Raw genomic sequence first — 111898 nt, forward strand, 5'->3', positions numbered from 1 at the left:
TACGGCGCGGTCGCCGACTGGATGCACCAGTACATCGGCGGCATCCGGATCGCCGAGGCCGGCTGCCGCAAGAGCGTGCTCGAGCCGCACCTCGGTGGTGGGCTCACCCACGCCGAAGGCGCCGTCGACACCGTCTACGGGCGGCTGTCGAACGCGTTGGCACGTACAGCTTCCGACGTCGCAGTTCGTCATGCCCCGCAAGCCCTACGTCGCGCTCCCGGCTCCAGTGCGCCGCGGCTGCGCAGCGCTGGCGGGCAGCCGGCTACTGCTGCTCGCCGATCCCGTCCACGACGTGCTCATCGTTCACCCGGAAGCCGCCGCCCAGGCGATGCTGTGCACCTTCCACACCTCACTGGCCGCCCCCGAGGAGGGATCATGACCGCGACCACTCAAGACCTCGAAGCGGCGCGGCTGCTGCTGTCGCGCCTCGGCGTGGACCCGGCCGACCTCATCGGCGACACAACTGCCGACAGGTCCGACGACGAGCGGCCGCCGATGCCGATGCTGAGCTACGGGTCATACTGGAAGAAGGCCGAAGCCAGGTGGGGCGAGCGGCCCATGGACACGATCACGGCCACTGAGATCAAGGCGATGGCCGAGCACGTCTAGAACGTTGTGGTCGGCCGTGTAGCAATCCGGCGTGTCGTTGATGTGGCTGATTTCTTTCCAACTGAAAGCAGTAGCCGGGTTTCCCTGCCAGAAACGTTCAGGTCACGGACGTACGGCGCCGCTTACCACCACGTAACTCTTCGGTCGCGCGGTCCGATCCAACGACCATGGCGATCCACGAGGCGTACATGCGCGAGATGTATGACGAATACGGCTACTTCGCGATGTGGCTGCCGTCAGTTCCTCTTGCGCTCGGTGATGTGGGCACCTTCACCGGGCATCGTTTCGACAAAAAAACCACGTTGGCCGACCTCGGGGTCTCATTCCGGATCTCGTCGGCCAGCGACCGCGCAGACGTGGAGTACTCATCCAGCGGCGCGGTCAGCATGTCGGCCGACGGTGCGGTCGGTGTGACGCGGACAGTGCCCATGGTCTCGTTGTCGATTACCTTCTCTCGGGAGGGAGCGACGTTCTTCCAGGCGCGCGAGTGCACCGAGCAGTCGATCGACAACCTGTCCGAGCTAGCGTCAGCGCTGTTGCCGTTGTGTGGAAACAGGATCTGGCGTCCGAACTACGTGGTCGTAACCAGCCTGGTGTCGACCGGGCCCACGATGGTCCTTGTGTCGAAGGACAGAGGGGCGCGGGTGGATCTCGCGCTGGACGCGGACGGTCTCGGTACGCCGTTGCCGCTCGCAAAAGCCGCCGGGAACTTCGTGGTGACGGCGAAGTCTGGTCTGGCCGCGAGCGTAATGGCGCCGGACGGCGCGACTCCGCTGTTCCGCGCAGCGAGCATGCGGCGGAAGCTGCTGGGCGGCCGTCAGCTGGAGATCCGCGGCGGAGAGGCGGAACTCGACCTGGAACTGGCCTCCGTGGAGTGGGGCGACCGGGTGACGGTGTGACCGACGGGAACACGCAAACCGCCTGCCTCACCCGGTGTCTGGCTGCTGCATCCGTTATGGCGGACGGTGACCGGGTCGAGGTTGAGCACCTGTTGCTCGCGGCAACCTTCAACGATGACGAGGACTGCCGATCACGGCTGGTGATGAAGCAGTTGGGCGCGCACCACTTCTTCACCGACGAGGCCTACCAGCAGGCGGCGGAGGCATTCGTTGACGGACCGAAGTCTGACACGCAGTGGACGCCTGAGGCAGCGGCTGTGCTGGGGCGGCTGGCGTACTGGAAGACTCGCACAGGCGACCACACCGCCGACACCGCGCACCTGCTGCTGGCGTGTGTCGAGCAGGAGCCGGCCACGCTGGCGATTGCCGGTGTCACACCGCGGGACGCCGTCAGGGCAGCGATCACCGTGCGGCACCGGGTGTCGCCGGCGGACCGGCAGCCGAGCGACCGGGGACCCATCCTGTCGCCGCGCCGCCGGAACCGGCCACGGTCGTACCAGTTCACCGTGCGGCGCAAGGCGGACGCCGGGCCGAGCAAGGCGCGGCATTTCGGGTTCCGCTCTCAGACGGCGAACACGGCCGGGCTGAGCGCCCCGATCCAGTTCCACATCACGCAGCTGCACGTCGTCACGTTCATCGTACTGAGTGTCGTGTCATCGCTCATGCTAATCGCGATCGCGCACGCCGCGATCACGGTCACGTGGTGGGCGCTGCTGTGGTTGGCTGGCCAGTCCGGTAGGCGGGCACGGCTGCCCGTCGCGGCCAGAGTCGCAGTCGACGTGGTCCTGGTCGTGGTGTCGGTGCCGCTCGGCCTGCCGTGGTGGCTGGCGGTTCTCGCCGTGCCGCACCGCGCACTCGATGTCGTGGAGGGCAGGCTGGGGCTGCTCGAGGTGCGTGGCGAGTCGGCCGACCCTCTTTTGTCCGAGAAGAACGTCCGAGCCGACCGCCGCGTCAACGTGAAGGCCGGTCGCTTCTTCGCGGCGCTGAAACTGCGGCGGGAGCTGAGCACGCGATGACGGTGTCCACCTTCGACCCATTCCGCCCCGTGTCCGGGACGGAGCTGCGGGAGTGGCTGCGCGAGCGCAATGAGCGGGCGACCGACGAGGTCGTGCTCGACTACGTCATCCCGCTGTCCGGCACGCTCACGCCCGGCGCGGGGTTCGGCATGCGGCTGCGCGGGTTCACCCGGCTCATCCCGTCGTGGCGGCTGACGCGGACGCATCGGACTCGTGATGGCTACATCGGCCTGCACGAGTGCGACATGATCACAGTCCTCGACCGCACCCAGCTGTGGCCGCTGCTGGCAACTCGGCTCGCGATGGTGGCATTGGCCGTCACGGTGAGCGTGCTCATGGCGTTCCCCGGCTGGGTGGTGGCGGTGTTCGGCGCGACCGCGTGGCTCACGACCGGCTGGCGCGCCCGGTTCGCGGTGCCCCTGCTGACGGCCGCACTGGCGCTTCTTGCCCTTGAGCGGACATCTCTGGCGCTGTTGTGGGCGCCCATGGTGTTGCTGCTGGTCCAGGTCCGCCTAGCCCTGCCCATGCTCACCAAGGGGCTGTTGTCGCGCAAGGTGTTGACGAGCCCGGCGCGGTTCCTCGGCAGAGGGTTCCTGTTCCGCGCGATGTGGGACCGTACGGCTTCCTCGGTGTTGCTGGCGGTCGACAAGGCCACGCACGACGACCGGGCGCGGACCGGGATCTTCGTCGACGACGCAGCGCGGGGAAACGTGGCCGCGGAGCTGCGGCCTGTCCTGGTGCAGTGCCAGGCGCTGGCGGCGCTGGGCCGGTTGGCGTTCCAGGAGGCGATGGTGCTCTCCGAGCAGGCACGCGCCCTGGCTGCCGACGCGCCGGCCGAAATCCGTGGGTGGTGTGCGCTGCAGTCCGGGGATGTGCTGCTCGAGGCCGGGCAACCTCGCGCGGCTTGGGCACGGTGGAAAGAGGCTTTTCACCTGCTCGACGGCCGGCCTCGCGCCAGGTACTGGGCGACCCAGGCCGACCTGCGGATGGTCGAGGCCCTGACTTTCGACCTGGCGGACACCGAGCGCTGTCTGGCCGGGCTGCGGCGGCTCTACCGGGTCCGCGTCGCCGCGGTTCGTGACGGTGACCTGCCATTGCTGGACAAGACGGAGATGTACCTGCTGCGCCTGATGAACGAGGCGGGCAACGTGGTCGGTGTCGTCGAACACCTGACACGGCAGAGGGAGTACGACGACGGGCTGGTTCCGATCGGCGACCGGGTGGCCGATTACGCGGCGCGGACCCTGCTCCTGGCGACCCTCTACCTCGACATCGTCGAGAACCCCGACCGGTATCCCGACACGATGCGGGTGGACGATGCGGGCCAGCGCCGGCGGTACCACCACGCGGGCACGCTCATGGACGATGTTCTGCGACACCTGAGCAGAGCCGCAGAACCGGTGCTGGACGCACAGGCCTACGCCGTCCTCGCCCATATCCAAGCGGCGACCGGCCTGACCGGGGACGCGATGGGCAACGCGCTGGAGAGCCTCAACGTCGTCCAACGCGTTCGCTACCAGCTGCCGACAAGCCGGTGGCGAGCCCGGTGGGTCGCGGCGCACGCGCACACCTACGCGCTCGCGCTGGAGCTCGCGAAGGATCGCGACCCGGCACTGGTCGCCGAGCTGCTGGAAACCGTGCGAGCCCAGGCGGTCCCGGTCGAGGCCGGCCTGGCGGGTAACCTCCTGCGTTCGGTGTTCGACTCGCTCGTCACCACCACGCGGGTGCCCGGCGGCGTTGCCGGCGAGACGGCTGAGGCCGGCGAGGCCGAGTCGCAGACCCGCCGGGCGCGGCCTGATTCGACGGCCGGCTGGTTCGATCACGACGACGCGCTGGTCAGCACCGGCGTGACGGCCGAGGATGCCGACGGCGATCCCACGCCGACCGACCCGCTGCACACCGACACCACGGTCCTTGTCGACCAGGCGGCTTGGGTCGGGGGAGACCCGGCCACCGCAGTCGACCTGGACCACGAGCTGACCACCATGGCGCCCGGCGGTTGGTACTGGAGCTTCGCCCGCGTCGACGACTGGATCTATCACGCGGTGCGCAGCCCCCAGGGCGAGTGGACAGCTCACCGCCAGCCGTATGGCCCGTTCGCGGAGGCGTTTCGTGACCTGGTCCGTCACCTGCCGATCGAGCTACCCGACGCCGAGCCTGCCAGGACCAGGCTCCTTGACACAGCGCTCGTGGCGGAACATCCTGCCGACACGGTGGACGGCGGCACGGCGACGGCATCCGAGGTGCTGACCCGAGTCCTGGACAACCTCGGCTTCGCGCTGATCCCGTCGGTTCTCGCCGACGCGTTGAGCGCCGGAGGTCCACCTGCATTGCTGTCGGTCGCACCGACCGCCTCGCTGATGGTAGTGCCTGTGTGGGCCTTGCGGATCAGCTCGTTGCGGCGGGTCGCGGACGTGGCCGCGGTGTGCCATATGCCGTCGGTTGCCCTCCTCGCGCACCGGCGGCGGATGGCCCACGACGAGGACCGTGGCGCGAGAGCCGGCGCCAACCGCGTGCTAGCGGTCCTGGCGCCACACGAGTCACCGGACGATCCCTGGTTCCAGGACCTGCCCAACGCGGCGAGCACCGTACCACCGAAGGCGGAGACCGTCACTGGGCCGATCAGCAAGGTTGATCTGGCTGCGCTGCTCATGCGCCGTAGGACCGGTGCCGGGGTGTTGCTCTTGGCCGGACACGTCGATCCACCGACCGATGGGGAACCCGGCAGTGCCGGGTTCCGTCTCGCCGGGCGGGAACGGTTCGGCCTCCGCGACTTCTACCGGACCGACCTCGACGACCAGCCCGTCTACCGAATGCCGGACAGGGTGATCCTGGCGGGCTGCGCGAGTCTGGGGGTCTACGCCGAGCACGGGCCGCTCAGCTCCCTCGTGGACGCACCCGAATGGCTCGGCCTCGGCGCCGCAGTCGTCTACGGCGGCGCGCACCACGTGCTCTGCTCGCTGTTCCCCGTGATTGACTCCCCGCACACCAAGCGCATCGACCTCGCCCTCGTGGAAGCGATGCGGCACAACATCGAGCCGGCGTGGGCACTCCGCGCGACGCAAGTGGCCGAGCTACGGCGGTGGGAGAACGGGGATGGGTCGATGCCCGCGGTTTTTCTCGCCTACGCCTACGTCGGTCTGGGTGCCGCCATGACCCATGGCGCGAACGTCCTGCCGTTCGTCCGTGCGGCGGAGCAGGTGGTGCCCGCCGAGGAGCTGCCCGCGGCCGAGCCGGCGGAGCAATCCCTCGACGCGATACTCCCCGAGCCACCCACGTTCCACGATCAGTTCCGGATGCTGGGCCGGCACACCCACGACCAACAGGGGAAAAGTGATCGGATCTCCCCGAACGTGCTGCCGGACGGTGGCGTCGAACTTCACGCCACGGACGGGCTGGTGGCCGCTCGCGTGGCCGTGCGGGGCGCCTCGTGGGAGATCGACACGTTCGATGTGATGCACCTAGGCACGCGTACCGAGACGGAGTGGCGGGTTTCCGGGCTGAGTCTGTTCGTCACTGACACGCGGTTGATCCTTTTGGCAGATGAGCCGCTCAAGGATGGCAGGCGGTTCGCGGGGCATCTCCGGTACCCGTGGATCAGTTCCGTCGGGTTCCGGCCGAAGCAGAGCTTCCTCAACGACTGCGAACTGGTTCTCTCGACACAGCAGGACATGACCGAGGATCTGACGCACTTCAACCGCCTGGTTCTGGTCCTGGCGCCTGACATCGACAGCGGCCGGCTGGCACGAGAAGTGGTCGGCAGGCTCGCGCGTCACCACCTGGCCCGTGGTGGCCTCCCCACTGCCGTCGTTCCCGAGTTCGAGAAGCTGGGGGACGCCGAGCCACTGCCAGATCCCGTCAAGGGCTCGCACTCCACCTACGCCATCCCGGCCTTCAAGCCCTTCCCGTACGGCGTTGACTACACCGACCACCCGCAGGAAACCCAATGGCTCGGTCCCAACTTGAGCACATCCGACTGAACGAAGAGACGGTTTGCATCGGCAAGCCGAACGCCCCTGATCGGCAGGGGTGAACACGAACGGCAGATGGTCCCCTGCAAGCTGAGGAGTGCGGATTACGTCGTCAAGATCCATTGATACGATGAGTCCAGCCAACTCCGGTGTCCAACCGGTGAAATCCCGCGCTCTTGGAGGCAGCTGGCGAGGTGTCGGCATCAACGCTGCCGATTTCGCCGCGGTCCCTGGATTCATGAGGTATGCCTCTCGCGCGCTCCGACCAGCTGACCAGGCGATCGCGGCGACATCCCCAGGTTGGACCCGACCGCATCCGCGATGCGGCTACTTGAGAGGACGTTCGATCTTGTATCGGATTGAACGTTCGCAGTTTGAGCAGAGGGTGACACGGCTCGTCCACTGTGAATCTACTGTCTCTTTCCAGTGGGTGCGATATCTATTTGCGAGAAGTGCGTGAGGGCGGTCTGCTCCTAGGTGATCGGCGGCAGCTTCGTGGAGGTCACGAAAATATTCGACGGCCAGGGAATCTTTGACCTCTTCACCGATGCTGCGGCCTTGTACGTGCCGAGATGTCCTTGCAGGCCTCCACCGTGTGCGAGATCCTCAAGACCGACGGTGTCGATCCGGCCCCGCAACGGGCGACGGTCAGGTGGGCTGATTCTCGGTACCACCGCGCACCCCACCCATGCCTGGGTGACGCAAGCTGTCCGCAATCTGCTCATGGACCTGGCGGATGCCGGGCACGGTGCGCAGGTGAGGTTCCTCATCCGCGACCGCAACGCCAAGTACCCCGCGTTGATCGATGAGATCCTCCGCGACGCCAAGATCGCCACTGTGCGCACCGGTGTCCGGATGCCTCGCATGAACGCGATCCTGGAACGCTGGGTGAAGACGCTGCGGGCCGAACTGCTGGATCGCACGCTGATCTGGAACGAGACTCGCCTCCGGCATGCGCTCCGTGCGTACGAGCGGCACTACAACCAGCATCGAACCCATCGCGGCACCCCTGCGAGCCCGGTTGCGGCCGACGTAGACGCCGGAGGACAGCCACCGGAGGCGTTCCGGCAGGTGTTGAACCAGTTCCGCGCGTCGCCCCGGCGTGGTGGCGGATGGGCAGTGCGGGTCGGCGCCGCTCCGGTCGCGCTGGTGTGAGGCAGTGGTCGAAGAATTTCGGCGACTCCGCGTCATCGAGCTGGAGGCCAGACCATTGGCGTGGCACCCATGCTTGTCAGCACGGAATCGCCGTGTACGCGCTGTTCCCCGCCGATGAGCACGAGCGTCCGGGCCCACTGGTAGCGGCAGCCCGCGTGGTGCAGGGCGGCGGCTGCGGCGCTCAACCCCTCGCGGTCGGCGGTGTGCAGGGCATCTGCGCGGTCGACGATGGCGACCGCGATCGGGTTGCCGGCCGCTGCCGAGCGGGCGCGCTCGATCCGGGCCGTGCTGTCCTCCTGCCCGGACAGCACGGCCGCCTCGGCCCACAGCGCGGCGTACCAAGGCCGCCACAAACCGCTGTACCACTCCTTCAGCTGTTCCGGCGGCGTGCCCAGCACCTGCGCCGCTTGCCGCGGCAGGCCGCGGTGCAGCAGGAGCAAGGCGTCGAGGTACTGGCCGAAGTGCAGCTCGGACGGTGCGCGCCCGGGCATCTCGATGGTGCCGATGACGTCCAGCCACGTTGCCCGGTCGTCGTCGTTTCCGCGCAGTCCGTGCACTGTCGCGATCGCGTGCGGGGCCCGGGTGAGGTTGCCGGCCCGGGGCCGTCCCGCCCGCTCCCAGTCCGCACGGAACCGCTCGGCCAGCGTGATCGTCTCGTCCCAGTCGCCCACGAGCGTCGTGACGACGATCATCAGCCTCGTCGCCAGGTGTCCCTGTCCTCGGTAGAACGGCAGATCCCGCAGGCGTTCGGCGTGTCTTCTCGCGGCCGGCAGGTCGCCGGCGGCGATGGCGCAGTTGGCGGCCATGCCCACGCCGTCGAAGAGCTCCATCGCGGAGGCGGCCGTCACCGGGATCGGCGCGAGCAACTCGCTGCGCCGCAGCGCGCTGGCCACCGCGGCGCGGACGTCTCCCCGGGTGAGCTGCACGGCGGTGAGCTGGTCCAGAGCGGCGCTCTCGATCAGCGGGTCGCCGACCCGGCGGGCCAGCGTGAGAGCGCGCTCGACGAGTCCGGCGGTGGCCGGGTCGTCCGTGGCGCCGTTGAACGCCTCGGCGGTGAGCAGTCGCGCCTGCGCAACCGGGTCGTCGCCTGCCAACGCCCAGCCCTCGGCGACCAGCGTGGCCGCCTCGCCGGCCCCCGGCGCGGTAGCCATGAGCCCGGAGCCACGATCGATGAACTCGGCATTCCGCGCGAGGTCACCGGCCGCACCGGCACGATCACCCGCGCGCAGCGCCGCGTCGGCTGCGGCCCGACGCAACAGCAAAGCAGCGTTGCCGGCGTGCCGCGACTCCGCGGCACCAGCCGCACTGCGCAAAGCGTCGGCGGCGGTCAGGTCGTCAGTGGCCAGCCCGGCCGCCTGCTCGTAGCGCCGCTGCGACTCGCCGGGCAGGCCCTGTGTGAAACTCAGGTCGGCCAGACCGATCGCCAGCCGGTAGGCCTCCGGGCGGTATCGCGCGGTTCCCGCCGCCCAGGCCAGCGCACTCCGCAGCTCATCGGCGAGTTCATCGAACGCAGCCCGCCAGGAATCGACCGGTTCCCGGGCCACCAGAGCAGCACTTTCATCCAGGCACCAGCTCAGATGCCGCGAGAACGCCTCGACCGACTCGCCCGCCTCCTCGAGCCGATCGACACCGTATTGGCGGATGGTTTCCCCCATGCGGTAATGAGTCCCGCCCGGCCCTACGATCGCGACCAGCAAACTCCGCTCCGCCAGCCCAGCCAGGACGGTGGGAACGGCGCCGGTCGGCACTGGCGGCCGACCGGCCACGGTGGCGGCTGCGGCGGCGGTGAACGGGGCGGCGAACACCGAGACCCGACGCAGGACCGCCCGAGCGGACCGGGCCAGCAGCGCGTAACTCCAGTCCAGGGTCGAACGCACTGAACGATGCCGGTCATCGAGGCGCGCGCCGCCGGTCAGCAGGCGCAGCCGGTCGGCCAACCCGGCTTCGATCCCATCGAGCCCCAGCGACGGGAACCGGGCGGCGGCCAGCTCGATCGCCAACGCCATGCCGTCCAGTCCCCGGCAGATCGCGGCGATCCGTTTCGTGTCCCCGGACACCGGCGCACTCCCGCCGGCCGCAGCTCGCCCGACGAACAGCTCGACCGCGTCCCCCCGGCCACCGTCGGCGGCCTCGACGGACAGCCCGGGCACCGCGAACACCCATTCGAAGGGCACCAGCAACCTGGCCCGGCTGGTGGCGAGCACCCTCAGCCGGGGGCTGCCGGCGAGGAGCTGTTCCAGCAGGACCGCCACACCGTCGGCCAAGTGCTCGCAGTTGTCCAGCACGAGCAGCGTTTCCCGGTCGGCCAGCCGGGCCAGAACGTGGTCCGTGGCCGAGTGACCCCGGCTCTCTCCGATGCCGAGCGTGCCGGCGATCGCCGGCGCGATCATCGACGCCTCGGTCACCGGGACCAGGTCGACGTACCAGACGCCGTCGGCGAACCGGCCGGTCAGCTCACCGGCGACGCTCAAGGCCAACCGGGTTTTGCCCACCCCGCCCGGACCGACGGCCGTGACCAGGCGATGCGCGCCAAGCGCCTCGGCCAGCGCCGCCCGTTCGGCCACCCGCCCGACGAAGGGCGTCAGCCGCGAGGGCAGCGCGGTAGCCCTGACCGGTTGAGTCCCGAGCGCGGGTCGCGGGGTGCCCGCGACAACCGCCAGGGCGCGGCGATCGGCCACCCGAAGCTTCCGCAGCAGAGAGGAGACATGACTTTCCACGGTGCGGACGGAGATGAACAGCCGGGCGCCGATCTCGGCGTTGGTCAGACGTTCCCCGAGCGCGGCGAGTACCTCGGCCTCCCGCGCGGAGATGCCTGCCTCGGCAGGTACCTCCGGATCGGCCACGTTCGGATTGTCCCTCGCCGGCCCGGCTCTGTCAGCCGAACGCGAGAACGATCCGCCCCGATCCCTGTCGGTTGTGGTCATCCGCATCTCCGCACGCCGGTGGACGCGCCCGACGGGCCTGCTGGGAGCGGCCCGCGCGAGGGCGTCGGTGGACTGCGCCCGTGGCGGCCACGGAATTCCCGGGTCCGTGGCCGGCACGGATGCTCGGCGGCCCGAGCTGACTCAAGGTTGGTGCCAGACCGCAAACGTTCGCCGATCGAGTACCCCGGGAAGGAGCGCTATGGCTGGATGATCCGAAAACCACGTCGTTCCCGCCTTGCCCCGGCATCCGGGTCAACCGGGCCATTCAGTCACCAAAGGAAGGTAGAGAAAGTGTTCAGATTGGCAAAAGCGCTCGCCTGCACCGGGGGCGCGCTCCTGTTGGCGGGCCTCGGCCCCGTCGCGGGCACCGCGTCGGCCGGCACGCAAGCGCCGTCCACCGGGACCGCCACCGCGCGCCTCGGTGAGTTCCACCAGATCCGGAACGTCAGCACGGGTTTGTGCCTTCAGGCGCTGAGCGGGAGCTTCGGTTCGCTGATCTTCCAAGCGAACTGCGACAGCGGCGTCGCCCTTCAGGGCTGGCAGACGCTTCCGCCGCCGGGGAGGGACTTGCTCAGGTTCGAGAGCCCGAGCGGGTTGTGCATGTTCGTCGGTGACAACCCCGTCAACGGATCGGCCGTGCTGCTGGACGAATGCCGCGTCCAAGGCAAGGACTCGGTGAGCAACGCCGAGTGGACCGCCAGCGCCGGCCTGCCCAACGCGGTCTCGCTGCGGACCCAGGTGAACGGCCGTGATCACAACCTCTGCATGTCCGGAACCGGCATCGCACTTGCCGTCCGCACGTGCAACAACAACAGTTTCGACCAGCGCTGGTTGGTCGGCTTCTGACCCGTGCAGCTGGCGGCCCTGTTCCGAGAGGTGGCAGCGGTGCTCGGCCGATCGGGCGCCGCTGCGGGACGGCGCACGGCCGGCCGGCACTACTGCGTTCCGCCCGCGCTGTTCACAGGCATCCACCCGGACTTGCGCATCGCGCGCGAAGGAAGTGATGGGCGCGTCCGCGACGGCCTCGTCGACGTTGCCGGTGGCGGTGATCCGGGCGCCGGTGGTGCGTAGGCAGCGGACTTGAGCCGGCCGGCGTGTCCAGCAGGAAGACGAGTTCTTCCCCGGTGAAGCCAACTCGTTTCACGAGCTGCTTTCGAAGCCCGGGCTCACTCCGGAGCCAGGCCGATGATGTCCTGCTCGGCCTCCCAGATCGCCGGGACGACGGGGCCGCCGCCGACCGGGCCGAGCGGGATCCGGTCGGATCCGGTGCTCGGGTCATGCACGGATGGCCCGGGCACCACGCCGATCGCGCAGCCGCCGATGTCCCGATCGCCTGCCTGGCCGGCTCCCGTCACGGACCCGGCCGGCCCGCGGGCATCGGTGTCTCGGTGGGTTCCGTGGGTGTGGGAGCGCCGGGCTCGTCGCCGCCGGTGTCGAGGCGGAACGGCGGGTACCGGTCGGTCATCAGCGCGGCGTAGACCGCGACGCGCAGGCCCCAGCGCTGGATGCCGACGATGAAGTCGAACAACGGGCGGGGGTAGCGGCCCGTGAACGTCAGGGTGACGGCGGCGATGAGCACGAGCAGGCCGACGAGGCTGCCGCCCCAGGCCCAGCTGCGGTCCTCGAGTCCCCACGCGGCGCCGGCCCCGCCACCGATGAGGATCGCGAGGACGAGGTAGTGCGGGATGGCCAGTAGCCACCACTTGACCAGTACGAGCCCTCGGGAGAGCCGTTCCGGGTAGGCGATGTCGAGTGTGGCCGGGTAGCCGGGCTCCTCGCGGAGGCTGAACGGCGGGTAGCGATCGGTCCCGAGGACGCCGTAGCCGTAGTAGTTCACCCGCCAGCTCCAGCGCAGCACTCCCACGTTGAATTCGAAGATCTTCCGCGGGTACCGGCCGGTGATCAGGATGGCGAAGAACGCGACGATGCCGAGCACCCAGAACGCGGCCCACAACACGATGAGCACCAGCACGTGCGGAACGAGCAGCAGCCACTTCACCAGCCACAGCCCGCGTGACACCGGGGTGTCCAGCACGGCCCGGACGCGCACCGGGTAGGACCGGTCCGGCGTGGCGGGGGTTCGTGGTTCCGGATGAACGGTTCCGTTCATGTCGTCGCCTCAAATCTGTACGATGTACAATAACTGTACGCCGTACAAAGACAATCCGATACGGGCTTCCCGGAGGAAAAGTGGACAAAAAGGGCCACCCCGGCCGCCGGCGGACTCTGGATGAGCAGGCCATCCTCGACGCGGCACTCGCCCTGCTCGCCGAAGGTGGTGCGGACGCGGTGACGATCCGGGGGATCGCGGCCCGGGTCGGTGTGGCCCCCAACGCGGTGTACACCTATTTCCCGGACAAGGCCGCGGTGGTGCGGGGCTTGGCGGAGCACCTGCTCGGCCGGGTCGAGCACGACCGGTTCACCGATCCGTCGCAGAGCTGGCGCGACCGCATCCGGGCCTTCGCCCTCGAACTGCGGGCCGAACTGCTGGCCCATCCCGGATCGGTGCACCTCATGCTCAGTCATCCACCCGACGGGCCCCACGCGCAGGCCGTGCGCGAAACCCTGCTGGCCATCCTGGCCGATGCCGGCTTGGGGCGGGCTGCCGCCGACGCGTCCTACCTGATCAACACCCACCTCTTGGGCTCGGTCGCCGTCGAAGCCGCCGCGCCACCGGAGGATCCCGAAGCCGGAACCACCCGGTTTCGCTGGGCCGTCGACCGTCTTCTCGACGGACTCGCCGCATACGTCCCGACCGTTCGTGCCGAACGGTCGGAGCCTCGATGATCGTGCGACTCGTTTCGTGGAAATGCGTCTGAGTGGGACTCCAATTGTCTTCGATGTCGCCGTCGGCCCCGCAATCACCGGGTCATTTCCGGAGAGTGTGCGTCCGTTCGGGGGACAGCGGTATTGATCCGGGTGGATGCAGGAGTAGGTTCGTGTGTTGTTGCCCCGGACCTCGGTGACGTGATATCTCCGCGGTGCTCGCGGAGTCAGATCACGAGCCGAGGTTTTTCGTACCCGGGAAGCAGACGTCGAAACCGCGGCGGATGTGGATGGCTTGTGGTTCGCACAACTCAGTCACGTTGGCGCGTCGCGTCAAGGTGAGACATCGCTGAATTGCGTTCCAGGGAATGAAGTCATGAGAATTCGACAGGCTCGATTCCGCCGAGGGTTCGTCGCCGCGGTCATCGCGGTCCCGGCCATCTGGATGATCGCGCCGCCGGCCGCCGATGCCGCCGTCAACTGCGTCGTGGGCCCCGGTGTGACCCAGACCGACACGACCGTGACCGGAAGCCCCGGCAACGACACGATCGACTGCGGCGGCACCAACCCCGGCAAGACCATCAACGGCAACGGTGGGAACGACACGATCACCGGCTCGGACTTCGACGACACGATCAACGGCGGGGACGGGAACGACACCCTCACCGGCGGCACCGGCAACGACACCCTCACCGGCGGCCTGGGTATCGACACGATCTCCGGCGGCGCCGGCGACGACACCCTCATCGGCGCTTCCAACGACGGCAGCCAGGACAGTCTCGACGGCGGTCTCGGTACCGACACCTGCCAGGGACCCGCGCCGGACCCCGACATCCACGCCAGCTGCGAGAACACGAGCACGCCGCCGACGACCGGCCCGGGCTCGGGTACGGCGAACGCCACCCAGCTTTGCACCGCGACCGGCGGCGTGTTGTCCCTGACCGTGAACCCGGTCGGTTACGTCTGCCTGTTCAACCCCCTCAGCCCCGCCAACCGCCGCGTCACAGAGGCCGGCCGGATCTGCACCGGGGCCGGCGGGACGTTCGTGAGCCTGCTTCCGCTGAGCTACGCCTGCCTCCTCCCCACGGCGTCGTAGACATCTTTGATCCTGTCGCCCGCACCGGGACGAACGGGATCGCCCAGAACGGCCGCGCCGCGGGTGAGGGCGCGGCCGTTCGACGTCGAGAGCCGTCGCCCAGCACTGGCGGAGCGTCTTCACGCGGGCAACGCGGCCTTCGAGGTCACGGTTCGCAGCGCGCCCCGCAGCAGCCGGGCGATCTGCGAAGACGTCCAGCCGGTGCGGGTGGCGAGTTCGGCCGTCGTGAGGTGGTCCACCGCCGTCGACCACAAGGCGAAGCGCTGGCGAGGCGGTAACAGCGTCACTTCGTCGAGCAGCACCGCATCCCGCAGTGCCTCGTCCAGCCGTGGCCGGTCGATCCGCCGGCCCAGGTCGGCGCGCAGCTCCATCAGGACGCGGGCGCGCACCTGCCGTCCGGCGTCCACGACCGCCCCTGGCTCGGTGGCATCCGGCTGTGCACAAAGGATCCGGCTGCACAACCTGACACTCGTCCGCCTGGAATGGCCAGTCTGGCACGCGACCCGGTAGACCAGCGTCAGCATCCGGCCGGGCAGATCGACCTCCGCGGATTCCCACTCCGGCACCGGGCCGGCCGTCATCCGGTCACCTTCGGCCGCGCTGACTGCGCCGGCAGGTGCTCCAGCAGCCAGACGAGTTCCGCGGCGTCGATGATCCCGGCGTCCGCGGCGCGGACCCAGGCGTCGGCCGCTCGCCGAACGAACTCGTGGGTGATGAGAGGTTTCGCGGGGTCCTGGACGCTGGTCATCAGCTGCTCCCGGTGGGCGGGTGACGCGTGTTCGGCCACCGGGGTCCGGGGTTGCCGCGAGGTGCTGCTCTTGACGAATCGTAGGCCGACTTCCGCCGGGGAGCGAATTCGATGACCGGCGCTCCACCCCGGTTTTAACCCGGTTGGGGGGTAAGAAGGCCCGGAGATTGGTCTCTTCGGCGCAGTTGATGTGACATAGGGCCCTAGCTGTCACCCCTGCTTGGAGCGGACGCTGGGGAACACGGAGAGCAACACGCGGACGGCGGGTGGAGTTGCCGCACTGCTTCCGCGTCGCCGGGGGCCCAGTCACATGTGGTGCTTGCCGCTGCCGAGTCTCTCCGTTCCTATGACCCTTCCTGATTTCACAACTGCACAGAGGAGCCATCGCGGTCACCCGCCACTATCCCCGCGGTCCGGATCTGTTCGCCGGATTCGGTTCCGGTGAACGGCAGAGGCCGCGCACCCCCGAGGTGAACCGTCGCGTCGATCCGGTGTTCGTCGATCCGAGCGGGCGCCGGCGGCTGCTGGTCCGCGGTTCGGCCGGAGTGCTGGCTGTCGCCGGAGTCGCGTTCATCGCCGGTACCGGGCTGTTGCCGGCCAACCAGCCGGCAACGTCCGCCTCCGGCGACGCCGGGTCGAATCCGTACCGGGCGGTCATCTGGCCGCGCCGGGTGTGGAACAGCCGGCCGTCGGCGCGGGAGCGCGAAGCCGTCGCCGGGGACGGGCCGGAGCTTCGGCCCGCAGATCGCCATACCGGTGAACGTCCTTCCCCTGTCCCCGGTAGCGGGTGGTACCGCGTCAGCGGGACAGCAGCCGGTAGCCGGCGGCGCCGCTGCCGGGGGACAACAGCCCGCAGGCGGAGCGCAGAGTGGCACGAGCGGGCCCGCAGCCGCGGTGTCTCAGCAGCCGGGGAACCAGGCAGCCGCCGGCCATGCGCCGGTGAATCGGGCCGATCCCGTTCAGCCGGCGAGGCCCGTAGCCGTGGTTCCGCCGGTAGCGGTGGTCCCGCCCGTGGTCGTGCACCCGCCTGTTCCGGCGGTGGTGGCGCCGGTCGTGTCCGTCGTCCCGCCCGTGCTCGAGGTCGTCGAGGGTGTGGTCGCACCCGTGACCGGGGCGGCCGGGTCGCTTCTCGGTAACCTGCCGTGACCGGGCGCCGGAGGTGGCGAGGCCGCCTCCGGCTGCCTTGGGTGTTCGCGGGCATCGCGGTGGCCCTGCTGTCGGTGATGCTCGTCATCGCGGGCTTGGCGAGCTCTCAGGTCAGCAACGACGCCAAGGCGCACGACCCGGTCGGCACCTCGTCGGTGCCCGCCGCCGTGATCAACGGTGGCGCGGTGGTCGACGCGACCCGCTCTCCGGTGGTCTCGCGGGCGCCGGCCGCCAAGACCGTCGCACTGACCTTCGACGACGGACCCGATCCGACCTGGACTCCCCAGATCCTCTCCATCCTGCGCAAGCACCAAGTGCCCGCGACGTTTTTCGTGGTCGGCTCGATGGCTTCGCGCCATCCGGAACTCCTCCGCAGGATCCACGACTCCGGTTCGGAGATCGGGCTGCACACCTTCACCCACCCCGACCTGGTGGACGTCTCCCCGTGGCGGATGGACCGGGAGCTGGACGAGACGGAAACGGTGCTCGCCGGCAGCACCGGGCTGACCACCAACCTCTTCCGTCCGCCGTACCCTTCCACCGTCTCCGCGGTCGACAACCTCGGTTACCGCACCGTGCAGTCCGCCGCGGCGCGCGGCTACCTCAGCGTCTTCACCGACACCGACAGCGACGACTGGGCGCGGCCGGGGGTCGCCGCGATCCTGCACAACGCCACACCGCCCTCGGACGCGGGTTCGATCGTGTTGCTGCACGACGCCGGCGGCGACCGGTCCGAGACGGTCGCGGCCCTGGACCTGCTGATCCCGCGGCTGCAACAACAGGGCTACCACTTCGCCACCGTCACCGCCGCGGTCGGGATGCCTCCCGCCAACCAGCCCGCCACCGCGCGGGACCGGGTCACCGGTGAGACCCTGCTGGGCGCCATCGGCGTTTCCCTCGCCGTGGTCGCCTGGCTGCAGTGGATCCTGCTGGGTGTCGGCGTGCTGGTGATCGTCCGCCTGCTGCTGATGCTCGTGTACGCGGGCAGGCACGCCAGGCAGCGCCGCCATTCGCGCTGGAGCTGGGGGCCAACGGTGACCGAACCGGTCTCGGTCATCGTGCCCGCGTACAACGAGTCGGCCAACATCGAGGTGGCGCTGCGGTCCATCCTGGCCAGTGACCACCCGGTGGAGATCGTGGTCGTCGACGACGGGTCCACCGACGGTACCGCCGACCTCGTCGAAGCTCTCGAGCTGCCCGGAGTGCGGGTCTTCCGCCAGCCGAACCAGGGCAAGGCGGCCGCGCTGAACGCCGGGATCGCGCACGCCCGGTACGACCTCATCGTCATGGTCGACGGCGACACCGTGATCGAACCCGCCACCGTCCGCCGCCTCGTGCAGCCCTTCGCCCGGCCCGGGGTCGGCGCGGTGTCCGGCAACGTGAAGATCGTCAACCGCGACACCTTCCTGACGAGGCTGCAGCACATCGAGTACGTGATCGGGTTCAGCGTGGACCGCCGCATGCACGACCTGACCGGGTCGATCTGCACGATTCCGGGCGCCGCGGGCGCGTTCCGGCGAGCTGCGATCGCCGATGCCGGCGGCTTGAGCTCGCTCACCCTGGCCGAGGACACCGATCTGACGATCGGGATCGGCCGCGCCGGCTGGCGGATGGCCTATGTGGACGACGCGGTCGCCTGGACCGAGGCCCCGGCGACCCTGAGGCAGCTGTGGCAGCAGCGGTTCCGCTGGACCTACGGCACGATGCAATCGGTGTGGCGGCACCGCCGGGCGGTCGTCCAGCGGGGCACGGCGGGCCGCCTGGGCCGCTTCGGGCTCCTGCACGTCCTCGCGTTCCAGATCGTGCTGCCGGTGACCGCGCCGCTGATCGACGTGTTCTTCGTCTACGGGCTGTTCTTCCTCGACCCCGGGACGACGCTCGTGCTCTGGCTGTCGGTGATGCTGCTGCAGAGCGCGGGTGCCGCGTACGCCTTCCACCTCGACGGCGAGCGGAAGAGCGCCCTGTGGCTGATACCGATGCAGCAGCTGGTTTACCGCCAGCTGATGTACGTGGTCCTCATCCAGTCACTGGGCGCGGCGGTGTCCGGAATTCTCGTGCGCTGGCAACGGATGCACCGCACCGGTGCGCTGCGAGCGACCGTGCGGGCCGGGGTGGCACCCGCCCGGCCGGTCGAGCCTGCGGTCGCTCCGGCCGCCGGGCCCCCGCCGCCGGTCCGCCGTGACCGCTGGCTCGACAGCCTGCGCGCGGTCGCGCTGGTGCGGGTCGTGCTCTACCACGGCACGGGCTGGGGGTGGCTGAGCCTCGCCTTCCCGTCCATGGGCGTGATGTTCGCGCTCGGCGGTTCCCTCATGGTGAGCTCACTGCGCCGCACACCCGTGGTGGACGTCGTCGGCCGGCTGTTGCCCCCGCTGTGGCTCTTCGGCCTGGTCGCCGTCGGCCTGATGCTCGCGCACGGCTGGGCGCGCGACACCGGCGACCTCGCCCTGAGCTGGCCGCGGATGGTGTTCTGGGTGTTCCCGATCCTGGACCCGCCGGGCAGTCTCTGGGGTGCGGACTTCACGGTGGCGCTGTGGTACCTCCGCACCTACCTGTGGTTCGTGCTGCTCAGCCCGCTGCTGTTGCTGGCGTTCCGCCGCCGTCCGATCGTCACCGTGCTCGCCCCGCTGGTCTTCGTCGCGGTGGACGCCGTACTGGGCTCCCCGCTGGCCGATTCGGGGCCGGTCGGAGAGGGCGTGTTGGACTTCGTCACCTTCGGCGCGTGCTGGGTGCTGGGCTTCGCCCACCGGGAAGGCATGCTTCGCCGGATTCGTCCGGCCGTGCTGGCGGGACTGTTCGCCGCCGCGGTGGGGCTGGGCGCCTGGTGGACGGCGGGGCACCCGCTGCCGGACGGGACGTTCGACCTGAACGAGATCCCGCTCGGGCAGGCGTTGATCTCCGCCGCCGCGATCCTCGTGTTCCTGCGGGTGTCGCCCAAGCTCGCCTGGCTGGACCGGACGCCGGTGCTCGGCCGGCTGGTGACCCTGCTCAACGCGCGTGCGGTGACGATCTACCTGTGGCACAACGTCGCCATCGACCTGTCCTATCCCGTCGACGACTGGCTCGGCTGGTCTTCCCAGCCGGTTCAGCTGGCGACGTCGGCCGTCCTCACGGCCGTGGCCGTCCTCGCCTTCGGCTGGGTCGAGGACCTGGCGGCCCGCCGTCCCCGGCAGCTCCTTCCCGGTGGCCGCCGGAAGCCGGTCGTTCCACCGCGCGCGGTCGTTCCCGCGAACACCTGACGATTCCTGTGGTGCCGGTCCTGTCTCGTTTAGTCCGTGAGCCCACCGGGAATCCGGACACGGTAGTGAACACGTGGTCGCCCCAGTCCCCGGCGCCAAGATTCGGGAGAGGGCTTCCATGGTTGTATCTCCGGAGAGCGTCGACGTCGGCGTTCGCACGAAGTCGCGTAACGACTTCAGTGATCTCGTTCGCCTCGTGCGGGGTGAAGGCCTCCTCGACCGCCGCCACGGTTACTACGTGGTGAAAATCAGTCTCACCCTGCTCGCGCTGGTGGGAGGGTGCGTGGCGTTCGCGGTGCTGGGCGATTCCTGGTGGCAGCTGGCTACCGCGGTGTTCTTCGCGGTGGTGTTCGCCCAGATCGCGTTCCTCGGCCACGACGCAGGCCACAACCAGATCTTCCGCACCGGGCAGGCCAACGACCGCGCCGGCTACGCCTTCGGCGCCATAGTCGGAATGAGCTACGGCTGGTGGATGGGCAAGCACCGACGCCATCACGCCAACCCCAACCACGAAGGCGACGACCCTGACATCGACATCCCGCTGCTCGCCTTCACCCGGGGTCAGTCGGTCGAGAAGAGCGGGTTCGTGCGCTGGACTTCGAAGCACCAGGCGGCCCTGTTCTTCCCGTTGCTGTTGCTGGAAGGACTGAGCCTGCACTGGGCGGGCATCCAAGCGGTGTGGCGCGGCGAAGTCAAAGCGCGGTGGCTCGAAGCGGGGCTGCTGCTCGCGCACGCCGGTGTCTACCTCGGTGCGGTGTTCGTGGTGTTGTCCCCGCCCGTGGCGGTCGCGTTCATCGCGGTGCACCAGGGGCTGTGGGGGGTCTACCTGGGATGCTCGTTCGCACCGGGCCACAAGGGCATGCCCACCTACACCGACAAGACCCAGCTCGACTTCCTGCGCAAGCAGGTGCTCACCAGCCGCAACGTCCGCGGTGGCCCGTGGGTCGACTTCACCCTCGGCGGGCTGAACTACCAGATCGAGCACCACCTCTTCCCCAGTATGCCGCGCGCCAACCTGCGCCGCGCGCAGCCCCTGGTTCGCGCGTTCTGCTCCGACCGCGGGATCGACTACGCCCAGTGCGGGCTGCTGAAGACCTACCACTACGTCCTGCAGCACCTCCACGACGCGAGCGCGCCACTCCGCGCGAAGAGCGCACCCGCCCGGTAGCCGCGAGCTCGCCGGCTCGATGGCCGGCACGAATCCGGGTGCCGTCGACCTGGACCCCGCCGCTTGGCGCGAGCCGGTGCGACGGGCGCTCCTCGACCACCAGAACCGGCACCGCCGCAATCCTGCGGTCAACGGCCGTTCGGTTCGGCGGACCGCGCGACCACGATCAGCGAACGGGTCTCGGCCCGGTGAGTGGTGGGCCGGCGGACGGGATGGTTCCGGCCCGGCCGTGCCGGCGGCACGGCCGGCGAGGAAGGTGCGTCCGGCGTGGCCGAACCGTGCCCGGCCCACCGCGCCGGGCCGCCGGTGGTGGCTTGGCGGCGTGCACCGGTGACTTCGGCTTCATCACCACCTCGTCGATCAGGCTGATCGCGGCGTCGGACACCTCGGTGTGGTAGCGGGCGCTCTTGCGCGGCGCATCAGCCGGCACCCCGAACACCCGCGTGCTTCGGGCCGGCCCACCGTTGAGGCCGCCGGTCGCCTGCAGGGCGGTCACGCCCCAGGTGGACCCGGTGTCCATGATCGCCCGGTCGAGTGCGGACGGGCCGCGGTCGCCTGTGGACCGGGCTGAGCGGCCGGCCAGGGTTACCCGCACGACCCCGCCGGCCGGCTGGCCTGCGGGGGTCGTGGTGGTCGAACTGTGGTGCTACAGCGGTAGGAGGGGGAGCAGGACGGCGCCGGCGGCGCTGGTGATGGCGACTACGGCGCCGTTGACGATGCCGATGACGGAGTCGATCAAGCCGCCGACGATGACGATGCCCATGATGGGTTCTCCTTTGTGTTGGGTTGAATCTTCTTGCGGGCTGGGGTCTTCGGTGCGCTGGTCACCCGGTGCAGTTGGGCACGGCGGGAACGCTGCCGACGCAGTTGTTGGGGGTGTTGGCGGTGATGGGGGCGTTGGTGGTGGTCATGGTGCCGCCCTGGCGGTAGACGCCGCCGGAGTTTCCCAGCAGCAGCAGGGCGTGGTTGTCGGTGACGGCGGTCTGGGTGAGGGTGGTGGCGGTGGAGCCGACGGCGGAGATCCCGCCGCCGCGGCCCGCGCTGTTGCCGGTGACGAACAGCGGACTGCCGGAGACGCCCGTGACGGAGAGGGTGCCGCGGAGTCCGTTGTAGACGGCGCCGCCGTCGCCGAGGAGGGTTGTGTTGCCCGACAGCGGGCTGTTGGTGAACGTGGCGGCGGGGGCGGTGCCGGTGGGGGTGTCGGGGTTGGCGAGTCCGCCGCCGTTGCCGGTGGCGGTGTTGCCGGTGAGGGTGCTTCCGGTCAGGGTGACCGCGCCGTGGTTGAGGATGCCGCCGCCGTCGCCGACGACGTTGCCGCGGGTGAAGGCGACTCCGGTGACGAGGGTGAGGTTGCCGGTCGGGCTGACTTCGGCGATCCGGAACATCCCGAGACCCGACAGTGAGGCGTTGGTGATGGTGGCGGGGCCGGTCAGCTGGATCGGCGTGGTGATGACCGGGAGCGCGTTCGCGGCGCCGCCGTGTGCGGTGGTCATGCCGTAGGTGCAGCCACCGGCCAGGACGAGGGTGTCGGAGGTGGGGGTGGAGTTGGCCAGGTCGACCGCCGCGACGAGGGCGGTTTCGCTGCAGGCCACCGGAATGGTGATGGCCTGCGCCGCCGGGGCCAGCGCTATCAGGCCTCCGGTCGCGACGGTGGCGCCGAACATGATCCGGGCTGTGGCGTGGATACGTCTCATGGCGATTCTTTCCTGGAACACAATAGTGGCGGGCTGCGGCGCGGCACGCCGTCAGGAGAATTCCCGCGGGTCGGCCCGATTCGCCGAACGGGCCGGGTGGGATTGCCCACAAATAAAGACCTCGGCTTGCGATCTGCGTCGCAATTGTGACGAGCAGGTCAGGTACCGAGGTCTGGGGTAACAGGGTCAGCCTATCCCGGTCCGCCGGATGATCGATACCGGGGTCCCCCAAATGGCGGCATGCCAAGGGGTTCATCTGCCACATCTGCAACGATGTGAATCGTAGACCGGCCGAGTGGCTGCGCGATTAATCTGATTCAGGCAAATTCGGTGGTTGTCTTCGCATTTGGCTTCTCGTGTCGGTGGATATCCTCGCAGAGGAGTGAACTACCGTCTCTTGGTTGCCATGTGTGCGCCACAGGGCAAGTGTGGGGCTTGAGAGTGCTGGCGGACCTTGCCCCGGATATCCGGCACGGAAATGCCACAGTTGAAGTGGTCATCAGCCGCACTCCCGGTTCCGTGGCTTCAGCCCGGTTCCACTCGACACCATGAAAGTTTTCTCATGAGATCAAGTGCACGTACCACTACGGCTCGCCGAACCCGTACCGGCCTCATTGGACTGGGTACCGCCGCGGGGTTCGCCTTGATCGTCCCTGGCGCGGCCCACGCCGACCCGGTCGGCTGCACCCGTGTCTCCAACGGTTCCGGTGACACCATCACCTGTACCGCGGGCATCGCCGGCGGGCAGTTCCTCACCGGCACCGCCGGCAACGACTTCGTGACCGTCACCGGTGGACCCATGGGCGGCACCATCGACGCCTTGGCCGGCAATGACACGATCACCATGACCGGCACGGCCGGCACCACCGGTGCTCCCGGCGGCGCGGGCGGGTCCGGCACGACTACCAGCCCGGCCGGATTCGCCGGCGGTGCCGGCGCGGCAGGCGGCGTAGGTGGTCTCGCGCTGGCCAGTACCGGGACGGTCAACGGCGGGGACGGCTCCGACAGCGTCACCGTCACCGGTGGCGCCGGTGGGACCGGTGGCCTCGGCGGGACCGGCGGAGCCGGAGTCCTCGGCGGAGCGGGCGGTGCCGGTGGAGTCGGCGGCGCGGGCGGCGCGGGTGGCCAGGCCGGAGTCGGCGCCGTTCACGGCGGTCTCGGCAACGACACGGTGAAGGTCACCGGGGGCGCAGGTGGCGCCAGTGGCGCCGGAGCGCTCGGCGGCCCGAGCGGTCCCAGTGCCGGTACCGGCGGCGTCGGCGGCGTGGGGGGCGCAGGCGGCGTGGGCGGTATCGGTCTCGGCAGTTCGGGGCTCGTCAGCGGTGACGACGGTATCGACGGCATCACGGTGGCCGGTGGCGCCGGAGCCAACGGCAGCGCGGGCGGGAACGCCGGCGCGGGTCACGGCGGTGGCGCGGGCGGTTTCGGCGGCGTCGGCGGAGCGGGCGGGATCGGCAGTTCCGGTTCCGTCACCGGCGATGCGGGCAATGACACCGTGAAGGTCGACGGCGGGGTCGGTGGCCTCGGGGGGACCGCGGGCAAGGGCGGCAACGGCATCGGCGGTGGCCAGATCGGTGGCGCCGGTGGCGGTGGCGGGGCCGGTGGCGCCGGTGGCGTCGGCAACAGCGGGACCGTCAACGGTGGCCTCGACGACGACGGCATCACGGTGACCGGTGGCAAGGGCCCCAACGGTGGCACGGGTGGTGGTGGCGGCAACGGCTGCAGCCCGGCCGCCGGTGGCGCTGGTGGCGCCGGCGGGACTCTCGGGGCCGGTGGTGTCGGCAGCTCCGGCACTGTGGCCGGTGGCGGCGGCACCGACACCCTCGTGACAGCGAACGGCGTCGGCGGGTTCAACGGCATCGCCGGTGCGTCCGGCATCACGGTCGTCTGCTTCGCCTGATCAGCACTCTCGCTGAACCCAGCCCGGCAGGGGCGGCTCCGGCCGTCCCTGCCGGGCTGTTCGACGAGCAGGGCGACGGGTGCGCGAACGGGGGCCCACCGGTACGCGCTCACGCACGCGTTTCCTGGAGCCGGGCGATGAGGGCGTCCACCGGTACGGTGGCCAAGGCGACGCGGGTGTCGCTGCTGCCGTAGGGGAGCCAGAGCGTGCCGTCGTGGATCAGCCCGCCGCAGGAGTAGACGACGTTGGGGACGTAGCCGTCACGTTCGTCCTCGTCCGGCAGGAGCAGCGGCTCGGGCAGCGCGCCCACGACCCGGGCCGGGTCGGCGAGGTCGAGCAGCAGGGCGCCGATGGCGTAGGTCCGCATCGGCCCGACGCCGTGGGTGAGCACCAGCCAGCCCGCCGGCGTTTCCAGCGGAGAGCCGCAGTTGCCGACCTGCAGCAGCTCCCAGGCCGCCGTCGGCCCGTGCAGCGGGACTTCGCCGGACCAAGAACGGCCGTCGCGCGAGGTCGCCAAGCTCGTCGTTTCCCCGTCCCCTCGGCACAAGGCGAGGTGCCTGCCGCCGACGAGCCGGGGGAACAGCGCCATTCCCTTGTTGCGGGCCGCCGGGCCGGTGAGGGCGAACGCGCTGAACGACGTCAGGTCGGCGCTTTCCAGCAGCCGCGGCGTCACGGTGGCGCCGTCGTACGCGGTGTAGGTGGCCCGATAGCCGGTCTCGCCCGTGTCGGCGGTGAAGCGGACGAAGCGGGCGTCTTCCATGCCGTGGCTTTCGGTCGCGCCGACCGGCCACAGCAGCCGTTGCGCGAGGTCGGTGTCGCCGGGGAAGCCCACCGTGTAACCGGCGGCGGCGAGTTCGCGGATGCGCTGGGTCGTGCCGGCCGCTCCCGCGCGTTCGAGCAGCCGGGGATCGAGCATCGCGAGCGCTTGGTCGAGGTCGGGCCGGCCGAAGGGATCGGGGAGGGTCGCGGTCACGGTGGCGGTGATCTCGTTGTCGCAGCCGTCGTGTTCCAGCGCGGCGCGCAGCCACGAGCGGCTCCAGGAGTCCGGTTGGCGCTCGCCCGTGCTCACCGGTCCGGTCCGGGGGTGCCACTCGGCGCGTGTCCCGGGCCCCAGGACGCCGGTGGCGAACCCGATCGAGGAGATGTGCCCTTCGCCGATCCCGCGCAGGCTGAGCGCCACTCGCACCTGCCCGGGCGACAGCCCGTCCTGCCGGGGATGCGCCACCAGGGACGGATTGCACAGCGCGGCCGCCTCGACCGCGTACTCGTGCGTGAAGCAGGCGCCGAGGAGCAGCCGGCGCCGGCGGCTGAGGGAGCGGGGGTCGACGAGCCGGTGGCTCACGATCGACGCGTGGTGTTCGAGGACCGCGAGCAGATCCCGATGGCGGCCGGCGAAGCCGGTCAGGATCCGGTCCAATCCGGACTCGACCGAGCTTTCCGGGAGGGCGAGGACCCGCGCGACCAACGCGGCCGCCCGCGACCGGGTCTCGGGCGCCTCCTCGCCGGGCACGAACAGCTTCGTCACGACCCGGGTGGGGTCGGGCCGGAACCCGGCCGGATGCCGGGTCGCCAGTCCCGCACTCTCGCCGGTCACGCCGCACCGACGCCGGTCAGCGCGTCGGCGTGCAGCCGCGGCAGCTGGAACGTCGCGAGCATCGCCAGCATCGACTCGGCACCCTGGTTGCGGTTGACACCGTCGGCGCGGAGCCCGTCGCCGCAGCCTCCCGTGTCCTGGTCCAGCAACGGCATGCCGGCGTCGTTGGCGCCCAGGAACCAATCGCGAGCCAGTTCCACAGTGGACGTCCAGCGGGCGTCGCCGGTGACCGCGTGGGCCCGGGCGCAGGCCGCCGCGAGCGCGGCCACCTCGATCGGCTGCTGGTCGAACCCGGGCGGTGACTGGCGTGGCGCCCAGCCGCCGGCGGGCACCACCGACAGCATGCCGTCCCGGGTCTGCCGGTCCACCAGCCAGCCCAGAGCACGCAGGCCGTCGGCGAGTGCGCCGGGGTCGGGCAGCACTGCGCCGGCGGCGATCAGGACCTCGGCGACCGCGGCGTTGGCGTACTCCAGCCGGGGCTCGGGCCACGGCCAGTCGCGGCCGTCGGGAATCGGCCCGATCGTCGTGACGGCGGCGCCGAGCAGCGCCCGTGCCGGCTCGTCCGCCGGGAACCGGGTGAGCACCTCGGCGGCGCCCAACCCGGCGAAGACCATCGCACGCAGGTCCGGAGACCGGCGGCGGGCTCCCGCGTCGAACAGCAGCCGGGCTTCGGCACGCAGCCACGCGCGTCCGGCGTGTGCTGCCGTACTGCCGAGCCCCCACAGCGCGCGGCCCCACCAGTCGCCGAGACCGGGGGCGTCCTGCCAGCCGCGGTCGTAGCCGAGCCGGTTGCGGAACCTGCCGTGTTCGTGCGCGTGCGCGGTGAAGGCGAAGAGCGTTTCCTGCACTCGTGACAGCTCCGGGGTCAGGTCCTGCTCGCGGCTCAGCACCACCAGGCCGCGCGCGGCGTCGTCGAGGCAGTACCCGTGCTCGCGTCGCGGGATGGCCCCGCACGCGTGCTCGAAGAGACCGACGTCGTCGGCCATGCGCAGCAGGTGGCGGTCGTCCAGCATCACGCCACCACCCGGGGCCGGGCGGCGACGAGCTCGGCGCCGAGCCGGCTGTACTGCGCGGCCACCGATGCCCAGCCGAGGCTGCGCGCGGCGATCCCGGCCGCCGCGGCCATCCGGCCCGCCGCGGCCCGGTCGGTGAGGATCTGCTGGAGAGCGTGCGCGATGGCCGCCGGATCCCGGTGGTCGACGAGCAGGCCCGCACCCCCGGAGAGCAGCTCGACGGCGTGCGGGAAGCGGGTCGCCACGACCGGTGTCCGCGAGGTGACGGCTTCGATGAGCACCCCGGAGGTGACCTGGTCGCGGGAGTCGTAGGGGAGGAGGACCACCTCCGCGTGGGCCACCAGCCGCCGCAGCGACGCGGCGGCGAGGTAGCGGGCGTCGAACCGGACCCGGTCCCGCACGCCGAGCCGTTCGGTCCGCAGCTGCAGCGACCGGCGGTAGCTTTCGCCCTGCTGTGCCTGCACTTTCGGATGGGTGCGGCCGGCCACCAGGTAACGCGGCTCCGGCCACTGGGCGGGCAGCAGGGCCATCGCCTCGATACCCCATTCGATGCCCTTGCCGGGACCGAGCAGGCCCCAGGTCAGGATCTGGCGGTGCTGACTGTGGTGCGGCGCCGCCGCCGGGCCACCGTTGTCGGGGGCACCGTGCGGGATCACCACGAGCCGGCCGGCGGGAACGTCGTAGCCGGCGACGAGCCGGGCGCGCGCGGTCTCGCTCATCACCACGACCGCGGCCGCGGTGGCGAGCACGCCGTTGAGGACCACGCGCTGATGCGGTGTCGGCGCACTGAGGACGGTGTGCAGCACGACGATCGCGGGCACGCGCAGCAGTTCCAGGACGCGCAGGACGTCTTCGCCGTCCGGGCCGCCGTAGATGCCGTATTCGTGCTGGACGATCGCCACGTCGTCCCGGTCGAGCAAGGTCGCCGCCGCGTGGCAGCTCGCCGGCGAGCCGGCGATCAGGTCCCCGACCACCTCGGGGCCGCCGGTGGGAGCGGCGGACTCGACCGCGCGGACCACCCCGCCCGCGGAGCCTGGCGGCAACGCGCCGCGCAGCGAGGCCGTGAACGACGCGAGGCCGCAGAGCGTGGGCGGATAGGTACTCAGGAGACCGAACGTGATCACACGGGCCCTTCGGGTCGGCGGCTGCGCACGGCAGCCCGGAACGGAATGGACGGTGGTGCGGCGAGCGGAACGTCATCCTCGTGCCCGAGGCGTCGCCGAGGTCATGCAGCGACTCTGTTTTCCCCCGCGGCCCGGGCCTAGAGTCGTGTGACCTTTTTTCGAGGGGCGTTCGGCTGCCGGGACCCGGCCGCACCGGGTGTGTGGGGTGGCCGGCACGGGCGTAAGGTGAAGGTATCGCCCCGGACCTCGGCGCATTCGGTGAATGCCGGGACCCGAAGCCGGAATTTCGAGCGAGTCCTGACTTTTCTCGTGTGATCAGCGGACCGCGCCCGCACGGTCGGCCAACTGAAAAGGAGAACCCGCTATGTCGAGGATCGATGTCGAATCGGGCGTTGCCGTCGCGGAAATCGGCGATCCGGCGGTGACCGCCTGCGCGGTGTGTCCCCATCCGGTGGAATCGCACGACATGATCGCGCGCCGGTTCTGCGCGGCAACGCAGGCGAGCACGGTCGACCGCGGCTGCGTCTGTTCGGGCGGACCGGAAAAAGCAACCGCCGCGATGCGTGTCCGGAAATGACGTTCTTCTCGGACAGCACGGCGGGGCCCGTGGTCGGTTCCCCGGCCGTCGAGGGGCGGCTGCGGGTGAAACCGCCGGGTGCGGTCAAGGGCTGCTTCGACGGCGGTTGGTGGCCACGCTCGCGGGAGCCGGTCGCGGAATTCAGTGCCCTGGTCACCGCGCTCGCCGCGGACTCGGGTCCGGTGGACCGGATCGGCTTCAACCCGGGTATGTGGGACATGGCTCCCCGGACGCTCGCGCTCGAGAGCGGTTTCGTCCGGCTGGCGGGGTTCTTCGGCTTGGATCGGCACACGATCGTCGTGATCGGACCGCGCATCCACCGGTTGACCTTGCTGGTGGTCCCGTCCGGCGCCGATCCGGCCGCGGCGAAGCGAGCGCTGGAAGCGGCCGCCGCGCCGGACGCGGTGGGGTCCGCCGTGCTGATCCTGACCACCAGCGGAGCCCTCGAGCCGTCCACCGGGACGGCTTGAGCGCCATTGCCGGCAGGCTTTGGTCCCGGCCGCTGGTGACCGACGGCGGGCGCGCGGGACGGCCGCCGTCCGCGACGCTGGAGTGACACCCGACAGTCCGGAGCGCGATGAGCCGACCGCACCCGGCGATGTCCGAGCAGGCCCTCGCCTCGGCCGTCCGCGCACCGTCTCCGCACAACACCCAGCCGTGGCGGTTCGTGCTCGAGGGCGAAGCGATCGAGGTGTGGCTGGATCGCGAGCGCGTGCTCGGAGTGGCGGATCCGCTCGCGCGGGAAGCACGGCTGTCCTGCGGCGCAGCACACGGCGGATTCGATGTCCTTCTCCTGCCGGCCTCCCGGCCGTCGAGAGGTGCCGGGCGGACCCGGCCCGATTCCCGGGCGGCGCCGTCAGGTCGCACTTCCGGCGACTGCCGCAGCCAGGGTTGCGCCGATCTCGTGGCCCCAGGCCCGGATCAGCGGCCGGTCGGCCTTCCCGTCGAACACCCGGTGGTCGCGGGCCGCCAGCTGCCGGGCGATTTCGCGGGCCGGCTCGTGCTCCTCGTCCACCGGGCCGCTGGAGAACAACCAGACCGGAAGCCAGCGCAGAACGTCCGAAAAGGACTTCGCGAAGGTCCGTGCCGGCCCGAGCCACTGCCCCCGGTGCACGGAACTGCCGAGGACCACCGCGTCGAAGCCCGCCAGCGAGGAGACCAGCCAGACGTCGCGGACTTCGACCTCGGGGGCCACTCCGGCGTCGGTCAGTGCGGAGCCGAGCGACGTGGCGAGGTGTTCGGCGATTTCCCGGGTGGCGCCGTGCCGGGTGGCGACCGCGACGAGGATTCTCATGGTCCCAGCCTCGCGCGTCCACGGCTCCGCCGAGCAGAGGCCGACGACCTCGGCGGACCGGCGAACGGCCCCGGGCTCGGTGGCGACCGGGCAGGTGGCCCGTGCGAGCAGGTCGTGGCCCGTCGATCCCAGCAGGGCGCCGGCGAGCGGCTGCCGACCACGATCAGCTGGGCGCCTGGCCAGCGGAAGAGCTCGAAGGCCTTTCGCGGGGGAACGAATCCCGGAACGGCTCCCGGCGCCCCGGCAGGGATACACTGATCGTGCCTCGGACCCCGGCACCCTTCGTCATCTCGGTGCGCCACACAGGCCGGCCCACCGATCCGAATCCCGTTCGCGAACGCCGAGGCGCCCATGGCCATCCACACCAGTGCAGCACCCGCACGAGCGCCTGCTCCTGACCTCGACATCGCACACGCCGCGGCGTTGCCCGGTGCCGCGGTCCTGGACGCGCTCGGCGTCACGCTCGACGGGTTGACCGCCGCCGAGGTCGCCGAACGGTCGGCACGGTACGGGCCGAACGCGGTGTCGTCGCACCGTGCGCGGCTGGTCCCGGTGCTGTGGCACCAGCTGCGCTCGCCGTTGCTGGTGCTGTTGATGGTCGCCGCCGTCGCGTCCTACTTCGTCGGCGAGCGCAGCGACGCGGTCATCATCGGGGTGATCGTCGCGGTCTCGGTCGGGCTCGGGTTCTTCAACGAGTACCGTGCGGAAAAGGCCGCGGAAGCCCTGCACGCGCAGATCCGGCACGAGACCGTGGTGCGCCGGGACGGTCACCCCGTGCCGGTGGACGTGACCGCCCTGGTGCCTGGCGACGTCGTCGAACTGAAGCTGGGCGACGTCGTCCCGGCCGACGTCCGGCTGCTGGCGATCACCGGCCTGGAATGCGACGAGTCGGTGCTGACCGGGGAATCGCTGCCGCTGGAGAAGGACACCGCGGCCGTCCCGGAAGGCACCGCACTGGCCGAACTGTCCGGGTGCGCGCTGATGGGTACCGTCGTGCACGGGGGCAGCGCCACCGGCGTCGTGGTCTCGACCGGCGCACACACCGGGTTCGGGGCGATCGCGGCCGGGCTGAGCACTCACCAGCTCGACACCGAGTTCCAGGTCGGGCTGCGGAAGTTCTCGATGCTGCTGGTCTACGTCGCCGGGGCGCTGACGACGTCGATCTTCGCGGTCAACGTGGTGCTGCACAAGCCGATCCTGGACGCGCTGCTGTTCTCGCTCGCGATCGCGGTCGGCATCACCCCGCAGCTGCTCCCGGCGGTCGTGTCCACGAGCCTCGCGGCCGGGTCGCGGCGGATGAGCCGGCGCAAGGTGCTGGTCAAGCGGCTGGTGTGCATCGAGGACCTGGGCAACGTCGACGTGCTGTTCACCGACAAGACCGGCACGCTGACCCTCGGCCGCATCGACTACATGCGAGCCGTTCCGGCGGACGGCGGCGATCCCGGCGAAGTCCTGCGCTGGGGTCTGCTCTGCACCGAGAACGCCGGCTCCGTCGGCGGGAACCCGCTCGACCAGGCGCTGTGGGCGTCGCCGGGCTCGGTGGCGCAACGCTCCGCGCTGGCCGGCTACACCACGCTGGGCGTGCTGCCCTTCGACCACGAACGGCGGATGGTCTCCGTGGTCGTCCGCGACCCGGCGGGCCACACCGTCCTGGTGACCAAGGGCGCTCCGGAGACGGTGCTGGATCGGTGCACCGGTGTCCCGCCCGAAGCGCGCCACGCCTTGGACGCCGAGTTCGCGGCGGGCAACCGGGTCGTCGCCGTGGCCATGCGGCCCTTCCCCGGCGGCCGCCCACCGGCACCTGCGGACGAACGGGGCCTGACGCTGCTCGGGTTCCTGGTGTTCCTCGACCCGCCCAAGCACGACGCCGCGCAGTCCCTGCGGCGGCTGGACGAGCTGGGCATCGCGGTCAAGGTCGTCACCGGCGACAACGCCGCGGTCGCGGCGAAGGTCTGCCACGACCTCGGCCTCGGCGACGGCGCCGCGCTGACCGGAGCCGACCTCGACGACCTCGACGACGCTCAGCTCGCCGACGCGATCACGCGCACCACGGTGTTCGCCCGGGTGAGCCCGGAGCACAAGGCCCGGATCGTGCGCGTCCAGCGGCTCAGCGGCGGGGGAGTGGCGTTCCTCGGCGACGGGGTCAACGACGCGCTCGCCCTGCACGCGGCCGATGTCGGCATTTCGGTGGACTCGGCCACCGACGTCGCCAAGGACGCCGCCGACGTGATCCTGCTGGAGAAGGACCTCGACGTGCTCGCCGACGGCGTCACCGAAGGGCGGCGGATCTTCGCCAACACCATCAAGTACGTGCTGATGGGCACCTCCAGCAACTTCGGCAACATGTTCTCCGCCGCGGGCGCGTCCCTGTTCCTGACGTTCCTGCCGATGCTGCCTTCGCAGATCCTGCTCAACAACCTGCTCTACGACACCAGCCAGCTCGCCATCCCGACCGACAATGTCGACGAGGAGCAGCTCCGCCGTCCGTCCCACTGGGACCTCGGGTTCATCCGCCGGTTCATGGTCTTCTTCGGCCCGCTGAGCTCGGTGTTCGACTTCGTCACCTTCGGCGTCATGCTGTGGGTGTTCCACTCGGGCCCGGACCAGTTCCGCTCGGGCTGGTTCGTCGAATCCCTGGCCACCCAGACGCTGGTGATCTTCGCCATCCGCACCCGGCGGACCCCGTTCTTCCGCAGCCATCCCAGCCTGCCGCTGACCCTGGGCGCCCTCGGTGTCGTGACCGTCGGCGCCCTGCTGCCCGCGACACCGCTCGCGGCCACACTGGGGTTCTCGCCCCTCCCGGGCGGGTTCTTCGCCGCGTTGGCCGGGATGGTGCTGGGCTACCTCGTGCTGATCGAGGTGGGCAAACGGTTCTTCTACCGCCTCGTCCGGACGACGACGACCACGCCGCGGCCCGCACCTCGTCGTCACCTGCGCCGCCGGACCGCCTACTTCAGCACCGCGGAACCGCGCGGCCGGGTCCAGCGGGCCGGAACACCTGCGGAGCGAGGACTTCGATGACCGGCGTGACCCGGCGCGACGACCAGCCGACCGAGGAGCACACCATGGCACCCGTCGACCTCGCGGGAATCGCCGAGCCACACCGCAGCGCTGTGACCGCCATCATCGATCTCGCTCGCCAGGGCATGTTCACGGACGCGCAGGCGCTCCTCATGATCGGACGGATCCGCGCCGTGGCCGGTGAACTCCTCGCCCGGGAGGGGACACCGTGACGGCCGCGCGGGTCCTGCTCTCCGACGGCGAGGTGGCCTGGGTGCGCGTGCTGCACCCCGCCGACGCCGCGGCCGTCCGGGCCCTGCACGTCCAGCTTTCCGACCGGGACCGGTACTACCGGTTCTTCGGCCTGGGCCCGGCCGAGGCCCAGATCACGCTGGTGGTGGATGCGCCCACCCGGACCCACGGCGTTGCTGGAGCAGCTCATCGACGTCGCCGGGCAAAGGGTGTCCGCCGGTTCGTCGCCGACGTCCTGGACCCGACGCGGGACTACCGCGACGCGGTGGCCCGGCGAGCCGCTGCCGCGACAGCCGCGCGTCCCCGGCCCGGCAGCGCGGACGGGAACGCCGAATGCGGGTGCTGACGGTGAACCCCGGCTCGTCGAGCGTCAAGCTGTCGGTCGTCGAGGACGGCCGGGAGGTGGACCGGGCCACGGTCGGCGCCGCGTCCGCCACCGAGGCCCGGCAGCCGCTGGCCGGCCTGGTGGTCCGGTGGCATCCGATCGACGCGGCCGGGGTGCGGTTCGTGCACGGCGGCCTGAGCACCGACCCGGTCGCGCTGCACCACGCGGAAACCGCGCGGCTGACCGCGTTGACTCCGCTGGCGCCGCTGCACCAGCCACTGTCGCTGGAACTGGCCGAGGTGGTCGCCGAAGTCGTACCGGGCCCGGTGTACGCGTGCTTCGACACCGCTTTCCACGCCCGGATGCCGGAAGCCGCGGCGCACTACGCACTGCCGAAGAGCTGGGTTCGCGAGCACGAACTGCGGCGCTACGGCTTCCACGGTCTCTCCTGCGCCTCCGCCCTGCGCCGCACGGCCGAGCTGCTCGACCGGGAAACCACGGGGCTGCAGCTGGTCTGCTGCCACATCGGGGCCGGCGTTTCGGTGACCGCCGTCCGCGACGGCCACAGCGTGGACACGTCGATGGGCTTCACCCCGCTGGAAGGGGCGGTGATGGCCACCCGCTCCGGCAGCGTCGACCCGGGCCTGCTGCTGTACCTGCTGCGTTCCGGCGTCACCGACGCGGCCGGACTCGACGACGCGCTCGACCGCGGAAGCGGCCTGGCCGGGATGACCGGTACCGGTGGTGACGTGCGGGATGTACTGGCCGCGCGGGATCGCGGCGACCCGGACGCCCACGCCGCGATCGAGGTCTACCTGCACCGGTTGCGCCGGGAGATCGGCGCGATGGTGGCTTCCCTGGACCGGCTGGACGCGCTGGTGTTCACCGGCGGCGTCGCGGAACACCAGCCGGCCCTGCTGGCCGAGCTCTGCCGGCGGCTGGGGGTCTTCGGGGTGCGGGTCGATCCCGGGCGCCTGGCCGCCGAAGGCGACCGGGAGGCCGGCCGGGCGCACGAGCCCGTGCGGGTGCTGGTCGTGTCCGCGCGCGAGGGGCTCGAGATCGCCCGGCAGACGACCCTGGCGATGGCCGCCCGGACCGCGGGTGCCGGTGGACCTCGCGATCGGTGACGAACGACCGCAGCGCGCCCGCGGCCACGCCCCATAGCGTGAAGGCCGACGGAAGAGGAGTCCGATGCAAGCACGCGACATCATGAGCAGCCCCGTCGTCACCGTGACACCGGACATGACGGTGAAGTACGCCGCGAACCTGTTGTCCGCCCACGGTTTTACCGCGCTCCCGGTCCTCGACGCCGACGGCCGGCTCATCGGCGTGGTGACCGAGGCGGACCTCGTGCGGGACCGGTTCCCGCGGGACGCGCGATACCGCCCGGCCGAAGACACCCCGGGCGAAGACACTGTTGCCGACGTGCCGCCGGCCGGGACCGTCGGCGGGGTGATGACCACCCCGGTGGTCGGGATGGGCGCGGGCACCGACGTGGTCGACCTGGTGCGCGTCCTGCTCGAAGACCGGATCCGCAGCATGCCGATCGTCGACGGGGCCCACGTCGTCGGCATCGTCACCCGGCGCGACCTCGTCCAGGCGCTCGCCCGCGACGACGAAGTCATTTCGGCCGACGTGCGCCACCAGCTGGCGATCTACGGCGGCCCGGCGCGCTGGACGGTCGAGGTGCACGGCGGCGCGGTGGAGGTCGTGGACGCGTTCGACGACGAGACCGACCGGCACGTCGCGACCGTGCTGGCCCAGGCGGTGCCCGGGGTGACCGCGGTCCGCGTTACCGGCACCAGCACGGCCGGCTGACCGGCCGCCCGATCCGCCTTGGGAAGGCCACGGCAATGCAGCAGTCCACGACCCTGACCGGCACCATGACCACGGCTTCGCCGTACGAAGCGCACGACCGGGACCTGGACCTGAGGTGGTGGGCCGCGGCGAACTACCTGACCGTCGCCCAGATCTACCTGCAGGACAACCCGTTGCTGCGCGAACCCCTCTCGGTGGAGGACATCAAGCCGCGCCTGCTCGGGCACTGGGGCACCAGCCCGGGGCTGTCGATGATCTACACCCTGCTCAACCGGCTCATCCGCGAGACCGGCACCGACTGCGTCTACGTCGCCGGTCCCGGCCACGGCGGACCGGCCCTGCTCGCGAACGCCTACCTCGAAGGCACCTACGGCGAGGCGTATCCCGCCGTCTCCTCCGACGTCGCCGGGCTGACCCGGCTGGTGCGGCAGTTCTCCACGCCCGGGGGCGTGCCGAGCCACGTCGGTGTCCAGACGCCCGGCAGCATCCACGAGGGCGGCGAACTCGGCTACTCCCTGACCCACGCCGCCGGCGCCGCGTTCGACCACCCGGACCTGATCGTGGCCTGCGTGGTCGGGGACGGTGAGGCGGAGACCGGGCCGCTGGCGGGGTCCTGGAAGATCCCCGCCTTCCTCAACGCCCGCCGCGACGGTGCCGTGCTGCCGATCCTGCACCTCAACGGGTACAAGATCGCCGGGCCCACCGTGCTCGGCCGGGCCGACGACACCGACGTGCTCGGCCTGCTCACCGCGCAGGGCTGGGACCCGGTCCTCGTGGCCGGGGACGACCCCGCCGCGGTGTTCACCGACCTGCACGAAGCCCTTGCTGCCGCCCACGACGGGATCCGCGAAAACCAGCGGCAGGCCCGCACGGGAGGGGCCGAGCCGTTCCGGCCGGTCCGCTGGCCGGCGATCGTCCTGCGGACGCCGAAGGGCTGGACCGGCCCGGAAGTCGTCGACGGCGTCGCCGTCGAAGGCACGTTCCGGGCGCACCAGGTACCGCTGACCCTGGTCCGGGAGGACGTCGGACACTTCCGGCTGCTGGAGCGGTGGCTGCGGTCGTACGTCCCGGAAAGCCTGTTCGACGCCACCGGCCGGCTCGTCCCGGAGCTGGCCGCGCTCGCTCCGCACGGGGACAAGCGGATGTCCGCGAGCCCGTACGCCAACGGCGGACGGCTGCTGCGCCGGCTCGACATCCCCGTGCTGGGACCGTATGCCGTCACCGTGCCGGCGCCCGGTGTCGTGCACCACGGCAACACCCGTCCCTTCGGTGAGCTGCTGCGCGACGTCTACCGCGCCAGTACCCGGGAATCCGACGGCGGCGGCACGTTCCGGTTGTTCTGCCCGGACGAAACGGCCAGCAACCGGCTCGGCGCCGTCTTCGAGGCCACCGACCGCTGCCTGCAGGCCCCGATCCTCACCACCGACGACCACGTCTCACCCGATGGCCGGGTCATGGAGGTGCTCTCGGAGCACCTGTGCCAGGGCTGGTTGGAGGGTTACCTGCTGTCGGGCCGGCACGGCGTCTTCGCGACCTATGAAGCGTTCGCGATGGTCTCGGCCTCCATGCTGATCCAGCACGCCAAGTGGCTGCAGCACGCTGCGGACCTGCCCTGGCGCCGTTCGGTCGCGTCGCTCAACGTCCTGTTGACCTCGACCTGCTGGCGCAACGACAACAACGGTTTCTCGCACCAGGGGCCGGGCCTGATCGACATCGCCATCCCGCTCGCGCCCGGCGTCGTGCGGGTCTGGTTCCCGCCGGACGCCAACACCACGCTGTCGGTGGCGGAACACTGCCTGCGCAGCCGCGACCACGTCAACCTGATCGTCGCCGACAAGCAGGAGCACCTGCAGTACCTCGACATGGAGGAAGCGGCCGCCCACTGCGCCGCGGGAGCGTCCACATGGGACTGGGCCGGCACCGAGACGGCCGACGGCGAACCCGACATCGTGCTCGCCGCCGCCGGTGACGTGCCGACCCTGGAGGTACTGGCCGCGGCCCGGCTGCTCCGCGACTACGTCCCCTACCTGCGGGTGCGGGTGGTCAACGTGGTCGACCTGATGGGCCTGCTCCCGCCCGGCGACCACCCGCACGGGTTCGGCGAGCGCAAGTTCGAGCGGCTGTTCACCGCCACCGCCGACGTGGTGTTCGCCTTCCACGGCTACCCCCGGGCCGTGCACCAGCTGCTGCACGGCCGCCTCGACCCGGGCCGCTTCCACGTCCGCGGTTACACCGAGCAGGGCACCACCACCACGCCGTTCGACATGGTCGTGCTCAACCGGATGAGCCGCTACCACCTCGTCCTCGAAGCACTGCGCAGGTCCGCGCGGGTGCCCGAAGGCGGGGCGGCGCTGGCCGAGCACTGTCACGCGATGCTGGCCCGCCACCGCGGCTACATCCGTGAACACTTCGAGGACATGCCGGAAATCCGGGCATGGACATGGGCCGGCTGACCGGAAGCCGGTCTACTTCGGGGTGGCACCGCCGAGGTCCGGGGCGGAGGTCACCGAGGACAACCCGGCCGGCCCGCTCGGGGCGTCGGCGAACGGGTGGGTCCCGGTGGCCCGCCGCCCTCGCTGCCTGGGCATCGCGTGCCGGAAAACGGGAGTGCGTCGAATAGCGGCTTCGGTGGTCGTCCTCGTTCCTCGCGGTTCGACGGGAGAGATCAGGAGACGTGCCCGCCTTCGGCTTCCCAGTCGTCTTCGGTGGTGTCGTGCCGGGGCCGGAGCGCTGCCGGAACGACGAGCGCCCCGCTCGCGGCGAGGATGTCCGCCGGCCGCTCGGTGTTGCCACGGCGGGACGCGGTCATCAGCGCGCGGTGTCCCGCTGTGTCCACCGCCTCCGGTGGGATGACGAGGAGCGTGAGGTGGTTCGGTTCCGGGCCGGTGACGGACAGGACGTGGCCGTCCCGGTCGAGGAGACCGTCGAGCCGGATGACGTGTCCGCCGATCTCGAGCCGCCGCGGCGCACTGTCCCATTCGGACACGGCGTACGCCACCCTGGTGAGGTGGCCCATCCGGGCGGTGAGCGCCGCGGCCAGCCCCGGCAGTTCCGCCGTGAGATCGCGCGACCACGGCCACCAGCCGCCGTCGACGTGACCTGCCGGTCCGCTCCGCGGTTTCCACACCAGTCTGGGTGGCGGAAGAGGGCCCTGACGCGGCCGCGCGGAGGATGTTCTGGTTCTGGTGGGCGATTCCGGCGTCATGCCGCTGTCCCGTCCCGATCGCAGTGACCGATGTGGAGGGAAACCCGAGGACGGCGCCGGCTCTGCCGCCGGCGCGCGAAATGCTCCCGGTACCCGGATTCTACACCTGGCGCCGCCCGATCAGGGGGTTGCGCAACGATGCCGGCCGTGTCCCGGGCTGTTCAGGGGCGTCCGGTGACCGGTCGTTCGCCGGCCGGCAGCGCCGTCACGGCGATGATGTCCCGGTCGTCGATCCAGCGCACCGAGGCCGCGGGGCCTTCGTCGGCGATGACGGGGACGCGAGCCCCTCCGGGGCCGAACTCGGGCCGCCCGGCGAGGGTGCCGGTCCGCGGCGAGCGTGGATCCGGGCCGGCGTAGGTGACGCGCCAGTTCCCGACGCTGAACGCGATCTGGCGCCGAGGTGGGCGGGGAGTGACATCGTCCACTGGCGCGATACCGTCCGGGTTCCGGGCAGCCATCCGTCGTCTCCTCGGCCGTGGGTGCGTTCCGCGCAGTGCGGGGAACGGCGGGCACGCCGAGGTCTGGGGCGCTCCGGACAGCCTAGGCGCGCTACGCCATCCACCAGAACCGAATCCCCCGGATGAGGGACCTCGAATGGAGGCGACGGTTCCGCCCGCCGTCGGCGGCCCAGATCGGTCCGCCTTGCAGCGCCGCAGCCCGCGAACGTTCCCGAAGCCGGCTCAGCCGTCCTGGACGGCCACCGGTCGTCGCCCCGGCACCGGGCCGGAGCCACCTCTCTCGGCAAGAGTCGTCGAGGCCAGCTTCGCCACGAGCGCGGCCGGTGAGCCGGCGTCGGCGAACAAAGCGCGTTGGCGTGCCGCGCCGGTTTCCCCGGCCCGCACCGCGGCGAGCTGCCGCTCGATCGTCGCGAAGTCCCCGTTGGCCTCCAAGGCCGGCTGGACGTACTCCAGGAGCCGGCCGACGAGCACGTGCTGCGGGAGGACCTGCCCGGTGCCGGGGTCGATGCCGTCGCCGGGGTAGCCGCCGCGCGCCGCGGCGGTGAGCGAGGCGACGACCAGCGCGGTCCGGACCGGCCGGGGCGCGACGCCGGCCCGGGCCTCCGCGAGGATCGTGACCACGAGGGCGCGGGTCAGTCCGGCGAGCAACACCGCGTCTTCGGCCGTCAAACCGACGTCCGCGATGCGGATCTCGACCGTCGGGTACTTCGGCGAGAGCCGGGCATAGTAGTACACCCCGGTTGCGTCCAAGGCTTCACCACGGCGCACCGCGCCGTCGACGCTCGCGGCGTAGGCGGCCGGGTCCGGCCAGTCCAGCGGCGGGTGCGCGGTCGGCCAGCGCGACCACAGCGGGTACCGGCCGCTGGCCCACCCGGAATCCTCGTCGTGGGCGAGCGGCGAATTGGCGCTGACGGCCAGCAGCGGGGCGAGCCAGGGGCGCAGGCCGGCCAGGACCCGGACGCCGAGTGCCGGGGACGGAATGCCGACGTGCACGTGGCAGGCGCACGTGCCGGCTTCCGGAAGGAGCGCGGGGTATCGGGCGGCCAGCGCCCGGTACCGGGGTTCGGCGGTGACGCCGGGCAGGCCCGGCAGGTCGCCGCACGGGGGTGTCCCGGACGCCAGCACCAGGCACCCGGCCTGGCCGGCCGCGTCCGCCACGAGCCGGCGCAACCCGAGCAGCTCCGCCCGGAGTCCGTCGAGCCCGGTGTGGATCCCGGTGGCGGTTTCGATCTGGAACCGCAGGAACTCCGGCATCACGGCGGGTTCGCCGTCGAGCAGCTCCAGCACCCGGGGCGCGGCGAGGGCCACCGCACCGGTCGCCGGGTCCGCGAGGACGAATTCCTCCTCTACGCCGAGGGTGAGGTCGTTCCTTTCCGGCAGGGAAAGTCGCACGTGCACGGCCGGGCTCCGTCCCTCGTTGGATCGCCAGTCTCACCGGCTCGCCCGGCCCTGCGTAGGGCCTCAGGTCATCCATCGGGGAACTTTCGGCCCTTCCGCGGGACCGGCGGCGGGCGGGACCCGGAGCGCACAAGTCCTCGGACAGAGTTTCGCCGGCGAGCCGCCGTACCGCGCGGCGGTTCGAGTTTCGCCGGCCGGTGTAGCGCGGGTTCGCAAGGAAGACAGCGACGGTGCGCGGCGTCCAGCCGCTGTGGGTTCGGTGGCGGGTCGACCCCGCACGCCGGGCGGCAACCCCAGCCGGGCGACGCCGCTGCGGGCGGTGAGCTCCCGTCGCGGGCGGCGATGCGGACCTGCGCGCCGGTGGCTCCGGTCGTGGTCATCAGCTCCAGGGTCCGGGTGATCGCTGACGGTCGGGGCCGCCGCTCGCGGCCGCGGTCCCGGTCGTGCTGAGCGAAAGTCCGGTGATGGCGGCGACGGTCAGCGCGGTGCACCGGGTCGGTGAGGCGACCAGGGTCGCGGCGGACCCGGTGGGGGGCATCCGGGATGATCCCCACCGGACTTCCCCGAGCCGGCCACTGGTGCACTTGCCGCGTTCCGTGACGTCGACGCGCCTCCCCGCCCGGCGTGGCGAGGCCGGCCGCGCGCCGCGAGGGCCGTCACAGCCCGGTCATCGTCCAACGTGGCCACTGCGTCTCCGACCCTGAGCGGGTTGTGATGACCATGCTCGTCGACCGGCGTGATGAACTCGGTCGCGCGCGAACGGCCGGCACCAAGGTGAAGCTATTGGGTGCTCAGGTGCCGCGTTGTTCCGATGATCTCGTGGCGGGTATCCGGTTCGGCGCGTTCGTGAACACAGTACGTACGCAGTTCGTTTTCGGTGCGAATTGTCGGGCATTTATAACATTTCGACGCCGCAGGTCGATTTTCGTAACGGGGCGCGTCGCAGATGCGACGTCCAGGGTAAGAAAAAAACGGTTCAAACATCCGGCTGTGGCCGAGACGATGAGTGGCATCGACCAGCTTCAAGAGAACCGATACGAGCCCGCAGTGCTCGATCCCCAGGATGGCGCCATGACGCCGGAGATCAAGCCCTGAAGGGCGTGCACATGCATACCTGTCGCCGAACCATTGTCATGGTCTTGACGGCCATCACGTTTTCCGCCACCGGTTCAGCGGTGGCCGCGGGGTTCGATCTGGTCGTGGTGACCGCGACGGTCGACGGCACGGCCGGCAATTGGGAGCCTGCCCGATCCGCCACGCCGGAACCGGTGATCGAAGCCACGACGCTGTCTGTCGCGCCGTCGTCGGAGCCGGTAATGCCGGCCGGAACGGTCTTGCCGATGAGCAGCACGCCCACCCCGGCGACGAACAGTTCCGGTGAACCGGCGCCGACCACCGAACCCTGATAGCGGAGCACCATTCAATTGAAGGAGAAGTTTCATGCGTATCAACAACAAAGCCAAATCCGTCATCGTCGTCGCCACGGTCGGCGCGCTGGTGGGGATCGGCGGGTTCGCGGTCGCCGCGTTCGTTCAGGACAGCACCACCGGCGGGGTGTCCGGCTCCGCCGAGGCGATGACCCCCGCCACCGTGACCGGTGCGCAGACCGGCACGCTGCTGCCCGGCGAGAAGGCCTACGTCACCTTGACCTTGTCCAACCCCAACGCGAACGTGAAGATCAAACTGCTGTCCGTGGCCCCGGGTGAGGTCGTGATCGACACCGTCGGGAACGTCGCCGACAAGCCCTACTGCCAGGGTCAGCTCGAACTGTCCGTCGCCGGCGCGGACCCGCTGCTGCCGACGCTCGCCGTGAGTGAGGCCAACTTCCCGTACAAGCTGACCGACGCCGTGAAGATGAAGGACGACACGGACATCCGCTGCCAGGCCATGACCTTCCACACGACCTGGACTGCCCAGTTCCAGGCCGTCCGCTAGGAGCGACCGCGACAACCACGAGGCCGTCGGCCATGTGGTTGTCGCGCAGCGGCGACCCCCTGCGCGTTTCGTGACCGCTGCGGCCGTCCGGGCCACGCCGCGGGTAGGGGCGGGGACGTGTCTCGCCTGAATGTCATGTCTTCGGCGCGGCCACGTCGGAATGCTGCGTAGGGCATGCTCATGCCGGTCACCGGCGACCGCGCCACCCATCCCTCGGCCGGCCGCCGCGATTTGCGGGCGGCGCGCAGTGTGGTTCGCCGCGCAACTCCACACGGCACGCGGTTTGGCAGGCACCATCTGCGTGGGCTGGGGTTCGACGGCAATCGGGTCGTCCGTCGGCGATGAATCGATTGAACTCAAGGATCATGTCGCCGGTGGCACCGGTTTTTCGAATGGTGGCGCCGGATCGTCCGGTGCCGTACACGGCCGAGATCCCTGCCACGGTCGCCGAGCAAGCGGACCCTCGCCAGTCCCGGAAATCTGCGGAGAGTGGAGTGGGAAAACGAGCAGGAAAGGCGGCAGGGCGGTGAATCTTGCCGTGTCGAGTGCTGCGGCCCTGCCCCGGGTTCCTCTCGGCCTGGCGGTTCACCGAATCGGACCACAGGTGCAGACCTTCGCTTCCCTGTGTGGACATATTTCCGGCCCAGACTCCCGCCGGCTTTCCAGTCGAGTCGGTGGGAGGAAATACCCATGAACAGCGATTGCCGCAGAACATGGACGTGGCACCGAGGTGGCGCCGTCATAGGTTTGTCCGCGGCGGTGAGCACTCTGGTTCTGGGGCTGGTGCCGGTGCTTCCGCAGGCCGTTGCCGCGGAAGCGCCGGTCGGGCTCGGTACTGCAGCGTCCTATCCGTGCTGGGCGGGCAGACGGTGACGAACACCGGTCCCACCAGGCTGGCCGGGGACCTCGGTGTCTCTCCCGGTACCGCGATCACCGGTTTCCCGCCCGGTAAAGTGACCGGTGCCACGCACGCGGGTGATGCCGCGGCCGCGCAGGCCCAGTCCGACCTCGTCGTCGCCTAGCACGGTGCCGTCGACGTCGCAAACCTCCACCACGGTGCCCTCCACCTCCACCAACGGCACGAGCGCGACGTCCACCACCGGTAGTGAGACGACCTCCAGCTCGCCAGGGATGGGTCTCGGCACCACCTCGTCCCGCATTGGCGGCACCGGTGGCGGCCAGAGGCACGACAACGGGCCGATCGGTACGTCCGGCCTCGCCAGTACCGGGGCCAGCCCCCTGCTGGGTGCTCTGGTCGGGCTGGGAGCGCTGCTTGTCGTCCTCGGCGGATTGCTGCTCGTCCTCACCCGCCGCTTCCGCAGGCAAAGCGGTAAGTGCCGGACGATTCTCTGACAACGCCTCTGCCCACCGGCAGGGGCGCTCGGGCCCGTGGCCGAACCGATTCAGTTCCTTTCCGTCATCACAGACAGGTGCGACACGACTGATTTGCTGCAGCCGGTCTGGTGCATCACCGGCGCGGATCAGCTCGAGTCAGGTCATTCCCTGTCACCGAAATGGGGTAGCTGCGAGAACAGGGGCGGTTTCCACCGGCGCGCGATCCGGACCGTACGGAGACGATGTCGGCCATCCGCACCGTTTTCGAGCTGGTCAGTCACGCCAATGTCGTCGACATCAGCGGGACCGTCGCGCCGTTGTTCACCATCCGGATCGTGGCTGTCGACTTCGACAGCATTCCCTACGCCGGGCTTCCGGGCGCGGGAATGGGCGACATCCATCCCGCGGTCCATCATCTCCGGCCGCAGCGGCCGCATCGGCGCGGTGGACGTGAGAAAGGTTCCTTCGGCCCTCGGACCGGGGGCGGGTGACCCTGGGCAGGCCGTCGCCGAAGTGGACACGATGGCCGGAGGCCGGGCACCCGCGTCGCAGACCCGGGCCGGCCGGCGAGAGGACAGCGCATGCAGATCCAGATCAGCACGGATCGAACGGTGCCCGGCGGCGAAGAGCTGATCCGGCACTTCGAAGGGGAGCTGGCCGCTCGGTTGTCGCGGTTCAGCGACCACATCACGCGGCTGGAAGCCCACTTCAGCGAAGAGTCCGCCGCCGACGGCGGAATGGACCGCCGCTGCGTGCTCGAGGTCCGGCCGACCGGACGCCGGAAGGTGGCCGTCAGCCACCACGCGGGTTCGGTCGCCGAGGCGTGCCAGGGTGCCGTGCACAAACTCGAGAGCGTGCTCGAAGGCGTGTACGGCCGGAGGGACCACCACAAGGGCGGGGACTCCATCCGGCACCAGGGCGGGGGCACGGCATCATGACCGTCCACCATGGACAGAGTGCCGCCGGCGAGCCGATCGTGCCGTCCGTCGTCATCGACTTCCCGCGCCCGCGCCCGTTGCCGCCGCACCGGTACCAGGATCTCACGATCACCGTGGAGAGGTTCTGCGGGACGTTGGTCGTGGCCGTGGACGGTGAGGTCGACCTCTGCACGGCGCCGATGCTCCACGACGTCCTGGAAGCGAGCTTGAGCCTGCTGCCGCAGCGGATCGTCGTCGACCTGTCCCTCGTCCGGTTCCTGAACACCGCCGGGTTGCAGGTGCTGCTCGACGCCCACCGCGGGGCTACCCCGGGCACCGAGGTGCGGCTGGTGGCCACGACGCGTGCGACCCTGCGGCCGCTGCGGCTCACTCGCGCGGACGAACGCCTGGTCGTGCACACCTCGCGGGCAGCGGCCATCGCGGCGCCGCGCTGGGCGGCGGCGGACACCGGCTGACCGCGGGACCCCGTTTCCGCTTGCCTGGCCACACCTGCGTGAAGAGCGGCGGCTCAGCTCCCGGTTCGCTCGTCGGAACCGGGTGGCCGGGCGTCGAGGATGTCGGTGGCCCGCACCAGGCTGACCTGCTCATCGGAGGCGGACCCCTGCCGGCGGATGGGCACCCAGGTGGTGCTGGTGTGCTCGTCGCGCAGGCTGTGCCCCGCGACGGTCCCGACGTTCTCGCACCACGCCGTGGCCGCGCCCGAGGCCGGATGCGGGCGGCCGGCGCGGTGGCGGTAGCGGACGAGCCAGCCGGGTGGGTAGCCACCGCCGTGGCGCGTGGGCCACGTCCGGTACGCATTCCTCGCGGTCCGTCCCGCCGGATACGGTTCGGTTTGCTCGTCGTCCACCGGTGCCCGCCTTCGCTCGCGGCGCACGGGGTGCGCCGTCATGGGGCGCCGGGGTCCGGGGCGCGGGCTTCCAGATTAGGAGCGGACGCGCCGGGCGCGGTTCGCCCAGGCGAGTGGTTCTCCGGCCGGGCGGTCAGGCTTCGCACGCCGGAGCTGAAGACGGCGAGCAGGGGCACGGCGAGCAGGGCACCGACGATGCCGGCGGCGACGAGCCCGATGGCGAGGGCGAGGACCACGGCCAAGGGGTGCAGCCGGACCGCGCGTCCGAGCAGCAGCGGCTGGAGGACGTGGCTTTCGAGTTGCATGACGCCGACGACGACGGCGAGCACGATGACGGCCGCCCACACGCCGTTGGCCACCAAGGCCACCAGGACGGCGATCGCCCCCGCGATCACCGAGCCGATGACCGGGACGAACGCGCCGAGGAAGACCAGCGCGCTCAACGGAGCCGCCAACGGGACACCGACGATCACCAGGCCGAGGCCGATACCGGCGGCGTCGACGAACGCGACGGCGGCGGTGCCGCGGATGTAGTGGGCCAGGGTGGTGAACCCGCTGCGGCCGGCGACGTCGACGCGGCCGCGCACGCCGGCCGGCACGGCCCGCAGCACGAACGCCCAGATCACGCGGCCCTGGGCGAGGAAGAAGATCAGGCAGAACAGAACCAGCAGGGCTTCGGCGAGCAGTTCTCCCACGGTCACCGCCGTGGTGAGCGCGCCCGAGGCGATGGCCGACTTGTTCCGGCCGAGCATGGCGGTCAGGTTGCCGAGCATTTCGTCGAGCTGGACCTGGCTCAGGTGCAGCGGCCCGGTGCGCAGCCAGGTGTGCAGGTCGGTCAGGCTCGCGGTGACCTGGTCGATCAGCCCGGGCATGCCCACGGTGACGCTGATGACCACGAACGTCACCACGCCGCCGGCCAGCACGGTTCCCCCGACCAGCACGATCGCGGCCGCCAGACCGCGGGGGACCTTCTTGCCCGCCAACCAGGAAACGGCGGGGGAGAACAAGCCCGCCAGCAGCAGGGCCACCGCGACCGGGACCAGCACCGAGGCCAGCTTGACGGCCACGAAACCCACGACCGTCAGGGCGCCCGCCACGATCAGCGAGCGCCAGGCGACGGCGGCCGCGACCCGGAGCCCGTAGGGAACCGCGGACAGCACTTCTTCGGAGGATTCGCGCTTCGGGCTCACCGGCCGATCGGCTGTCATGAGCGTCCGCCTTTCCGTGGCTCGGTCCCCGTCCCGGCAGGGACGTGACCGGGTCCAGCGTGCCCCCGATGCCGCCACGCCGCCGAGCGGCGAACGGCCGAAGGTCACCGTGTGCTTAGACTGGGGTCTAGCAAAGGGGCCCCCGTGCACCAGCTCACCCTCGGCGTCGTCGCGCATTCGCGGAAAGCGGGCGAACGCCGGCTGCCGATCCACCCACGCCACGTCGAACGCATCGACCCCGGCCTCCGTGGCCGCATCCACCTCGAACACGGCTACGGCGAAGCCTTCGGCGTCCCCGACGCACAGCTGGCGAGCGCCGTCGCCGGGCTGCGCACGCGGGAGCAGCTCGTCGCCGAGTGCGACATCATCCTGCTGGCCAAGCCGCTTCCGCGGGACGTCGCGGAACTGCGACCGGGACAGGTGCTGTGGGGCTGGCCGCACTGCGTCCAGGACCGCGAGCTCACGCAGACGGCCATCGACAGCCGGTTGACGCTGATCGCCTTCGAGGCGATGAACCACTGGAACCGCGACGGCTCGTTCGGCCTGCACGTCTTCCACAAGAACAACGAGCTGGCCGGCTACTCCTCGGTGCTGCACGCCCTGCAGGTGATCGGCTCGACCGGCGACTACGGCCGGCGGCTGCGCGCGGCGGTGATCGGCTTCGGGGCGACGGCGCGGGGTGCGGTGACCGCGCTCAACGCGCACGGCGTGCACGACGTGCACGTGCTCACCGGCCGCGACGTCCCGGCGGTCGGCTCGCCGATCCACTCCGCGAGGATGGTGCAGTTCGAGCACGACGTGAACAACCCCGGCGACCCCCGCCGCAGCCACGCCCTGACCGACCGCGGACGGGTGCCCCTGGCGGGATTCCTCGCCGAGCACGACATCGTCGTCAACTGCGTCCTGCAGGACACCGCCGCGCCGTTGACCTTCCTCCTCGAGGACGACCTCGCCGCGTTCGCGCCCGGCAGCCTCATCGTCGACGTCTCCTGCGACGAAGGCATGGGCTTCAGCTGGGCCCGGCCCACCACGTTCGCCGACCCGGCGTTCGTGGTCGGCGACGGCATCACCTACTACGCCGTCGACCACAGCCCGTCCTACCTGTGGAACTCGGCCACGTGGGAGAACAGCGAGGCGCTGCTCCCGTTCCTGGAGACGGTCCTCGGCGGACCGTCCGCCTGGGACAGTGACGAAACCATCCGCCGCGCCATCGAGATCCGCGACGGCGTCATCCGGAACCCCGCCGTCTTGGCCTTCCAACACCGCGCGGCGGACTACCCGCACGTCGTGGAGTAAGGACGCGGCCGGTTCGTCCCCGGACCGTGTTGCATCCGTCACGTACCTCGGCCCCGGTCCGGCCGGCAAGTCGACAGCCGGAGAGGGGAACACCGACATGTCGTCGGGCCCCACACCACCCGACCGGTCACCGAGCCTGTGATCCGACCGCCGGCTGCCCGCGACGCCGGCCGCTCGGCCGGGACGCGGCGAGCACGTGGGCACCCGACCCGTCCGACGCCGCGCCCGCCGATGACACCGGTATGCCCACCACCCGCGCGCGATCGCCGGTGCGCCTGCGTCGGCAGCCACGACGAACCCGAGAAGCAAACACCATGACAACGAAAGCCGAAACAACTGCGGTGATCGTGCCGGACGGCCGGCACCGGTCGGTGCGCGACGGGACCCCATAGGAACTTTGCCGAGGCCTCGTTCGTTGTAGACATGTTCCACCGGGTTTAGGCCGCCGTCGGCGGGCTACCCCACTTGATCGCCCCGGACCCTGGCGGACAGTTTCGTCAGGAGAAAGAGCGATCGAGATGACACGTACGCTGCAACGGCCGCCGAAGGCGGCGGAGCCGATGCTCGCGGGAGAGAAGTCCCGCACCGAAACCTTCCTGGTCAAGCTGTTCGCGGTGGTGCCGTTGCTGGCGCTGGCCGGAGCGGTGCCGTTCGCGTGGGGCTGGGGCCTCGGGTGGACCGATGTCGCCCTGACGGCCGGGTTCTACTTCCTGACCGGGCTCGGGGTGACGATCGGGTTCCACCGCTACTTCACCCACGGCGCGTTCAAGGCGAACCGTGGTTTGCGGGTCGCGCTCGCGGTCACCGGCAGCATGGCCATGCAGGGGCCGGTGATCGGCTGGGTCGCCGACCACCGCCGTCACCACGCTTTCGCCGACCGCGACGGTGATCCGCACTCCCCGTGGCGCTACGGCACGTCCGCCGCCGCGCTCGCCAAAGGTTTCTGGCACGCCCACATGGGCTGGTTGTTCGACCGGGAGAAGACCAACGCGCAGCGGTTCGCCCCCGACCTGCTCGCCGACCGCGACATCGTCCGGATCGACCGCTGGTTCCCCGCGCTCACCGTGGTCACCCTGCTCAGTCCGGCACTGATCGGCGGCTTGGTGACGATGTCCTGGTGGGGTGCGCTGACCGCGTTCTTCTGGGCCGGCCTGGTGCGGGTGGCGGTGCTGCACCACGTCACCTGGTCGGTGAACTCCCTGTGCCACCTGATCGGCGAACGGCCCTACGCCGCCCGCGACAAGTCCGCGAACTTCTGGCCGCTGGCCATCGCTTCGATGGGCGAGTCCTGGCACAACTCCCACCACGCCGACCCCACCGGCGCCCGCCACGGCGTCCGCCGTGGCCAGCTCGACATGTCCGCGCGGCTGATCTGGCTGTTCGAGAAGCTCGGCTGGGCCACCGATGTCCGCTGGCCCCGGCCCGAACACCTGGCCCGCAAGCTCAACCCCGGCTACACCGCGTCCGCCCGCGGGTTCGGCAAGCTGGAGCGCGGTCTGCTCACCGAGACACCGGCACGGCAGCACCACGGTGGCGGGAGCCGGTCATGACTGCCGCGTAGCCGACCGGCGCCGGGGAACCACCACTCTGAAGACCCGCCGCGCCGAGCGGGCCGCCGGCGCGGGCGAACAGGTAGCGAACGGGCGCCGGGGTCTAGACTGGGTACGACGCCCCGGACCTCGGCGATCCTGGTTTCCCCGGCACGGCCTGCGCGGCCGGCGCCCGACCCGGACGGTGAGGCGCACGATGGTGGGACGTTTGGTGGTGGCCGTGCTGATCGGTCCCGTCAGTGCCCTGGCCGCGATCGGTGCCTTGACCTTGCCGGGTGACGTCCTGTTCGGCTGGATCCTGCTGGGAGCCGGCGCGGGAATCCTCGTCGCTTTCGGCGCTTCGCGGCTCCGGCCTCGGGGTAGGGTGAGTGGGCCCGACCTGCCGCTGGGCGCGGCCACAGCGGCGGCGTTCGTCGCGGCGTGCCTGGTCCTCGCCGGGTTGCTCGCGACCGTGGGCGGCGCCCTGACCGCGACCGTCCTGGTCCTGCTCGTCGTCGGCGGGCTGGGGGCCGGCTGCCGCCACCGCATTGCCCCGCCCACCGCACCCGGGCCCCACGACGGCTCCGTGCCGCCCGTCCCGGTGGCCGACCTGGCCACCGAGGACCTGTGCGTGGCGTGGCGGCGCAGCTACTTCCTCCTGATCCTCGCCACCGACGAGCAGGCGCGTCGGCGCGTCGTCCAGCGCCGGCAGGACTTCCTCGACGAGATCGACCGACGGGACCGCCGCGGGTTCCTCCGCTGGCTCGACAGCGGCGCCAAGGCCGGCAGCGATCCCAGCCCGTACCTGACCACGCGAAGCTGACCGAGGCGGGAAGGACATCATGTGGGTCGACGGCGCACTCCTGGCGTCGGCGGTGTCGGGCGACCGCACCGCGACGGGCGCGTTGCTGGGTCTGCTGCATCCGGGCGTGCTGCAGTACTGCCGTGTCCGGCTGGGGGACCGGTGGCACCGCGACAGCGACGCGGACGACTGCGCGCAGGAAGTCCTGATCGGCGTGCTGGGCGCGCTGCCGGGCTACCGGCACGGTGCCGGCAAGTTCGTGCGGTTCGTCTACGGCGTCGCCGCGCACAAGGTCGTCGATGCGCACCGGCGCCGCGGCGCCGACGTCAGCGTCCCGGTTCCGGAGTTCGCTCCGGAGCCCTCCGGGCAGTGGGGCCCGCTTCGCCACGTCGAAGACCTCGAGCGGCGGCAGCGGCTGCACCACCTGCTCGGCCTGCTGGCGCCGCAGCAGCGCGACGTCGTCGTCCTGCGGGTCATGTTCGGCCTGTCCGCCCACGACACGGCCGCGGTGCTCGGGGTCGCCAGCCCGGGCGCGGTGCGGGTGAGCCAGCACCGGGCGCTGGCGGCGCTGCGCCGGCACATCGCCGCCGCGCCGGAGCCGTGATGGCCCGGCGCGGCCCACGGTTACCGGTAAGGTGGGTGCCCGCAGCCGCGACAGCGGTGCTGATCCGGACCTGGCTGTGTCCGAGTTGGTGTGGCGACCACGGACACCGACATGGGCGGAACCGGATGTGGAAACGCGGTGGCTGAGGTCGAAGTCTTGCGCGCGAGTGTGCTGGCCGCGCTGGGCGAGGTGGGTGCCGGCAGCGGCGTCGATGTCGTCGGCCGGGTCTGCCGGGCGTGTGTGCGCCTGCTGCCGGTGGACGGCGCGGCGGTCTCGATGATGGTCGACGCCGGGCACCGCGAGGTCGTCTACGCCAGTGATGCGGTGAGCACGGCGTTGGCCGAGTTGCAGTTTTCCCTCGGTGAGGGGCCGTGTTTCGAGGCGTACGTCTTCGGCGGGCCCGTGCTGGTGCCGGACCTGGCCGCCGGGCCGCCTCCCAGGTGGCCGGTGTTCGCCGCCGAGGCCGCGACGCAGCCCGTGGCCGCGTTGTTCACGTTCCCGGTGCAGATCGGCGCGGTCCGGGTGGCGACCCTCGACACCTATCGTTCGACGCCGGGCTCGCTGAGCCCCGGCGAGCTGTCGACGGCCCTGCAGGTGGCCGACATCGCGGCGCTCGCCCTGTCGGGCCTGCGGTCCGGTGGGGGCCTCTGGCTCGACGGGGACGGGCAGTGGATGGAGGGCGCGGGGATGCGGTACCGGGAGGTGCACCAGGCCACCGGGATGCTGATCGCGCACCTGGACCTGCCCGCCGCCGCCGCCTTGGCCCGGCTGCGGGCGTACGCGTTCGGGCACGGACGCTCCCTGCTCGAGGTCGCCGCCGACATCGTGGCCGGGCGGCTGCGGTTGGACGAGGAGTTCGGTGGGGATTCACCATGAAGGCAGCTGACGAACCAGGAGATGGTGGGCATGGCCGACCGTGAACGACAGGTGACCCGGGCGTTCGTCGCGTTGGCGGACACGCTGGTCGACGACTACGACGTCGCCGACCTGCTGCACACGCTGGTGCGGCAGTGCGTGGAACTGCTCGACGTCGCCGCGGCCGGGCTGACGCTGGTCGACGAGCGGGGTGGTTTGCAGCTGCTCGCGTCCTCCACCGAGCAGGCGCGGCTGCTGGAGCTGTTCCAGCTCGACATCGACGAAGGCCCGTGCATCGAGTGCTTCACCACCAGCACCCCGGTGCTGGTGGCCGACATCGCGGCGGCGGCAGGGCGGTGGCCGCGGTTCGCGGCCGAGGCGGCCAAGGACGGGTTCGCGTCGGTGCACGCGCTGCCCCTGCGGCTGCGCAAGCAGACGATCGGGGCGCTGAACCTCTTCGGGCTGAACGCGGGGAACCTGTCGGCGGACGACGTGGCACTGGCGCAGGGGCTGGCCGACACCGCGACGATCGGCATCCTCCACGAACGAGCCTTCCGCCAGGGGGAAATCCTCTCCGAGCAGCTGCAGACGGCGTTGAACAGCCGGGTGATCATCGAGCAGGCCAAGGGTGTGCTCGCCGTCAGCGGGCAGCTGAGCATGGACGCGGCCTTCAAGGCTCTGCGAGGTTTCGCTCGGGGGAACAACCTCCGGCTCAGCGACGTGGCTCGCGCGTTGGCCGACCGCGAACTCGCTCCCGCGGTCGTGCTGGCCCCCGCGCCGACGAGCCATTCGCACTGACCGGTCCGGTGCGGGCACCGGGCGAAAGGTGCCGAACGGTCCGCCTCGCGGTGACCAGCGGCCCTCGCGCCCCGGAGGCGGTGCCGTGATGCTGAAGACGTACCGACCGGCTTTCGAGGGCAGGGAGTTCCCATGCGATTCCATGATCGCCGGGAAGCCGGCGAGCGGCTGGCCCTGCGCTTGCGACCGCTGCGCGGCGACCGGGCCGTGGTCCTCGGCCTGTCCGAGGGCGGCCTGGTGGTGGCCGGCGAGATCGCCGACGTCCTCGGCGCGCCGCTGGACATTCTGCTCACCGGCCGGATCGAGGCTCCCGGGCCGCCGCCGACGACGCTCGGCGCTGTCGGCGAGGGTGGCTTGGTCGTCTGGGACCACGACGCCATCCGCCGGTTCGACATCGAGCCGGCGGAGCTCGCCGGGCTCCTCGCCGAGGCGCAGGCCGGCCTGGCCCGGCAGGTCGCCGTCTACCGGTACACCGTGGCGCCCGCGGCGATCGCCGGCCGCACGGTCGTCCTCGCCGACGACGGCGCCGCCACCGGCACGACCGCGCACACGGCGATCCGCGTCCTGCGGGCGCGCCAGGTCCGCCGGATCGTGCTGGCGGTCCCGGTCGCCCAGACCGACGTCGCCGACCGGCTCGCCCGCGCGGTGGACCAGTTCGTCTGCCTGCGCCCGGTGGCCTGGCTGCACGCCGTCGGCAACAGCTACCGGAAGTTCGCGGCGGTGGCCGACACCGAGGCACTCGAACTCCTGCACCGTGACCCGCGCCTGCCGACCGAAGTCCGCCGGTGAAATCCACAGTGGACTGACGGGTCAGCTCGGGAGGCGCACGGCGATTTCGTCGCCCAGCGCCGCGCCGCCCGCCAGCTCGAGGTCGTCGCCGCTCCAGAACCGGCCGGGGTCGTACCAGTTCGGCCGGCGGCCCCGGGGCAGCAGGCCCATGGCTTCGTAGGTCAGGGCGACGATCTCGGCGCAGTAAGCGCTTTCGAGGCCGGCTTCCCGGGCCTCTCGCCTGCGACGGGGCAGCCGGCCGCCGAGCCAGCGCGACGCCAGGCGCGCGGTCGACGGGAACGGCGTGCCGTCCAGCCGCGCGATCGTGCGCAGGACGGCGTCCTCCGCCTCCCCGGTGACCGGATGGTCGAGCTGGCGCAGCCAGACCTGCTGGTGGTACTTCTCGGCCCACACGAGCACCGCCCGGCGCAGGTCGTGCAGCTGGGCGCCCCGCTGGTGACTCCCGGACCAGACGTCCGGCAGGGCCCGTCCCAGCTCCGCGTGCCACATCAGCGGCGGCAGGTCCTCGATCACCACCGCCATGCCGACGTGGTTGACCGGGCTGTTCGTCACGACGCGGATCGTGCGGTCGGCCGCGGACCGGCCCCGGAACAACCACAGGTCGCCCGTGCGCGTCACGGCCACGGCTTCGTCGAGATCCAGCTGGTTCCCCGGCACGGGCAGTAGCCTAGGCCGATGCGCTGGTGGAAGACAGTGGGACTGGCCGGGCTCGTCGGGGTCGCCGCGACCGGGGTGGTGATCGCGCGCGAAGAGCGCCGGCGGCGCGCCTATACCCCGGACGAGATCCGCGAACGGCTGCACGCCCGCCTGGATGCCTCGGCACCGGCGTCCCCCGGCGACGCCGGCGGCTGACCGGACGTCATTCCGGGGAGCGGTTCCGGCCCGGCAGCCCGGGGCGGAACGGGATGCCCAGCGCCGCGAAGACGCCGAGCATCTTCGCGTTTCCCTCGTCCACGTCGGCGACGAGCATCCGCACCCCTTCGTGTTCCGCCGAGACGGCGAGCTGCTCGAGCAGCAGGGTCGCCACGCCGAGCGTCGGGCCGTGGCCGTCGACCACCAGCGCGACCTGCGCTTCGGTCGGGTCGGCCAGAATGTCGTAGCGGGCGACGCCGGCCAGCCGGGAGTGCAGGAAGCACCCCACCGCGGTGTGCCCCACGCCGGAGCTGTGGGACAGCTGCGTCGAGAGCTCGGCCAGCCCGGCCACGCCGAGACCGAAGAACCGCAGGTGCCGGTCGTGCCCGGAGAGCCGGGCCCGCAGCGCGAGAACCGCGGCGGCGTCGCGAGCTTCCAGCGTGCGCACCCAGGCGACTTCGCCGTCCGGGAGCAGGACTCGTACCGGTGGGGTGGCGGTGGACATGGACTCTCCTCACGGGGCCGGTGACCCACCCGGGTCCGCAGTGCTCTGTCCTTTTCGCACAGAACACTGCGGAGTCCCTGGGTGCGGGTCAGCGTTCTTCGGCCCGGGTTCCGTTGACGGCCGCTTTCGCCGGCACGATCGGGGCCGTGGCGGCCGGTTCCGGCCGGGTCGCGGCGGCGCTCTCGCGGGCCAGGAAGGAGCCCAGCTCGCCGATGGTGCTCATCAGCGGGGCGGGGAACACGACGGTGGTGTTCTTGTCCACGCCGATCTCCACCAGGCTTTGCAGGTTGCGCAGCTGCAGCGCGAGCGGGTGCGCCATCATCGTGTCCGACGCGTCGCCGAGTGCGGCGGCGGCGAGGGATTCGCCTTCGGCGCTGATGATCTTGGCGCGCTTTTCGCGTTCCGCTTCGGCCTGCCGGGCCATCGCCCGCTTCATCGTGTCGGGCAGCTGGATGTCCTTCAGCTCCACCAAAGTCACTTCGACGCCCCAGTCGAGCGTGGTGACGTCCAGGATCCGGCGGATGTCGACGTTGATGCTGTCGGTCTCGGACAGCGTCTCGTCCAGCGTGTGCTGCCCGACGACCTTCCGCAGCGTCGTCTGGGCGATCTGGTCGATCGCGGCGTAGACGTTCTCGATCGCGACGACCGATTTCACCGCGTCCCGCACCCGGAAGTAGGCGACCGCGGACACGTCCACGCTCACGTTGTCGCGGGTGATGATGCCCTGGGACTGGATCGGCATCGTGATGATCCGCAACGGCACCCGGCGCAGGACGTCGACGACGGGGATGATCAGCCGCAATCCCGGCTCGCGCACGCCGATCACCCGGCCGAGCCGGAACAGGACGCCCTGTTCGTACTGCTTGACGATCCGCACCGCGGAGGCCAGCAGGAGCAGCAGCGCGGCGGCGATGACGATGATCACGAAGACGTTCATGGTGCTCCAGACTCCACGCGGGAGAAGGTTCAGCCCGAGAGCTTCACCTGGTTGTCGACCGCGGTCACGCCGGGGGCGAACCACGCGGTCTGCTCGGCCGAACGGCGTTCGGCCGGGGTGAGGACCTGGCCGGTCAGGGTGACCTGGCCGTCGTCGATGCCGACCTCGACGTGCTGCGCGAACCCCGGCGCGTGCCGGGCGAGCGCCGCGACGATCTGCGCCTTGGTCTCGGCCGGGGTGACTCCCGGCGAACGCCGCAGCGTGATCAGGTTCCGCACCCCGCTGATGCCGGGGAGCACGGCCACCGCCCGGCGGGCGGCTTCGCGCTGGTGGTGCCAGTCCACCGAGCCGCGCAGGGTGACCACCCGGTCGCGCACGTCGACCTGAACCGAGTCCTTCGGCACGAGGACGGTGTGACGGTCGAACACGGTCATGGCGTCCCGGGCGAGATCCGCGTCCGCCGGAACGTCGTCGCCGTGCCGGACGATGATCTTGTCCGCGGTCGTGGTCACGCCCTGGACCCGCGTCGCGGCGCGCAGCGCCTCTTCCTTCTCGGGGTAGGTGCCGACGTGTCCGGACAGCGTCGCGACCCCGCCTGAGACGGTCACGCCGATCCCTTCGGCGTTGACGCTGGGGGTCCAGGCGAGTTCATCGGTGACAGCGGTCTTGAGGTGATGATCGGGCCTGTGCTGGATCTCTGTCATCCTTCGAGCGTGGTCCGGCCGCGCCGCGCGGCCTAGTGCCGCCGGACCTTTCTTCCGGGGTCGTTCGGCGCGGGCGGGCGTAGGCTGGCGGAGTGGATGACAGCTCGCAGCACGACTTGCCCGTCATCACGGTCTTCCTGGTCGACGACCACGAACTCGTGCGGCGCGGGGTCGCCGAACTCGTCGACGACGAACCCGACCTGACCGTCGTCGGACAGGCTTCCTCGGTCGCCGAGGCCATGGCCAGGATCCCCGCGCTGCGCCCGGACGTGGCGGTGCTCGACGTGCGGCTGCCCGACGGGAACGGCGTGGAGCTGTGCCGTGACCTGCGCGGGGTGCTGCCCGGCCTGCGGTGCCTGATGCTGACCTCCTTCACCGACGAGGATTCGATGGTCGAAGCGGTCCTGGCCGGTGCCGAGGGGTATGTCATCAAGGACGTGAAGGGGTTGCAGCTGGTCGACGCCATCCGCCGGGTGGGGTCCGGCGAGACCCTGCTGGACGCCCGGGCGGTCGCCGCGCTCGTGACCGAGCTGCGGGCGAAGACCGGGAAACCGGGTCCCTTGGCCGCGCTGAGCGAGCAGGAGCTCGTCCTGCTGGACCTGCTCGGCGAAAGCCTGACGAACCGGCAGATCGCCGAGCGGATGTTCCTGGCGGAGAAGACCGTCAAGAACTACGTGTCCCGCCTGCTGGCGAAGCTCGGCCTGGAGCGGCGCTCCCAGGCGGCGGTGCTGGTCACCGGGATCCACGACGCGGAGCGCCGTCCGGGCGGCTAGCGGCGAACGGGTGCTCGTCGCTGATCACGACGTCCTCGAGCGGGGTCCGCGTCGACGACGGCACCGCGGTGCCGTGGCCGAGGCGCAGCATGATCTGGGGCCAGAGCCCCCCGCCGAGCAGCTGCCGCAGTTCACGCCGGGTCGCCGGCAGTGCCATCGCCTGCGAGGAGAGCGCCGCCGAGATCCCGGCGGCGGCGGCCGTCAGCAGCACCCGCTGCATGGCCTGGCCGGCCTGGAGCCGGCCGAGGGGAGTGTCGTGCAGCGTGCCGATGACCGCGACCAGCCGGCCGGGTTCGACGTCGAGGTCACTCCCGCCGCCGGGTCCCGGTGCCGCCGGCGGGACTTCCGTGCGGCGCATGATGTCGCGCAGCTGCGGCACCTGGTCGGCGGTGACGGTGGCCAGCCAGGCGCGTTCCACTTCGGCCGCCCGCCGGAGCTGCCGCTGCACCGCGTCGGGGACGACGGCGGCGGTGAACGGACGCCGGTTGCTCTGCCGGCCGGCGATCGCCGCCACGAGTTCCCCGTCGTGCGGGGCGATCGTCTCGTAGCCGTGCGGCTGCACGACGGCGAGCAGGTCGGGCCGCCCCGCCGTGGGGAACAGCCGGACGTCGGCGTGGCTGCCCTGTGCCTTGATCGCCAGCCGGAGGTTGAGCAGGGCCGCGCCGCAGTCCAGCATTCGTTCCCGTTGCTCGCTGTCGGTGCCGGTGGTGAGCGGATCCGCGTACAGCTCGAGGGAATCCGGGGTGCACTGGAACCGCCACGGGCGGGCGGACCGCAGCGGCGGGGGAGCCGTGGCCGCGAGGAGGACGGCGTGCACCTGGCTTGCGCTGAGGTGGCCGACGGGCATGACACCGGTCTTCATGGACGGCTCCGAACTCCTGGATTACTGGATGCGCTTTCACCGTCCGCCCGGGCCACGGGCTCCGCCCAGTGCCGAACGGCCTCCGCCTCCGGGCGAAGGTCGTCGGTTGCGAGCCCGGTCCGGGACCGCTTTGTGTCACAGTGGTGACATGCCCGAGGAAACGACATCGGGCCGGGACCGGATGGACGCGCTGCCGGCAGCCGTCCTCGCCTTTTCCGCCGGTCTGGAGCTCGAGACGACGCTGGACCGGATCGTCACCGCCGCGGCCGGCCTGGTCGGCGCCCGGTACGGCGCGCTGGCCCTGCTCGACGAGGACGGCCGGACGACCGCGTTCGCCGTGACCGGCGTCGACGAGGCCACGCGGGCGCGGCTGGGGCCGCCACCGGACGGCCATGGCCTGCTCGGCGCGCTGGTGACCGGCCGGGCTCCGGTGCGCCTGGCCCACCTGGGGAAGGGCGAGTTTCCGCCGGAACATCCCTCGATGGGGGCGTTCCTCGGTGTCCCGTTGCTGGTGCGGGGCGAGGTCCTCGGACGGCTGTACCTCAGCCGCGAGCAGCCGTTCACGACCGACGACGAACGGGCGACCGTGGCGCTGGCGGCGGCGGCCGGGATCGCGGTCGACAACGCGCGGCTCTACGAGGAGAGCCGGAGCAGGCAACGGTGGCTGGAAGCCACCGGAGAAATCTCCGCCGAGCTCTTGGGCGGCACGGACGTCCGTGAGGTGCTGCACCTGATCGCGACCCGGGCCGCCGAGCTCACCGGCGCCGACGACGCGCTCATCGCGCTGCCCGAGTCGCCCGGTGGGGCACTCGTCGTCACGGTGTGCGCCGGCCCCGACGCCGACGTGCTGGCCGGCCGCCGGATCCCGCTCGACGGCTCGACCGCCGGTGCGGTACTGCGCGACCACGTGCCGCGCAGCGTGCCGAGCCTGGCGTTCGACCTGGCCGCCGGTCTGGGCGTGGACCTCGGGCCGGCACTGGTGGTGCGGTTGCGGTCCGGTTCGCGATCCGGCGCGGCGGTGCTCCTGGCGATCCGTGGGCGGGGGGCGGCGCGGTTCGGCGAGCACGAGCTGCAGCTCGTGTCCGCCTTCGCCGACCAGGCCGCGCTGGCGCTGCGGGACGCCGAAAGCCAAGCCGCCCGCCGGGAGCTGGACGTCGTGGTGGACCGCGACCGGATCGCCCGCGACCTCCACGACCACGTCATCCAGCGGCTGTTCGCGGTGGGCCTGGGCATCGAGGGCACCCGGCGCCGGTCCGATTCGCCCGCGGTCACCGGCCGGCTCACCCAGCACATCGACCAGCTCCAGGACGTCATCGAGGAGATCCGCAGCGCGATCTTCGCCCTGCACGCACAGCCCGGCGCCGGGCGGGGCCTGCGGGCGCGCCTGCAGAACGCGATCACCGACGGATGCGCCGACTCCGCGATCCGCACGACGGTGCGGCTGTCGGGTGCGTTCGACCGGGTGCCGGCCGGTCTGGCGGAGCACGCCGAGGCGGTCGTCCGCGAAGCGGTCAGCAACGTCCTACGGCACGCGAGGGCAGCCGAACTGGCGGTCACCGTGTCCCTGGACGACGACCTGGTCGTCGAGGTGTCGGACACGGGGATCGGGATGCCGGAAGCCGTGGCCCGCAGCGGACTCCGCAACCTCGAGCAGCGCGCCGCGGAGGCGGGCGGATCGTTGCGGCTCGACCGCCCGGCCGGAGGTGGCACGCGTCTGGTGTGGACGGTCCCCGTTCCCTGACGCCGGGGGAGCCTGTGGACGTCACCGACCGGGTGGTTCGCCCACGGACTGGTCACACGAGCCGCAGGTCGGTCGTGAACTTCAGGGTGGGGATATGGATCAACTCGGACACTCAATTACCCCATAGAGTCGCGCGTCGCGGCGAGGTCAGGGTAGCAGCTGCTGGTCGCCGGCGGTCTCGTCTATGGTGGTGAGTGCGCATGGTGGACTGCATGCTTTGACGTCTCGAGTCGGGCCGCCGCACATGATCGTCAGACTTTTCGATCTGAGGTAGTCGGCGATCGCGGACCCATCATCATCGGCAGTCCCGGCGAATCGCGCGCGGAGATCGTTGAGTAGGTGGTCTTCACGGACGTAGACGTTCTTGGCGAGTTCTGATGGGCGGTTGCGGGCGCTGGTGTGGCCGTGCCGGCAGCGGTGCCTGGCCGGCCGTTGATCCAGTGCGAGTCCAGCCGGCGGCCGCACAACTGACATTGCACGAGCCCCGCCAGCACGTACGTCCTGGTGCCGCCGTGCTGGGTGGGCCGTGCCGCGCGCATGCCCTGCACCGCCAGAAACGTCGCCTCGTCCACGAGAGCAGGGTGTGTCACCTTCTTCGACTCTGTCCAACCTGGTGCCGCCGACGGCCGGGCGGGAGCACCCCGGTTGGCCGGGCCGGTTGTTTCGGCGCCGTGCCGGTTCCACACCTGCCGGCGATCGAACCGTCCGTTGCAGGCTTCTGTTCCGCTGTGTGGACGTGCTGGCCGTCCGGGAGCGGGATCTTGAGAATGCCCGCATGACGGGGTTGACCGAAGAGACTGCCTACGACCGAGTGCGCCTCGCTCAGTGGAAGGCGGGGGAGGCCCGCCTGCTGGGGCTCAGCAGGCGCGAGTTGCTGCGGCTGACGGCGGCCGGTGGTCTCGCGCTGGCCGCCGCCGGAACCACGACGGGCACGGCGTCGGCAGCCGGCCCGATCGTGAAGCCGCTGCCGCCGGAGTGGTTCGACGTCTACGGCAGCAACGCCGAGACCCGTTGGGAGGCGATGAGCGGGCAGGGTTACCTGACACCGGTCGACCGGTTCTTCGTCCGCGACCACACCTCGACCCCGGTGCTCGACGCCGCCACCTGGCGGCTGAAGGTGTTCGGCACCGGGCTGCGGCGCGGGCCGGTCGAGTTCACCTACCGGGATTTGCGCGCGCTGCCGTCGGAGACGATCACCGCGTTCATCGAGTGCGCGGGCAACGGGCGGAGTTTCTTCACCAGCCAGCAGGGCCAGAGCGTCAGCGGAACGGCGTGGAAGCTCGGCGCGGTCGGAGTCGCGCGCTGGCGCGGCGTCCGGCTTGCGACCGTGCTTGCCCAGGCCAGGCTGTCCCGCCACGCCGTGGACGTGCTCCCCGAGGGACTCGACCCGGACTACGTGACGGGCGGGGTGAACCTGGGCAAGGTGCGGCGGCCGCTGCCGGTGGGCAAGGCACTGCAGGACGTCCTGCTGGCGTACGAGATGAACGGGCAGCCACTGCCGCCCGACCACGGTTCCCCCGTGCGGCTCGTGGTGCCGTCGTGGGCCGGGATCTCGTCCATCAAGTGGCTGGGCCGGATCGAAGTGTCGGCGGAACCGCTGGTGTCGCCGTGGAACACCCAGTACTACCGGCTACTGGGCCCGGACTACCCGGCCGAGGGCACGCTCGTCACCGAGCAGGTGGTGAAGAGCGCGTTCGAGCTCCCGTGGGGCGCGACGCTGGCGGCCGGGCAGCGGCACGTGCTGCGCGGCCGCTCCTGGTCGGGCCACGGCCGGATCCGGCGGGTCGAAGTGAGTACGGACGGCGTCACGTGGAAGCTCGCGAAGCCGATCAGTCCGGCGCTCGACCGTGGCTGGCTGCAGTGGGAGTTCCCGTGGCGCCCGCGCGCGGCGGGGGCGTACACGCTGCGGGCGCGGGCCACGGACGTCACCGGCGTCACCCAGCCGGACGTCGCGCCCTACAACACGCAGGGCTACTTGTTCGGCGCAGTCGTCCGGCACCCCGTCACGGTCGGCAGCGCGCCGTGAAGCGGGTGGTTCGCGCGCTCGCCCGGGCGCTGACCGGCGTGGGCTGGGTGCTGGTGCTGCCGGTCCTGCCGTTCGAGCCCGGGGTGGTGGTTCCGGTGCAGCGGTCCGCGGCGGGTGTCCCGCGGGTGCCGCTTTCGCGTCAGGAACGGGAAACCTTCCGGCGGATCGTCTCGGGCTGAACGGTCACCCTGGTGGCTGAGGGGAGCCCCAGGTGTCGAGGTAGGTGATGTCCTCGACGGCCGGGCGCGTGGCGGGCAGGAAGTCGCGCTGGGTTGTGTAGGCGACGGCGAGCAGGCTGATCTGGGTGACGTCGTCGGGGATGCCGAGCTGCTCGGCGACGTCGGCTTCGTGGTCTTGGAGGTGGTAGCCGCAGATGGAGCTGCCGAGGCCGCGGGCGCGCAGGGCGAGCTGGAAGCTCCAGATGGCGGGGTAGACGGAGCCGAAGTACGCGGACTGGGAGAACGCGTCGGCCGGTGGGCGGCCGATCATGCAGGGGATGGCCAGGACCGGGACGCGTTCGAGGTTGCGGACGAGGTGCTGGGCGGACTTCAGCGCGCGCTCTTCGACGAGGTGGCCGTACTGAGCCCAGGCAGCTTCGGCGGTCTCGCGGTTGTAGGCGGCGATCTTGGCTTTGGTGCCCGCGTCGCGGACGAGCAGCCAGCGGAACTGCGCGGCCATGCTGCCTGCCGCGGGCGCCTGCTGCGCGATGCGGAGGCAGTCGTCGAGCACGTCCTGCGGGACTTCGCGGTCGAGGTCGAGCTTGCGGCGGACGGAGCGGGTGGTGGTGAGCACGGTTTCGGCGTCCATACTTACAGTGTATGCGTACACTGTAAGTATGTCTCTGACTCGCGAGAAAGTCCTCGACACGGCGTTGCGGCTGGCCGACGAGCAGGGCTTGGCGGCGTTGTCGATGCGCAAGGTCGCCGCTGCGGCCGGCGTCGAGGCGATGTCGCTTTACAACCACGTCCGGAACAAGGGCGATCTGCTGGACGGGCTCACCGCCCGGGTCTTCGAAGAGGTGTCCCTGCCGGATCCCGCGTTGCCGTGGGACCGGCGGCTCAGGGCGTTGGCCGAGGGGCTGCACGCGAGCTTTACGCGGCATCCGGTCGTCGTGCGGGCGCTGGTGGCGCAGGATGCGAACCCGCGTTCGGCCGGGGCGTTGCGGGTGATCGATGCGCTCCTCGGCGCTCTGCTCGACGGGGGCTCGGACGAGCAGGCGGCGGCGCGCGCTTACCGGTCGTTGCTGGGGATGCTGTTCGGCTCGGTGCTCACGGGTACCGCCGGGGCCGGCGCCCCGGCGGTGCGGGACGAGCCGGTGGTGGCGTATTTCCGCCGGGTAGCTGCGGTGGAGGAGCTGCCGAGCTTGCTCCGCGTGCTGCCCGCGCTGGAGGCGGGCGACTGCGTGCAGGACTTCGAGTTCCAGCTCGGGCTGTTGATCGGGGGGCTGCGTCCGGGGTGAGGAGTCAGACGGCGGCGAGCCGGCGGAAGCGGCTGCCGTGGAAGACCAGTGGTGGGGTTTCGGCTGTGTGCAGGCCGTGGATGCGCAGCAGGGCGATCAGGTGGTCGCCCGCCGGGACCTCCTCGTGCAGAGAGCACTCCAGTCACGTGCTCGAGCCGCTGATGAACACGCTGCCGTGCGGGCCGGGTTCCCAGCCGACGTCCCGGAAGCGGTCGCCTTGCCGGGCCGACAGGCGTAGGCACGCCTCGTCCTGTCCTTCGGCGAGAACGCTCAAGCCGAGCCGGCGACCTCGCAGCCGGGGCCAGGAGGTGACGGGCAGCAGCTCGATCATCGGTTCCCTCTCTCGATCGGTGGTCGCCAGGCCCGAACTTCCGGGACCGGGCCGGTGAATCGTTCGACGTCGACGGCGGCGTGCTGTCCCGCGCAGCCCTGCGACAGCCGCGACGACGGGATGTCCGCAGTCGGTGCGCTGCAGCGACCAGGTGACCGTGATCAGTGTCCGGTGGGCAGCCATTTCCCTGGCCGGTGCGACGATGCCGGCGGCCGGGATACCCGTGATTTCGGCCGCCCAGACCGGGTCCTTGTCGAGCAGGTAGCGCTCGAACGCGGGGTAGCCGACGCAGTAGCGGTCGAGGAAATCCAGGTCGTGCAGGCCTTCGGCGACGAGCGTGCGGGCCAGCGCGAGCATCAGCGCGGTGTCGGTGGCGGGGCGGATCGGGTACCAGTGGGCGTCCACCGTGGATGGCAGGTCGTCCCGCAGCGGGCTGACGAACGCGACGCGCCCGCGGTCGAGTTCCCGGCGGCGCCGGTCGTCTTCGCCACCTCGGTCCACAGCCGCTGGTCGACCACCTCCCCGGTTGCGGCGGCTTCCAAGAGCCGTTGCGAGCCGACGGCTGCCCCGAGCCGGATGGCGTCTTCCGAGGCGCCGCCGAAGTACACCGGGATCCCGGCGGCCGGGCCGGCCTGCGCGAAGAGTTCCCAGAGTGCGAGCACCGCGATCGGCGTCAGCCAGAACACGACCCGGTACGGGAACCGGAACGCGGCGGTGATGGGCGGTCGATGAAGCGGTGGTCGAGGAAGGCTCCTCGGTCGTCACCGCGCCGACGCACCCCTACACGCAGCAGCTGATCGCGGCGGCGCCGAGCCCGGCTGTCGAACTTCACCGAACCCGCCGACGGTGTCTCCAGGCGAAGCACGGATGCAGATCATCTACCAGAACCCGTACGCGCCGCTGAACCCGAAGTTCTCGATCGAGGACGTCGTCGCGGAACCATTGCGCGCGTTCGGGGTGCCGGACCGTCCGGCCCGCGTTTCCGAGCTGCTGGAGCAGGTGGCATTGCCTTCCTCGGTGGCGTGTCGCAAGCCGACCGAGCTGTCGGGAGGCCAGCGGCAACGGGTGCGATCGCCCGCGCCCGGGCGCTGAAGCCGGAGCTGGTCGTGTGCGACGAACCGGTGCCTGCGCTGGATGTTTCGGTCCAGGCCCAAATCCTGCGTCTGCCGGCCGACCTGCAGTCCTCGCTGGGCTTGTCGTACCTGTTCATCTCACACGACCTGGCCGTGGTCCGGCAGCTCGCGGACCACGTCGGAAGTCGGAGTACACGAAGGAGCAGCCCATGACTCCAGGACTGTAGGCCCCGCTGGGCCGTGGGGACAGTGCAGTGCCGGCTCGTCCATTGTTTGGGACTGCGAGTTCTCATGTCGTGGATGCCGTTGCTGCGACGGGTGCCGTACTCCACCCTGCCGATCATGACCCAGATCCACGAACCTCTGAAATTCGCCTATTGGGTGCCGAACGTCAGTGGCGGACTCGTCACCAGTGATATCGAGCAGCGCACGGATTGGGGGTACGAATACAACCGGGATCTCGCGGTCATCGCCGAGAACAACGGTTTCGAGTACGCCCTCACGCAGGTGCGGTACACCGCCAGCTACGGCGCCGCTTATCAGCACGAATCCACCGGCTTCAGCCTCGCGTTGCTGCTGGCGACACAGCGGCTGAAGGTGATCGCCGCTGTGCACCCCGGCTTGTGGCACCCGGGCGTGCTGGCCAAGTTCGTCGCGAGCGCGGACGTCCTTTCCGGCGGCCGGGCCGCGGTGAACGTCGTCAGCGGCTGGTTCAAGGACGAGTTCACCGGGCTCGGGGAGCCCTGGCTGGAGCACGATGAGCGCTACCGCCGGTCCGAAGAGTTCATCCGGGTGCTCAAGGAACTCTGGACGAACGACCACGCCGAGTTCGCCGGCGACTTCTACCGGATCCACGATTTCGACGTCAAACCCAAGCCGACCGCGGGGCAGGACCGCCCGCACCCGGAAGTCTTCCAGGGCGGGAACTCCACGGCCGCCCGGAAGCTGGCGGGCCGCGTCTCGGACTGGTACTTCAGCAACGGCAGGGACTACGACGGGTTCAGCGAGCAGGTGGCCGAGGTCCGCGGCTACGCCGCCGAGAACGACCACGCCGTCCGATTCGGCCTGAACGGGTTCGTGATCGCGCGGGAAAGCGAGTCCGAAGCGCGAGACGTGTTGCGCGAGATCGTCGCCAAAGCCAATGTGGAAGCGGTCGAGGGTTTCCGTTCGGCGGTGCAGCAGGCGGGCAACTCGACGGCGGACAAGAAGGGCATGTGGGCGGATTCGGAGTTCGCCGACCTCGTGCAGTACAACGACGGCTTCCGGACCCGCCTCATCGGCACCCCGGAACAGATCGCCGAGCGCGCCATCGAATACAAGCGGCGTGGTGCGAGCCTGCTGCTGCTCGGGTTCCTGCACTTCCAGGAGGAGATCGAGTACTTCGGCAAGCACGTCCTGCCGATCATCCGCGAATTGGAAGCCGACCTCGACCACAGTGCCGCGACACCCGAACCCGTGAGGAGCCGAGCATGACCGACTGGATCGAACGCGCCCGCGAGGTCGCCGCAAAACTCGCCGTGGACGCGGTCGAGCGCGACCGCCGAGGTGAGACCCCATACCAGGAAGTCCAGCTGCTGAAGGACACCGGCCTGGTCACCCTGCTCGGCCCGGCCGAGCACGGGGGAGGCGGGCAGACCTGGGAGACCGCGTACCGGGTGATCCGCGAGATCGCCGCGGCCGACGGCTCGATCGGGCAGCTGCTGGGCTACCACTACCTGTGGGCCTGGGCGGCGCGCCTGGTGGCCACCGACGCCCAAATTGCCGCCGTCGAAGAGCTGTACACCAAGGACAACCTGTTCTTCGGCGGCGCGGTGAACCCCCGAGACTCCGATCTGACGATCACCGAAGACGGCGACTCGATCATCTACAACGGACACAAATCGTTCTCCACCGGCAGCAAGGTATCCGACCTGACAGTCCTGGAAGGTGTCCTCGAAGGAACCGAGGACCACATCTTCGCGATCGTCCCGTCGAAGCAAGAAGGCATCACCTTCCACGACGACTGGGACAACATCGGCCAGCGCCTCACCGAATCAGGCAGCGTGACGATCGAGAACGTCCGGGTACCGTGGGCGTCGGCCGCCGGGTACGTCGACCGGACGTTCCAGCCGCTGGTCTACAACACCCTCAACGTGCCGGCGATCCAGCTCGTCTTCACCAACTTCTGCCTCGGCATCGCCCAGGGCGCGCTGGAGACCGCGCTCGCGTACACCAGGGACCAGACCCGTGCCTGGCCCTATGGCGGCGACGACAAGCAGTTCGCCTCGGAGGAGTGGTACATCCTCGACGGCTACGGCGACCTGCAGTCGAAGCTGTGGGCCGCGGAAGCCCTGGTCGACAAGGCGGGTGCGGCCATCTCCCGCGTGCTGCACGCCCCGCGGGAGGAGCTGACGCCCGAGACACGCGGAGAGGTGGCGGTGCTGATCGCCGCGGCCAAGCAACGCACGATCGACACGGGCCTGGAGATCGCGACGAGGATCTTCGAGCTGACCGGCGCACGGGCAAGCGCGTCGAAATACGGCCTCGACCGCTTCTGGCGCAACCTGCGGACCCACTCACTGCACGACCCGTTGCCGTACAAACGCCGCGAGGTGGGTGCGTACGCGCTGCTCGGCGAGTTCCCGACCCCGACCTGGTACACCTGAGGCGAGTTGGGGCCGGGGGTGCTCCGGCGGGGCCTCGTCGTTGCCGCGAGGCCTCGCCGCCCAGAGCCGTAGGTCAGAGTTGCGAGTCGATCGCCAGATGCCGGTCGACGCCGCCCGGCTATTCCGCGCCTGACCCATTGAGGCGGTGGTGACCCTTCGATAGTGCCGCAGTACTCGGAATAGACACTTGAACAACAAAGACGTACGAGCGCCAGTTGGCGCCGGACGGCGACGTGCAGCTACGGTCGGCGATGTGGGCTGTGACCAACTTTTCGTCGGCGCGGACCCATCCGCTCTTTCATGTACACCGCGCTGCCTTCCCATCTGTGTCAAAGCAGTCGCCGCCTCACGTCAGTCCAGCTGCGGGATCATTTCCGCGCCGATGAGCTCGACCATGTCGATGAACTCCTCGGTGGGGCAGCCGCCCATGTTGAGGGACAGGAGATGAGTGTCGGCGGTCAGTAGCTCGGCCGCGCGGCTGAGCCGGTCGGCGACTTCGGCCGGGCTGCCGACCATGGCTGGTCCGTGGGTCGTGACGTGGTCGAAGTCGAGAGGCTGGTCGTAGAACGGCGTCGAGGTGGGCTTGGCGCGGCTGCCCCGCTGCGTCATGAGGTCGAAGTACGCGCGGTACCGTGGTTCCCACCGTTCCCGGGCGGCCTGGCTGGTCTTGCCGACGTTGACGTGCCAGGCGGCCCCGATCCGCGGTTCCCGCCCGTGCCCGTAGGAAGCGAACTTCTCCCGGTAGACCTCGACACCGGGCTTGAGCTTCTCAGGATCTCCGAACACGCTGGGCAGCAGCAGGTCCAGGCCCAGGCGGGCGGCCAGCTCGACGCTCGTGCCCGACGCGCCGCCGCCGATCCACAGTGGCATGCCGGCGACCGGTTGCGGCTGCAGGCTGAATCCGTTGATCGCCTCTTTGAACAGTTCATGCGAGTCATCGACGCTTTGGCCGAACAGTGCGTAGGTGTCGGCGAAGAAGTGCCCGCGGCCGACGACGACCTCGCATCGGCCGCCGGAGAGGACGTCAACGGTGGCGTAGTCTTCCGCCACGCGGACCGGGTCGAGGTTGGCCGCGAGGGTCACTCCGGTCGAGAGACGTAGGTTCTTGGTGCGTTCGGCGATCGCCGCGAGGATCACCGGCGGGGCCGAGTAGATGTACTCGAGCCCGTGGTGCTCGCCGATGTGGACACTGTGGAACCCTGCCTCGTCGGCTGCCGCGGACGCGTCGACGATCGCGCGATGACGTTCGGACTGAGAGGGGAAGTAGCCGGTGACTGGATCTTCCATCCGGTCACCCAGGTCGAGCAGACTGATTTTCATCAGTGTTCTTCTCCCTTGTTCTACGCATACTCCACCGCTTGCTGTGCGCGGTCGGATGAGTTTCGTGCAGCACCCCGGTCACCCGAGAGCAGATCGTCCTCGTCGCCAGTAGCCCCGGAACGAGACAGCGGACTTGCAAACGTTTCGTTCGGCGACCAGGTGCTTGCGGATCCCCGTTGCCAAGGACGACTCGCCGGCGATCCAGGTGTAGAAGGGACCGTCGGGCAGTTCCGCGTCCCGCACGGTCTGCAGGGCGAGTGAGCCCGGCTGCAGGGACGAGCCGTTGCGGGGCAACCAGTGGATCCTCGTGGCGGCCGGCGCCGTCACCTCGTGGCGGATGTCGGCGTCGGTGGCTACCTCGAGCAACACCTTTGCCGGCAAGGTGTCGTGCGACTGGTCGAGGATCGCCAGGATTGCCGGTACCGCGCTCTCGTCGCCGACGAGAAGCTGCCAGCCGGCACCGGCGATGGGAACGTAGCCACCGCCTTCGTCCAGGAAGGCGACCTGTTCACCCGGCTTGGCTGCCCGTGCCCAAGCGAGTACGTCCTGACCCGTGGACGCCGCTTGGCCGACTGCAGGGACTGCCGCAGCATCCACTTCTCGCTGCTGGGCGCCGGTAGCCGGCCCTGAACGTTCCCAAGCCGGCCAAGGATCCCTCCGATGCACGCCGGTGCGTTGTGCTCACGTCACGAGCTTGTCCGCTGGCTCGGGTGCCCTGCCACCGTTAAACTGACGCTCGATGCAGGAAACCAGCCAACCTTCCCCGACGCCCGCGGCAACGGCCCCGGCGACGCTGCTGGGTGGTGCCTGGCTTCCGCACGGCTACCACCTCGACAGCCACTCCCACCCCGATGGTCAGCTGGTGTACGCGGCCGCCGGCGTCCTGGCCACGACGACGGAGCGTGGCACCTGGATGGCGCCCGCGAACCGGGTGACGTGGACTCCGCCGGGATTCGAGCACTCCCACCGCTTCTACGGGGACACCGATGCCCGCGTTCTCACCATCCCCGCCGACGAGTGCCATGACGTGGTGGCGTGGCCAAGCGTGTTCGCCGTCAGCCCGCTGGCACGCGAGGCGATCCTCGCGCTGACCGGCCACAGAGGCAGAACACCCGAAGCGGAGAAGCGGTTGCGCGCAGTGGTGATCGACGAGATCGTCGAGACTCCCGAACAGTCCTTGCACCTGCCCGAGCCGCACGACGATCGTCTGACGATCGTCACCGACCTGCTGCGCGCCGACCCGGCGCAGAACACCACGCTGACCGAACTGGGCCGCGCCGCCGGAGCCAGCGAACGCACCCTGAGCCGGCTGTTCCATGCCGAACTCGGCATGAGCTTCCATCGATGGCGCACCATCCTCCGGGTCCATCACGCGGTCCTGCACCTGACCGACGGCCGATCGGTGACCGACACCGCGATCGCCTGCGGGTGGTCCAACCCGTCCACGTTCATCGAGGCCTTCACCACCGTCATCGGGCAGACCCCAGGTCGGTACCAGGTCGAATCGCACCTCCGAGACCGCTAGTAGACCCCTGGCGCGTCAGCCCGCCGAAGTTGGCGGGTTTCCTTCATCCGGCGTCTTCTTATCGGTGGTTTGCACCTGGCTCGAGGGCCCACAGTGGAGATCGACAGCGGTCGGACTGCTCCGGCGCCGATCGTGAGACTTCTCCGAGAAGGTGGAAACGCAGATGACACAGGAAGCCGAAAAGACCGCCGTAGTGATCGTGGGGGGCGGGGTGGCCGGGCTCGCGCTGGGCACTTTCCTGCTCCGCAGCGGGATCCCGTGCACAATCCTGGAAAAGCGCAGCCGCCAGTACGTCGAAAACCGGCAGCGTGCCGGATCGCTGGACGCCGGCGGCGTGCGCATGCTGCGCCAATGGGGCATTGAAGAGGTTGTGGAAGAAGCCGCCGTATCTCCCCACGACGATCCCGTCGAATCGGAAATGCCGCTGCTGATCGACGGGGAGAAGCGGCTGTGGAAGATGGGCGACAGCGGTGACGACGAGGTGGGCTCGGCCTTCTGCCCGCAGCAGGTCCTCGTCCGCAATCTCATCAAGGTGTTTCTCCGTGACGGCGGCGACCTGCGGTTCGAGGCCGAGGGCATCTGTCTGGACGGCGTCGACACCGCAAGTCCGGTGGTCCGGTACCGGGACCCCACCGGCGCGGCCCGGGCGATCAACTGCGACATCGTCGCCGGGAGCGACGGGTACCACGGCGTCAGCAGGACGGCGATCCCCGACGACGTTCTCCGGTGCGACACCCACGAGTTCGGCTACGCCTGGCTGACCATCCTCGCGGAAGTTCCCGCCGATCCCCTGGCGACGATGGCCGTGCACACCCGCGGCTTCGCGGCGCAGATCACCCGCGCTCCCCAGGCAAGCCGACTTTACCTGCAGTGCCCGGTCACCGACTCCGTCGAGCAGTGGCCGGACGAGCGCATCTGGGCCGAGCTGGAAACGCGGTTCGGTTACCCGATCGAGGTCAAGGGGCCGATCGTGAGCAAGCAGGTCGTGCCGCTGCGCGGGGTGGTGTTCAGCCCGATGAGCTACGGCCGGCTCTACCTCGTGGGCGACGCCGCCCACCTCATCTCCCCGATGAGCGCCGAGGGAATGAGCCTGGCCCTGCACGACGCCGAGGTGCTCGCCCGCGCGGTCATCACGTACATCGACAAGGACGACGCGAGCCTGCTCGAGAAGTACTCCGATACCTGCCTGGACCACACCTGGCAGCGGCAGGCAGCGGCGGTCTGGATGACCCAGACGATGCACGACGCCGGCGACCCGTCCTATGAAGGCGAATTCCGCAAGCAGATCGCCAGGGTGAATCTGGAAAGCCTCGTCCAGCCGCGCACTACCGAAGGGAGCTGACCGAAACATCGAGACGACGTCATGATCGAGATCGCACCGCTCGACCACGTGGTGGTGTCGGTGCCGGTTGTAGTGGTGTTCGTAGGTCTTGAGGACGTGTCGTGCGTGGGCCTCTCCCGTGATGAGGATGTGGTCGAGGAGTTCGCGTCGGATGGTGCCGATGACCCGTTCGCAGTGGTCTTTCGGTGGCAGGACGGCTTCGTTGTCCGTGCGCAGATTGCTGCCGCCCGCGACTTGAGCGACCGACAGGCCTGTGTCACCGCCAGGCTGAGCTGCTCCAAGCACGGTTGACCTGCTTCAACCGTTCAGGAAGTGCTCGAGGGGGAGGGTGGCGGCACCGCGTGTTGCGGCGTCCGGGCCGAGGCTGCACAGGTCGATCGTTGTCGTGGCGAACGAGTGCTTCAGCGAGTGGCGGCGGGCAGCGTCGCGGATGGCGTCGAGATTGCGTTCGCCGAGAAGCAAGCCGACCCAGCCACCGAGGACGACGCGGGCGGGGTTGAGCAGATTGATCAGCCCGCCGATACCTGCGCCGAGGTAGCGGTGAGTCTCCGTCAGGACTCCGGTTCCCTGGTCGTCGTGGACGATGGCGGCGAGGGCTGGTCTCAGGTCGGCGTCTTCCGGGATGATCCCGCCCGCTTCGCGGAAACGGTCGAGGATCGCCTCGGCGCCGACGTAGGCCTCGAGGCAGCCTCTGCTGCCGCACCGGCAAGGACGCCCGCCGGCGACGAGGACGGTGTGCCCGAACTCGCCCACGCCTGTCGAGGTGCCGTGAGTGGTGGGGCCTCCGAAAACGACGCCGGCTCCCAAGTCCGAGCCCAGCAATGCGACCACCGTGCCGGGCGTTTCCCCGCCACTGCCGAACCACAGCTCGGCCCGTCCCGTGATGCCGGCGCGACTGTCGAAATGCAGCGGCAGGTCGGTTCCCCTGCTCAGCAGCTGCTCGAGGAGAACCGGGTTCCATCCTGGGCTCTCCGTCCTCTCGGGCGTTCGCCGGACACTGCCGGGCATGCCTACGCCGACTCCGAGGACTGCGTCGGAGGCAACGGCGCTCTTCCTCAGCACAGTGGTCAAGCCCGCGAGAATTCGCGAAGCGACCGTTTCCGTACCTTGCCGGCGGGAGTCGATGAGCCGGTCGGCTTTGGCGAGCTCGGTCATCGCCAGGTCGAACAGCCCGATCCGGATCCTCGTTTCGCCGACGTCCACTCCGACCACGAAGCCGTAGCCGGGGGCGACGCGCAACAGCTTTCGCGGCCGGCCGCCGTCGGAGTCCAGCGAGCCGTCCTCGGTCACGATGCCTTCACCGACCAGTTCGCGCACCACTTTGCCGACCGAGGCCGCGCTCAGTCCGGTGGCCGCTCCCAGAGCCTGGCGACTGGCCGGAGCACTGAAGTACAGCGAGCGCAGCAACAGCGAGCGGTTGTCTCGACCTAGAGCGCCCACGGTGCGCGGTTGGCGCTGCGTCATAGTCTGGATTCTCCCGGTAACCACTTCTTCCACGGCGTGAACGAAGCGGGTTCACGCCCTTGACTCTTGTTCGTCACACGAGTTAAATCAAGGCGCGAATTAAGCTGTGTCCTGAGTCACAAGACCCTTCGTGGCTCGTCCGCGCACCCCGAGGACTTCAGATGCGAATGAGAACCACCGCGTCAGCGCTCGTCCTGGCGCTGGCCGCCGCCACCACCGCCGCCTGTGGCGGCGGCGACTCCACGTCGGCCGACGGCCCCAAGGAACTCACCTACTGGGCCTCCAACCAGGGCACGAGCCTCGACAACGACAAAGCGGTCCTGCAGCCCGAACTCGACAAGTTCGAGAAGGCCACCGGCGTCAAGGTCAAGCTCGAGGTCGTTCCCTGGTCGGACCTGCTCAACCGGATCCTGGCCGCCACCACCTCCGGCCAGGGGCCCGACGTCCTCAACATCGGCAACACGTGGTCGGCATCGCTCCAGGCGACCGGCGCCTTCCTGCCGTTCGACGACGCTGCGCTCGACAAGGTGGGCGGCAAGGCCCGTTTCCTCGGACCGTCACTGGCCGCGACCGGCGCGAGCGGCCAGCCCCCCGTGGGTGTTCCTCTCTACGGCCAGGCATACGGCCTGTACTACAACAAGAAGCTGTTGAAAGACGCCGGTATCACCGCGCCCCCGGCGACGTGGGAAGAGCTCGTCGCGGACGGCAAGAAGCTCACCGATCCGAAGAAGGGGCAGTGGGGGCTGTCACTGCAGGCAGGCCAGGTGACCGAGAACAGCCACCACGCCGCGATCCTCGGCGCTCAGCACGGAGCGAACTTCTTCTCCCCGGACGGCAAGCCGCAGCTGGCGTCGGACCCGGCCGTCGCGGCCGTCCAGCAGTACGTCGACCTCATGCAGAAAGACAAGATCGTCAACCCGTCGAACGCGGAGTACGCCGACACCGCGAAGTCTCTCAAGGACCTGGTGGACGGCAAAGCCGCGATGTTCATGAACCAGGCGTCGACCGGTTCGTTCAAGAACATCGGGGCAGACATGAACAACATCGGCGTCGCGCCGATCCCGCTGCCGGCCAACCCGCCCGCGAACAGCCGGAAGGTCACCAGCTTCGTCGCGGGGATCAACTTGGCGGTGTTCAAGAGCGCCAAGAACCCCGCCGCCGCACTGGACTTCGTGAAGTTCATGGTTTCCGCGCCCGAACAGGCCCAGCTGAACAAGACCTACGGCTCGTTGCCCACCGTCCAGGACGCCTACGGTGACCCGGCGTTCCAGACCGAGGACGTCAAGGTGTTCCAGAGCGTCCTGAGCACCACCGCCGAACCGATGCCGCAGGTCACGCAGGAATCACAGTTCGAGACGCTGATCGGCACCGCGATGAAGACGATGTTCGCCGACGTCGCCGCGGGCCGCACGGTCGAGGCCGGCAAGATCAAGGATCAGCTGGCCCAGGCCGACCAGCAGATCGCGGCCGGGAGCTAACCCGAGATGACGACCGCTGTGCGGGGGGCTCCGGCCGCGAAGGCGGCCGGCGCCCCCCGGCCCGGAAGCCCGCGGCGCAAACGCCGCCGGCCCGCCCTCCCGTACCTCCTGCTGTTGCCCGCTCTGCTGCTCGAACTGCTCATCCACGTCGTCCCGATGCTCGTCGGCGTCGTGATGAGCTTCGTCAAGCTGACCCAGTACTACATCCGCAACTGGTCGGCCGCCCCGGGTGCCGGGCTCGACAACTACAAGTTCGTCCTCGACTTCGACACCGCCACGGGCAAGGCACTGGCGCACTCGTTCGGGATCACCGTCGAGTACACGGTCCTGTCGGTGGGCCTCTGCTGGCTCTTCGGTACGTCCGCCGCGGTCTTGATGCAGCGCAGCTTCCGCGGGCGGGGCCTGCTGCGGACGTTGTTCCTCGTTCCGTACGCGCTGCCGATGTACGCCGCCGTCATCACCTGGTCGTTCATGTTCCAACGCGACACCGGCCTGGTGAACAGCCTGCTCGGCACCCACTCGTTCTGGCTGATCGGGGACAACAGCTTCTGGTCGCTGGTGACCGTGTCGGTGTGGCGGAACTGGCCGTTCGCGTTCCTCATCGTCATGGCGGGGTTGCAGAACATCCCGGGGGAGCTCTACGAAGCGGCCTCGATCGACGGTGCCGGCTGGTGGACCCAGTTCCGGGCGATCACGCAGCCCATGCTGCGGCCGGTCAACCAGGTGCTGCTGCTCGTGCTGTTCCTGTGGACGTTCAACGACTTCAACACCCCGTACGTCCTGTTCGGAAAGTCCGCTCCGCGCGAGGCGTCGCTGATCTCCATCCACATCTACCAAAGTTCTTTCGTGACCTGGAACTTCGGCCTCGGCTCCGCCATGTCGGTGCTGTTGCTGCTGTTCCTGATGCTGGTCAGCGCCGCGTACCTCGCGTTGACCGCCCGCCGGAGGAGGACGGCCAGTGTCTGAGCCCCGTTGGGTCCCCTGGGCCCGCCGCATCGTCCTCGGCTTCCTCGCGCTGTTCACCCTGCTGCCGCTGTACGTGATGGTGTCCACGTCGCTGAAGCCCCTCGGGGATGTCCAGGGAGTTTGGCAGTGGATTCCGACGACGTTGACGATCCAGCCGTTCCTCGACATCTGGAAGACCATCCCGCTGGCCAAGTACTTCCTGAACAGTCTGGTCATCTCCGGCGCGGCCACCGTCTGCTCGGTGCTGATCGCGATCTTCGCGGCCTACGCCATCAACCGGTACAAGTTCCGGGGCCGGAACTTCTTCGCCATGACCGTCCTGTCGACCCAGATGTTCCCCGGCATCCTCTTCCTGCTGCCGCTGTTCCTGATCTTCGTCAGCATCGGCAACACCACCGGCATCGTCCTCTACGGATCCCGGCTCGGCCTGACCCTGACCTACCTGACCTTCTCGCTGCCGTTCGCGATCTGGATGCTCGCCGGCTACTTCGACTCCATCCCGAAGGAACTCGACGAAGCCGCGATGGTCGATGGCAACGGGCCGGTGGGCGCGCTCATCCGCGTCGTCATCCCCGCCGCGGTCCCCGGCATCGTCGCGGTGTCGATCTACTCCTTCATGACGGCTTGGGGCGAGGTCCTGTTCGCCTCCGTCATGACCGACTCGGACACCAGGACACTCGCCGTCGGCCTGCAGGAGTACTCCACGCAGGTGCAGGTGTACTGGAACCAGGTCATGGCCGCGAGCTTGATCGTCTCGGTGCCGATCGTCGCCGGGTTCCTCCTCTTCCAGCGCTACCTGGTCTCCGGGCTCACCGCCGGCGCCGTCAAGTAACCCCCTCCGTCCACGTACTTCCCTAGGTGAGGTCCTGCCTTGAAGCTTTCTCTGCCCGCGGACTTCCTGTGGGGCGCGGCCACGGCCGCGTACCAGGTCGAAGGCGCCGTCGACGTCGACGGCCGCCTCCCGTCCATCTGGGACGACTTCTGCCGGGTACCCGGCGCCATCGACAACGGCGACACCGGTGACGTCGTGTGCGACCACTACCGGCGCTGGCCCGAAGACCTGACGATCATGAAGCAGCTGGGTCTCGACGCCTACCGCTTCTCGATCGCCTGGCCACGCGTCATCCCCACCGGCCGCGGCGAGGTGAACCCCAAGGGCCTCGACCACTACGACCGCTTCGTCGACGCCCTGTGCGAAGCCGGCATCCGCCCGTTCGTCACGCTGTACCACTGGGACCTGCCTTCGACGCTGCAGGCCGCGGGCGGCTGGCCCGAGCGCGACACGGCCTACGCCTACGCGGACTACGCGGCGGTCGTCGCCGCCCGGCTCGGCGACCGGGTGCGGGACTGGAGCACCATCAACGAACCACTGTGTGCCGCCTGGCTCGGCTACCTCGAGGGCCGGTTCGCCCCCGGGGTCAAGGACTTGAACCAGGCTGTGCACGCATCGCACCACCTGCTGCTCGCCCACGGGCTCGGTGTGCAGGCGATCCGGGCGCACGCCGCCCGGCCCGCGAGCATCGGCCTGGTCTGCAACCTTTCGGGCATCGAAGCCGCCTCGGATCGCGACGAGGACATCGCCGCGGCGAAGCGGATGGACGGGCACGTCAACCGGTGGTGGCTCGACCCGGCCAACGGGCTTGGCTACCCGGCCGACATGGTCGCGGTCTACGGCGTCGAGCCACCCGTGCTCGGCAACGACCTCGACGTCATCGCGGCGCCCACCGACTACCACGGCCTGAACTACTACTTCCGCCAGATCGTCGAGAACGATCCCACCGGCCCCGCGCCCTTCGCCAGGCAGGTGCCGGCGGAGGGCGCGGGTACCACCGCCATGGGCTGGGAGATCCACGGCCAGGGGCTGGCCGACCTGATCCACCGGCTGCACGACGAGTACGGCGCGGAAGCCATCTACATCACCGAGAACGGTGCCGCGTTCGACGACAAGGTCGCCGAGGATGGCTCCGTGCAGGACGACGACCGCATCGGCTACTTCGAGGAACACCTCACGGCGGTCGCGTCGGCCGCCGAGGCGGGCGCCCCGGTCAAGGGCTACTTTGCCTGGTCCCTGCTGGACAACTTCGAGTGGGACAACGGCCTCGACAAACGGTTCGGCCTCGTCCGGGTCGACTACGGCACGCAGCTCCGGACCGTCAAAGCCAGCGGCCACTTCTACTCCGACCTGATCGCTGAGCACCGAAATCGCTCTTGAGTGCTGCTCCCGGTTAGTTGACATCCGCGGCGGTGGACCCTCACTCCGGGGTGAGCTGAGGGACTGAGTTTGCGTCGCTGTCGCGGGTATCGAGGCGGCGTGATCGTCACTGGGCGGCGACCTCACCGGGCCGAACGACGTGAATGTTGGTCTAGGCCGTCCGGTCGTGATGTGAAGCCTCAATCAGATAGAGGACCCCCGAGGTGTAGTGGCCCCCCGTTGGCTGCGCCGGGGCCGCGCGCGGACCGGTGGACTCTGGGAGGGCGACGTCTGTCGAACGTGTGTTCTGTCGTTTGCTGAGTTCGTGTCGTTGGGTGACCGGGAAGTTGGGGAGGCCCTGTGGCGTGGTTGGTGCGCGAGCGAGCCAGCGGCCGCGAGTGGCGGGTGGGCGAAAGCGACCTGGCTTGGGACATCGACGGTTACGACGCCACCCGTTTCGAGCTTCACGTCCTGGACGAGAAGGTCGTCGGCGCGCCGGACGGCAACCCGACACAAACTCAGAAGCCTCGGCTCGGTTCCGCTGGAGTCGACACTCACAGTGTGCCGTAGGATGCATTAGGTGGTCGTGCGCCAATCTCGACGACGCCGACAAGCGGCGGTCCATCGCCGACTGGGAGCGGCGGCTGCAGGATATGCCGGGATCGCGTGCACTGATTCTGCAGCGGCAGGTGCGCCGGATTGCCTACCTCTTCCAAACCAACCCGTCGAGTACCGGCACCCCATCGACACGCTGCTATGGCAGGGGAGGTGTCCGCCCGCCAGGGATGTTGCCAATGCCGACGTCCTCGATTGGGTACTCGACGAGAGTCAGCGACTCTGGCACAACGTACTCGCCGCGATGGCGACCCGCGTCGCGCAACTCCGCCGGTTCATCAAGCATAACTTCGACGCCGACGCTCCGATCGCCACTGAATACCACGAACGCGTCGGCGCACTGTTCGCCGGCGACGTGACGGCAGCATTCCTTCACAAGCTGCGCAACGTCTACGGACGGACGTAAGGCCGAGTCATGACCTCCATATTGTGACCGTCCGGGTCGTCGAAGTAGGCGCCGCGACCACCGAACAGATCGTTTACCCGGCCGGGGTCGGTGTGGCCAGGGTCTGCATAGTAGGTGACCTCGACCGCCTCCAGGCGGGCGATCACGGCGTCGAACTGCTTGTCAGGCACGAGGAAGGCGTAGTGCTGCGCCTGGATCGGCTCGTCCCTCTTCTCGCAGTAGTCGAGCGTCACGCCGTTGCCGAGGTCAACCGGCAGGAACGGCCCAAAGGGTGCGCCGACTTTCAGGCCCAGGATCGCGGCGATGAACTCGGCGGACAGGGAGCAGTCGCTCGCGTAGACAGCCGTGTGGTTCAGCTGGACGCCGGCATGGGGGTATGGCTGGTTGTCGAACATCAGTGGTGTTGTCTCCGGTCTTGGGATCCGTGTGAAAGACGCCGTACGCGGGCGACGAGAGCAAAGACGCGGAGAAGGCGGCGGGCCTCTGGCCCGCCCCGGGCTCACGCCGAGGCCGGAAAACTCACTCGTGCATGGCTCAAGGCCGACCCGGCAGTCACGTGACCGACCTTAGTGATCACCGCAGGCGAGGGCAACATCGTTCCTCGGCTGTCTCGGCGTAGGAGAACTCGACGTAGATCGCGGTCACGACCACCGCGGCGACCAGGTCGGCCAGGTACAGCGGCAGGACGCGCGGCCAGCGCGTCCGTCGTGGCCGAACCCCCGAGGCGATCACCCCCCGACCGTACTGGCTGCGTGCGCGGCGCGAGTACTCCTCGGGCCGGTCCTACCCCGGTCGTACCCGGACGGTCGAAGAGACGGCTCTGGTCCGATGTTTCCCGGTGTCCGCTGCGCGATCCTGGGAACATGATCGAAGTGAGGGAGCTGACCAAGACCTACGGTCAGTCAGCCGCGCTGGACGGGTTGTCGTTCCTGGTGAAACCGGCGCAGGTGACGGGGTTCCTCGGGCCGAACGGCGCAGGCAAGTCCACCACCATGCGGATCGTGCTCGGCCTGGACCGGCCGACGTCCGGCGTGGCGCTGGTCAACGGGCACCGCTACGAGTCCGCGACCCGGGCGCTGCACGAAGTCGGCGCGCTGCTCGACGCGGGCAGCGTGCACCCGGGTCGTTCGGCGTTCAACCATCTGTACTGCCTGGCCCGGAGCAACGGCATCGGCCGGTCCCGGGTGTCCGAAGTGGTCGAGCAGGTCGGCCTGGCGGGCGTGGCGAACAAGCGGATCGGCGGGTTCTCCCTCGGCATGCGCCAGCGGCTCGGGATCGCGACGGCGTTGCTGGGCGACCCGGCGACCTTCCTGTTCGACGAGCCGGTGAACGGGCTGGACCCCGAGGGCATCCGGTGGATCCGCGACCTGATGCGTTCGCTGGCCGCGGAGGGGCGCACCGGCCGGTTCGCCCGCGACGTCTTCGTGCGCTCGCCGAAGGCACGCGAGCTGGCGGAGCTGCTTACGGGCGCGGGCGCGAAGGTCGTGCTGCGGCCGGACGACGCGCTGGAGGTCAGCGGGCTCCGGGCACCGAAGATCGCGGACCTGGCCGCGAGCAGGCGGCTGCCCGTGCACGAGCTGACCCCGCGCAGTGCCTCCCTCGAAGACGCCTGCCTGCAGCTGACCCGGGAAAGCGTCGAGTACCGCGCTCCCGGGGCCACGACGGAAGCGAGCCGACGATGACCACGACCGTCGAACGACCGCGGCCCGGCGCCGCCAAGGCGATCGTCCTCAAGGACGTGATCGTCGCGGAGTTCCTGAAGATGCGGACCGTGCGCGCCACTTACCTGACGCTGGCCGGCGCGCTGTTCGCCGTCGCGCTCGGCACGCTGGTGGTGTTCGTGGTCGCTGGGGCCTACGACACCGCGCCCGTCGCGGAGAAGGCGACGTTCGAGCCGGCCGACCCGACAGTGGTGGTGATGCCGTTCGTCGCCTTCTTCGTCGGGTGCCTCGGCGGTCTCGCGTCGACGACCGAGTACGGCACGAGAAGCATCGTCGGCAGCCTGGTCGCGGTGCCCCGCCGCGGGATTCTGGTCGCCGCCAAGGTGATCGTGGTGTCCGCGGTGACGCCGGCGATCGGGGTGGTGCTCGCGTTCGTGTCGTTCTTCAGCGCGTGGGCCATCCTCGGCAGCCGGCCGCGCCCGTTCAACCCGTGGAACTCCGTGGGCGACGCGATCCCGTCGGTCGTCGCGACCGGCGTGGCGGTTCTCGTCGCCGCGTTGGTGGCACTCGGCCTCGGGTTGCTGCTGCGGTCGACGACCGGCACCCTGGTGACGCTCGGGGCGGTGCTGCTGGTGATCCCGATCTTCGCGCACTTCCTGCCGTCGCCGCTGGGCGAGCGGGTCGCGTCGTTCCTGCCGTCCGACCTGCCCGCGCAGCTGACCGCGTCAAACGACCAGTACATCCTGTCGCCGATGGGGGTGCTGCTGGTGATGCTGCTGTACGTGATCGCCGCGCTGACCGCGGGAGTGGTCGGCTTCAAGCGCCGCGACGCCTGAGTCGCGGCGGGCAGGGCTTTCCCGGCACCCCCTGACGGGAAAGCCCTGCCGAAGCTGCTCGAGAACGCTTTCCCCGTCCCGCTTTCACAACCCGGCTTCGGGCGGTGGGTCAGCGGCCGAGGACGGCGCGGAAGGCTGGCTGGCGGCGGTCGCCGTGCGCGCGGACCAGGTCTTCGCCCAGCTGGATGTTGCGGGGCATGACGTTGGTGACGCGGGTGAGGGCCTGCGACGTGCGACTACGGGCAACCGATGTTGCTGATCGACGAGGCTCGATTGTCCCAGCTGGGGGTGAAGGGCCCATGAAGCCCGACCGGCATCGTGTTGTCAGGGTTTCCGCCGTTGATGTCCCAGGAGACGCAGTAGTTCCGGTCTGTGAAGCTGGCCCAGGCGCTGGCGTCATCGTTGAAGTCACCCCCGGAGCACGCCGAGCACTTGATGGTTCGGAAGTCGGGGTTGTAGTTCGGGGGCCACCAAGCGACCATGACTCCGGTGTAGTTGGAGTTCTGCCACAGACACACCAGGCCGGCTGAACAGTCGGCCAGTCCAGCTGCCTCCTTGTACAGCACCGGCGCAGTGGCAACGGTGGTGCCCACAGTCGTGCCTGCGTAGCCGGCGCTGTCCGCCGCGGCTGGCGCCGTCGCAGCAGCGGCGAGTACGGCGGCACTGGACACGGCGATAGCTGCCTTCGTGAAGGTGCGGTGCATGGTAGTTCTCCATTCAATATTCGGCGGGTGTCTTGCGGAGCTGAACCGCGATGCCTTCGCGGCCCAGCTCGGCCGGGCCGATGAGCCGCCGCACGTCGGCCGCCGCCTGTTCTCGGGATGGCCAGGTGGCTGAGAGCGGGGGCAGCGCTGCGCCGGTCGTGAAGACGATCGCCGCGGCGGCGGTCACCCCAGGTTTCGTGATTGCCCTTCTTCTCCTGATAGGTCAATCGTTCCGGGTCGGCCTCGTTGTTCGGCCCATTCCGTCCTTTCCGGCTCGGCTACCGCTCGCTTGAACCCGGTGGCCGAGAGCTGCCCGCGTTCAGCGGCGAGCCGCCAAGCGGCGTCGATGTCCAGCAGCCCGATCATCAGTTCCTCCTCTCGTCGTGGTCACCGATGGTCACGCCCGGATCTGTGTGGGAGTCTGGTGAGGAACCTTGAAGTCGCAGGACTGAGCCATCTGACGAGTGCGCGGAGGGGGCGCCATGACGATGGAGTTTCGGCTGCTGACCGGTCTCGAGCTGCTGATCAACGGGAGGGCGGTGGCTGCCGGGTTCGCCCGGCAGCGGGCGGTGCTGGTCGCGCTGCTCGTAGACCTCAACCGGCCGGTATCCGTCGACGAGCTCGCCGACCGCGTCTGGGGCGAGCGATTGCCTCGCCGCCCTCGGGAGGCGCTGTACGGCTACGTGTCACGCCTGCGTGGTGTCCTGGCGCCGGCTGAGGGAGTAACCCTCGGCAGACAGGTCAGCGGGTACGTGCTGACGGCGGATCCGATGACCGTGGACCTGCACCGGTTCGAGCGCGAGTTGGGCCTCGCGCGCGGCTGCGAAGAGGCCAAGCGTTCCCTGGACCTGTTCACCGCCGCTCTCGACGCGTGGCACGGCGAGCCTGTGGCGGTCGTGGACACGCCCTGGATGTGTGCTCTGCGCGATCGGTTGCGGCAGCTGCGCCGGGCCGCGGAGCTGGAACGTTTCGACCTCGCGCTGAGCCTCGGGCACCACGCCGACCTCCTCCCCGTACTGGTCACACAGGCCGACCGGCACCCGCTGGACGAACGCGCGGTCGGCCAACTGATGCTCGCCCTCTACCGAAGCGGCCGCCAGGCCGAGGCCCTGGCACAGTTCCAGCGGGTCCGGCAGCGGCTGGCCGACGAGTTGGGCACCGACCCCGGTCCGGTCCTGAAGCAGCTCCACCTGCGAATCCTGACCGCGGCGATCGAACTGGACGTTCCCGAGCAGGCACTGCCGGTGTCCCGCCGGGCCGAGCCCCGCCAGCTGCCCGCCGCACCCACCGTGTTCGTCGGCCGCGGCCTCCAGCTCACCGCGCTCAGCGGGAAGCGAGACCGGCCCCAGGAACCGGGCTCGCCGACGGCAGTGTGGGTTCTGTCCGGCGGCGGGGGTGTCGGGAAGACCTCGCTGGCCATGCACTGGGCCCACGAACACCTCGCCGACTTTCCCGACGGACAGCTGTTCGTCAACCTGCGTGGCTTTGACCCGGTCGCGGAATCGGTGTCGCCTGAAGCGGCCCTGCACGGTTTCCTGACTGCGCTCGGCGTGCCGCCTGCCGCGATTCCCGCCGAGCTGGACGCCAGAGCCGCGCTGTATCGGAGCACCGTCGCCGGCAGACGACTGCTCGTTGTGCTCGACAACGCCCGCGACACCGCGCAAGTCATCCCGCTGCTGCCCGGCGGCTCGGCCGGCACGGTGCTGATCACCAGCCGGCACCGGCTGAGTGGCCTGTTGGCCACACACGGCGCGCGATCGCTGCCGATGGACGTCCTCGATGCCCATGAGGCACGCGAAGTCCTCGTCCATCACCTGGGGACGGGCCGTGTCGACGCCGACCCGCGTGCTGCGGAGGAGCTGCTGGAATACTGCGCGGGCCTGCCGCTGGCGTTGGGCATCGTCGCCGGCCAGGCCGCGACCCACCCGGACTTCCCGCTGGCCGCCTTCGCCGTCGAACTGCGCGCTCCTGCCGAGCGGCTGGACGTGCTCGACACCGGTGAGCTGCCCTGGAACCTCCGGACGGTGTTCTCCGCCTCCTATCGCCTGCTCGACGCCCGGGCCGCGACCACGTTCCGGTTGCTCAGCCTGACGCCCGGCCCGGACATCGCGCTGCCGACGGCAGCGGTGCTCACTGGCCTGTCTGGCGCCGACGCCCGGACCGCCCTCGCCGGCCTCGAAACGGCCAGCCTGATCGAGCAATACCGCCCAGGCCGCTACCGCATGCACGACCTCACCCGCCTTTATGCCACCGAACTCGCGCACACCCACGACACGGAGTCCGCCCGGCGAGACGCGCTGACCCGTCTGTTCGGCCACTACGGACACGTGGCTTCCGTTGCCGCAGACAGGTTTTCACCGGACGAGCGTGACCGCCGGCCACCGATCCCGCCCTCCGCCGGGCCCACGGTGACGTTGCCCGACGCCCGCGCCGCCGTCGCTTGGCTCGATGCCGAACGTGAGAACCTCATCGCGGCCGGACGGCATGCGGCCGCCCACGACCAGGCGGACGTGGTCGTCCACCTGTCCACGACGCTGTTCCGGTACCTCGATTTCGGCGGCCACTACCGGGACGGCTTGACACTGCACACCGCGGCCCGCGACGCAACGGTCTCCCGCCGCACCGACCACGCCCATGCGCTGTGCAGCCGCGGGTACGCCCTCATCCGCCTCGGCCGGTACGACGAAGCGCTCAGCGACCTCCGCCACGCTCTCGAGCATTCCCCCGTCGACCCGCTGGTGGAATACGCGGCCAACACCAACCTGGGAATCATCCACGGCGACCGCGGCGACCAGCGCACGGCACTCGAGCATTTCACCCGCGCTCTCGCAGCCAGCCGCCTCATGGACGGCCGGACCACCCACGGCATCGCCCTGAACAACCTGGGTGATTGCTACCGCAGACTCGGCCGCTTCGACGAAGCGTTCGATCACCTCCACGGCAGCATCGCCATCGCGGAAGAGCTGCACTCTTCGGGACTCGGAGGGGTCGCCTTGACCAGCATCGGCGATCTGTACCGGACACAAGGCAACCACGACGAAGCCCGCAACTCCTATGCCCGCGCGCTGGAACTGGCCCAGGTGTTCGGGGACCGTGGCCTCGAAGTGGAAGTCCTGAACAGGATGGCCGCGGGAGAACCCGACCCGCGCCGGGGCCTCGAGCGGTTCCGGCAAGCGCTCCGGCTTGCGCGCGAAATCGGCTTCACCGTCGAACAGGCGAACGCCCACTACGGGATCGCCCGGCTGCACCGCGTTCTGGGCGACCTCGCCGCGAGCCGGAACCACGCGATACAAGCACTGGACATCTACATCGCGCTCGAGACCCAGGGCACGCTCGCCGCCGAAGAACTGCTCCGCGATCCCATCTGGCTCGGCTGACGGCGGCCGGCAACGAGATCCGGCTCTACGTCGACGGCGCGAAGGTCGCGACGGCCCCGGCCGGACCGGCGCTCGTCAGCACCGGCGCGTTCACGGTCGGGCGGGCCAAGTACGACGGCCGCAACGTCGGCTTCCGGCCCGGCGTGGTCGACGAGGTCGGCGTGGCCGGCAAGGCGTTGACCGACGCGGAGGTCGCCCAGCTGTCCTGAGACCGGAAGAAGTACAGGCGCTTCTCCTGCCTGACCGTTCCCCGTCGATGGGCCCGCCGGAGCACCCCTCCGGCGGGCCCATCGTCGTGCGTGCGGGTTCGCGAAGAAGTTCTGCGTGGCGGTACACGGATCGCCCGCGTCGGCAGTCTTCATAGTGATGGCTGACTACGAGGACTTCGTCCGGGCGCACCTGCCGCGGTTGCTGCGCTACGCGACGATGCTGACCGGAGAGCGGGAACAGGCCGCTGACCTGGTGCAGGACGTGCTGGTCAAGGCGTACCGGCGGTGGTCGCGGATCAGCGACGCCGAGCACCCCGACCGTTATGTCCTGCGGATGGTGACCAACGACTACTTGTCCTGGCGGCGCAGTCGGTCGGCGCGGCTGATCGCGGTGGGCGATCCGCCGGACGCGGCACGGCCGGACGACTTCGCGTCGGACCACGCGGTACGCGAGGACATGTGGCAGCGCCTGGCGCGATTGCCCCGGCGCCAGCGCGCGGTCGTCGTGCTCCGGTACTACGAGCAGCTCGCCGACACCGACATCGCCGACCTGCTCGGCTGCGCCCAGGCCACCGTGCGGGCCCACGCTCGCAAAGCCCTGATCACCCTGCGACACGGCCTGAGCCTCGACCGGATGGCCCAGGCGAAGGAGAGCTGATGGACATCGAGAATCTGATCAAGGACACCTTCACCGCCCATGAGCCCGACGCTCCCGACAGCGACCAGGTGCTGGCGGCCACGCGTCAGCGTCTCGACCGCCGGCGCGCCGTGGTGAGCCCGCCGCTCGCGGCCGGTGCCGGAGTGGCCCTGCTCGCCCTGGCCGCGGTCGCCGTCGTCGCGCTGAACCGGCCCGCGGACGACACCCGGGTAGCCACGGGCAGCGGCCAGACCAGCGGTCCGGCGGCCGTCGCGGCACCGCCCAAGCCGGCCATCGCGGAGCTGAGAATGCCCTACTCGCTCGGCTGGCTGCCGCCGGGCAAGGCCGGCTACCTCGCGCGCCGGATCAACATCGGCGGCAGCGCGGCGGACCCCGAAAAGCCGGTGTACGGCGGCGAGTACATGCTGACCGTCACCTCCGGGCGGCAGGTCCTGCTCGTGGACGTGCAGGAAATGCGGATGGTGCCGGTCGAGCGGGCCGTCTTCAAGTCCGGTCCGGGCCGGCCCGTCACCCTCGCCGGGCGGGCCGGGGTGGAGAGCTCGCACTCCGGCGGCCCGGGCGGTTACGAGGTGTACCTGACCCACCCCGAGGGCGGCTCGCTGTACGTCAACGTGGCCGCGCAGCCGGGCAGCACGGCGTCGGCGCAGGAACTGACCGACGCGGGCCGCCGCGTCGCGGAGAACGTCACCTTCCCGGGCACGACCACCGTCACCCCGGCGTACGGCCTCGGCAAGCTGCCCGACGGCCAGCGGATGTGCTCGTTCGACGTCGAGGAGGGCGGCCCAGGCGGCCCGGGCGGCCCGCGCACGAGCTACTCGGTGGGCACGTGCAGCACCCTGCCGCCGATCCACGTGCGCACCGACGAGTCCGGCCAGGTCCGCGGCACCGCGGGGCGGCCGGTCCAGGGACACGCGACGCGCTACCTGGACGAAAAGGGCTACCACACGCTCTGGATCCTCAAGGCCGTCCACGACGCGCCGATCGCCGTCGCGGGCTCCGGCACGCAGGCGGAGCTGTACGCCGTCGCCGACCACCTCGTCCTGCCCCGCTGAGGTGCCGTGGGTCCTCTCCGGACAGACCGAAGAGGACCCACGGCCCGCTCACACACGAGGAAACGAGCACCACGCCACCGAGGATCGCCGTGGCGGGGTGGCCCTGGACGATGCCGGCGATCACCAAGGCGCCGCCGCCGGCGAACATCAGCCCGATGGTTGTCCGTGGCGCCGATGCCCGCGCCGAGCAGGACGAAGGATCCGGGGATCCGTTGCAGGACACGGGAAGAACACCGCCGCATACACCGCATCGAGCGGGCGGTTGGCCCAGTCGTTCATCTCCGCCACGACCTTGTCAGTGATCCGCGAGATCGTCTCCTTGCTGCCGCCCGACAGGGGCTGTCAGGGATCAGCCGAAGACGCGTCGCTGGATCTCGCGGCGGTAGTCCTCCAACGTGTTGTCGAGGTGCACCGCGGCGGCTTGGGCGGCCGCTTCCGGGTCGCCGTCCCGGATGGCCTCGTAGATCGCGGCGTGCTCTTCGATCGCCTCCGCGGCGTGCCCGCCGACGGTGCCGTGGAGCCCGATGGTGCTGGATTGGTGCTGCAGCCGCCGGATTTCGCGGACGGCGGCCAGGAGGAACTGGTTGTGGGACGCGGCGGCGATCCCGAGGTGGAAGTCTTCGTCCCCGCGATCGAACAGGGGCGCTTCGCCGGTCAGGTGTCCGTGGCGGCAGGTTTCCGCGGCCGCCTCGATCGTCCGGAGCTCGACCGGGGTCGCTCGGGTGGCGGCCAGTCTGCTGGCGGTCATCTCCTGGACGCGGCGGAACTCGAACAGCATGTAGACGTGGTCCAGATCGGTCGGCTGGAAGAAGCCCGACCAGCCGGCCGAGCCGAGCATCCCTTCGCCGTCGGCCACGTAGAGGCCGCGCCCCTTCTGGGCACGCACCCGTCCGGTGGCGGAGAGGGTCTTGATCGCTTCGCGCACCACGGTGCGTGAGGCGCCCAGCCGGGCGGACAACTCGTGCTCCGTCGGCATGCGGTCGCCGGCCTGCAGCCTCAGCTCGGCGATGAGCTGAAGGATCTGCTCGGCGACGCGTTCGTACCCGGGCCGGTAGGTCGTCTTCCGGAGCGCCGGCGGCGCGGGCTCAGCCGCTGCGCGCGTCTCGTTCAATCCGGTTCTCCCTCTGTCGGCGATGGCTGCCATGAACCTTATATCTGTGCGGGTCGATAGTCGATGTGTAGGACTTATTATTTTCTCGTTGAAAGCTTGACGAAGGCGCGTTGGCCAGCTGAGATGAGCGCAGAAGAGACTGCTCGCAGAAATGTGTACGACACATTTGGTGACTCGTTCCGAGTCAAGTATGACCTGCGGGTGCCACGATGAAGTGGAGTACCTCATGACAGTTCAGGCGCGCGCTACCGGAGCCAGTGGCTCCTACGGTCGCCGCAGGCGGTACGCGGGGCTGGTTCTCGGCGTGACGGCCGTGCTCGCCGCGGTCACGGCCTGCGGCAACGGCGGAAGCGGCAGTGGCGCCCAGGGCGCGTTCCAGCCGGTGCCGCAGACGGGCGGGAAGATCACCGTCTGGGTCGATTCGACGCGGCTGCCCGCCGCTCAGCTCTACCAGAAGCAGCACCCGTCGGTGCAGATGGACATCGTCACCTACGACGGGGACGCCAACGGGTCGAACTACCTGCAGACCAAGGTGGGCCTGTTCAACCGCACGCGCAGCGGCTGGCCGGACGTGGTGTTCAGCTCGCAGAACAACGAGGTCAGCTGGGCGGTGCCGGCCGGGTTCACGGCGCCGCTGAACAAGGGCCAGATCCCGGAGGCCACTCTGCGCGGCTGGACCGCCGGGGCCAACGACCCGTGCACGGTCGAGGGCACGCTCTACTGCCTGCGCAACGACCTCGCCCAGACCGTCCTCTGGTACAACGCCGCGCTGATGCAGTCGTGGAACTACCAGGTGCCGAAGACCTGGGAGGAGTACCAGGCGCTGGGCCAGCGGGTCGCCACCGAGCACCCCGGCTACTTCGTGGGCACGGCCGGCGACAACTTCACCCCGGAGATCTACCTGTGGGCCTCGAAGTGCGGGGCCAACGAGATCACCGGCCCGAAGGCGGTCAAGGTGAACACCACGAGCCCGAACTGCACCCGGATGGCGTCGCTGCTCGACACGCTCGTCAAGAACCGCACGATGTCCACCAGCAGCGTGTTCAGCTCCGACTTCGACAAGAACGCCGCGGACAAGATCCTCATGATGCCCGGCCCGTCGTGGTTCGGCGGCTCGGTGTTCCAGGAGTCGTTCAAGACCCCGGCCGGGCAGATCGCGGCCGCCCCGCTGCCGCAGTGGGCCGGCGACCCGGCGCCGTCGGTCGGCAACGTCGGCGGCGGCACCTGGCTGCTGTCCGCCCACAGCGCCAACCTCAAGGACGCGACCGACTTCCTCACCTGGGTCACCACTTCCGACGAGTACCAAGGCCAGGTCGCGCCGGGGTACCCCGCCTACACGGCGGCGGCGAAGGCGTGGCTGGCGAAGCAGTCCTCGAGCAAGTACTACGCCAACGACGTCGCCGCCACGCTGCAGGCGGCGGCCCCGCAGGTGTGGCCGGGGTGGGGCTACGGCCAGTTCAGCCAGGAGGCGATCTGGGCGGCGACCGTGACACCGGGGCTGACCGCGGGCAAGACGATCGTCTCGATGCTCCCCGAGTGGCAGGCCGCGATCACGAATTACGCGCGGTCGAACGGGTACGAGGTCAGCCAGTGACCAGCGCCCCCGAGGCCGTCCGGCCGGCCGGGACCCCGTCGCGACGGCGGGTGTTCTGGCCGGGCCGGGCCGGCCACCTGTTCGTCGCCGCCTACGTCGTGCTGCTGATCGCGTTCGGCGTCGTTCCCACGGTGTACGCGGTGTACTTCGCCTTCACCGACGCGGGGGACAACTTCGCCGGTCTCTCGAACTTCGTCGAAGCCGCCGCCGACTTCCGGTACTTCGCCGCCGTCGGGCACGTGGCGCTCTACCTGGTGTTCTGGCTGGTTTCCCTGGTCGTGTTCGTCGTCGGGCTCGCGCTGCTGCTGCACCGGCTGACCTCGAGCGGGGCCGGCAAGGCCCTGCGCTTCCTGTACTACATCCCGGGGGCGCTGGCCGGGGCCGCGAGCGTCATGGTGTGGCTGTTCATGCTGGACCCGGCGGTCAGCCCGGTGAGCGGGCTGCTGCGCTTGTTCGGGTTCGACACCTTCGGCCAGGTCGTCGCGCCCGGCCACCTCCCGGTCCTGTTCACCCTGATCGCCTTCTGGACCGGGGCGGGCGGCTGGATCGTGGTGGTGTACGGCGCCCTGAACAACATTTCGCCCGACCTGCTGGAGGCGGCCCGGATCGACGGCGCGGGACCGTGGCAGACGGCGTGGCGCATCCAGATCCCGTTGCTGCGCAAGTGGATCGTCTACATGGTCATTCTGGCGTTCGCCGGCGGGACCCAGCTGTTCGTCGAACCGCAGCTGCTCTCGCAGGCGAGTGTCGGCGTGGCGGGCCACGACTACTCGCTCAACCAGCTGTCCTACGACTTCGCTTTCCAGACCAACAACGTGAACACCGCCGCGGCGATCTCCGTGGAGCTGCTGCTGGTCGGCCTGGTCGTCGCCGGCGTGTTCGTCGCCCGATCGGGGTTCTTCGATGCCGACTGACACCCGCCTTCCCGCGCGAGTGAACGAGCCAGTGCACCGCGCGGGCGCGCCACGGCGGCGTCGCGCACGGAGGCTGCCGAACCCGCTCGCGGCCCTGGTGCTCTTGCTGTTCCTCGTCTTCTTCGTGCTCCCGGTGGGGTGGCTGCTGCTGGCGGCCACGAAGACCGACGACCAGCTCGTGCACGGCAACCCCCTGTCCTTCGGCTCGTGGCACGCCCTGGCGGACAACTGGACGGCGCTCACGTCCTTTCAGGACAACGCGATCTTCGGGTGGCTGGGCAACTCCGCGGTGTACTCGTTCGTGGCGCTCGCGATCACGCTGTGCGTGGCGATCCCGGCCGGCTACGCCCTCGCGATGACCGAGTTCCGCGGCCGGCGCACGCTGCTGGTCGCCACGCTGGTCGTGATGCTGATGCCGAACGCGACCCTCGTCGTGCCGTTGTTCCTCGAGGTGAACGCGGTGCACCTGATCGGCTCGATGTGGTCGATCATCCTGCCGTACTCGTTCTACCCGTTCGGCGTGTACCTCACCTACATCTACTTCAGCACCGCCGTACCCCGGGACCTCATCGCGGCGGCGAAGCTCGACGGCTGCTCGTCGTTCGGCGTGTTCCGCCACGTCGCCCTGCCGCTGGCCACGCCGATCGTCGCGCTCGTCGGCTTCTTCAGCTTCGTGGCCAACTGGACCAACTACTTCCTGCCCTACGTCCTGCTGCCGGAAAGCGGCCAGTTCCCGGTCCAGGTGGGTCTGGGCACGTTGCTGAACTCGGTTCCCCAGTTCAACCCGACGGTCGGCACGACGGCCGTGGAGCGGCCGGAACTGGCACTGGCCACCTTGCTGGCGATCGCGCCGGTCCTCGTGGTCTTCCTCTTTTCCCAGCGTTTCCTGGTCGCCGGGATGCTGGCCGGCGCGACCAAGGAGTAACCGCGGCAGCCCGACGCGGCGCTGTCACCGGTCGCCTGCGCAGCGGCACCCCCGGGTGCCGCTGCCGGTAACCGCTGCCCTGGAATGGAGCACCTTCTGATGTATCCCGTCATCACGGCCTCGGTCCCCCTGCTCGAACCACCGGGCTGGGCGATCGCCGAGCGCGAGCTGTTCGCCCTCCTCGACCGGGCCTGGCGCCGGTTCGCCCGCGACTTCACCGGCCCGGACGGACGGCTGACCTACAACGGCGAGCTCACCACCCGCGACGGCGTCGACGACTTCTACGAAACCTTCTTCAACTGGCCCCAGCTCTACCTGCTCGGCGGCGCCGACGACCTGCTCGCCGAGTCCGAGCGGCACTGGGAGGGCGTCACCCGGCAGCTGACCGAACTCGGCATGCTGCACGACGAGTACGAACGCGGCTACGACTGGTTCCACCAAGGCGAAAGCCTGCTGCTGCTGTACTTCCTGTGCATGGCCGCGCCCGAGCGGTGGCGGGACCGGGCGCTGCGGTTCGCGGAGCTCTACGTCGACCCGGCCCACGGCAACTACGACCCCGCGCACCGCATCATCCGCCGTCCCCACAACGGCAGCGACCCGGCGCGCGACGGCCTCTTCGACGGCGGCTCCTACCCGTGGCTGCCCCGGGAAGCCACGACGTACGGCTTCCCGCTGGAGTGGCTGCTGCCGCCGGACGCCGAGGAACCCCCGCGGGAGCGCGACCCCCGGCTCGGCGAGCAGCTGCGGCACCGGACGGGAACCGGCGACACCGCGGTCAACCTGGCCGCCTCCGGGCTCGTCTTCAACGCGCTGCTGCTGTCCGGCGACCAGCGCTACCGCGACTGGCTCGCCGAGTACGTGGGTGCGTGGCGGGAGCGCGCCGCGGCCAACAACGGCATCCTGCCCGACAACGTCGCGCCCGACGGCACCGTGGGCGGCCTGCTGGAGGGCCGCTGGTACGGCGGGCACTACGGCTGGTCGTGGCCGCACGGCTGGTACAGCGTCGGGCACGCCGCCGTCGTCGCCGCGTTGTCGGCCGCGCTCGCCACCGGGGACGAGAGCTTCACCGACCTGGTTCGCCCGGCGCTGGACGAAATCCTCGGCCACGGCAAGGTGATGGCCTTCACCGAGGCGGACTCCAGCCTCGAGTCCAAGTGGTCGGTGCAGCTGCGGGAGGACGTGGACACCCCGACGCTGCACGTCCCGTTCCGGTACGACGACCGCGGCTGGTTCGACTACAACCCGATGTTGATGGGTGTCCCGGTCGCGCTGTGGCACCACACCGCCGCACCCGAAGACCGGGAACGCCTCGAACGGCTGCGCGCGGCCGGCGGCCACGACTGGCGGACCGTACGGCCGTTCCGCAGCAAGGAGGAGGCCGGGCACGAGGAGCCGTGGTTCGCCTACCTGGCGGGGGACAACCCGGACTACCCGGAGCGGATCCTGGCCGCCGCGCAGGCCCAGGTGCGGCACCGGCTGACCCGGATGGAGCGCTACCGCGGCCGGCCCGTCCCCGAAGCCGACATCCACCTGTGGCAGCAGGCCAACCCGGTGGTCACCGAGGCGCTGGTCCAGCTCACCTGGGGTGGCCCGCAGGTGGTCTACAACGGCGGGCTGCAGCAGGCCCGCGTCCGGTACCACGACGCGGAGGCGCGGCGCCCCGGCTTGCCCCCGTCGGTGGCGGCGCTGGTTTCCGGCATCGACCCCGAGGCGACCGTGGTCGAGCTGGTCAACCTCGACGCGGAGGCACCGCGGTCGGTGATCGTCCAGGCCGGGGCGTTCGCCGAGCACCACATCCGCGGCGCGACGTTCACCGTGTGCGACGACCCCTCCTGGATCGGCGGTCTCTACGACTACGGCCACCGCGAGCCGGCCGTGACGACCGCGTCGATCGACCTCGACGGCCCGTGGCTGCGCGTGGATCTGCCCCGGTCCACCCGGATCCGGCTGACCCTGCGGCTCGCCCTGCGGGCCCGGACGCCGTCCTACGCGACCCCGTTCGACGAGCGTGACGCATGAAACGAGGACCACTCGGCGACACCGGGCTGGAGGTCTCCGAACTCGGCTTCGGTGCCGCCCCCCTGGGCCGCTTACCGCGCGGCGGCGAACGACGCGGCATCGACGCCGTCCACACCGCACTCGAACTCGGCATCACCTTCTTCGACGTCTCCCCGTTCTACGGGAACGCGGAAACCGTCCTCGGCAAGGCGTTGCGCGGTGTCGAGCGCTCGGAGTACGTGCTCGCCACCAAAGCCGGCCGGTACGGCGAGGCCGACTTCGACTTCAGCGCCGGCCGGGTCACCCGCAGCGTGCACGAAAGCCTCGACCGGCTGGGCACCGACCACCTCGACCTCGTCCAGTGCCACGACGTCGAGTTCGGCGACCTCGACCAGGTCGTGCACGAAACGGTTCCGGCCCTGCGTGCCTTGCAGGAGACGGGCCTGATCGGCGCCGTCGGCGTGACGGGCTTTCCCCTGCCCGCCCTCGCCTACGTCGTCGAACGCACCCAGGTCGACACGATCATCTCCTACTGCCAGTACACGCTGCAGAACCGGCGGCTCGCCGCGTGGCGGGACCGGTTCGCGCGCCACGGCACCGCCGTGATCGCCGCGTCCCCGCTGTCGATGGGGGCCCTCACCAACCACGGGGCGCCGCCCTGGCACCCCGCGCCGCAGGACATCCTCCGGCGGTGCGCGGAGGCCGCCGCGTTGTGCCGGGACAGAGGCGAAGAGCTCGCGCGGGTCGCCCTCCAATTCGCGGTGCACACCGGCGGCTTCGCCTCGACGCTGGTCGGTGCCGCCGACCCCGACGAGGTGCGCCGGGACGTCCGCTGGATCACCGAACCGGTCGACGACGACCTGCTGCGCGCCGTCGAGGAGTGCCTCGAGCCGGTCCGCGACCGCTCGTGGCCCAGCGGCCGACCGGAAAACCAGGACCCGGGAGCGGCGGCATGACCGTGGTCCTGGACTCCCACGTGCACTTCTGGGACCCGCGGCAGCTGCGCTACCCGTGGCTCGTCGACGTCGACCGGCTGAACCGGCCGTTCACCCCGGACGACTTTCCCGCCCGGCACGACGTCATCGTGGTCGAGGCGGGGCGGGTCCCCGTGGACGCTCCCGCCGAGATCGAGTGGATCCGGCGCGAAGCGCAGCGTCACCCGTGGATCCGCGGAATCGTCGCGCACGCCGACCTCGAACACCCCGCGGCGGCGAGCCGCTGCGGGGATGACCCGTTCGTGGTCGGCGTCCGGCGTAACGTGCAAGACGAAGCCCCCGGCTTCCTCGAGGGCGAGGATTTCCGCGCGGGCGTCCGCCTGCTGGGGGAGACGGGGCTTCCGTTCGACGCCTGCATCCGCGCGCACCAGCTGCCCGAACTGACCGCACTGGCCGAAGCCTGCCCGCGGACCACCATCGTCCTGGACCACCTCGGCAAACCGTCGCCCGGCGGGCCCGGGTACCGCCGGTGGCGCGAGGACCTGCGGCGGCTCTCCCGGCACGCCAACGTGCGGTGCAAGCTGTCCGGCCTGGCCACGGAGACGATCCCGGGCACCGCCCGCTCGCAGGTGGTCGACGCCCTGAAAGAAGCCCTCGACGCGTTCGGGCCGGGCCGATGCCTGTACGGCAGCGACTGGCCCGTCATGACCCTGGCCACCGACCACGAGGCGTGGCTCGACGCCGTCCACACCGCGCTCGACGGTCACCCCGCCGAAGCCGTTCTCCGCCACAACGCCGAGCAGACCTACCTCGCACGCGCTGCCCTCGGGCAAGCACAACGAAAGGACCCGGAATGAGTGCCCCACCGCGGAACCCGTCCACCCGGCGGGTCGCCTACTCCGGCCGCCGGAACCTGGTCGTCGAGGCAGCAGAGCCCGTGGCCCCGCCAGCCGGCCACGTCCGGATCGAGGTGGCCTACACCGGGATCTGCGGCACCGACCTGCACATCTACCACGGAGACATGGACAGCCGCGTCCACCCGCCCGGCGTGCTCGGCCACGAAATGTCCGGCCGGGTCGCGGAGGCCGGCGCCGGCGTCGAAGGCTGGCGACCCGGCGATCCCGTGACGGTCATGCCGTTGCGGTGGTGCGGCGAATGCCCGGCCTGCCGGGCCGGCCACACCCACATCTGCCACCGCCTGGTGTTCCTCGGCATCGACGCGCCCGGGTCGATGCAGAGCAGCTGGACCGTACCCGCCGAAACCCTGGTGCGGCTGCCGTTCGACCTCCGGCTCGACCACGCCGCGCTGGTCGAGCCCGTCGCGGTGGCCGTGCACGACGTCCGCCGGGCCGCGCTGCGCACGGGCGAGCGGACCCTGGTGGTCGGTGGCGGCCCGATCGGGCTGCTCATCGCCCTCGTCGCGCGCCGGTCCGGCGCGGTCGTCTCGCTGGCCGAACCGGACCCGTTCCGCCGCTCGGTCGCGGAAGGACTGGGCCTGACCGCGCTCGACCCGCGTGCCGGACACTTCTCCGAAACCGTCGACCGGTGGACCGGCGGGGCCGGCGCCGCGGTGGCCTTCGAGGTGTCCGGCGCCGAAGCGGGCGTGGCGACGGCGATCGGCGCACTGGCCACGCGAGGCCGGCTGGTCCAGGTCGCCATCCACCCGGCACCCCGGCAAGTGGACCTCCACCGGTTCTTCTGGCGTGAACTGACGCTGGTCGGCGCCCGCCTGTACGACCGCGACGACTTCGCCGCCGCGGTCGGGCTCCTCGGCGAAGGCGCGATCCCGGCCGACACCCTGATCTCGCGGACCGAACCCCTCGACCGCGCCGGCGAGGCATTCGCGGCCCTCGAATCCGGCGCCGGCGTGATGAAGGTTCTCATCGACTGCCGCGCTTCCGGGGAGGCACGATGACCCCGCCGTCCCCGTTCGACCTCACCGGCCGGCTGGCGGTGGTCACCGGCGCCCGCCGGGGGATCGGCCTCGGCATCGCCGAGGCGCTGGCCGCCGCCGGCGCGGACATCGTGGCCGTCAGCGCCCAGCAGGAGCCCTCGGGCAGCGAGGTCGAAAAGCGCGTCACCGCGCTCGGCCGCACCTGCACCGCGCTGAGCACCGACTTCGCCGACCGGAACGCCGTCGCGGAGCTGGCGGACACCCTCGCCGGTCTCGGGCGACCGGTCGACATCCTCGTCAACAACGCGGGCACCATCGCCCGGGCCCCGGCCGCCGAACACCCCGACGCCGACTGGGACCGCGTCATCACCGTCGACCTCACCAGCCAGTTCACCCTCACCCGCGAGGTCGGCCGGCGCATGCTCGAACGTGGCCGGGGCAAGATCGTGTTCACCGCCTCGCTGCTGAGCTTCCAAGGCGGCATCAACGTCCCCGGCTACGCCGCGGCGAAATCGGGCATCGCCGGGCTCACCCGGGCCCTGGCCAACGAATGGGCCGGACACGGCGTGAACGTCAACGCGATCGTCCCCGGCTACGTCGAAACCGACAACACCCAAGCGCTGCGAGCCGACCCCGGCCGCTTCGCCGCGATCCTCGACCGCATCCCGGCCGGCCGCTGGGCGCGGCCCGAGGACTTCGGCGGCGTCGCCGTCTTCCTGGCGTCGGCGGCCTCGGACTACGTGCACGGCGCACTGGTCCCCGTCGACGGCGGCTGGCTGGGCCGCTGAGGCCGCTCCCCGTTTCCCCACCGCAGGATCCTCAAGGAGGATGATCATGCGTCACCCCGTCAAGAAGGTGCTGGCCGCGCTGGCCGTCACCACCGCCGCCGCGGCCCTGACCGCCGTCCCGGCGCAGGCAGCCGGGATCCCCGCCTTCACGATCGTCGTGGCCCCCCACGGCGGCGATACCCTGCAGCACGCCCAGAAGCTCGCCCGCACGCTGTCCGCGCTCGCGGACGTCCACGTCGAACTCGCGGGCGGCACGTACCGGCTGAACGCCCCGCTGAAGTTCACCGGCGAAGATTCCGGTCGCAACGGCCACACGATCACCTGGCAGGCCCGCCCCGGCCAGACTCCGGTGCTGTCCGGCGGCCAGTCCGTGACCGGGTGGAAGCTGCACGATCCGGCGGCGAACATCTTCGTCGCCGACGTGCCGAAGGGAGCCGATTCGCGCCAGCTCTACATCGACGGCGCGTCGGCTCCCCGGGCCGCGATCACCATCGCGCGCACCGACGTCCAGGTCACCGGCACCGGCCTGACGATCGTCAACCCGGCGTTGAACTACCTGGCTTCCCTGCCCGCCCAGAACCGCATCGAGGTGGAAAGCCAGAACTCCTTCACCGACCGGTACGCGCCGGTGCAGAGCATCTCCGGCAGCACCATCACCATGCAGCAACCGGCCTGGAACAACAACAACTGGGGCTACGACACCCTCGCCCGGCCTTTCGCGGGTGGAACGCTGCTGCTGGAGAACTCCTACGCCTTCCTGCAGGCCGGGCAGTGGTACCTCGACCCGGCCGCCGGGAAGCTGTACTACAAAGCGGCACCGGGGCAGTCCCCGGCGGGTGCGGATGTGGAGCTGCCGCGCCTGACGTCCCTGCTCCAGGTCGGCGGGACCTACGACCGCCCGGTCCGCAACCTCGCCTTCCGCGGCCTGAGCTTCGAGCACACGACCTGGCTCCAGCCCGGCACGTCGATCGGTTACGCCGACCAGCAAAGCGGCGCCTTCCTCGCTTCGGCGTTCCCGCAGCCCGCCGACTTCCTGACGTCGTGCCAGATCGGCTGCCCGCAGTTCGAAGCGGCCCGCAACAGCTGGCACCAGGTCCCCGCCGCCGTCCAGGTCTCGGCCGCGGACACCATCTCGTTCGAGGGCAACACGTTCGCCCACCTGGGTCAGGTCGCCCTCGGCATCGGCAACGACGCCAACGCCCACGCGAGCGGCGTCGGCCTCGGCGCGTCCGGCATCACCGTCCGGCGCAACACCTTCACCGACGACGCGGGCTCCGGCATCGTGGCCGGCGGGGTGCAACCCGACGCGCACCACCCGAGCAACCCCGCGATGATCACCAAGAACGTCACCATCACCGACAACCTCGTCACGAACGTGGCGCGGGACTACAAGGACATGGCCGGAATCCTGAGCACCTACGTCACCCACGCGGTCATCGAGCACAACGAGGTGTCCGACCTCGCCTACGACGGCATCGACGTCGGCTGGGGCTGGGGCGCCAACGACCCCGGTGGCAGCCAGGACTACCGCAACCGCGGCCTGTACGCCTATCAGCCCGTGTACACCGCGCCGACCACGTTGAAGGACACTGTCGTCCGCTACAACCTGGTGCACGGCACGAAGAAGGTCTTCAACGACGGGGGCAGCATTTACAACCTCTCCGCCAACCCGGGTGCGGTCATCGATCGCAACTACATCTACGACAACCACACCACCGTCGGCCTGTACCTGGACGAAGGATCGCGGTACGTGAGCCTGTCGGGCAACGTGATCCAGGACGCCGGAGTCTGGGCGTTCACGAACGCGAGCGGCACCAACAACACCAACGACAACACGTTCAGCGGCAACTGGTACAACACCGGCGCCACCCAGGTCGCGACCGGAGCGCCGCACAACAACGTCCTGAACGACAACGTCAAGATCACCGACGGCAGCTGGCCACCGGCCGCGCAGGACGTGATGCGCAACGCGGGCATCTCGCCGACGCACCCCTAGCGTCCGGTCGAAGCCATCGGGGCGTGGGAGCCTGTGTGCGTGGCACGTCTGCAGCGGCCGGCGCATCCACGGCAAGGCAGCGATCAAGACCGGCAGGTGGCCCGCACCAAACCCGAGGTGTAGCGGGCCTGCTACACCTACCTGCACTCCGCCGTCGACGGCTTCTCGAGGCTGGCCTACACCGAAGCGCTGCCCGACGAAGCCGCCCGCACGGCAATCGGGTTCGTGCACCGCGCTCAAATGTGTTCGTGCGCCCTCCCGCCGTCGGCCGTTCCGGCACCTGCCCGGCCGGGGTTCACGCCGAGGAGGGCTGGAGGCCCCCGACGCACTCGGAGTCGTCTACCGCTCCCGTTACGTCCGCTACCGCGCCGTCCTCGACTTCGCAGGTGGCGCGGCCGGTGTCCGGCGGTGTCCTCGTGGTGACCGGATCACGGGCACGATGTCGGCGAGAAGGGATGTCACGGTTTCGGTGATGGTCGTCAGGTCGGTGTTGTCGTTGCTTTCCAGCCACTTGCGGTAGGCCGTGCGGAAGATCTGGCTTCCCGTGCTGGCCGCCAGCTCTGCGACGTCAGGATCGACTCCGCGCTCGCGGAGTGCCTGGCGGAACCCTTCGGCCATCTGGTGTTGCTTGATCAGATCGCGTTCCAGCAACCTGGGGTTCGACGCGATCATCCGGCTTCGGCGGCGCAGGACGTCCCGTGATCCGAGCTTCTCCCAGTCGTACCCGGCCAAGGTCCGGACCACGGCCCGAAGGGGCTGTTCGAGGTCGGGCGTCTGCCGGAGTTCCTCGACGAGTGCCGTGGTGAGCAGGTCCGCGTCGGCGAAGAGGAGTTCTTCTTTGTCGGGGAAGTAGCGGAAGAACGTTCGAGTGGTGACGCGGGCGCGTTCGGCGATCTGGACCGCCGTGGTGGCCTCGAACCCTTGTTCCTCGAACAGCTCCATGGCGGACTGTTTCATCCGCGCTTCGCTGCCTTCTTCCCACCGGGGCATGGCGCCAGGATACCTGGGTCGATGACTCGCCGTGACATCGCGGCCACCTTGATGTCGCGGCGCGACATCAGTGCTACGCTGATGTCACGTCGAGACATCAAGGAGAAAACATGCCTTCGGACCCCGTCGCGGGACAGGCGTTCATGGTGGTCGGAACCCTCCGGGACGACACCGACCTGGCGGAATTCGCCGCACTGAGAGAGGACGAGCACAAGCAGCTCGAGACGTTGCGCTCACAGGGAAGGATCGGCGCCCACTACGTTTCCCCGGCGCGGCGGGCCACGTTCGTCGAGATCATCGCCGCCGATGAAGACCAAGTGGGGGAGACGCTGGCCACTTTGCCTTTCGCCCGGTTCTTCGATGCCGACATCTACCCGCTCGCACCTGAGGATGCCGCGGAAAGGACGCGATCGTGAGGGAAGAGATGGACACCGTCGCCAGTGTCTCCCCGCGTGGCGTGCCGTTCATGACCGGGAGGGACACTGCGCCGGCGTACTGGGCGTTCGGTGTCCTCTGGGTCGTGCTGGCGGACTCGGAGCAGACCGGGGGAGCGTTCTCGGTGATGGAGCAGTGGATGCCGGCGGATGGTGGGCCGCCGCCGCACGTGCACCCCATCGACGAGTGGTTCAACGTGCTCGAAGGCGCCATCGAATTCCGGGTCGGGGACGAGCCGCCGATGCGAGCGACGGCGGGTGACTCGGTGTGGATTCCGCGGGGAACGGTGCACAGTGTCACCACTCGGAGCGCCGCCCACGTGCTCAACGGCTACACGCCGGGCGGATTCGAGCAGGTCATCATGGGGTTGGGCACTCCCGCGCCGCGGCGTGAACTGCCGCCGCCCGACCTCGGCTTCGACCCCCGCTCGGCGGCGCAGCTGATGGACAACTTCTGGTCGGCGAGCGCCGACACGGCGTGGGCCGGGAAGTGGACTAACTGAACACGGGGCCGGGCACCACGCGCACGCAGGTTGCCCGGCCCGCCCTCGGCCCGCTGGTGATCAGTCACCGGCCGGCGTGGGCGGCTTCGTCGAGGACGCCTGCCGTGGCTCGGTGCCCGGAGCAGTCCGTCGGGACAACGCTTCGGGGCGCGGGTATAGCTCCTCCGGTACCACCGCGGACGTCGGCGCAGGATGGCACCGCGGCCGTCACCGGAGCGTGTCTAGCGGCGGACGCGCACGACGGCGGGCGGGGACACGAAACCGTCCAGGCTGAGCACCAGCGCGTGCTCGCCGGGTCGCTCGAACAGCGACCGGCCCAGGCCCGCGGCGACTTCCCCTGCGGAGGCGTCGACGTCCGGTGCCAGTTCACCCTCGACGGCGACCACATCGCGGAACTGGTGATCGAACCGTGAAGACCGGTGAGCGTCCGGGTCCGCGTGGCCCACCCTCGCGGGCGGTATCGGGAACCGGCTGCCGGTCTCAGCAGGTGATCGTGGCGTTCGCCCAGTCGGCGTGGTCGTTGGTGTTGCCGTCGCCGGCGTCGGTCACCGACAGTTCCAGCACCTGGACGCCGGTCAGCTGCGCGGACAGCGGCTGTGCCTTGTCTCCGGGGTGCATGACGCCCGTCGCGGCGAGTTCCTTGCCGTCACCGAGGATGCGGAATGCCACGCTGCCACCGGAGTTCTCGTCGTCCATCCCGACCAGGGCGCCGGCGGACGTGCAGGATGCGCCGACGTAGACCCGCACGCTCGAGGGGGCGTGGGCGCCGATGCCGTCGTCGTAGCCGACCCCGGCGATGGTGATCCGGTGGCCGTCACCAGGCTGGCTCTCGCCGTTGCTCGTGCCGCGTTCGGCCGGGCCCCAGCCGTTGTCGGACGACAGCCACGGGGCCTTTGACAACGCCGTCGTGCCTGGCGACGGGCGGAAGACGAGCGGTGACGTGCCTTCCGAGCCCAAGGCGCGCTTGCCCCACGCGGTGGAGTAGTCGGCTTTGGCCGCCAGCCTGACGCGCTCGCCGGCCGGCGCCACCGGCTTGAACGTGATCTGCTGCTGCCACGACTTCCCCGGGGGTACGGCCGGAACCGTGAACGTGCCGGGGCCGTCGAGCTGCCAGCCGACGGGCGTCGCGACGGTGGCCCGGAGCTGGGTGATCGGCGTGCCGCCGTCGTTGGTGACCTGGAGGGTGGTGGTCAGCGGACGGTCGGCGGGCACGTAGTCCGGCGCCGGCAGGGTCAGCGTCGTCATCGGCGCGGCCGACGGGTGCGTCGACGGCCAGACCCGGAAGACGGACGAGTCGTGGGACGCGACGGCGTCGCGGAGGGTGCCCGCGGTTTCGGTTTCCGTGCCGGTCCAGAGGTCGCGGACGCGGAAGGTCTGGCCCTCGAGACCGAGTTCCGCCGCCGTGGTGCTGATGGTCGTGCTCGCCGGCCCGCGGTTGAAGAGCACGACCGCGGCCGATCCATCGGACATCGGCTTCGCCCAGACCTCGGTGTCGCCGTCGTCGCGGAGCTTGTGGCCCTGTGTGCCGGCCCAGTCCTGGTCCAGCGCGATGACGTCCTTGTTCTCGAGGATCGCCTTGATGTCGGGCGACATCGCGGGCAGGTCGTTCCCGGCCAGCAGCGGCGCGTTCAGGAGCGCCCACAGCGCGAAGTGCGACCGGTACTCGGCGTCGGTCATGCCGCCGTTGCCGACTTCGAGCATGTCCGGGTCGTTCCAGCCGCCGGGGCCCGCGAATTCTTCCAGGCCGACCTGCCGGTCGAGAATGCCGGTCATGCTGCCCCAGTTGTCGGTGATGTCGCCGGTGGTGCGCCACAGCTGCGCACCGGCGTCGCGCCCCCAGGTCCACGGCTTGTTCTGGCCCCATTCGCAGAGGGCGTAGATCATCGGGCGGCCGGTCTTCTTGATCGCGTCGCCCATCTTCGTGTAGCGCTCGATCGCGGGTCGGCCCTGGTTGTTGCAGTTGTCGTACTTGAGGTAGTCGACGCCCCAGTCGGCGAAGGACTGCGCGTCCGCCTCCTCGTGGTCGAGCGCGCCGGGCATGGTCTTCTGGCAGGTCAGTGTGCCGGCGCTGGTGTAGATGCCGAGCTTCAGGCCGAGCCCGTGGACGTAGTCGGCGAGGGTCTTGATGCCGTGGGGAAAGCGTTCGTGGCTGGGTTCGAGCTTGCCCTCGGCCGTGCGATTCTGTTCCGCCCAGCAGTCGTCGATGTTGACGTACTGGTAGCCCGCGTCCTTCATGCCGGACGACACCAGTGCGTCGGCGGCCCCGCGGACGAGGTCCTCGTTGATGTCGCAGCCGAACCTGTTCCAGCTGTTCCAGCCCATCGGCGGCCGTTCGCCGACGCGCTGGGCGGCGAAGTAGCCCGGCTCCGCGGCTGCGGCGGGGACGGCTTCGGCGACCGTGACCACCGAGGTGCAGGCGGCTATCGCGACGACCATTCCAACAAGACGACGCACAAGTACCTCCAGGAGCGCGCAACTTTGCGCAGACTCACTCAACAATCAACTAGACGGAGCGACAGGCGTCTACGTCCGTTCGTAGGTAATCCATTGCGCGGCCCTCGCTGCACCGCGTGGACGTGTCGGACGACTCGCGCGCGCTGGTCAACGAGCCGAGGGGGCTCGAACCTCTGGCCCTGCCCGGTTCTAACGGGGGAGGAAAAACAGAACATCCACCGCCACGATGGCGGCGGGCACCGCACCGAGCGCGACGCAGGGCAGGCCCGCGAGCCAGATCGTCCGACTGCGCGTTCGCCGCGACGACCGGACGGCGAACCCGCCGGCCAGCATCGTCCAACCCGCGGCGACGGCGAACAAGGTGAACGTCGTCCCGGAGCCGGCCCAGTCCCGGCTGTTGCGCGTCAGGGCAAGGAGGAGGAGAAGCGCGCCGGCGGCGGCGATTCCGAGCGCGATCAGGGTGATTCCCAGGGTCATGACCACTGTCTTCGCCACACGGACGCTCCGGGCGCTGTCGCCTTGCACTGCCGGAACGATACCGGTGGCCGGGCCGGTGAGGTCCGGCCGCGCCTTGCTGCAGGCCAGTATCGCGGCTGCTGTCCGGGCCGGTGTACCTCTACATCAACCGGCGACACCGCCCCGTCACCCGCGAAGTGGCCGAGAAGATCGTCGATGTGGTCTTGGCCGGCCTCCGCGCCATCATGTTGTAGGGCGCGCCGATCAGCTGAAGCGGGGCTCGGCGATCTGAAGGATGATCTTGCCGCCGGGGTGTCGTGACTGGCTCAGTTCGATGGCTTCGCGCCAGTCGGGGAGGGGGATGGTGCGGGCGATGGGGATGCCGAAGCGGCCCTGGGCTGCGAGCTGGGCGCACATTTCGACGATGTCGTAGCGGTGGCCGAGCGGTCCTTGGGTGAACGCGTCGCGGGCGCCGGCTGCGCGTGCCTGGGCGAGGTTGCTGATGGTCAGGACGTGCTGGGGGTCGGTGACCGTGCGGAGGAGTTGCGGGATGGTGGCGTCGTCGGGCGGTGAGACGTCGAGGACGACGTCGACGGGGCCGCCCGCCAGGTCGCGGATCCGCTCGGCCATGCCGGTGCCGTAGGGGGTGACCTCGGCTCCGGTGGCGCGCAGGGTTTCCGTGTGAGTGAGGCCGGCGGTGGTGAGCACCCGGGCCCCGATCCGGCGCGCGAGTTGCACGGCGGCGAAGCCGGTGGTGGTGCCGCCGCCGCTGACGAGCAGGGTGGTGCCGGGGGTGATGCCGAGCAGGTCCAGGCCGAGTTGAGCGGTGTCCACGGCCATGGGCAGTGCGGCGGCGGCCGCCGGCTGGAGGGCGGGTGGCCGCGGGAACCAGACGTCGAGCAGCGCGTACCCGGAGGCCCCCGCGGTTGGTCCGGTGAACGGGGCGGGGCCGAACACCGCGTCTCCGGGCTGGACGCCTGTCACGTCGTCACCGAGGGCGTCGACGGTGCCGGCGACTTCGAGTCCCACTCCGCGGGGCAGGTCGCCGGGGTAGAGGCCCCGGCACAGGGCCAGGTCGGCGGGATTGATGGTGCAGACCTCCACGGCGACCCGGATCTGCCCGGCGGCCGGCCGGGGCTGCTCGGCTTCCTCGAGCCGCAGGACGTCGAGGGGCTCACCGGTGTGATGGAAACGCAGGGTACGCATAGTGATCTCCCGGGCTCGGCCGATGATGACAGCAGATGCTGTCGTCACTACGAAGGTAGCACGGTGACGACAGCATCTGCTGTCGCTATGCTCGGGCCCATGGCTCGTTGGGAGGGCAACACGCGTGAGCGGCTCGAGCGCGCCGCGCTGGAGTTGTTCCGTGATCAGGGCTACGACCGCACGACGGTGGCGCAGATCGCCCACCACGCCGGCTTGACCGAGCGCTCGTTCTACCGCTGGTTCACCGACAAGCGGGAGGTGCTCTTCGCCGGCGACGAGCTGCAGGCCTGTTTGGAGACGGGCATCGCCGAGGTGCCTGCGGGAACCGGTGCGCTGGCGACGCTGATGGCTGCCTTTGCCGTCGTACCGGAGGTGCTGCGTCCGCGCGAGCTGCTGATCGAGCTGCGCGCCGTCATCGTGGCCAACCCGCCCCTACGGGAACGCAGCCTGATCAAGGAAGCGATGCTGTCCGAAGTGACCGCGGCGGCCCTGTGCCGCAGGGGCCACGACGAACAGACCGCGCGGCTGGCCACTGCCCTCGGAATGGCGATCCTGGGGGCGGCCACCAGGCGCTGGGTATCGGGCGACGAGGCCGGCTTCGCCACACTGCTGGCCGAGAGCGCCGCCGACCTCCTTGCCGTCGCCGCCGACCTGCCACCCGCCAACCCCGCGACCGGTCACGCACCGCGCAAGGGGAAGTAGCGGGAGCACCTCAGTCCGGACGAGCTCGCCGACGTGCGCGTGTGGGAGATTGCTTCCGTGGCAGCCGAAGCGATCCCGGGACCTGAGGTCGTGCTCGAGACCGATCGCCTGTTGCTGCGACCGTGGCGGGTGGCCGAGGCTGTCGTGCAGCGCGAGCTGTGGGCCGAACGTGATCCGCGGGTGCCCTCGCATCGGCGGATCGATGCTGCCGGCCATCCCACCGTTGCCGAGCTCGCGGAGGCGATTCGCGCCGGCCGGTCGTCGGTCGGTTTACTGGCGGTCGAGCGGAAGGTCGCCGGTGATGTCATCGGCTACTGCGGGCTGATCGACGGCGGGCGGGGATGCGAGGGCGAACCGGAACTGGCGTTCGAGCCCGCGTGCGGGTACCCGGAGGTGGGGCGGGCTCGGCCGCGCGCCGAGCCCGCCCCGTGACTAGCGCTGCAGGGTCAGCACGCCGGGCTTGTAGGGCAGCAGGCCGTAGTCGACGCCGTCGGAAGCGGGGTCGCGGCCCTGGTAGAGAAGCTGGAGGTTGCAGGGGTCGATGGTCTTGGTCTGGTCGGGGTTGGTGCGGACCAGGTCACCGTGACTGATGTCGTTGGTCCAGCTCGCGCCGCTGTTGGCCTTGCCCGCGAACGGGTTGCTTTCGGTGGCGGCCTGCGGGGTCCACGTGCCGCTCAGGCTGGTGGCGGTGAACGAGCGGAAGAAGCGGCGCTCGTTCGTGCCCCGGGACTCGACGATCATGAGGTACTGGTTCTGGCCCTGGACCTTGTAGACCTCGGGTGCTTCGAACAGGTTGAGCGCGGTGTCGCTCATGATCTTCGTGTAACTCGAGCCGAAGCTGCCGGGGAAGTTCCCGATGGGCATGGTGGCGCGGTAGATGCCGCCGTTGTCGTCGGCGAAGAACAGGTACATGTTCGTGCCGTCGCCGATGATGGTCTGGTCGATCGGGGCCCCGCTGGGGAGCGTGCCCGTGAACAGCGTCTGCTGCGCGGACCAGCCGTTGGGGTTCGTGGGGTCGCTCGAGGTGCGGTAGGAGAACGTGTCGGGCCAGCCCCACTGGTAGGCGAGCACCCAGATGTTCTTCGGGGCGAAGTAGAACAGCGTCGGCGCGACGGCTCCGAAGGACATGTCGTTCTGGCTCGCGGTGGCCATGTCGGACCAGTTCGTGAACGGGCTGAAGCTCGTGGACTTCCAGGCCGATCCGGTGTCGTGCGTGGTCGCGTAGACGACGTGCTTGCCGTTGTACACGACGTTCGTGAAGTCCTTGAGGGAGACCCAGCCCTGCTTCGGGGTGGCCAGCGGGCCGGTCGAGCTCCAGCGGTAGCTCGAGGGCAGGGTGCACGCCCCGGCGGTGCTGTCCACCTGGACGAGCTGCCACTGCTGGCCGGTGCCGGTGGAGCCGGTCTGCTGCACCACGGCGGCGCCGTCGGCGGTCGAGGCGCCCTGGACGTCGAGGGCTTTGCCGCTGTTGCGGTTGACCAGCCGGACGTACCCGGTTCCGGCGTCGGCGAGGCTGAACTGCTGGTTGGCGCCGCCGTTGTCGCTCCACTGCACCACGGCGGCGCCGTCGGCGGTGGACGCGCCCTGCACGTCGGCGAGCTTGCCGGAGTGCCGCGCGCGCAGCTTGTAGTTGCCGCCGCCGGCGTCGACGAACTGGAACTGCTGGTTGGTGGCGTTGCTGCGGCTCCACTGGATGAGCCCGGCGCCGTCGACAGTGGACGCGCCGCTGACGTCGAGGGCCTTGCCGCTGTTGCGGTTCAGCAGGACGTACCAGGCGGCGGTGTCCACTGTGGCGGCCGACGCCGCGGTCGGGGCGACCGCGAGCAGCCCGCCCACGACCGGCACGACGACCGCGGCGGCCAACGCCGATCGCCACCGGCGGCGCCACCCCGCGACACGCGAGAATCCAACCGACATAGCATCTTTCCCTTCGTTGGGCGTCGTCGACCGACGATTGTTAGCGCTAACAGTTCGGGGCCGGCAGGGATGCGGCGGAGTGAAAGGGGGCGTTTGGTCGAGAGGAAGTGCGGCTGAGCGCACCAGAGGACTGTGAACGATAACCTGGGCGACGTCAAGACGTAACAAGCAGGTTTCGGATGAACGCACGCTCCGGGGCAGGTCGGAGGTTGGCAAAGCCCCGGAGCGTGTGGCCGCCGGCGGTGGCCTGGACACGCCAGGTCCAGGCGCCGCGTCGCCGGCGGCGGGACTGGGCCATGCCACGGTGCCCGCGGGCCGGCATCCGGTCGTGGTCGGGCTGGGGTGCCTCGGCGGCTTCACGCAGCCGCCTGCCGATCTCTTCGGTTGACCGCGCCGACCGGGATACGGGGAGAACGTTCCGGAATGATCGGCGTGCCGAAGTCAAGGAAAAGGCCGTCAGGCAAATAAGTGATTCACCCGATCGGGTGGATGGCTGATTGTGCCATTGGCCTGACGTGCGAGGACGGGGATCGCGGGCTTGGGGGTCGCGCGGCTCGCGTGTCACCTATTTCCGGCAGCCCGGGGTCCGTGGCGAGCGGATCGACGGCTCGCCGGTGACCGGGAACTTCCGGTAATGAACTGTAAACAACGGCGTCATCTGCCCGTCATGTGCTCCCGCACCATTGGCCGGACCACGTATTCCATTCCGCCATCCGGTCGTACCGGGAATGGTCCGGTCGCGACAGTGGCACCCACGAAGGGAAAACCGTGCGCGTACCCTCGCCGCGATGCCGGGGCCGAACGGCGGCCGATGTGTCCTATGCAGACAGTCAGGTGAGCAGCAGACCGTCGGAACCGGAGGGGGTGGTGATGGTGGCGGTGCAGCGGAACCCGGGCACCGGGGGTGCCCGGAGCATGCCTCCCGACGCGCTGGAACGGCTGCGGCGGCAGGCCGTGGCCGTGGTCGAATCGGGGATGTCGCAGACGCGGGCCGCGAGCATGCTGGGGGTGTCGAGGAAGTCGGTGGGTGCCTGGGTCCGGGCCTACCAGTCCGGCGGCGAGCCGACGCTGCGGCCCCGGCCGCGCGGCCGCCGGGTGGGGGAGCGGCTGGTGCTGTCCGCGGCCCAGCAGGGCCGGGTGCTCGAGATCCTGGCGGCCGGACCGCCCGACGAGGCCGGGTTCCCGTGGCTGGTGTGGACCCGCAAAGCGGTTTCCGAGCTGATCGCGCGCGAATGCGGGGTGGTGCTCGCCGGGACGACGATCGACAAGTACCTGCTCCGGTGGGAACTCCTGGTGCGCGACGGCGAGCCGTCCCGGCGGGCCGGCTGCCCACCCGGAACGCTGCTGGTGACCTGGACCCACCCGCGCCCGCCCGCGGGCCCGGCCGGGCTGCACGCGCTGGTCGCGGTCAGCGGCCGCGGCACGCTGCAATTCCTGGCCAGGACCACGCCGTTCACCGGGATCGCCGAGTTCCGGCACCGGCTGCGGATGCAGTGCGGCCGGGACGTCCGGCTCGTCCCGCACGACTGGCCCCCCGCCCACGCGGCTCTGCTCGACGACTGCGCGGCACCCGGCCGGGACGTCGAGCTCCCGGCCTGAACCCGCTGCCCCGCCGCCGATCCGGAATCCGGATCGGCGGTTTTTTTCATGCTCGCGGTGTGTTACCCGGGTGTAAACAGTTCGGCCGCTTCCGGAATCGCGTCCGGTGATGTCGCCGGAGGGAAGTCCCGGGTTTTCATTGAAAGGGTTACACGTGATCGGACCCTGGCCGATCGTGACGTCGTTCCCGCGGCTTCCGAAGTGTCCGGTATTTGCCTGACGCACTCGATCCGCCGTTTCTGTCCTGAATGGACGGAAACCCCGCATAAGCCCTGGTGAGAGCGTCGCGTACGGGAACGCAACCTCTCCGCAACGAACCGTCCTGCCCGTTTTCGCCCTGCTGGTCAAGAAAGCGGTGAACCTGCCACGATGCCGACGCCGGAGTTCCCAGCCTGGCACATCGGAACCGCGAATACCTGAGACCGGGCCAAGAGTCCGGCGTCCGAGGAGGCGGCACGTGCGATCCACGCCATTTCTCACCGCAGGCGCGCTGACCCTCACCATGCTGACCGCGACACCCGCGCTCGCGGCCGAACCCCCGGCGACGGTGGCCGGGTGCTCGGCCACGGTGACCGGGGTGCCGGGCGAGCGGGTGGCGCTGGCGCCCGCGTCGGTGACCGAACCCGTGGTGTCCGCGCTCGCCGGCCTGGACCCGCTGGGTCTGCTGACCGGGGTGTTCCAGTCGGTCTGGGCGGGCGCGGCGCCCATCCCGGTGGGGACCGTTCCCGCCGGGCAGGCCGAAATCCCGGGTAGCCGGATCGCGGACGCGGTGGTCGCACGCCTCGGTGAGCTCCCCGTGCTCGCGCCGGTGCTCACCCCGCTGGTGTCCACGGTGCGCACCTCGCTCACGTCGCTCTGCGGCATCGTCGTGCGTGGCCGGGTTCCGGACGCTCCGCCGGGTTCCCCGCCCTCGGTGCCTCCGGCGCCGCCGGAGCCCGCGCCGCCCGGTGCGGCCGATGGCGCACTGGGCGGCGGCGCCCCGATCGCGGGCCGGCAGTGGACGGTCGCGGCGGTGCCCGGCTCGACGCCGGACGGCGGCGCGGTGTTCGGCACCCCGATCCCCGGGCAGCTGCCGGGGGCCGGGTTCCCGATGCCGGCCGGTTCGGGGATGCCGCAGGCGGCCGCCGACGCGCCGGTGGTGACCGACGCCCGGCGCGCGGCCGGCTCGGCGGAGGCGCTGGCCGCGTCGTCGCGGGGCGATCAGCTGTCCTGGCCGGTCCTGGTGGCGATCCTGCTGCTGGCCGCGGTGGCCGCCCAGCTGGTGCGGCGGTGGGGCGTCCGCCGACCCCGGTGACCCGCCGGCCGCGAGGCCGGAGTTACTCCCCGGTTACGGGGAGCTTTGCAGGAGGGACGAACGGTGACATCCCGTTCACGAAAGGAAGTTCCTCATGAACAGCGCAGCTGCCACCATTCCGGACTTGACCGTGCCCGACCGTGATGCGCGCAGTCTCTCCGCGGACGCTCTCGAAGCCCTCCGCCGGCGGGCGGTCGCGGCTGTCGAAGCGGGTGTGACGCGGGCGGAGGTCGCCCGCTTGTTCGGCGTCTCCCGCAAAACCGTCGGCGCCTGGGTCGCGGCCTACCAGCGCCAAGGCGACGAGGCATTCCGGCCGCGGCGCCGGGGACGGCGGCCCGGCGAGCAGTTCGCGCTGTCGGCCACGCAGCAGGCGTGGGTCGTGCGAACGATCGTGGCGGGACCGCCCGAGGCGTGCGGGCTGCCGCAACGGCTCTGGACCCGGCGGGCGATCGCCGAGCTGGTCCGCCGCGAGTTCGGCATCCTGATCAGCTCGGCGACGGTGTCCCAGTACCTGACCCGCTGGGGGCTGGTCGATGAGCGCCGGCTGCTCCGGATGCGGCGGGGCCCGGTTCTCTCGAGCCGTCCGCGTGAACCGGAGCCCGGCGAGGAAAGCGGCGCGGACGCGGAAGTCTGCTGGCTCGCCTGGACGCGGCCGCACGCGCCGGCCGATCCGCGCCGCGGACCGGTCGCGGGCAAGCAGAACCTGCTGACCGGATTCCGGGACCACTTCGGCAACGTCAACCTCCTGCTGGCCCTGTCCCAGCGGGGGATGGTGTTCTTCCAGGCGCAACGCGGGCCGTTCGACGCACCGCAGGCGGACGAGTTCCTCCGGCGGCTGACCGCCCAGCTCGGCCGGGAGCTCGACATCGTCGTCTGCGAGTGGCCGGTCCAGCACGACGAAATGCTGCGGGACTGGCCGCGACCCCGGCCCGGCTTGCGGTCGGTTCGCTTCGCGCTCGGCTGAGGCGATTTCGCGACAGAAACAGCCGTCTTGCGGCCTCGGCAGAAACGAGTAGTATTTGACAGCAGAGCCGATGTGGGGTCCGGGAAAAAACTCACCGCCCCGGCCGCGCGCCGTGAAAACGGCGATACGCGGAATTCATTTCTCAGCCATGCCGCTGTTTCCGGCGCTGGTTTCACTTGTTCTGCGAACC

113 protein-coding genes and 5 pseudogenes (1 of these 118 cut by a window edge) are annotated in these 111898 nt (G+C 70.3%); 77 read left to right on the top strand and 41 right to left on the bottom strand.

Annotated features, from left to right (window positions below):
- From AB0M93_RS00625 to AB0M93_RS00655, 7 genes and pseudogenes are all read left to right on the top strand, one after another.
- A pseudogene (locus AB0M93_RS00625) lies at positions 1-24 on the top strand (hypothetical protein) (its annotated part extends 144 nt beyond the left edge of the window); the annotation flags it as partial.
- Between the two features lie 166 nt (positions 25-190).
- Positions 191-379, top strand: coding sequence for a hypothetical protein (locus AB0M93_RS00630; RefSeq protein ID WP_364266461.1), 189 nt, complete (start codon positions 191-193; stop codon positions 377-379).
- Positions 376-609, top strand: coding sequence for a hypothetical protein (locus AB0M93_RS00635; RefSeq protein ID WP_364266464.1), 234 nt, complete (start codon positions 376-378; stop codon positions 607-609). The genes AB0M93_RS00630 and AB0M93_RS00635 overlap by 4 nt, the downstream gene beginning before the upstream one ends.
- Positions 610-776: 167 nt before the next feature.
- Positions 777-1508: a hypothetical protein gene (locus AB0M93_RS00640; RefSeq protein WP_364266467.1), complete on the top strand. Its 732-nt coding sequence runs from the start codon at positions 777-779 to the stop codon at positions 1506-1508.
- Complete coding sequence (locus AB0M93_RS00645; RefSeq protein ID WP_364266470.1) at positions 1505-2524, top strand: hypothetical protein; 1020 nt, start codon at positions 1505-1507, stop codon at positions 2522-2524. Before AB0M93_RS00640 ends, AB0M93_RS00645 begins: the two co-directional genes overlap by 4 nt.
- Positions 2521-6504, top strand: coding sequence for a hypothetical protein (locus AB0M93_RS00650; protein ID WP_364266472.1), 3984 nt, complete (start codon positions 2521-2523; stop codon positions 6502-6504). Before AB0M93_RS00645 ends, AB0M93_RS00650 begins: the two co-directional genes overlap by 4 nt.
- Before the next feature lie 687 nt (positions 6505-7191).
- Positions 7192-7650: an integrase core domain-containing protein gene (locus AB0M93_RS00655; protein WP_364266475.1), complete on the top strand. Its 459-nt coding sequence runs from the start codon at positions 7192-7194 to the stop codon at positions 7648-7650.
- Positions 7651-7682: 32 nt separating this feature from the next.
- Here the strand turns inward: AB0M93_RS00655 and AB0M93_RS00660 are convergent, their stop codons facing one another.
- The gene (locus tag AB0M93_RS00660) at positions 7683-10493 is read right to left on the bottom strand and encodes a LuxR C-terminal-related transcriptional regulator (protein ID WP_364266478.1); all 2811 of its coding nucleotides are present in this window, start codon (positions 10491-10493) and stop codon (positions 7683-7685) included.
- 372 nt (positions 10494-10865) lie between these two features.
- Between AB0M93_RS00660 and AB0M93_RS00665 the strand changes: the two genes are divergently transcribed.
- Complete coding sequence (locus tag AB0M93_RS00665; RefSeq protein ID WP_364266481.1) at positions 10866-11420, top strand: ricin-type beta-trefoil lectin domain protein; 555 nt, start codon at positions 10866-10868, stop codon at positions 11418-11420.
- Positions 11421-11979: 559 nt separating this feature from the next.
- Here AB0M93_RS00665 and AB0M93_RS00670 read toward each other — a convergent pair.
- Positions 11980-12684, bottom strand: a pseudogene (locus tag AB0M93_RS00670) (DUF4389 domain-containing protein); the annotation flags it as partial.
- An 80-nt stretch (positions 12685-12764) separates the two neighbouring features.
- On the opposite strand from AB0M93_RS00670, the gene AB0M93_RS00675 reads away from it, so the two are divergent.
- The gene (locus AB0M93_RS00675) at positions 12765-13361 is read left to right on the top strand and encodes a TetR family transcriptional regulator (RefSeq protein WP_364266484.1); all 597 of its coding nucleotides are present in this window, start codon (positions 12765-12767) and stop codon (positions 13359-13361) included.
- 355 nt (positions 13362-13716) lie between these two features.
- Entirely contained in the window at positions 13717-14436 is a 720-nt protein-coding gene (locus AB0M93_RS00680; protein ID WP_364266487.1) for a calcium-binding protein, read from the top strand.
- Positions 14437-14555: 119 nt separating this feature from the next.
- Here AB0M93_RS00680 and AB0M93_RS00685 read toward each other — a convergent pair whose 3' ends face one another.
- Positions 14556-14843, bottom strand: a complete 288-nt coding sequence (locus tag AB0M93_RS00685; protein WP_364266490.1) for a hypothetical protein — start codon at positions 14841-14843, stop codon at positions 14556-14558.
- A 170-nt stretch (positions 14844-15013) separates the two neighbouring features.
- A complete protein-coding gene (locus tag AB0M93_RS00690; protein WP_364266493.1) occupies positions 15014-15184 on the bottom strand; it encodes a hypothetical protein in 171 nt (56 codons plus the stop codon).
- Positions 15185-16371: 1187 nt separating this feature from the next.
- Between AB0M93_RS00690 and AB0M93_RS00695 the strand changes: the two genes are divergently transcribed.
- Positions 16372-19566, top strand: a complete 3195-nt coding sequence (locus AB0M93_RS00695; RefSeq protein ID WP_364266496.1) for a glycosyltransferase — start codon at positions 16372-16374, stop codon at positions 19564-19566.
- 118 nt (positions 19567-19684) lie between these two features.
- Positions 19685-20734, top strand: coding sequence for an acyl-CoA desaturase (locus tag AB0M93_RS00700; protein WP_364266499.1), 1050 nt, complete (start codon positions 19685-19687; stop codon positions 20732-20734).
- A gap of 166 nt (positions 20735-20900) precedes the next feature.
- On the opposite strand, the gene AB0M93_RS00705 is transcribed toward AB0M93_RS00700, so the two are convergent.
- Both AB0M93_RS00705 and AB0M93_RS00710 read right to left on the bottom strand, forming a co-directional pair.
- Positions 20901-21254, bottom strand: a complete 354-nt coding sequence (locus tag AB0M93_RS00705) for a hypothetical protein (protein ID WP_364266502.1) — start codon at positions 21252-21254, stop codon at positions 20901-20903.
- Between the two features lie 304 nt (positions 21255-21558).
- Positions 21559-22428 (bottom strand): hypothetical protein, encoded by an 870-nt coding sequence (locus AB0M93_RS00710; RefSeq protein WP_364266505.1) that lies wholly within the window; start codon positions 22426-22428, stop codon positions 21559-21561.
- A 643-nt stretch (positions 22429-23071) separates the two neighbouring features.
- On the opposite strand from AB0M93_RS00710, the gene AB0M93_RS00715 reads away from it, so the two are divergent.
- Positions 23072-24328 (top strand): hypothetical protein, encoded by a 1257-nt coding sequence (locus tag AB0M93_RS00715; RefSeq protein ID WP_364266508.1) that lies wholly within the window; start codon positions 23072-23074, stop codon positions 24326-24328.
- 109 nt (positions 24329-24437) lie between these two features.
- Here the strand turns inward: AB0M93_RS00715 and AB0M93_RS00720 are convergent, their stop codons facing one another.
- The 3 genes from AB0M93_RS00720 to AB0M93_RS00730 are packed head-to-tail and all read right to left on the bottom strand — an operon-like array spanning position 24438 to position 28059.
- On the bottom strand, positions 24438-25922 hold the full coding sequence (locus tag AB0M93_RS00720) for a glycoside hydrolase family 130 protein (protein WP_364266510.1): 1485 nt from the start codon (positions 25920-25922) through the stop codon (positions 24438-24440).
- Positions 25919-26935 (bottom strand): hypothetical protein, encoded by a 1017-nt coding sequence (locus AB0M93_RS00725; RefSeq protein ID WP_364266513.1) that lies wholly within the window; start codon positions 26933-26935, stop codon positions 25919-25921. The genes AB0M93_RS00720 and AB0M93_RS00725 overlap by 4 nt, the downstream gene beginning before the upstream one ends.
- Positions 26935-28059, bottom strand: coding sequence for a glycosyltransferase (locus AB0M93_RS00730; protein WP_364266516.1), 1125 nt, complete (start codon positions 28057-28059; stop codon positions 26935-26937). The genes AB0M93_RS00725 and AB0M93_RS00730 overlap by 1 nt, the downstream gene beginning before the upstream one ends.
- A 364-nt stretch (positions 28060-28423) precedes the next feature.
- On the opposite strand from AB0M93_RS00730, the gene AB0M93_RS00735 reads away from it, so the two are divergent.
- A complete protein-coding gene (locus AB0M93_RS00735; RefSeq protein WP_364266519.1) occupies positions 28424-28636 on the top strand; it encodes an RGCVC family protein in 213 nt (70 codons plus the stop codon).
- Positions 28633-29106, top strand: coding sequence for a DUF5994 family protein (locus tag AB0M93_RS00740; protein ID WP_364266522.1), 474 nt, complete (start codon positions 28633-28635; stop codon positions 29104-29106). The genes AB0M93_RS00735 and AB0M93_RS00740 overlap by 4 nt, the downstream gene beginning before the upstream one ends.
- Positions 29107-29492: 386 nt before the next feature.
- On the opposite strand, the gene AB0M93_RS00745 is transcribed toward AB0M93_RS00740, so the two are convergent.
- Entirely contained in the window at positions 29493-29930 is a 438-nt protein-coding gene (locus AB0M93_RS00745; protein ID WP_364266525.1) for a flavodoxin domain-containing protein, read from the bottom strand.
- A gap of 351 nt (positions 29931-30281) precedes the next feature.
- Here AB0M93_RS00745 and mgtA point away from each other — a divergent pair, with 351 nt between their 5' ends.
- The 6 genes from mgtA (at position 30282) to AB0M93_RS00775 (ending at position 37778) form a co-directional block, all read left to right on the top strand.
- On the top strand, positions 30282-32951 hold the full coding sequence (mgtA, locus tag AB0M93_RS00750; RefSeq protein WP_364266528.1) for a magnesium-translocating P-type ATPase: 2670 nt from the start codon (positions 30282-30284) through the stop codon (positions 32949-32951).
- On the top strand, positions 32948-33163 hold the full coding sequence (locus AB0M93_RS00755) for a hypothetical protein (protein WP_364266531.1): 216 nt from the start codon (positions 32948-32950) through the stop codon (positions 33161-33163). Before mgtA ends, AB0M93_RS00755 begins: the two co-directional genes overlap by 4 nt.
- Positions 33160-33528 (top strand): hypothetical protein, encoded by a 369-nt coding sequence (locus AB0M93_RS00760; protein WP_364266534.1) that lies wholly within the window; start codon positions 33160-33162, stop codon positions 33526-33528. Before AB0M93_RS00755 ends, AB0M93_RS00760 begins: the two co-directional genes overlap by 4 nt.
- The gene (locus AB0M93_RS00765) at positions 33516-34634 is read left to right on the top strand and encodes an acetate kinase (RefSeq protein ID WP_364266537.1); all 1119 of its coding nucleotides are present in this window, start codon (positions 33516-33518) and stop codon (positions 34632-34634) included. Before AB0M93_RS00760 ends, AB0M93_RS00765 begins: the two co-directional genes overlap by 13 nt.
- Positions 34635-34698: 64 nt before the next feature.
- On the top strand, positions 34699-35325 hold the full coding sequence (locus tag AB0M93_RS00770) for a CBS domain-containing protein (protein WP_364266540.1): 627 nt from the start codon (positions 34699-34701) through the stop codon (positions 35323-35325).
- 35 nt (positions 35326-35360) lie between these two features.
- A complete protein-coding gene (locus AB0M93_RS00775; protein ID WP_364266543.1) occupies positions 35361-37778 on the top strand; it encodes a phosphoketolase family protein in 2418 nt (805 codons plus the stop codon).
- Positions 37779-37790: 12 nt separating this feature from the next.
- Here the strand turns inward: AB0M93_RS00775 and AB0M93_RS00780 are convergent, their stop codons facing one another.
- From AB0M93_RS00780 to AB0M93_RS00795, 4 genes are all read right to left on the bottom strand, one after another.
- Complete coding sequence (locus tag AB0M93_RS00780; protein ID WP_364266546.1) at positions 37791-37913, bottom strand: hypothetical protein; 123 nt, start codon at positions 37911-37913, stop codon at positions 37791-37793.
- A 77-nt stretch (positions 37914-37990) separates the two neighbouring features.
- Positions 37991-38452 (bottom strand): DUF5994 family protein, encoded by a 462-nt coding sequence (locus tag AB0M93_RS00785; protein ID WP_364266549.1) that lies wholly within the window; start codon positions 38450-38452, stop codon positions 37991-37993.
- Positions 38453-38691: 239 nt separating this feature from the next.
- Positions 38692-38988 carry a hypothetical protein gene (locus AB0M93_RS00790; RefSeq protein ID WP_364266552.1) on the bottom strand — a complete coding sequence of 99 codons (297 nt, stop codon included), beginning with the start codon at positions 38986-38988 and terminating at the stop codon, positions 38692-38694.
- A gap of 222 nt (positions 38989-39210) precedes the next feature.
- Positions 39211-40386, bottom strand: a complete 1176-nt coding sequence (locus AB0M93_RS00795; RefSeq protein ID WP_364266555.1) for a YbdK family carboxylate-amine ligase — start codon at positions 40384-40386, stop codon at positions 39211-39213.
- Between the two features lie 714 nt (positions 40387-41100).
- Between AB0M93_RS00795 and AB0M93_RS00800 the strand changes: the two genes are divergently transcribed.
- Positions 41101-41481 (top strand): hypothetical protein, encoded by a 381-nt coding sequence (locus AB0M93_RS00800; RefSeq protein WP_364266558.1) that lies wholly within the window; start codon positions 41101-41103, stop codon positions 41479-41481.
- Here AB0M93_RS00800 and AB0M93_RS00805 read toward each other — a convergent pair.
- On the bottom strand, positions 41471-41806 hold the full coding sequence (locus AB0M93_RS00805) for a hypothetical protein (RefSeq protein WP_364266561.1): 336 nt from the start codon (positions 41804-41806) through the stop codon (positions 41471-41473). The two genes, AB0M93_RS00800 and AB0M93_RS00805, sit on opposite strands and share 11 nt — an antisense overlap.
- Positions 41807-41826: 20 nt before the next feature.
- On the opposite strand from AB0M93_RS00805, the gene AB0M93_RS00810 reads away from it, so the two are divergent.
- The 6 genes from AB0M93_RS00810 (at position 41827) to AB0M93_RS00835 (ending at position 45049) form a co-directional block, all read left to right on the top strand.
- Positions 41827-42321, top strand: a complete 495-nt coding sequence (locus tag AB0M93_RS00810) for a hypothetical protein (protein ID WP_364266564.1) — start codon at positions 41827-41829, stop codon at positions 42319-42321.
- Between the two features lie 713 nt (positions 42322-43034).
- Entirely contained in the window at positions 43035-43343 is a 309-nt protein-coding gene (locus tag AB0M93_RS00815) for an ice-binding family protein (protein WP_364268889.1), read from the top strand.
- 4 nt (positions 43344-43347) lie between these two features.
- On the top strand, positions 43348-43674 hold the full coding sequence (locus AB0M93_RS00820) for a hypothetical protein (protein WP_364266566.1): 327 nt from the start codon (positions 43348-43350) through the stop codon (positions 43672-43674).
- Between the two features lie 224 nt (positions 43675-43898).
- On the top strand, positions 43899-44147 hold the full coding sequence (locus AB0M93_RS00825) for a hypothetical protein (RefSeq protein WP_364266569.1): 249 nt from the start codon (positions 43899-43901) through the stop codon (positions 44145-44147).
- Positions 44148-44237: 90 nt separating this feature from the next.
- Positions 44238-44594 (top strand): HPF/RaiA family ribosome-associated protein, encoded by a 357-nt coding sequence (locus tag AB0M93_RS00830; RefSeq protein ID WP_364266572.1) that lies wholly within the window; start codon positions 44238-44240, stop codon positions 44592-44594.
- Positions 44591-45049 (top strand): STAS domain-containing protein, encoded by a 459-nt coding sequence (locus AB0M93_RS00835; protein ID WP_364266575.1) that lies wholly within the window; start codon positions 44591-44593, stop codon positions 45047-45049. Before AB0M93_RS00830 ends, AB0M93_RS00835 begins: the two co-directional genes overlap by 4 nt.
- Positions 45050-45102: 53 nt before the next feature.
- Here AB0M93_RS00835 and AB0M93_RS00840 read toward each other — a convergent pair whose 3' ends face one another.
- Positions 45103-45441 carry a hypothetical protein gene (locus tag AB0M93_RS00840; RefSeq protein ID WP_364266578.1) on the bottom strand — a complete coding sequence of 113 codons (339 nt, stop codon included), beginning with the start codon at positions 45439-45441 and terminating at the stop codon, positions 45103-45105.
- Positions 45442-45479: 38 nt separating this feature from the next.
- Positions 45480-46649 carry an AI-2E family transporter gene (locus tag AB0M93_RS00845; protein ID WP_364266581.1) on the bottom strand — a complete coding sequence of 390 codons (1170 nt, stop codon included), beginning with the start codon at positions 46647-46649 and terminating at the stop codon, positions 45480-45482.
- A gap of 144 nt (positions 46650-46793) precedes the next feature.
- Here AB0M93_RS00845 and AB0M93_RS00850 point away from each other — a divergent pair, with 144 nt between their 5' ends.
- The 7 genes from AB0M93_RS00850 (at position 46794) to AB0M93_RS00880 (ending at position 53322) form a co-directional block, all read left to right on the top strand.
- Positions 46794-47945, top strand: a complete 1152-nt coding sequence (locus AB0M93_RS00850; RefSeq protein ID WP_364266584.1) for a N(5)-(carboxyethyl)ornithine synthase — start codon at positions 46794-46796, stop codon at positions 47943-47945.
- Between the two features lie 518 nt (positions 47946-48463).
- The gene (locus AB0M93_RS00855) at positions 48464-49495 is read left to right on the top strand and encodes an acyl-CoA desaturase (RefSeq protein WP_364266587.1); all 1032 of its coding nucleotides are present in this window, start codon (positions 48464-48466) and stop codon (positions 49493-49495) included.
- Positions 49496-49691: 196 nt separating this feature from the next.
- Positions 49692-50297 carry a hypothetical protein gene (locus AB0M93_RS00860; protein ID WP_364266590.1) on the top strand — a complete coding sequence of 202 codons (606 nt, stop codon included), beginning with the start codon at positions 49692-49694 and terminating at the stop codon, positions 50295-50297.
- A 19-nt stretch (positions 50298-50316) separates the two neighbouring features.
- Positions 50317-50880 (top strand): sigma-70 family RNA polymerase sigma factor, encoded by a 564-nt coding sequence (locus tag AB0M93_RS00865; RefSeq protein WP_364266593.1) that lies wholly within the window; start codon positions 50317-50319, stop codon positions 50878-50880.
- Between the two features lie 138 nt (positions 50881-51018).
- Positions 51019-51756 (top strand): GAF domain-containing protein, encoded by a 738-nt coding sequence (locus tag AB0M93_RS00870; RefSeq protein ID WP_364266596.1) that lies wholly within the window; start codon positions 51019-51021, stop codon positions 51754-51756.
- Positions 51757-51786: 30 nt separating this feature from the next.
- Entirely contained in the window at positions 51787-52533 is a 747-nt protein-coding gene (locus AB0M93_RS00875) for a GAF and ANTAR domain-containing protein (protein ID WP_364266599.1), read from the top strand.
- Positions 52534-52665: 132 nt separating this feature from the next.
- Positions 52666-53322: a phosphoribosyltransferase family protein gene (locus AB0M93_RS00880; RefSeq protein WP_364266602.1), complete on the top strand. Its 657-nt coding sequence runs from the start codon at positions 52666-52668 to the stop codon at positions 53320-53322.
- 21 nt (positions 53323-53343) lie between these two features.
- On the opposite strand, the gene AB0M93_RS00885 is transcribed toward AB0M93_RS00880, so the two are convergent.
- Positions 53344-53979, bottom strand: a complete 636-nt coding sequence (locus AB0M93_RS00885; protein ID WP_364266605.1) for a hypothetical protein — start codon at positions 53977-53979, stop codon at positions 53344-53346.
- An 18-nt stretch (positions 53980-53997) separates the two neighbouring features.
- Here AB0M93_RS00885 and AB0M93_RS00890 point away from each other — a divergent pair, with 18 nt between their 5' ends.
- On the top strand, positions 53998-54174 hold the full coding sequence (locus AB0M93_RS00890; protein ID WP_364266608.1) for a hypothetical protein: 177 nt from the start codon (positions 53998-54000) through the stop codon (positions 54172-54174).
- Positions 54175-54181: 7 nt separating this feature from the next.
- Here the strand turns inward: AB0M93_RS00890 and AB0M93_RS00895 are convergent, their stop codons facing one another.
- From AB0M93_RS00895 to AB0M93_RS00905, 3 genes are all read right to left on the bottom strand, one after another.
- Entirely contained in the window at positions 54182-54679 is a 498-nt protein-coding gene (locus AB0M93_RS00895) for a GNAT family N-acetyltransferase (RefSeq protein WP_364266611.1), read from the bottom strand.
- A gap of 88 nt (positions 54680-54767) precedes the next feature.
- A complete protein-coding gene (locus AB0M93_RS00900) occupies positions 54768-55616 on the bottom strand; it encodes a slipin family protein (RefSeq protein ID WP_364266614.1) in 849 nt (282 codons plus the stop codon).
- Positions 55617-55645: 29 nt separating this feature from the next.
- Complete coding sequence (locus AB0M93_RS00905; RefSeq protein WP_364266616.1) at positions 55646-56320, bottom strand: BON domain-containing protein; 675 nt, start codon at positions 56318-56320, stop codon at positions 55646-55648.
- Positions 56321-56412: 92 nt separating this feature from the next.
- Here AB0M93_RS00905 and AB0M93_RS00910 point away from each other — a divergent pair, with 92 nt between their 5' ends.
- Positions 56413-57093: a response regulator transcription factor gene (locus tag AB0M93_RS00910; RefSeq protein ID WP_364266619.1), complete on the top strand. Its 681-nt coding sequence runs from the start codon at positions 56413-56415 to the stop codon at positions 57091-57093.
- Here AB0M93_RS00910 and AB0M93_RS00915 read toward each other — a convergent pair.
- Positions 57053-57955, bottom strand: a complete 903-nt coding sequence (locus AB0M93_RS00915) for a hypothetical protein (RefSeq protein ID WP_364266622.1) — start codon at positions 57953-57955, stop codon at positions 57053-57055. The two genes, AB0M93_RS00910 and AB0M93_RS00915, sit on opposite strands and share 41 nt — an antisense overlap.
- 148 nt (positions 57956-58103) lie before the next feature.
- Between AB0M93_RS00915 and AB0M93_RS00920 the strand changes: the two genes are divergently transcribed.
- Positions 58104-59696: a GAF domain-containing protein gene (locus AB0M93_RS00920; protein WP_364266625.1), complete on the top strand. Its 1593-nt coding sequence runs from the start codon at positions 58104-58106 to the stop codon at positions 59694-59696.
- 251 nt (positions 59697-59947) lie between these two features.
- Here the strand turns inward: AB0M93_RS00920 and AB0M93_RS00925 are convergent, their stop codons facing one another.
- Positions 59948-60268: a hypothetical protein gene (locus AB0M93_RS00925; protein WP_364266628.1), complete on the bottom strand. Its 321-nt coding sequence runs from the start codon at positions 60266-60268 to the stop codon at positions 59948-59950.
- 203 nt (positions 60269-60471) lie between these two features.
- On the opposite strand from AB0M93_RS00925, the gene AB0M93_RS00930 reads away from it, so the two are divergent.
- Positions 60472-61722, top strand: a complete 1251-nt coding sequence (locus tag AB0M93_RS00930) for a sulfite oxidase (RefSeq protein WP_364266631.1) — start codon at positions 60472-60474, stop codon at positions 61720-61722.
- A complete protein-coding gene (locus AB0M93_RS00935; protein ID WP_364266634.1) occupies positions 61719-61901 on the top strand; it encodes a hypothetical protein in 183 nt (60 codons plus the stop codon). The genes AB0M93_RS00930 and AB0M93_RS00935 overlap by 4 nt, the downstream gene beginning before the upstream one ends.
- A 4-nt stretch (positions 61902-61905) precedes the next feature.
- On the opposite strand, the gene AB0M93_RS00940 is transcribed toward AB0M93_RS00935, so the two are convergent.
- Positions 61906-62529 (bottom strand): nitroreductase family protein, encoded by a 624-nt coding sequence (locus AB0M93_RS00940; RefSeq protein WP_364266637.1) that lies wholly within the window; start codon positions 62527-62529, stop codon positions 61906-61908.
- Positions 62530-62557: 28 nt separating this feature from the next.
- Between AB0M93_RS00940 and AB0M93_RS00945 the strand changes: the two genes are divergently transcribed.
- The gene (locus tag AB0M93_RS00945) at positions 62558-63181 is read left to right on the top strand and encodes a TetR family transcriptional regulator (RefSeq protein WP_364266640.1); all 624 of its coding nucleotides are present in this window, start codon (positions 62558-62560) and stop codon (positions 63179-63181) included.
- 142 nt (positions 63182-63323) lie between these two features.
- Here AB0M93_RS00945 and AB0M93_RS00950 read toward each other — a convergent pair whose 3' ends face one another.
- On the bottom strand, positions 63324-64013 hold the full coding sequence (locus tag AB0M93_RS00950) for a hypothetical protein (protein WP_364266643.1): 690 nt from the start codon (positions 64011-64013) through the stop codon (positions 63324-63326).
- A gap of 75 nt (positions 64014-64088) precedes the next feature.
- Between AB0M93_RS00950 and AB0M93_RS00955 the strand changes: the two genes are divergently transcribed.
- The 4 genes and pseudogenes from AB0M93_RS00955 to AB0M93_RS00970 all read left to right on the top strand — a co-directional run bounded on the left by AB0M93_RS00955 (position 64089) and on the right by AB0M93_RS00970 (position 67230).
- A complete protein-coding gene (locus tag AB0M93_RS00955) occupies positions 64089-64244 on the top strand; it encodes a hypothetical protein (RefSeq protein ID WP_364266646.1) in 156 nt (51 codons plus the stop codon).
- Positions 64245-64376: 132 nt separating this feature from the next.
- Positions 64377-64768 (top strand): annotated as a pseudogene (locus AB0M93_RS00960) (ATP-binding cassette domain-containing protein); the annotation flags it as partial.
- A 159-nt stretch (positions 64769-64927) separates the two neighbouring features.
- On the top strand, positions 64928-66058 hold the full coding sequence (gene sfnG / locus AB0M93_RS00965) for a dimethylsulfone monooxygenase SfnG (RefSeq protein WP_364268891.1): 1131 nt from the start codon (positions 64928-64930) through the stop codon (positions 66056-66058).
- On the top strand, positions 66055-67230 hold the full coding sequence (locus AB0M93_RS00970) for an acyl-CoA dehydrogenase family protein (protein WP_364266649.1): 1176 nt from the start codon (positions 66055-66057) through the stop codon (positions 67228-67230). The genes sfnG and AB0M93_RS00970 overlap by 4 nt, the downstream gene beginning before the upstream one ends.
- A 351-nt stretch (positions 67231-67581) precedes the next feature.
- On the opposite strand, the gene AB0M93_RS00975 is transcribed toward AB0M93_RS00970, so the two are convergent.
- Both AB0M93_RS00975 and AB0M93_RS00980 read right to left on the bottom strand, forming a co-directional pair.
- On the bottom strand, positions 67582-68550 hold the full coding sequence (locus AB0M93_RS00975) for an LLM class flavin-dependent oxidoreductase (protein ID WP_364266651.1): 969 nt from the start codon (positions 68548-68550) through the stop codon (positions 67582-67584).
- A gap of 78 nt (positions 68551-68628) precedes the next feature.
- Complete coding sequence (locus tag AB0M93_RS00980; RefSeq protein ID WP_364266654.1) at positions 68629-69147, bottom strand: siderophore-interacting protein; 519 nt, start codon at positions 69145-69147, stop codon at positions 68629-68631.
- Between the two features lie 142 nt (positions 69148-69289).
- Here AB0M93_RS00980 and AB0M93_RS00985 point away from each other — a divergent pair, with 142 nt between their 5' ends.
- From AB0M93_RS00985 to AB0M93_RS00995, 3 genes are all read left to right on the top strand, one after another.
- The gene (locus tag AB0M93_RS00985) at positions 69290-70075 is read left to right on the top strand and encodes a helix-turn-helix transcriptional regulator (RefSeq protein ID WP_364266657.1); all 786 of its coding nucleotides are present in this window, start codon (positions 69290-69292) and stop codon (positions 70073-70075) included.
- A gap of 163 nt (positions 70076-70238) precedes the next feature.
- Positions 70239-71417 carry a 4-hydroxybenzoate 3-monooxygenase gene (locus AB0M93_RS00990; RefSeq protein ID WP_364266660.1) on the top strand — a complete coding sequence of 393 codons (1179 nt, stop codon included), beginning with the start codon at positions 70239-70241 and terminating at the stop codon, positions 71415-71417.
- Positions 71418-71438: 21 nt separating this feature from the next.
- Entirely contained in the window at positions 71439-71708 is a 270-nt protein-coding gene (locus AB0M93_RS00995; RefSeq protein WP_364266663.1) for a hypothetical protein, read from the top strand.
- A gap of 6 nt (positions 71709-71714) precedes the next feature.
- On the opposite strand, the gene AB0M93_RS01000 is transcribed toward AB0M93_RS00995, so the two are convergent.
- Complete coding sequence (locus AB0M93_RS01000) at positions 71715-72881, bottom strand: ROK family protein (protein ID WP_364266666.1); 1167 nt, start codon at positions 72879-72881, stop codon at positions 71715-71717.
- A gap of 161 nt (positions 72882-73042) precedes the next feature.
- Here AB0M93_RS01000 and AB0M93_RS01005 point away from each other — a divergent pair, with 161 nt between their 5' ends.
- The 6 genes from AB0M93_RS01005 (at position 73043) to AB0M93_RS01030 (ending at position 78537) form a co-directional block, all read left to right on the top strand.
- Positions 73043-74359: a sugar ABC transporter substrate-binding protein gene (locus tag AB0M93_RS01005; protein WP_364266669.1), complete on the top strand. Its 1317-nt coding sequence runs from the start codon at positions 73043-73045 to the stop codon at positions 74357-74359.
- 6 nt (positions 74360-74365) lie between these two features.
- Entirely contained in the window at positions 74366-75325 is a 960-nt protein-coding gene (locus AB0M93_RS01010; RefSeq protein ID WP_364266672.1) for a sugar ABC transporter permease, read from the top strand.
- Positions 75318-76157 carry a carbohydrate ABC transporter permease gene (locus tag AB0M93_RS01015; protein ID WP_364266675.1) on the top strand — a complete coding sequence of 280 codons (840 nt, stop codon included), beginning with the start codon at positions 75318-75320 and terminating at the stop codon, positions 76155-76157. The genes AB0M93_RS01010 and AB0M93_RS01015 overlap by 8 nt, the downstream gene beginning before the upstream one ends.
- Before the next feature lie 39 nt (positions 76158-76196).
- Positions 76197-77537 carry a GH1 family beta-glucosidase gene (locus AB0M93_RS01020; RefSeq protein ID WP_364266678.1) on the top strand — a complete coding sequence of 447 codons (1341 nt, stop codon included), beginning with the start codon at positions 76197-76199 and terminating at the stop codon, positions 77535-77537.
- A 339-nt stretch (positions 77538-77876) separates the two neighbouring features.
- Complete coding sequence (locus AB0M93_RS01025) at positions 77877-78086, top strand: hypothetical protein (RefSeq protein WP_364266681.1); 210 nt, start codon at positions 77877-77879, stop codon at positions 78084-78086.
- Between the two features lie 10 nt (positions 78087-78096).
- Positions 78097-78537 (top strand): hypothetical protein, encoded by a 441-nt coding sequence (locus AB0M93_RS01030; protein WP_364266684.1) that lies wholly within the window; start codon positions 78097-78099, stop codon positions 78535-78537.
- Here AB0M93_RS01030 and AB0M93_RS01035 read toward each other — a convergent pair.
- Both AB0M93_RS01035 and AB0M93_RS01040 read right to left on the bottom strand, forming a co-directional pair.
- Positions 78522-78932 (bottom strand): VOC family protein, encoded by a 411-nt coding sequence (locus AB0M93_RS01035; protein ID WP_364266687.1) that lies wholly within the window; start codon positions 78930-78932, stop codon positions 78522-78524. The two genes, AB0M93_RS01030 and AB0M93_RS01035, sit on opposite strands and share 16 nt — an antisense overlap.
- A 178-nt stretch (positions 78933-79110) precedes the next feature.
- Entirely contained in the window at positions 79111-79269 is a 159-nt protein-coding gene (locus AB0M93_RS01040) for a hypothetical protein (protein ID WP_364266690.1), read from the bottom strand.
- 131 nt (positions 79270-79400) lie between these two features.
- Here AB0M93_RS01040 and AB0M93_RS01045 point away from each other — a divergent pair, with 131 nt between their 5' ends.
- Together AB0M93_RS01045 and AB0M93_RS01050 are read left to right on the top strand one after the other, a co-directional pair.
- Entirely contained in the window at positions 79401-80219 is an 819-nt protein-coding gene (locus AB0M93_RS01045) for an ATP-binding cassette domain-containing protein (protein WP_364266693.1), read from the top strand.
- Entirely contained in the window at positions 80216-81034 is an 819-nt protein-coding gene (locus AB0M93_RS01050) for an ABC transporter permease (RefSeq protein ID WP_364266696.1), read from the top strand. The genes AB0M93_RS01045 and AB0M93_RS01050 overlap by 4 nt, the downstream gene beginning before the upstream one ends.
- Positions 81035-81270: 236 nt before the next feature.
- Here the strand turns inward: AB0M93_RS01050 and AB0M93_RS01055 are convergent, their stop codons facing one another.
- From AB0M93_RS01055 to AB0M93_RS01065, 3 genes are read right to left on the bottom strand one after another with little or no spacing between them, the layout of a single operon-like run.
- Positions 81271-81738, bottom strand: coding sequence for a peptidase inhibitor family I36 protein (locus AB0M93_RS01055; protein ID WP_364266699.1), 468 nt, complete (start codon positions 81736-81738; stop codon positions 81271-81273).
- Positions 81739-81751: 13 nt separating this feature from the next.
- A complete protein-coding gene (locus AB0M93_RS01060) occupies positions 81752-81925 on the bottom strand; it encodes a hypothetical protein (RefSeq protein ID WP_364266702.1) in 174 nt (57 codons plus the stop codon).
- Positions 81922-82104, bottom strand: coding sequence for a hypothetical protein (locus AB0M93_RS01065; protein WP_364266705.1), 183 nt, complete (start codon positions 82102-82104; stop codon positions 81922-81924). Before AB0M93_RS01065 ends, AB0M93_RS01060 begins: the two co-directional genes overlap by 4 nt.
- Before the next feature lie 203 nt (positions 82105-82307).
- Between AB0M93_RS01065 and AB0M93_RS01070 the strand changes: the two genes are divergently transcribed.
- The 4 genes from AB0M93_RS01070 (at position 82308) to AB0M93_RS01085 (ending at position 87034) form a co-directional block, all read left to right on the top strand.
- A complete protein-coding gene (locus AB0M93_RS01070; protein WP_364266708.1) occupies positions 82308-85115 on the top strand; it encodes a BTAD domain-containing putative transcriptional regulator in 2808 nt (935 codons plus the stop codon).
- A 17-nt stretch (positions 85116-85132) separates the two neighbouring features.
- Positions 85133-85324 carry a LamG-like jellyroll fold domain-containing protein gene (locus AB0M93_RS01075; protein ID WP_364268893.1) on the top strand — a complete coding sequence of 64 codons (192 nt, stop codon included), beginning with the start codon at positions 85133-85135 and terminating at the stop codon, positions 85322-85324.
- 157 nt (positions 85325-85481) lie between these two features.
- Complete coding sequence (locus tag AB0M93_RS01080; RefSeq protein WP_364266711.1) at positions 85482-85982, top strand: SigE family RNA polymerase sigma factor; 501 nt, start codon at positions 85482-85484, stop codon at positions 85980-85982.
- Positions 85982-87034, top strand: a complete 1053-nt coding sequence (locus tag AB0M93_RS01085; RefSeq protein ID WP_364266714.1) for a hypothetical protein — start codon at positions 85982-85984, stop codon at positions 87032-87034. Before AB0M93_RS01080 ends, AB0M93_RS01085 begins: the two co-directional genes overlap by 1 nt.
- Before the next feature lie 228 nt (positions 87035-87262).
- Here the strand turns inward: AB0M93_RS01085 and AB0M93_RS01090 are convergent.
- Both AB0M93_RS01090 and AB0M93_RS01095 read right to left on the bottom strand, forming a co-directional pair.
- Positions 87263-87358 (bottom strand): annotated as a pseudogene (locus AB0M93_RS01090) (transposase); the annotation flags it as partial.
- A gap of 25 nt (positions 87359-87383) precedes the next feature.
- Positions 87384-88145 carry an FCD domain-containing protein gene (locus AB0M93_RS01095; protein WP_364266717.1) on the bottom strand — a complete coding sequence of 254 codons (762 nt, stop codon included), beginning with the start codon at positions 88143-88145 and terminating at the stop codon, positions 87384-87386.
- Positions 88146-88371: 226 nt separating this feature from the next.
- Between AB0M93_RS01095 and AB0M93_RS01100 the strand changes: the two genes are divergently transcribed.
- The 10 genes and pseudogenes from AB0M93_RS01100 to AB0M93_RS01145 all read left to right on the top strand — a co-directional run.
- Positions 88372-89739 carry an extracellular solute-binding protein gene (locus AB0M93_RS01100; protein WP_364266720.1) on the top strand — a complete coding sequence of 456 codons (1368 nt, stop codon included), beginning with the start codon at positions 88372-88374 and terminating at the stop codon, positions 89737-89739.
- On the top strand, positions 89736-90653 hold the full coding sequence (locus tag AB0M93_RS01105; RefSeq protein ID WP_364266723.1) for a sugar ABC transporter permease: 918 nt from the start codon (positions 89736-89738) through the stop codon (positions 90651-90653). Before AB0M93_RS01100 ends, AB0M93_RS01105 begins: the two co-directional genes overlap by 4 nt.
- 19 nt (positions 90654-90672) lie before the next feature.
- A complete protein-coding gene (locus AB0M93_RS01110; protein WP_364266726.1) occupies positions 90673-91578 on the top strand; it encodes a carbohydrate ABC transporter permease in 906 nt (301 codons plus the stop codon).
- 99 nt (positions 91579-91677) lie between these two features.
- Complete coding sequence (locus tag AB0M93_RS01115; protein WP_364266729.1) at positions 91678-93597, top strand: hypothetical protein; 1920 nt, start codon at positions 91678-91680, stop codon at positions 93595-93597.
- Entirely contained in the window at positions 93594-94532 is a 939-nt protein-coding gene (locus tag AB0M93_RS01120; protein ID WP_364266732.1) for an aldo/keto reductase, read from the top strand. The genes AB0M93_RS01115 and AB0M93_RS01120 overlap by 4 nt, the downstream gene beginning before the upstream one ends.
- The gene (locus AB0M93_RS01125) at positions 94529-95368 is read left to right on the top strand and encodes an amidohydrolase family protein (protein WP_364266735.1); all 840 of its coding nucleotides are present in this window, start codon (positions 94529-94531) and stop codon (positions 95366-95368) included. Before AB0M93_RS01120 ends, AB0M93_RS01125 begins: the two co-directional genes overlap by 4 nt.
- Positions 95365-96426, top strand: a complete 1062-nt coding sequence (locus tag AB0M93_RS01130; RefSeq protein WP_364266738.1) for an alcohol dehydrogenase catalytic domain-containing protein — start codon at positions 95365-95367, stop codon at positions 96424-96426. The genes AB0M93_RS01125 and AB0M93_RS01130 overlap by 4 nt, the downstream gene beginning before the upstream one ends.
- A complete protein-coding gene (locus AB0M93_RS01135; protein WP_364266741.1) occupies positions 96423-97193 on the top strand; it encodes an SDR family oxidoreductase in 771 nt (256 codons plus the stop codon). Before AB0M93_RS01130 ends, AB0M93_RS01135 begins: the two co-directional genes overlap by 4 nt.
- A gap of 46 nt (positions 97194-97239) precedes the next feature.
- Positions 97240-99189 carry a right-handed parallel beta-helix repeat-containing protein gene (locus AB0M93_RS01140; protein ID WP_364266744.1) on the top strand — a complete coding sequence of 650 codons (1950 nt, stop codon included), beginning with the start codon at positions 97240-97242 and terminating at the stop codon, positions 99187-99189.
- A 132-nt stretch (positions 99190-99321) separates the two neighbouring features.
- A pseudogene (locus AB0M93_RS01145) lies at positions 99322-99429 on the top strand (IS481 family transposase); the annotation flags it as partial.
- Positions 99430-99549: 120 nt separating this feature from the next.
- Here AB0M93_RS01145 and AB0M93_RS01150 read toward each other — a convergent pair.
- Positions 99550-100179 (bottom strand): TetR family transcriptional regulator, encoded by a 630-nt coding sequence (locus AB0M93_RS01150; RefSeq protein WP_364266747.1) that lies wholly within the window; start codon positions 100177-100179, stop codon positions 99550-99552.
- 110 nt (positions 100180-100289) lie between these two features.
- Between AB0M93_RS01150 and AB0M93_RS01155 the strand changes: the two genes are divergently transcribed.
- Together AB0M93_RS01155 and AB0M93_RS01160 are read left to right on the top strand one after the other, a co-directional pair.
- Positions 100290-100595 (top strand): muconolactone Delta-isomerase family protein, encoded by a 306-nt coding sequence (locus AB0M93_RS01155; protein ID WP_364266750.1) that lies wholly within the window; start codon positions 100290-100292, stop codon positions 100593-100595.
- Positions 100592-101116, top strand: coding sequence for a cupin domain-containing protein (locus AB0M93_RS01160; protein WP_364266753.1), 525 nt, complete (start codon positions 100592-100594; stop codon positions 101114-101116). The genes AB0M93_RS01155 and AB0M93_RS01160 overlap by 4 nt, the downstream gene beginning before the upstream one ends.
- A gap of 221 nt (positions 101117-101337) precedes the next feature.
- Here the strand turns inward: AB0M93_RS01160 and AB0M93_RS01165 are convergent, their stop codons facing one another.
- The 4 genes from AB0M93_RS01165 to AB0M93_RS01180 all read right to left on the bottom strand — a co-directional run bounded on the left by AB0M93_RS01165 (position 101338) and on the right by AB0M93_RS01180 (position 105232).
- On the bottom strand, positions 101338-101502 hold the full coding sequence (locus tag AB0M93_RS01165) for a hypothetical protein (RefSeq protein WP_364266756.1): 165 nt from the start codon (positions 101500-101502) through the stop codon (positions 101338-101340).
- Positions 101503-101596: 94 nt separating this feature from the next.
- On the bottom strand, positions 101597-103552 hold the full coding sequence (locus tag AB0M93_RS01170) for an NPCBM/NEW2 domain-containing protein (RefSeq protein WP_364266759.1): 1956 nt from the start codon (positions 103550-103552) through the stop codon (positions 101597-101599).
- Positions 103553-103759: 207 nt separating this feature from the next.
- Positions 103760-104047, bottom strand: a complete 288-nt coding sequence (locus AB0M93_RS01175; protein WP_364266762.1) for a hypothetical protein — start codon at positions 104045-104047, stop codon at positions 103760-103762.
- Positions 104048-104290: 243 nt separating this feature from the next.
- Positions 104291-105232, bottom strand: a complete 942-nt coding sequence (locus tag AB0M93_RS01180; RefSeq protein ID WP_364266765.1) for an NADP-dependent oxidoreductase — start codon at positions 105230-105232, stop codon at positions 104291-104293.
- A gap of 99 nt (positions 105233-105331) precedes the next feature.
- Between AB0M93_RS01180 and AB0M93_RS01185 the strand changes: the two genes are divergently transcribed.
- Complete coding sequence (locus AB0M93_RS01185) at positions 105332-105934, top strand: helix-turn-helix domain-containing protein (protein ID WP_364266768.1); 603 nt, start codon at positions 105332-105334, stop codon at positions 105932-105934.
- 57 nt (positions 105935-105991) lie between these two features.
- Positions 105992-106366, top strand: a complete 375-nt coding sequence (locus AB0M93_RS01190; protein ID WP_364266771.1) for a hypothetical protein — start codon at positions 105992-105994, stop codon at positions 106364-106366.
- Here the strand turns inward: AB0M93_RS01190 and AB0M93_RS01195 are convergent, their stop codons facing one another.
- On the bottom strand, positions 106367-107851 hold the full coding sequence (locus AB0M93_RS01195; protein WP_364266774.1) for a non-reducing end alpha-L-arabinofuranosidase family hydrolase: 1485 nt from the start codon (positions 107849-107851) through the stop codon (positions 106367-106369).
- A gap of 915 nt (positions 107852-108766) precedes the next feature.
- Between AB0M93_RS01195 and AB0M93_RS01200 the strand changes: the two genes are divergently transcribed.
- The 3 genes from AB0M93_RS01200 (at position 108767) to AB0M93_RS01210 (ending at position 111708) form a co-directional block, all read left to right on the top strand.
- Positions 108767-109450 carry a helix-turn-helix domain-containing protein gene (locus tag AB0M93_RS01200; protein ID WP_364266777.1) on the top strand — a complete coding sequence of 228 codons (684 nt, stop codon included), beginning with the start codon at positions 108767-108769 and terminating at the stop codon, positions 109448-109450.
- A 457-nt stretch (positions 109451-109907) separates the two neighbouring features.
- Positions 109908-110744, top strand: a complete 837-nt coding sequence (locus AB0M93_RS01205) for a hypothetical protein (protein WP_364266780.1) — start codon at positions 109908-109910, stop codon at positions 110742-110744.
- A 94-nt stretch (positions 110745-110838) separates the two neighbouring features.
- Entirely contained in the window at positions 110839-111708 is an 870-nt protein-coding gene (locus AB0M93_RS01210) for a helix-turn-helix domain-containing protein (protein ID WP_364266783.1), read from the top strand.
- The last annotated feature ends 190 nt before the right edge of the window (positions 111709-111898 follow it).

The sequence above is a fragment of the Amycolatopsis sp. NPDC051102 genome (assembly GCF_040682815.1).
Taxonomy (GTDB): domain Bacteria; phylum Actinomycetota; class Actinomycetes; order Mycobacteriales; family Pseudonocardiaceae; genus Amycolatopsis.

Coding starts and splice junctions, on each gene's coding strand:
- AB0M93_RS00630 (WP_364266461.1), top strand. CDS start 191: ATGCCCCGCAAGCCCTACGTCGCGCTCCCGGCTCCAGTGCGCCGCGGC.
- AB0M93_RS00635 (WP_364266464.1), top strand. CDS start 376: ATGACCGCGACCACTCAAGACCTCGAAGCGGCGCGGCTGCTGCTGTCG.
- AB0M93_RS00640 (WP_364266467.1), top strand. CDS start 777: ATGGCGATCCACGAGGCGTACATGCGCGAGATGTATGACGAATACGGC.
- AB0M93_RS00650 (WP_364266472.1), top strand. CDS start 2,521: ATGACGGTGTCCACCTTCGACCCATTCCGCCCCGTGTCCGGGACGGAG.
- AB0M93_RS00680 (WP_364266487.1), top strand. CDS start 13,717: ATGAGAATTCGACAGGCTCGATTCCGCCGAGGGTTCGTCGCCGCGGTC.
- AB0M93_RS00690 (WP_364266493.1), bottom strand. CDS start 15,184: ATGACCAGCGTCCAGGACCCCGCGAAACCTCTCATCACCCACGAGTTC.
- AB0M93_RS00700 (WP_364266499.1), top strand. CDS start 19,685: ATGGTTGTATCTCCGGAGAGCGTCGACGTCGGCGTTCGCACGAAGTCG.
- AB0M93_RS00705 (WP_364266502.1), bottom strand. CDS start 21,254: ATGGACACCGGGTCCACCTGGGGCGTGACCGCCCTGCAGGCGACCGGC.
- AB0M93_RS00710 (WP_364266505.1), bottom strand. CDS start 22,428: ATGAGACGTATCCACGCCACAGCCCGGATCATGTTCGGCGCCACCGTC.
- AB0M93_RS00725 (WP_364266513.1), bottom strand. CDS start 26,935: ATGCTGGACGACCGCCACCTGCTGCGCATGGCCGACGACGTCGGTCTC.
- AB0M93_RS00735 (WP_364266519.1), top strand. CDS start 28,424: ATGTCGAGGATCGATGTCGAATCGGGCGTTGCCGTCGCGGAAATCGGC.
- AB0M93_RS00740 (WP_364266522.1), top strand. CDS start 28,633: ATGACGTTCTTCTCGGACAGCACGGCGGGGCCCGTGGTCGGTTCCCCG.
- AB0M93_RS00745 (WP_364266525.1), bottom strand. CDS start 29,930: ATGAGAATCCTCGTCGCGGTCGCCACCCGGCACGGCGCCACCCGGGAA.
- mgtA (WP_364266528.1), top strand. CDS start 30,282: ATGGCCATCCACACCAGTGCAGCACCCGCACGAGCGCCTGCTCCTGAC.
- AB0M93_RS00755 (WP_364266531.1), top strand. CDS start 32,948: ATGACCGGCGTGACCCGGCGCGACGACCAGCCGACCGAGGAGCACACC.
- AB0M93_RS00765 (WP_364266537.1), top strand. CDS start 33,516: ATGCGGGTGCTGACGGTGAACCCCGGCTCGTCGAGCGTCAAGCTGTCG.
- AB0M93_RS00770 (WP_364266540.1), top strand. CDS start 34,699: ATGCAAGCACGCGACATCATGAGCAGCCCCGTCGTCACCGTGACACCG.
- AB0M93_RS00775 (WP_364266543.1), top strand. CDS start 35,361: ATGCAGCAGTCCACGACCCTGACCGGCACCATGACCACGGCTTCGCCG.
- AB0M93_RS00780 (WP_364266546.1), bottom strand. CDS start 37,913: ATGCCCAGGCAGCGAGGGCGGCGGGCCACCGGGACCCACCCGTTCGCC.
- AB0M93_RS00790 (WP_364266552.1), bottom strand. CDS start 38,988: ATGGCTGCCCGGAACCCGGACGGTATCGCGCCAGTGGACGATGTCACT.
- AB0M93_RS00800 (WP_364266558.1), top strand. CDS start 41,101: ATGACCATGCTCGTCGACCGGCGTGATGAACTCGGTCGCGCGCGAACG.
- AB0M93_RS00805 (WP_364266561.1), bottom strand. CDS start 41,806: ATGGTGCTCCGCTATCAGGGTTCGGTGGTCGGCGCCGGTTCACCGGAA.
- AB0M93_RS00810 (WP_364266564.1), top strand. CDS start 41,827: ATGCGTATCAACAACAAAGCCAAATCCGTCATCGTCGTCGCCACGGTC.
- AB0M93_RS00815 (WP_364268889.1), top strand. CDS start 43,035: ATGGACGTGGCACCGAGGTGGCGCCGTCATAGGTTTGTCCGCGGCGGT.
- AB0M93_RS00825 (WP_364266569.1), top strand. CDS start 43,899: ATGTCGGCCATCCGCACCGTTTTCGAGCTGGTCAGTCACGCCAATGTC.
- AB0M93_RS00830 (WP_364266572.1), top strand. CDS start 44,238: ATGCAGATCCAGATCAGCACGGATCGAACGGTGCCCGGCGGCGAAGAG.
- AB0M93_RS00835 (WP_364266575.1), top strand. CDS start 44,591: ATGACCGTCCACCATGGACAGAGTGCCGCCGGCGAGCCGATCGTGCCG.
- AB0M93_RS00845 (WP_364266581.1), bottom strand. CDS start 46,649: ATGACAGCCGATCGGCCGGTGAGCCCGAAGCGCGAATCCTCCGAAGAA.
- AB0M93_RS00855 (WP_364266587.1), top strand. CDS start 48,464: ATGACACGTACGCTGCAACGGCCGCCGAAGGCGGCGGAGCCGATGCTC.
- AB0M93_RS00860 (WP_364266590.1), top strand. CDS start 49,692: ATGGTGGGACGTTTGGTGGTGGCCGTGCTGATCGGTCCCGTCAGTGCC.
- AB0M93_RS00865 (WP_364266593.1), top strand. CDS start 50,317: ATGTGGGTCGACGGCGCACTCCTGGCGTCGGCGGTGTCGGGCGACCGC.
- AB0M93_RS00875 (WP_364266599.1), top strand. CDS start 51,787: ATGGCCGACCGTGAACGACAGGTGACCCGGGCGTTCGTCGCGTTGGCG.
- AB0M93_RS00880 (WP_364266602.1), top strand. CDS start 52,666: ATGCGATTCCATGATCGCCGGGAAGCCGGCGAGCGGCTGGCCCTGCGC.
- AB0M93_RS00890 (WP_364266608.1), top strand. CDS start 53,998: ATGCGCTGGTGGAAGACAGTGGGACTGGCCGGGCTCGTCGGGGTCGCC.
- AB0M93_RS00895 (WP_364266611.1), bottom strand. CDS start 54,679: ATGTCCACCGCCACCCCACCGGTACGAGTCCTGCTCCCGGACGGCGAA.
- AB0M93_RS00900 (WP_364266614.1), bottom strand. CDS start 55,616: ATGAACGTCTTCGTGATCATCGTCATCGCCGCCGCGCTGCTGCTCCTG.
- AB0M93_RS00905 (WP_364266616.1), bottom strand. CDS start 56,320: ATGACAGAGATCCAGCACAGGCCCGATCATCACCTCAAGACCGCTGTC.
- AB0M93_RS00915 (WP_364266622.1), bottom strand. CDS start 57,955: ATGAAGACCGGTGTCATGCCCGTCGGCCACCTCAGCGCAAGCCAGGTG.
- AB0M93_RS00920 (WP_364266625.1), top strand. CDS start 58,104: ATGCCCGAGGAAACGACATCGGGCCGGGACCGGATGGACGCGCTGCCG.
- AB0M93_RS00930 (WP_364266631.1), top strand. CDS start 60,472: ATGACGGGGTTGACCGAAGAGACTGCCTACGACCGAGTGCGCCTCGCT.
- AB0M93_RS00940 (WP_364266637.1), bottom strand. CDS start 62,529: ATGGACGCCGAAACCGTGCTCACCACCACCCGCTCCGTCCGCCGCAAG.
- AB0M93_RS00945 (WP_364266640.1), top strand. CDS start 62,558: ATGTCTCTGACTCGCGAGAAAGTCCTCGACACGGCGTTGCGGCTGGCC.
- AB0M93_RS00955 (WP_364266646.1), top strand. CDS start 64,089: ATGGCGTCTTCCGAGGCGCCGCCGAAGTACACCGGGATCCCGGCGGCC.
- sfnG (WP_364268891.1), top strand. CDS start 64,928: ATGACCCAGATCCACGAACCTCTGAAATTCGCCTATTGGGTGCCGAAC.
- AB0M93_RS00970 (WP_364266649.1), top strand. CDS start 66,055: ATGACCGACTGGATCGAACGCGCCCGCGAGGTCGCCGCAAAACTCGCC.
- AB0M93_RS00975 (WP_364266651.1), bottom strand. CDS start 68,550: ATGAAAATCAGTCTGCTCGACCTGGGTGACCGGATGGAAGATCCAGTC.
- AB0M93_RS00985 (WP_364266657.1), top strand. CDS start 69,290: ATGCAGGAAACCAGCCAACCTTCCCCGACGCCCGCGGCAACGGCCCCG.
- AB0M93_RS00990 (WP_364266660.1), top strand. CDS start 70,239: ATGACACAGGAAGCCGAAAAGACCGCCGTAGTGATCGTGGGGGGCGGG.
- AB0M93_RS00995 (WP_364266663.1), top strand. CDS start 71,439: ATGATCGAGATCGCACCGCTCGACCACGTGGTGGTGTCGGTGCCGGTT.
- AB0M93_RS01000 (WP_364266666.1), bottom strand. CDS start 72,881: ATGACGCAGCGCCAACCGCGCACCGTGGGCGCTCTAGGTCGAGACAAC.
- AB0M93_RS01005 (WP_364266669.1), top strand. CDS start 73,043: ATGCGAATGAGAACCACCGCGTCAGCGCTCGTCCTGGCGCTGGCCGCC.
- AB0M93_RS01010 (WP_364266672.1), top strand. CDS start 74,366: ATGACGACCGCTGTGCGGGGGGCTCCGGCCGCGAAGGCGGCCGGCGCC.
- AB0M93_RS01035 (WP_364266687.1), bottom strand. CDS start 78,932: ATGTTCGACAACCAGCCATACCCCCATGCCGGCGTCCAGCTGAACCAC.
- AB0M93_RS01045 (WP_364266693.1), top strand. CDS start 79,401: ATGATCGAAGTGAGGGAGCTGACCAAGACCTACGGTCAGTCAGCCGCG.
- AB0M93_RS01050 (WP_364266696.1), top strand. CDS start 80,216: ATGACCACGACCGTCGAACGACCGCGGCCCGGCGCCGCCAAGGCGATC.
- AB0M93_RS01055 (WP_364266699.1), bottom strand. CDS start 81,738: ATGCACCGCACCTTCACGAAGGCAGCTATCGCCGTGTCCAGTGCCGCC.
- AB0M93_RS01065 (WP_364266705.1), bottom strand. CDS start 82,104: ATGATCGGGCTGCTGGACATCGACGCCGCTTGGCGGCTCGCCGCTGAA.
- AB0M93_RS01080 (WP_364266711.1), top strand. CDS start 85,482: ATGGCTGACTACGAGGACTTCGTCCGGGCGCACCTGCCGCGGTTGCTG.
- AB0M93_RS01085 (WP_364266714.1), top strand. CDS start 85,982: ATGGACATCGAGAATCTGATCAAGGACACCTTCACCGCCCATGAGCCC.
- AB0M93_RS01100 (WP_364266720.1), top strand. CDS start 88,372: ATGACAGTTCAGGCGCGCGCTACCGGAGCCAGTGGCTCCTACGGTCGC.
- AB0M93_RS01115 (WP_364266729.1), top strand. CDS start 91,678: ATGTATCCCGTCATCACGGCCTCGGTCCCCCTGCTCGAACCACCGGGC.
- AB0M93_RS01120 (WP_364266732.1), top strand. CDS start 93,594: ATGAAACGAGGACCACTCGGCGACACCGGGCTGGAGGTCTCCGAACTC.
- AB0M93_RS01125 (WP_364266735.1), top strand. CDS start 94,529: ATGACCGTGGTCCTGGACTCCCACGTGCACTTCTGGGACCCGCGGCAG.
- AB0M93_RS01130 (WP_364266738.1), top strand. CDS start 95,365: ATGAGTGCCCCACCGCGGAACCCGTCCACCCGGCGGGTCGCCTACTCC.
- AB0M93_RS01135 (WP_364266741.1), top strand. CDS start 96,423: ATGACCCCGCCGTCCCCGTTCGACCTCACCGGCCGGCTGGCGGTGGTC.
- AB0M93_RS01140 (WP_364266744.1), top strand. CDS start 97,240: ATGCGTCACCCCGTCAAGAAGGTGCTGGCCGCGCTGGCCGTCACCACC.
- AB0M93_RS01150 (WP_364266747.1), bottom strand. CDS start 100,179: ATGCCCCGGTGGGAAGAAGGCAGCGAAGCGCGGATGAAACAGTCCGCC.
- AB0M93_RS01155 (WP_364266750.1), top strand. CDS start 100,290: ATGCCTTCGGACCCCGTCGCGGGACAGGCGTTCATGGTGGTCGGAACC.
- AB0M93_RS01170 (WP_364266759.1), bottom strand. CDS start 103,552: ATGGTCGTCGCGATAGCCGCCTGCACCTCGGTGGTCACGGTCGCCGAA.
- AB0M93_RS01175 (WP_364266762.1), bottom strand. CDS start 104,047: ATGACCCTGGGAATCACCCTGATCGCGCTCGGAATCGCCGCCGCCGGC.
- AB0M93_RS01180 (WP_364266765.1), bottom strand. CDS start 105,232: ATGCGTACCCTGCGTTTCCATCACACCGGTGAGCCCCTCGACGTCCTG.
- AB0M93_RS01185 (WP_364266768.1), top strand. CDS start 105,332: ATGGCTCGTTGGGAGGGCAACACGCGTGAGCGGCTCGAGCGCGCCGCG.
- AB0M93_RS01195 (WP_364266774.1), bottom strand. CDS start 107,851: ATGTCGGTTGGATTCTCGCGTGTCGCGGGGTGGCGCCGCCGGTGGCGA.
- AB0M93_RS01200 (WP_364266777.1), top strand. CDS start 108,767: ATGCCTCCCGACGCGCTGGAACGGCTGCGGCGGCAGGCCGTGGCCGTG.
- AB0M93_RS01210 (WP_364266783.1), top strand. CDS start 110,839: ATGAACAGCGCAGCTGCCACCATTCCGGACTTGACCGTGCCCGACCGT.